At 73.6% G+C, this 115,343-nt stretch carries 90 protein-coding genes and 2 pseudogenes (2 of these 92 running past the window's edge); 45 read left to right on the top strand and 47 right to left on the bottom strand.

The features are described from left to right. From IE180_RS20515 to IE180_RS20535, 5 genes are all read left to right on the top strand, one after another. Window positions 1-3,240, top strand: partial view of a type I polyketide synthase gene (locus IE180_RS20515; protein ID WP_190158370.1) — the 3' portion only. The gene continues 2,541 nt to the left of window position 1, outside the view; only the last 3,240 of its 5,781 coding nucleotides appear in the window; its start codon lies beyond the left edge, outside the window; its stop codon occupies window positions 3,238-3,240. Further along, window positions 3,237-6,389, top strand: a complete 3,153-nt coding sequence (locus tag IE180_RS20520; protein WP_190158371.1) for a non-ribosomal peptide synthetase — start codon at window positions 3,237-3,239, stop codon at window positions 6,387-6,389. The genes IE180_RS20515 and IE180_RS20520 overlap by 4 nt, the downstream gene beginning before the upstream one ends. A gap of 19 nt (window positions 6,390-6,408) precedes the next feature. Continuing rightward, window positions 6,409-8,286 (top strand): non-ribosomal peptide synthetase, encoded by a 1,878-nt coding sequence (locus tag IE180_RS20525; protein ID WP_190158372.1) that lies wholly within the window; start codon window positions 6,409-6,411, stop codon window positions 8,284-8,286. 53 nt (window positions 8,287-8,339) lie between these two features. Next, the gene (locus IE180_RS20530) at window positions 8,340-9,599 is read left to right on the top strand and encodes a valine--pyruvate transaminase (protein ID WP_190158373.1); all 1,260 of its coding nucleotides are present in this window, start codon (window positions 8,340-8,342) and stop codon (window positions 9,597-9,599) included. Window positions 9,600-9,910: 311 nt separating this feature from the next. Beyond that, window positions 9,911-10,633 (top strand): 4'-phosphopantetheinyl transferase family protein, encoded by a 723-nt coding sequence (locus tag IE180_RS20535; RefSeq protein ID WP_190158374.1) that lies wholly within the window; start codon window positions 9,911-9,913, stop codon window positions 10,631-10,633. A 240-nt stretch (window positions 10,634-10,873) separates the two neighbouring features. Here IE180_RS20535 and IE180_RS20540 read toward each other — a convergent pair whose 3' ends face one another. From IE180_RS20540 to IE180_RS20550, 3 genes are all read right to left on the bottom strand, one after another. Continuing rightward, the gene (locus IE180_RS20540; RefSeq protein WP_229860673.1) at window positions 10,874-11,395 is read right to left on the bottom strand and encodes an SMI1/KNR4 family protein; all 522 of its coding nucleotides are present in this window, start codon (window positions 11,393-11,395) and stop codon (window positions 10,874-10,876) included. 13 nt (window positions 11,396-11,408) lie between these two features. Beyond that, window positions 11,409-11,621 carry a hypothetical protein gene (locus tag IE180_RS20545; RefSeq protein WP_190158375.1) on the bottom strand — a complete coding sequence of 71 codons (213 nt, stop codon included), beginning with the start codon at window positions 11,619-11,621 and terminating at the stop codon, window positions 11,409-11,411. 234 nt (window positions 11,622-11,855) lie between these two features. Next, complete coding sequence (locus IE180_RS20550) at window positions 11,856-12,074, bottom strand: hypothetical protein (protein ID WP_190158376.1); 219 nt, start codon at window positions 12,072-12,074, stop codon at window positions 11,856-11,858. Between the two features lie 250 nt (window positions 12,075-12,324). Here IE180_RS20550 and IE180_RS20555 point away from each other — a divergent pair, with 250 nt between their 5' ends. The 4 genes from IE180_RS20555 (at window position 12,325) to IE180_RS20570 (ending at window position 16,884) form a co-directional block, all read left to right on the top strand. Beyond that, window positions 12,325-12,669, top strand: coding sequence for a GNAT family N-acetyltransferase (locus IE180_RS20555; RefSeq protein ID WP_190158377.1), 345 nt, complete (start codon window positions 12,325-12,327; stop codon window positions 12,667-12,669). A 407-nt stretch (window positions 12,670-13,076) separates the two neighbouring features. Continuing rightward, entirely contained in the window at window positions 13,077-14,489 is a 1,413-nt protein-coding gene (locus IE180_RS20560; protein WP_190158378.1) for a family 2B encapsulin nanocompartment shell protein, read from the top strand. Between the two features lie 92 nt (window positions 14,490-14,581). Further along, window positions 14,582-15,985, top strand: coding sequence for a family 2 encapsulin nanocompartment cargo protein terpene cyclase (locus IE180_RS20565; protein ID WP_229860674.1), 1,404 nt, complete (start codon window positions 14,582-14,584; stop codon window positions 15,983-15,985). Window positions 15,986-15,999: 14 nt separating this feature from the next. Continuing rightward, window positions 16,000-16,884: a geranyl diphosphate 2-C-methyltransferase gene (locus IE180_RS20570; protein WP_190158379.1), complete on the top strand. Its 885-nt coding sequence runs from the start codon at window positions 16,000-16,002 to the stop codon at window positions 16,882-16,884. A gap of 66 nt (window positions 16,885-16,950) precedes the next feature. On the opposite strand, the gene IE180_RS20575 is transcribed toward IE180_RS20570, so the two are convergent. Continuing rightward, a complete protein-coding gene (locus tag IE180_RS20575; protein WP_190158380.1) occupies window positions 16,951-18,438 on the bottom strand; it encodes an MFS transporter in 1,488 nt (495 codons plus the stop codon). Window positions 18,439-18,594: 156 nt separating this feature from the next. Here IE180_RS20575 and IE180_RS20580 point away from each other — a divergent pair, with 156 nt between their 5' ends. Continuing rightward, the gene (locus IE180_RS20580) at window positions 18,595-19,035 is read left to right on the top strand and encodes a MarR family winged helix-turn-helix transcriptional regulator (RefSeq protein WP_123456459.1); all 441 of its coding nucleotides are present in this window, start codon (window positions 18,595-18,597) and stop codon (window positions 19,033-19,035) included. Window positions 19,036-19,087: 52 nt separating this feature from the next. On the opposite strand, the gene meaB is transcribed toward IE180_RS20580, so the two are convergent. The 4 genes from meaB to IE180_RS20600 form a co-directional block, all read right to left on the bottom strand. After that, window positions 19,088-20,071 carry a methylmalonyl Co-A mutase-associated GTPase MeaB gene (gene meaB, locus IE180_RS20585; protein WP_190158381.1) on the bottom strand — a complete coding sequence of 328 codons (984 nt, stop codon included), beginning with the start codon at window positions 20,069-20,071 and terminating at the stop codon, window positions 19,088-19,090. Next, window positions 20,068-22,242 carry a methylmalonyl-CoA mutase gene (gene scpA / locus IE180_RS20590; RefSeq protein WP_190158382.1) on the bottom strand — a complete coding sequence of 725 codons (2,175 nt, stop codon included), beginning with the start codon at window positions 22,240-22,242 and terminating at the stop codon, window positions 20,068-20,070. The genes meaB and scpA overlap by 4 nt, the downstream gene beginning before the upstream one ends. Continuing rightward, window positions 22,242-24,053, bottom strand: a complete 1,812-nt coding sequence (locus IE180_RS20595) for a methylmalonyl-CoA mutase family protein (protein ID WP_190158383.1) — start codon at window positions 24,051-24,053, stop codon at window positions 22,242-22,244. The genes scpA and IE180_RS20595 overlap by 1 nt, the downstream gene beginning before the upstream one ends. A gap of 114 nt (window positions 24,054-24,167) precedes the next feature. Further along, window positions 24,168-24,839, bottom strand: a complete 672-nt coding sequence (locus IE180_RS20600; protein WP_190158384.1) for a class I SAM-dependent methyltransferase — start codon at window positions 24,837-24,839, stop codon at window positions 24,168-24,170. A gap of 299 nt (window positions 24,840-25,138) precedes the next feature. Here IE180_RS20600 and IE180_RS20605 point away from each other — a divergent pair, with 299 nt between their 5' ends. Then, window positions 25,139-27,421 carry an MMPL family transporter gene (locus IE180_RS20605; protein ID WP_190158385.1) on the top strand — a complete coding sequence of 761 codons (2,283 nt, stop codon included), beginning with the start codon at window positions 25,139-25,141 and terminating at the stop codon, window positions 27,419-27,421. 43 nt (window positions 27,422-27,464) lie between these two features. On the opposite strand, the gene IE180_RS20610 is transcribed toward IE180_RS20605, so the two are convergent. Continuing rightward, window positions 27,465-28,394, bottom strand: a complete 930-nt coding sequence (locus tag IE180_RS20610) for an LLM class F420-dependent oxidoreductase (protein WP_190158386.1) — start codon at window positions 28,392-28,394, stop codon at window positions 27,465-27,467. 99 nt (window positions 28,395-28,493) lie between these two features. Here IE180_RS20610 and IE180_RS20615 point away from each other — a divergent pair, with 99 nt between their 5' ends. After that, a complete protein-coding gene (locus tag IE180_RS20615) occupies window positions 28,494-28,997 on the top strand; it encodes an HD domain-containing protein (RefSeq protein ID WP_190158387.1) in 504 nt (167 codons plus the stop codon). A gap of 19 nt (window positions 28,998-29,016) precedes the next feature. Here IE180_RS20615 and IE180_RS20620 read toward each other — a convergent pair whose 3' ends face one another. Next, the gene (locus tag IE180_RS20620; RefSeq protein WP_190158388.1) at window positions 29,017-29,937 is read right to left on the bottom strand and encodes a glycerophosphodiester phosphodiesterase; all 921 of its coding nucleotides are present in this window, start codon (window positions 29,935-29,937) and stop codon (window positions 29,017-29,019) included. A gap of 165 nt (window positions 29,938-30,102) precedes the next feature. Here IE180_RS20620 and IE180_RS20625 point away from each other — a divergent pair, with 165 nt between their 5' ends. Together IE180_RS20625 and IE180_RS20630 are read left to right on the top strand one after the other, a co-directional pair. Next, window positions 30,103-30,831 (top strand): IclR family transcriptional regulator, encoded by a 729-nt coding sequence (locus IE180_RS20625; RefSeq protein ID WP_229860675.1) that lies wholly within the window; start codon window positions 30,103-30,105, stop codon window positions 30,829-30,831. 157 nt (window positions 30,832-30,988) lie between these two features. Then, complete coding sequence (locus IE180_RS20630; protein WP_229860676.1) at window positions 30,989-31,459, top strand: hypothetical protein; 471 nt, start codon at window positions 30,989-30,991, stop codon at window positions 31,457-31,459. A 79-nt stretch (window positions 31,460-31,538) separates the two neighbouring features. Here IE180_RS20630 and IE180_RS20635 read toward each other — a convergent pair whose 3' ends face one another. The 4 genes from IE180_RS20635 to IE180_RS20650 form a co-directional block, all read right to left on the bottom strand. After that, window positions 31,539-32,981 carry a GH1 family beta-glucosidase gene (locus IE180_RS20635; RefSeq protein WP_190158390.1) on the bottom strand — a complete coding sequence of 481 codons (1,443 nt, stop codon included), beginning with the start codon at window positions 32,979-32,981 and terminating at the stop codon, window positions 31,539-31,541. Window positions 32,982-33,036: 55 nt separating this feature from the next. Then, window positions 33,037-33,918, bottom strand: a complete 882-nt coding sequence (locus IE180_RS20640) for a carbohydrate ABC transporter permease (protein ID WP_190158391.1) — start codon at window positions 33,916-33,918, stop codon at window positions 33,037-33,039. A gap of 4 nt (window positions 33,919-33,922) precedes the next feature. Next, complete coding sequence (locus tag IE180_RS20645) at window positions 33,923-34,930, bottom strand: carbohydrate ABC transporter permease (protein ID WP_190158392.1); 1,008 nt, start codon at window positions 34,928-34,930, stop codon at window positions 33,923-33,925. Between the two features lie 125 nt (window positions 34,931-35,055). Beyond that, window positions 35,056-36,402 carry an ABC transporter substrate-binding protein gene (locus IE180_RS20650; protein ID WP_190158393.1) on the bottom strand — a complete coding sequence of 449 codons (1,347 nt, stop codon included), beginning with the start codon at window positions 36,400-36,402 and terminating at the stop codon, window positions 35,056-35,058. 363 nt (window positions 36,403-36,765) lie between these two features. Between IE180_RS20650 and IE180_RS20655 the strand changes: the two genes are divergently transcribed. Continuing rightward, window positions 36,766-37,800, top strand: coding sequence for a LacI family DNA-binding transcriptional regulator (locus IE180_RS20655; protein WP_190158394.1), 1,035 nt, complete (start codon window positions 36,766-36,768; stop codon window positions 37,798-37,800). Window positions 37,801-38,167: 367 nt separating this feature from the next. Here the strand turns inward: IE180_RS20655 and IE180_RS20660 are convergent, their stop codons facing one another. Both IE180_RS20660 and IE180_RS20665 read right to left on the bottom strand, forming a co-directional pair. Continuing rightward, on the bottom strand, window positions 38,168-39,910 hold the full coding sequence (locus tag IE180_RS20660) for a glycoside hydrolase family 6 protein (RefSeq protein ID WP_190158395.1): 1,743 nt from the start codon (window positions 39,908-39,910) through the stop codon (window positions 38,168-38,170). A gap of 29 nt (window positions 39,911-39,939) precedes the next feature. Further along, a complete protein-coding gene (locus IE180_RS20665) occupies window positions 39,940-41,526 on the bottom strand; it encodes a cellulase family glycosylhydrolase (RefSeq protein ID WP_190158396.1) in 1,587 nt (528 codons plus the stop codon). 274 nt (window positions 41,527-41,800) lie between these two features. On the opposite strand from IE180_RS20665, the gene IE180_RS20670 reads away from it, so the two are divergent. From IE180_RS20670 to IE180_RS20685, 4 genes are all read left to right on the top strand, one after another. Then, window positions 41,801-44,713 carry a glycoside hydrolase family 48 protein gene (locus IE180_RS20670; protein ID WP_190158397.1) on the top strand — a complete coding sequence of 971 codons (2,913 nt, stop codon included), beginning with the start codon at window positions 41,801-41,803 and terminating at the stop codon, window positions 44,711-44,713. Between the two features lie 340 nt (window positions 44,714-45,053). Then, window positions 45,054-46,376 carry an ammonium transporter gene (locus IE180_RS20675; RefSeq protein ID WP_190158398.1) on the top strand — a complete coding sequence of 441 codons (1,323 nt, stop codon included), beginning with the start codon at window positions 45,054-45,056 and terminating at the stop codon, window positions 46,374-46,376. Beyond that, window positions 46,373-46,711: a P-II family nitrogen regulator gene (locus IE180_RS20680; RefSeq protein WP_190158399.1), complete on the top strand. Its 339-nt coding sequence runs from the start codon at window positions 46,373-46,375 to the stop codon at window positions 46,709-46,711. Before IE180_RS20675 ends, IE180_RS20680 begins: the two co-directional genes overlap by 4 nt. Window positions 46,712-46,978: 267 nt before the next feature. Beyond that, window positions 46,979-48,286: a chloride channel protein gene (locus tag IE180_RS20685; RefSeq protein WP_190158400.1), complete on the top strand. Its 1,308-nt coding sequence runs from the start codon at window positions 46,979-46,981 to the stop codon at window positions 48,284-48,286. Between the two features lie 35 nt (window positions 48,287-48,321). On the opposite strand, the gene IE180_RS20690 is transcribed toward IE180_RS20685, so the two are convergent. Beyond that, window positions 48,322-48,609, bottom strand: coding sequence for an SHOCT domain-containing protein (locus IE180_RS20690; RefSeq protein ID WP_190158401.1), 288 nt, complete (start codon window positions 48,607-48,609; stop codon window positions 48,322-48,324). Window positions 48,610-48,756: 147 nt separating this feature from the next. Then, a complete protein-coding gene (locus IE180_RS20695) occupies window positions 48,757-49,215 on the bottom strand; it encodes a DUF6325 family protein (RefSeq protein ID WP_190158402.1) in 459 nt (152 codons plus the stop codon). A gap of 406 nt (window positions 49,216-49,621) precedes the next feature. On the opposite strand from IE180_RS20695, the gene IE180_RS20700 reads away from it, so the two are divergent. From IE180_RS20700 to IE180_RS20735, 8 genes and pseudogenes are all read left to right on the top strand, one after another. Continuing rightward, complete coding sequence (locus IE180_RS20700; RefSeq protein ID WP_229860678.1) at window positions 49,622-49,831, top strand: hypothetical protein; 210 nt, start codon at window positions 49,622-49,624, stop codon at window positions 49,829-49,831. A gap of 86 nt (window positions 49,832-49,917) precedes the next feature. Further along, window positions 49,918-50,679, top strand: a complete 762-nt coding sequence (locus tag IE180_RS20705; protein ID WP_190158403.1) for a MerR family transcriptional regulator — start codon at window positions 49,918-49,920, stop codon at window positions 50,677-50,679. Between the two features lie 296 nt (window positions 50,680-50,975). After that, window positions 50,976-51,662 (top strand): hypothetical protein, encoded by a 687-nt coding sequence (locus IE180_RS20710; protein WP_229860680.1) that lies wholly within the window; start codon window positions 50,976-50,978, stop codon window positions 51,660-51,662. Window positions 51,663-51,689: 27 nt separating this feature from the next. Next, a pseudogene (locus IE180_RS37390) lies at window positions 51,690-52,824 on the top strand (IS630 family transposase). Between the two features lie 88 nt (window positions 52,825-52,912). Then, on the top strand, window positions 52,913-53,053 hold the full coding sequence (locus tag IE180_RS20720; RefSeq protein ID WP_190158405.1) for a hypothetical protein: 141 nt from the start codon (window positions 52,913-52,915) through the stop codon (window positions 53,051-53,053). 107 nt (window positions 53,054-53,160) lie between these two features. Next, window positions 53,161-54,663 carry a carboxylesterase/lipase family protein gene (locus IE180_RS20725; protein WP_190158406.1) on the top strand — a complete coding sequence of 501 codons (1,503 nt, stop codon included), beginning with the start codon at window positions 53,161-53,163 and terminating at the stop codon, window positions 54,661-54,663. A 251-nt stretch (window positions 54,664-54,914) separates the two neighbouring features. After that, window positions 54,915-55,382 carry a pyridoxamine 5'-phosphate oxidase family protein gene (locus IE180_RS20730; RefSeq protein WP_190158407.1) on the top strand — a complete coding sequence of 156 codons (468 nt, stop codon included), beginning with the start codon at window positions 54,915-54,917 and terminating at the stop codon, window positions 55,380-55,382. A 283-nt stretch (window positions 55,383-55,665) separates the two neighbouring features. Next, window positions 55,666-56,397: a maleylpyruvate isomerase family mycothiol-dependent enzyme gene (locus IE180_RS20735; RefSeq protein ID WP_190158408.1), complete on the top strand. Its 732-nt coding sequence runs from the start codon at window positions 55,666-55,668 to the stop codon at window positions 56,395-56,397. Window positions 56,398-56,528: 131 nt separating this feature from the next. Here the strand turns inward: IE180_RS20735 and IE180_RS20740 are convergent, their stop codons facing one another. From IE180_RS20740 to IE180_RS20750, 3 genes are read right to left on the bottom strand one after another with little or no spacing between them, the layout of a single operon-like run. Then, window positions 56,529-57,488 carry an ABC transporter ATP-binding protein gene (locus IE180_RS20740; RefSeq protein WP_229860685.1) on the bottom strand — a complete coding sequence of 320 codons (960 nt, stop codon included), beginning with the start codon at window positions 57,486-57,488 and terminating at the stop codon, window positions 56,529-56,531. Beyond that, a complete protein-coding gene (locus IE180_RS20745; protein ID WP_190158409.1) occupies window positions 57,485-60,355 on the bottom strand; it encodes a hypothetical protein in 2,871 nt (956 codons plus the stop codon). Before IE180_RS20745 ends, IE180_RS20740 begins: the two co-directional genes overlap by 4 nt. Then, window positions 60,352-63,639, bottom strand: a complete 3,288-nt coding sequence (locus IE180_RS20750) for an FtsX-like permease family protein (RefSeq protein WP_190158410.1) — start codon at window positions 63,637-63,639, stop codon at window positions 60,352-60,354. The genes IE180_RS20745 and IE180_RS20750 overlap by 4 nt, the downstream gene beginning before the upstream one ends. A 357-nt stretch (window positions 63,640-63,996) precedes the next feature. Between IE180_RS20750 and IE180_RS20755 the strand changes: the two genes are divergently transcribed. After that, window positions 63,997-64,803 carry an ABC transporter ATP-binding protein gene (locus IE180_RS20755; protein WP_190158411.1) on the top strand — a complete coding sequence of 269 codons (807 nt, stop codon included), beginning with the start codon at window positions 63,997-63,999 and terminating at the stop codon, window positions 64,801-64,803. Between the two features lie 117 nt (window positions 64,804-64,920). Here the strand turns inward: IE180_RS20755 and IE180_RS20760 are convergent, their stop codons facing one another. From IE180_RS20760 to xylA, 4 genes are all read right to left on the bottom strand, one after another. Beyond that, window positions 64,921-65,556 carry a LutC/YkgG family protein gene (locus IE180_RS20760; RefSeq protein ID WP_190158412.1) on the bottom strand — a complete coding sequence of 212 codons (636 nt, stop codon included), beginning with the start codon at window positions 65,554-65,556 and terminating at the stop codon, window positions 64,921-64,923. An 84-nt stretch (window positions 65,557-65,640) separates the two neighbouring features. After that, window positions 65,641-67,065, bottom strand: coding sequence for a LutB/LldF family L-lactate oxidation iron-sulfur protein (locus IE180_RS20765; protein ID WP_190158413.1), 1,425 nt, complete (start codon window positions 67,063-67,065; stop codon window positions 65,641-65,643). Continuing rightward, window positions 67,062-67,778 (bottom strand): (Fe-S)-binding protein, encoded by a 717-nt coding sequence (locus tag IE180_RS20770; RefSeq protein WP_190158414.1) that lies wholly within the window; start codon window positions 67,776-67,778, stop codon window positions 67,062-67,064. Before IE180_RS20770 ends, IE180_RS20765 begins: the two co-directional genes overlap by 4 nt. 101 nt (window positions 67,779-67,879) lie before the next feature. Then, the gene (xylA, locus tag IE180_RS20775) at window positions 67,880-69,046 is read right to left on the bottom strand and encodes a xylose isomerase (RefSeq protein WP_190158415.1); all 1,167 of its coding nucleotides are present in this window, start codon (window positions 69,044-69,046) and stop codon (window positions 67,880-67,882) included. 104 nt (window positions 69,047-69,150) lie between these two features. On the opposite strand from xylA, the gene xylB reads away from it, so the two are divergent. After that, window positions 69,151-70,629 carry a xylulokinase gene (gene xylB / locus IE180_RS20780; protein ID WP_190158416.1) on the top strand — a complete coding sequence of 493 codons (1,479 nt, stop codon included), beginning with the start codon at window positions 69,151-69,153 and terminating at the stop codon, window positions 70,627-70,629. A gap of 314 nt (window positions 70,630-70,943) precedes the next feature. Here xylB and IE180_RS37550 read toward each other — a convergent pair whose 3' ends face one another. From IE180_RS37550 to IE180_RS20805, 5 genes are all read right to left on the bottom strand, one after another. Next, window positions 70,944-71,309 carry a hypothetical protein gene (locus IE180_RS37550; RefSeq protein ID WP_190158417.1) on the bottom strand — a complete coding sequence of 122 codons (366 nt, stop codon included), beginning with the start codon at window positions 71,307-71,309 and terminating at the stop codon, window positions 70,944-70,946. Then, the gene (locus IE180_RS20790) at window positions 71,306-71,830 is read right to left on the bottom strand and encodes a P-loop nucleotide/nucleoside kinase family protein (RefSeq protein WP_190158418.1); all 525 of its coding nucleotides are present in this window, start codon (window positions 71,828-71,830) and stop codon (window positions 71,306-71,308) included. Before IE180_RS20790 ends, IE180_RS37550 begins: the two co-directional genes overlap by 4 nt. A gap of 103 nt (window positions 71,831-71,933) precedes the next feature. Then, window positions 71,934-72,557: a histidine phosphatase family protein gene (locus tag IE180_RS20795; RefSeq protein ID WP_190158419.1), complete on the bottom strand. Its 624-nt coding sequence runs from the start codon at window positions 72,555-72,557 to the stop codon at window positions 71,934-71,936. Window positions 72,558-72,937: 380 nt separating this feature from the next. Continuing rightward, the gene (locus IE180_RS20800; protein ID WP_190158420.1) at window positions 72,938-73,459 is read right to left on the bottom strand and encodes a hypothetical protein; all 522 of its coding nucleotides are present in this window, start codon (window positions 73,457-73,459) and stop codon (window positions 72,938-72,940) included. A gap of 88 nt (window positions 73,460-73,547) precedes the next feature. Continuing rightward, the gene (locus IE180_RS20805) at window positions 73,548-73,910 is read right to left on the bottom strand and encodes a ketopantoate reductase C-terminal domain-containing protein (RefSeq protein ID WP_229860688.1); all 363 of its coding nucleotides are present in this window, start codon (window positions 73,908-73,910) and stop codon (window positions 73,548-73,550) included. Between the two features lie 409 nt (window positions 73,911-74,319). On the opposite strand from IE180_RS20805, the gene IE180_RS20810 reads away from it, so the two are divergent. The 3 genes from IE180_RS20810 to IE180_RS20820 all read left to right on the top strand — a co-directional run bounded on the left by IE180_RS20810 (window position 74,320) and on the right by IE180_RS20820 (window position 77,950). Then, window positions 74,320-75,531, top strand: a complete 1,212-nt coding sequence (locus tag IE180_RS20810; RefSeq protein WP_190158421.1) for an ROK family transcriptional regulator — start codon at window positions 74,320-74,322, stop codon at window positions 75,529-75,531. Window positions 75,532-76,037: 506 nt separating this feature from the next. Continuing rightward, on the top strand, window positions 76,038-77,471 hold the full coding sequence (locus tag IE180_RS20815) for a WGR domain-containing protein (protein ID WP_190158422.1): 1,434 nt from the start codon (window positions 76,038-76,040) through the stop codon (window positions 77,469-77,471). A 26-nt stretch (window positions 77,472-77,497) separates the two neighbouring features. After that, complete coding sequence (locus IE180_RS20820; RefSeq protein ID WP_308434428.1) at window positions 77,498-77,950, top strand: hypothetical protein; 453 nt, start codon at window positions 77,498-77,500, stop codon at window positions 77,948-77,950. Between the two features lie 10 nt (window positions 77,951-77,960). Here the strand turns inward: IE180_RS20820 and IE180_RS20825 are convergent, their stop codons facing one another. Next, complete coding sequence (locus IE180_RS20825) at window positions 77,961-78,383, bottom strand: DUF350 domain-containing protein (protein WP_190158424.1); 423 nt, start codon at window positions 78,381-78,383, stop codon at window positions 77,961-77,963. Window positions 78,384-78,597: 214 nt separating this feature from the next. Here IE180_RS20825 and IE180_RS20830 point away from each other — a divergent pair, with 214 nt between their 5' ends. Beyond that, on the top strand, window positions 78,598-79,002 hold the full coding sequence (locus IE180_RS20830; protein WP_229860713.1) for a cytochrome P450: 405 nt from the start codon (window positions 78,598-78,600) through the stop codon (window positions 79,000-79,002). Window positions 79,003-79,024: 22 nt separating this feature from the next. Here IE180_RS20830 and IE180_RS20835 read toward each other — a convergent pair whose 3' ends face one another. Beyond that, on the bottom strand, window positions 79,025-79,645 hold the full coding sequence (locus IE180_RS20835; protein ID WP_190158425.1) for an HdeD family acid-resistance protein: 621 nt from the start codon (window positions 79,643-79,645) through the stop codon (window positions 79,025-79,027). Between the two features lie 37 nt (window positions 79,646-79,682). Next, window positions 79,683-81,058, bottom strand: a pseudogene (locus IE180_RS20840) (dipeptidase). A gap of 170 nt (window positions 81,059-81,228) precedes the next feature. Here IE180_RS20840 and IE180_RS20845 point away from each other — a divergent pair. Both IE180_RS20845 and opcA read left to right on the top strand, forming a co-directional pair. Beyond that, window positions 81,229-81,828 carry a DoxX family membrane protein gene (locus IE180_RS20845; protein ID WP_229860715.1) on the top strand — a complete coding sequence of 200 codons (600 nt, stop codon included), beginning with the start codon at window positions 81,229-81,231 and terminating at the stop codon, window positions 81,826-81,828. An 81-nt stretch (window positions 81,829-81,909) separates the two neighbouring features. After that, window positions 81,910-82,821: a glucose-6-phosphate dehydrogenase assembly protein OpcA gene (gene opcA, locus IE180_RS20850; protein WP_190158426.1), complete on the top strand. Its 912-nt coding sequence runs from the start codon at window positions 81,910-81,912 to the stop codon at window positions 82,819-82,821. A 587-nt stretch (window positions 82,822-83,408) separates the two neighbouring features. On the opposite strand, the gene IE180_RS20855 is transcribed toward opcA, so the two are convergent. Next, window positions 83,409-84,179, bottom strand: a complete 771-nt coding sequence (locus IE180_RS20855) for a class I SAM-dependent methyltransferase (RefSeq protein ID WP_190158427.1) — start codon at window positions 84,177-84,179, stop codon at window positions 83,409-83,411. Beyond that, on the bottom strand, window positions 84,176-85,261 hold the full coding sequence (locus IE180_RS20860) for a cytochrome P450 family protein (protein WP_229860690.1): 1,086 nt from the start codon (window positions 85,259-85,261) through the stop codon (window positions 84,176-84,178). Before IE180_RS20860 ends, IE180_RS20855 begins: the two co-directional genes overlap by 4 nt. 377 nt (window positions 85,262-85,638) lie before the next feature. Between IE180_RS20860 and IE180_RS20865 the strand changes: the two genes are divergently transcribed. Continuing rightward, window positions 85,639-86,829: a cytochrome P450 gene (locus tag IE180_RS20865; RefSeq protein WP_190158429.1), complete on the top strand. Its 1,191-nt coding sequence runs from the start codon at window positions 85,639-85,641 to the stop codon at window positions 86,827-86,829. A gap of 124 nt (window positions 86,830-86,953) precedes the next feature. Here the strand turns inward: IE180_RS20865 and IE180_RS20870 are convergent, their stop codons facing one another. After that, complete coding sequence (locus IE180_RS20870) at window positions 86,954-87,931, bottom strand: acetylxylan esterase (protein WP_190158430.1); 978 nt, start codon at window positions 87,929-87,931, stop codon at window positions 86,954-86,956. A 236-nt stretch (window positions 87,932-88,167) separates the two neighbouring features. Between IE180_RS20870 and IE180_RS20875 the strand changes: the two genes are divergently transcribed. Continuing rightward, on the top strand, window positions 88,168-88,449 hold the full coding sequence (locus IE180_RS20875; RefSeq protein WP_190158431.1) for a hypothetical protein: 282 nt from the start codon (window positions 88,168-88,170) through the stop codon (window positions 88,447-88,449). Between the two features lie 64 nt (window positions 88,450-88,513). On the opposite strand, the gene IE180_RS20880 is transcribed toward IE180_RS20875, so the two are convergent. Further along, on the bottom strand, window positions 88,514-90,787 hold the full coding sequence (locus IE180_RS20880) for a catalase (protein ID WP_190158432.1): 2,274 nt from the start codon (window positions 90,785-90,787) through the stop codon (window positions 88,514-88,516). 187 nt (window positions 90,788-90,974) lie between these two features. Here IE180_RS20880 and IE180_RS20885 point away from each other — a divergent pair, with 187 nt between their 5' ends. Further along, a complete protein-coding gene (locus IE180_RS20885) occupies window positions 90,975-91,427 on the top strand; it encodes a DUF6098 family protein (protein ID WP_190158433.1) in 453 nt (150 codons plus the stop codon). A 623-nt stretch (window positions 91,428-92,050) separates the two neighbouring features. On the opposite strand, the gene IE180_RS20890 is transcribed toward IE180_RS20885, so the two are convergent. Next, complete coding sequence (locus IE180_RS20890) at window positions 92,051-93,874, bottom strand: thiamine pyrophosphate-requiring protein (RefSeq protein ID WP_190158434.1); 1,824 nt, start codon at window positions 93,872-93,874, stop codon at window positions 92,051-92,053. A gap of 82 nt (window positions 93,875-93,956) precedes the next feature. After that, a complete protein-coding gene (locus IE180_RS20895) occupies window positions 93,957-97,013 on the bottom strand; it encodes an FAD-binding and (Fe-S)-binding domain-containing protein (protein ID WP_190158435.1) in 3,057 nt (1,018 codons plus the stop codon). Between the two features lie 320 nt (window positions 97,014-97,333). On the opposite strand from IE180_RS20895, the gene IE180_RS37555 reads away from it, so the two are divergent. The 3 genes from IE180_RS37555 (at window position 97,334) to IE180_RS20905 (ending at window position 100,156) form a co-directional block, all read left to right on the top strand. After that, on the top strand, window positions 97,334-97,537 hold the full coding sequence (locus IE180_RS37555) for a hypothetical protein (RefSeq protein ID WP_373302800.1): 204 nt from the start codon (window positions 97,334-97,336) through the stop codon (window positions 97,535-97,537). Beyond that, window positions 97,537-98,046 (top strand): cbb3-type cytochrome c oxidase subunit I, encoded by a 510-nt coding sequence (locus IE180_RS37560; protein WP_373302801.1) that lies wholly within the window; start codon window positions 97,537-97,539, stop codon window positions 98,044-98,046. The genes IE180_RS37555 and IE180_RS37560 overlap by 1 nt, the downstream gene beginning before the upstream one ends. A gap of 139 nt (window positions 98,047-98,185) precedes the next feature. Continuing rightward, entirely contained in the window at window positions 98,186-100,156 is a 1,971-nt protein-coding gene (locus tag IE180_RS20905) for an APC family permease (protein ID WP_190158513.1), read from the top strand. 417 nt (window positions 100,157-100,573) lie between these two features. On the opposite strand, the gene IE180_RS20910 is transcribed toward IE180_RS20905, so the two are convergent. Both IE180_RS20910 and IE180_RS20915 read right to left on the bottom strand, forming a co-directional pair. Then, the gene (locus IE180_RS20910) at window positions 100,574-102,142 is read right to left on the bottom strand and encodes a glycerol-3-phosphate dehydrogenase/oxidase (RefSeq protein ID WP_190158436.1); all 1,569 of its coding nucleotides are present in this window, start codon (window positions 102,140-102,142) and stop codon (window positions 100,574-100,576) included. Further along, window positions 102,139-102,738 carry a TetR/AcrR family transcriptional regulator gene (locus tag IE180_RS20915; RefSeq protein WP_190158437.1) on the bottom strand — a complete coding sequence of 200 codons (600 nt, stop codon included), beginning with the start codon at window positions 102,736-102,738 and terminating at the stop codon, window positions 102,139-102,141. Before IE180_RS20915 ends, IE180_RS20910 begins: the two co-directional genes overlap by 4 nt. 74 nt (window positions 102,739-102,812) lie before the next feature. Here IE180_RS20915 and IE180_RS20920 point away from each other — a divergent pair, with 74 nt between their 5' ends. Continuing rightward, window positions 102,813-104,408, top strand: coding sequence for an FAD-binding oxidoreductase (locus IE180_RS20920; protein ID WP_190158438.1), 1,596 nt, complete (start codon window positions 102,813-102,815; stop codon window positions 104,406-104,408). Between the two features lie 47 nt (window positions 104,409-104,455). After that, window positions 104,456-105,337, top strand: coding sequence for a diacylglycerol/lipid kinase family protein (locus IE180_RS20925; RefSeq protein ID WP_190158439.1), 882 nt, complete (start codon window positions 104,456-104,458; stop codon window positions 105,335-105,337). 154 nt (window positions 105,338-105,491) lie between these two features. Here IE180_RS20925 and IE180_RS20930 read toward each other — a convergent pair whose 3' ends face one another. Genes IE180_RS20930 through IE180_RS20950 form a run of 5 tightly spaced genes read right to left on the bottom strand, consistent with a single transcriptional unit; the run spans window position 105,492 to window position 111,141 of the window. Continuing rightward, window positions 105,492-106,472, bottom strand: coding sequence for an ABC transporter ATP-binding protein (locus tag IE180_RS20930; protein WP_190158440.1), 981 nt, complete (start codon window positions 106,470-106,472; stop codon window positions 105,492-105,494). Continuing rightward, a complete protein-coding gene (locus IE180_RS20935) occupies window positions 106,469-107,473 on the bottom strand; it encodes an ABC transporter ATP-binding protein (RefSeq protein WP_190158441.1) in 1,005 nt (334 codons plus the stop codon). Before IE180_RS20935 ends, IE180_RS20930 begins: the two co-directional genes overlap by 4 nt. After that, window positions 107,473-108,459 (bottom strand): ABC transporter permease, encoded by a 987-nt coding sequence (locus IE180_RS20940; protein WP_190158442.1) that lies wholly within the window; start codon window positions 108,457-108,459, stop codon window positions 107,473-107,475. The genes IE180_RS20935 and IE180_RS20940 overlap by 1 nt, the downstream gene beginning before the upstream one ends. Further along, entirely contained in the window at window positions 108,456-109,382 is a 927-nt protein-coding gene (locus tag IE180_RS20945) for an ABC transporter permease (protein ID WP_190158443.1), read from the bottom strand. Before IE180_RS20945 ends, IE180_RS20940 begins: the two co-directional genes overlap by 4 nt. Window positions 109,383-109,395: 13 nt before the next feature. After that, window positions 109,396-111,141: an ABC transporter substrate-binding protein gene (locus IE180_RS20950; RefSeq protein ID WP_190158444.1), complete on the bottom strand. Its 1,746-nt coding sequence runs from the start codon at window positions 111,139-111,141 to the stop codon at window positions 109,396-109,398. A 311-nt stretch (window positions 111,142-111,452) separates the two neighbouring features. Here IE180_RS20950 and IE180_RS20955 point away from each other — a divergent pair, with 311 nt between their 5' ends. Beyond that, window positions 111,453-112,769: a hypothetical protein gene (locus tag IE180_RS20955; RefSeq protein WP_190158445.1), complete on the top strand. Its 1,317-nt coding sequence runs from the start codon at window positions 111,453-111,455 to the stop codon at window positions 112,767-112,769. Window positions 112,770-113,022: 253 nt separating this feature from the next. Here the strand turns inward: IE180_RS20955 and IE180_RS20960 are convergent, their stop codons facing one another. Beyond that, a complete protein-coding gene (locus IE180_RS20960) occupies window positions 113,023-113,412 on the bottom strand; it encodes an ArsR/SmtB family transcription factor (protein WP_190158446.1) in 390 nt (129 codons plus the stop codon). A 93-nt stretch (window positions 113,413-113,505) separates the two neighbouring features. Here IE180_RS20960 and IE180_RS20965 point away from each other — a divergent pair, with 93 nt between their 5' ends. Then, on the top strand, window positions 113,506-115,343 hold the 5' portion of the coding sequence (locus IE180_RS20965; protein WP_190158447.1) for a heavy metal translocating P-type ATPase. The gene runs 133 nt beyond the window's last position; 1,838 of the gene's 1,971 nt are visible here — the first part of the coding sequence; its start codon is at window positions 113,506-113,508; its stop codon lies off the right edge, out of view.

Raw genomic sequence — 115,343 nt, forward strand, 5'->3', positions numbered from 1 at the left:
GACGAGCCTCCGGCGCGGCTCACCGCGGTGGCCCGGCTGTGGGAGCGCGGCGCCGACATCGACTGGACGGCGCTGGGGGAGCGGGCCGGGCGGCGCAAGGTCGCGCTGCCGACGTACCCGTTCGCCCGGACCAGCCACTGGTTCCGGCCCGCCGCGACGGCCGCCCGGACGGCTGCCGCCGCTCCCGCCGGGGCCCTCGACGGCTCCGCGCCCCCGGCCGGTCCCTCCGGCCGCGCGGCCACGGCGGGCGGTGGCGCCGCGTCCGGGGACGGCACCCCGCTCGACGGGTGGCTGCGCGTCCTCGACTGGGCGCCCTCCCTGCTCCCCGCGACGGCTGCCGCCGCACCGGGCAGCGTCCTGCTCCTGGCCGACGAGGGCGGTCTCTCCGACGCGGTCGCGGACCGTCTGGCCGGGCAGGGCGCGCGCGTCCACCGGGTGCGCGTCGGCGGCCCCGGCCTGCCGGACGGCCTCGCGGCCGACGGCGGCGGGGAGGGCCACCTGCTGGACCCCGACCACCCCGGCGCGTTCGCCGCGCTCGCCGCCGAGCTGGCCGCCCGCGGCGAGGCTCCGGACGCCGTCGTGTCCTGCTGGGCCGCCGACGACCCCGCCCTGGACGACGCGTCCGCCGACACCGTCGCCCGGTGCGCGCTGCGCGCCGTCACCGTCCCGGCCGCGCTCTGCCGGGCCCTCGGCGACCGCTTCCCCGACCGGCCGCTGCGCCTGCTGCTGGTCACCGTGGACGCCCTCGCCGTGGCCGGGCGGCGCCCCGCCGCCCCGCACGCCGCCGCCGCCACCGGCCCGGCCCGCGTGCTGCCCCACGAGCTGCCGGACTGCGCGGTGCGCGTCCTCGACCTGGAGCGCTTCTCCCGTACGGGCTCCGACACCGCCCGCGCCGCCCGCGCGGTCGTCACCGAACTCGCCGCGCTCGCGGCCCCGTACGCGACCACCGGCACGCCCCCCGGCGCGGGCGCCGCGGAGCCGGTCGTCGCCGTCCGGGGCCGCTCCCGGCTCGTCCCGGTCCCGGTGCCGCCCGCACTGACCCCGCCCGGCGGGGACCCGGACCCGCTGCCCGACGGGACCTGGCTGGTCACCGGCGGCCTCGGCGGCATCGGCGGCGCCGTCGCGGAGCAGCTCGCCGCACCCGGCCGCACCCTGGTCCTGATCACCCGCCGCCCCGTGGCGGACGTCCCGGCCGGGCACGTCATCCGGCCCGAGGGCGCCGAACCGGCCCCGCAGTGCCCGCCCGCCCTGGCGGACGCCCTGGCCCGGCTCGCCGGGAAGGGCGCCGAGGTGTGCGTCGTCCAGTGCGACGTGTCCGACGAGCGGGCGCTGACGGCCGCGCTGGACGAGGTCCGCGAGCGGTACGGCCGGATCGCCGGCGTCGTCCACGCGGCCGGGTTGCCCGGCGGTGGCGTGCTGGCGCTGCGCGCGCCCGACGACATCGCCCGCGTCCTGGAGCCGAAGGTCCGCGGCACCGTGCTCCTGCACCGGCTCACCGAGGCGGACCGGCCCCTCGTGGTGCTGTGCTCCTCGGTCCTCGCCGTGGCCGGTGCGGCCGGGCAGGCCGACTACGCGGCGGCCAACGCCTTCCTCGACAGCTTCGCCCACACGACGGACACGGCCGTGTCCGTCGGCTGGGACCGCTGGTCGGAGACCGGCATGGCGGTGGCCGCCACCGCCCCGGCCCGCGCGACGGACGCCGACGAGCCGCTGGACCACCCGCTGTTCGCGGCCCGCCGCGCGGCGCCCGGCGGCTGGAGCGAACTCGTCCTCCGCGACGGCCCGCACACGTCGTGGCTGTCCCGCGAGCACCGCATGGCCGGCGAGCCGGTGCTGCCCGGCACCGCCCTGCTCGACCTCGCCGTGGCCGCCCACCGCGCGCTCGCGCACCCGGACGGCGACGGCGACGCCCGCCGGGAGGCCGGGGGCGCCGTCGAGCTGGACGCCGTCTTCACCGCGCCCGTCCGGATGCCGGAGGGGGACGCCCCCGTCGTCACCGTACGGCTGCGGCCCCATGCGGACGGCGGCCACGACTGGGAGGTGCGTTCGACCGCCCTCGCCCGGCCCCACGCCCAGGGCCGTCTCCGGCCCCACGGCGGGCCCCGCCCCGCCCGCGTCCCCCTCGCGTCCGCCGCCGCGTCCGACGCCGCCGCGTCCGACGGGCCCGGGGGAACGGGCGCCGAACCGCCGAAGGCCGCGCGGCGCGGACTGCTCGAGACAGGGCCCCGCTGGGCCTGCGTCACCCGCACCGACCGGCCCGCGCGGCCCGGCCGGGACGGCGAGCGGCACCTGCTGCTGACGCTGCGCCTCCCGGAGGAGCACCGCGCCGACACCGCTGCGCACCCGCTGCACCCGGCGCTGCTCGACGCGGCCACGGGCGCCGTCGCCCAGGCCACCGGACACCACCTCCCCGTCGCCTACGGAAAGCTGACGGCGTACCGGGACCTGCCCGCCGAGGGGCGCGCCCTGGTGACGCTGCGTTCCGGCGACCCGGCCGCCGAGGACGACACCCTCGTCGCCGACGTCACCCTGACCGACCGCGAGGGCGACCCCGTGGTCACCGTGGAGGGCTTCGTGCTGCGCCCGGTGCCCGCAGGAACGGCCGTACGGAACGACCCCGCCCCGCGGGACGCCTCCGCCGCGCACACCGACGGCATCCCCACGGCGGAGGGACTGCGCGCCCTCGCACGCGTCCTCGCCAACCCGCACCTCGCCCACGTCCTGGTCACCCCCCGCGCCGGGGCGGAGCCACGCCCCGAGCGGACGCCCTCGGCGGCAGACGCCGGGACCGGGGCGAGGCAGGACGACGAGGCGCCGGAGGACGTCCCGTCCCGCATCGCCCGCATCTGGGCCGACATGCTCGGGCTGCCCGCCGTGGCAAGCGACGACAGCCTGTTCGAACTGGGCGCCGACTCGCTGGTCATCGTGCAGATCGCCGCGCAGATGCGCGGCGCCGGACTGCCCGTGTCACCCGGCGACATCTTCGCCCACCCCACCCCCGGCGCCCTCGCCCTCAGGATCGCCGAGGCGCGGGCGGAGACCGCGGTCGGCCCCGCCCCCGGGGCGGACGCCGCCACCCCACCCGCCACACCAGACGCATCCGCCGCACCCGACCCGAGTCACGCCCCCGGCGCCACTCCGTCCGCCGACGCACCGGGGCACTTCCCCGACGCGGACCTCAGCACCGAGGACCTGGCCCAGGTCATGCACCTGTTCCGGTCCGGAGAGGACACCCAGTGAACGACATCGAGGACATCTACCCGCTTTCCCCCGCCCAGGAAGGGATGCTGTACCACGCCACCACCTCTCCGGAGCAGGGCCTCTACGTCGAGACCACGACGTTCCGCCTCACCGGCCCGCTCGACGTGGACGCCCTGACGGCCGCCTGGCAGGCCGTCGTCGCCCGCCACCCCGTGCTGCGCACCGCCTTCGTCCACGAACGCATCAGCGCTCCTCACCAGGTGGTCCTCCCGGCCGCCGAGGTCCGCGTCGACGTGCGGGACCTCACCGGTCTGGACGCCGCCGCCCGCGACGAGGAGGTGGCGGCGGAGACCGCCCGCCGCCGCGCCGAGCCGTTCGACCTCACCCGGCCCCCGCTGATGCGGCTGCTCGCCCTGCGGCTGAGCACCGACGAGCACCTGATGGTGTGGACGTACCACCACATGATCCTGGACGGCTGGTCGGCCGCCCTGCTCATGGCGGACGTCACGGCCGAACTGGCCCGCCCCGGCGGCGCCGGCACCGCCCCGCCGCCCCCGTTCCGCGACCACATCGCCTGGCTGCGCCGCCAGGACCCGCAGCGCGACCGCGCGTTCTGGACCGCGTACCTCGACGGCTACGACGAACCGGCCGTGTTCACCCTGCCCGGCGTCCGCCCCGGGACCAAGCCGTCGGGCCGGTTCCGCACCGTACGGGACACGCTGCCCGCCGACGCCACCGCCCGGCTGCGCGCCCTCGCGGCGGCCCGCTCCACCACCCTCGGCAGCCTGGTCGAGGCCGCCTGGGCGGGCACCGTCGCCCGCTACTCGGGCCGCGACGACGTCGTCTTCGGCGTCACCGTCTCCGGCCGCCCGCCGCTGCCCCGCGCCGAGGCGATGATCGGCATGTTCATCAACACCGTCCCCGTGCGGGCCCGTGTCGACCACGACCTGCCCGCCGAGGAGTGGATCGCCGGGTACGCGGCCTCCCGCCACCCCGTCCTGGAGCACCAGCACACCCCGCTGACCGACGTGCAGCGGTGGGCGGGCGTCGAGCGGGGCGCGCAGCTCTTCGACACCGTCGTGGTGTTCGAGAACTACCCGGACGCCTCCGAGGCCGTCCTCGCGGGCGGCGCCCTGCGCACCACGGACGTCCGCTACGAGACCCGCACCAACTACCGCGCCACGCTCGTCGTCCGGGCCGCGGGCGAGCTGCGCGTCCAGCTGATCGTGGACGCCGACGCGTTCGACGCGGCCGAGGCGGACGCGCTGGTCCGGCACGTCACCACCGTCCTGGCCCGCCTCGCCGACCACCCCGGCGCGCCCCTGCGGAACGTCCTCGCCGTGCCCGACGACACCCGCGCCCTGCTGCTGGACCGGTGGAACGGCACGGACGTCGACCGGACACCGCCGCGCGCCCTCCTCCCCGACCTGATCGCCGAGGCGGTCCGCACCCGCCCCGGCCACCCGGCGGTCGTCGCGGACGGCACGACGTACACCTACCGGGAACTGGACGACCGGGCCACCGCCCTGGCACACCGGCTGGCCGCGCACGGCGTCGGCACCGGCGACCGGGTCGGCGTCTGCCTGGGCCGCGGCGCCGACCTGGTCACCGCCCTCCTCGCCACGGCCCGCGCGGGCGCGGCGTTCGTACCGCTGGACCCGGCTCACCCCGCCGACCGCACGGCGTACGTCCTGCGGGACGCCGCCCCGGCGCTGCTCCTCACCGACGCCCCGGCTGCCCTCCCCGCGGACGGCTGGGACGGCCCCGTCCTCGACCTCACCCGCGAGCCGCTCCCGCCCACCGTCCCGGACCGCCCCGGGGACGCCGCCGCCCCGGCCGGGCCGCTCCCCGGCGCGACCCCGGACGACCTCGCCTACGTCATCTACACGTCCGGCTCCACCGGCCGCCCCAAGGGCGTCGCCATCGGCCACCGCGCGCTCGCCAACCTGGTCGACAGCCTCGCCCTGCGCCACCCCGGCCTGGACGCCGAAGACCGGTTCCTCGCCCTGACCACCCTCACGTTCGACACGTCCCTCGCCGAACTGCTCGTGCCGCTCGCCGCCGGCGCCACCGTCCACGTGGGCGGCGGCACGCTCGGTCTGAGCGGCCGCGAAGTCGACGCGTACACCGCCCGGCACGGCATCACCGCCCTCCAGGCCACCCCGTCCCGGTACCGGGCCCTCCTCGACTCCGGCTGGCAGGGCGGCGACGGACTGCGCCTGTACAGCTGCGGCGAGGCGTTCCCGCCGGACCTCGCCGAGCCGCTGGCCAAGCGCGGCCGGTCGGTGTGGAACATGTACGGCCCGACCGAGACGACCGTGTACTCCAGCGTCGAGGAGATCCACGCCGACACCACCCGCGTCACCGTGGGCCGCCCGATCTCCCACACGGCCCTGCGCGTCCTCGACCCGCACGGCGCGCTGGTGCCGCTCGGCTGCGTGGGCGAGCTGTGCATCGGCGGCCACGGCGTCGCCGAGGGCTACTGGAACCTGCCGGAGCTCAGCGCCGAGCGGTTCGTGCCTGACCCGTACGACGGGGGCCGCACCCGCATGTTCCGCACCGGCGACCACGCGCGCGTCCTCCCCGACGGCCGGGTGGAAGTGCTCGGCCGGATGGACCGCCAGCTGAAGCTGCGCGGCTACCGCATCGAACCCGGCGAGATCGAGCAAGTCCTCCTGGAGGCACCCGAGGTGGCCGCCGCCGCTGTGGCCGTACGCGACGACCGGCTCGTGGCGTGGACCGTGCCGGCCGACCGGACCGCCCCGGCCGCCCCCGACCGGCTCCGCGAACGGCTCCGCCACCGCCTCCCCTCGTACATGATCCCCGAGGTCCTCGTCACGCTGGACGACCTGCCGCTGACCCCGGCCGGCAAGACGGACCTCCTCGCGCTCGCCGTCCCCGACGAGCGGCCCGCCGGTGCCGAAGGGGCCGAAGGGGCCCGAGGGGCCGCCGCGGACGGCTTGGAGGAGACCGTCGCCCGCCTGTTCCGGGAGGTCCTCGCCCTCCCCGAGGTCGGGCCCGACGACGACTTCTTCGACCTGGGCGGCGACTCGCTGCGCGCCATGCGCCTGGCAGGCCGCCTCCAGACCGAGCTGGGCTCCGACTTCGACGTCGAGCTGCTCTTCGACTACTCGACGGTGCGCGAACTGGCGGCCGGCATCGCCCGCATCACGGCCGACGAGAACTGACGCAGAAAGGCCCCCCGCCATGGAAACGCCCGCTGACGCCGCCCACCGCCTCGACACCGCCCTGCTCGCCCGCTGGGACGCCCACCCCGGCCTCCCCGCGATCGTCGACGGCGACGACGTCGTCCTCGCCGGGGAGGTCAGGGACCGTGCCGTGCGCACCGCCGCGCTCCTGCGGGAGCGCGGCGTCCGCCCCGGCGACCGGGTCGCGGTCCTCCTGGAGCGCTCCGCCGACTTCGTGGTCGCGGTGGCGGCCGTCGTCCTCGCCGGCGGCGCCCACGTGGCCATCGACACGGCCAACCCCCGCGACCGCGTGCGCTTCCTGCTGGAGGACAGCGCGCCCCGCCTCGTCCTCACGTCCGAGGCGCTGCGCCCCGCGCTGCCCGACGGGCTCGGCACCCGCGCCCTGACCGTCGAGGAGTGCGCCGGAGCCCCCGACCCGGACGGGTTCGCCCCCGCGGAAGCCCTCGCCGACCACCCCGCCGTGGTCATCTACACCTCCGGGTCGACGGGCCGCCCCAAGGGCTCCCTGCTCAGCCACCGCGGGGTGACCGCCCGCCTGCGGTCCCTCCAGGGCAGCCACCCCATCGACGCCGACGACCGGGTGCTGCACCACACGGCCTGCACCTTCGACATGTTCCTGGTGGAGGTGTACTGGCCGCTGCTGCACGGCGCGGCCATCGTGATCGCCGCCCCGGGCCGCCACCGCGACCCGGAGCACCTGGCGCGGCTCATCCGTGACCGGCGCGTCACGACGGTGTGGTGGGTCGTGTCGCTGCTGGAGCTGTTCCTGCTGGCGCTGGGGCCGGGCGAGCGCGTCGACGGGCTGAGGCAGGTCCTCACCGGCGGCGAGGCGCTGAGCCCGGAGCTCGTGCGCCGGTTCCACGGCCGCTCCCGCGCCACCCTCAGCAACCTGTACGGGCCGAGCGAGTGCACCATGTACTGCACCGCCTGGGTGTGCCCGCGCGACCCGGATCCGGAGACCGTCCTCATCGGTTCGGCCATCGAGGACACGACGCTGCGGATCCTCGACGAGCGGGGCCGACCCGTGCCGCAGGGCGAGCCGGGCGAGCTGTACATCGGCGGTGTCGGCGTGTCCCTCGGCTACCACGACCGTCCCGAGCTCACCGCCGAACGCTTCGTCCCCGACCCGGTCGACCCGTCCGCAGGCACCCTGTACCGCTCCGGGGACCTGGTGCGGGAGGTCGCGCCGGGGCGGCTGGAGTACCTGGGCCGGGTCGACCGGCAGGTCAAGATCCGCGGCTTCCGCATCGAGCCGGGCGAGATCGAGGGCGCCGCGCTGGGCGTGCCCGGGGTGCGCCAGGCGGCCGTGGTCGCCGACGGCACGGGCCACGGGACGCGCCTGGTCTGCTTCCTGGTCCTGGACGGCGCCCCGGACGGCCCGGCGCCGGACGGTGACGCGCGGCGCGGGGCGGAGCGCGTACGGACCGCCCTCGCCGACCGGCTCCCCGCGCACATGGTGCCGGCCGCCGTGGTCCCGCTGGAGCGGTTCCCGCTGACCCCGAACGGCAAGCTCGACCACGGCGAACTGACCGCCCGCGCCGCCGGGGCCCTGCCCGCCGCGGCCGGGCCCGGCCCGGTGCCGGCCGCCCCCGGAGCCGCCGGCCCCGCCCCGGCGCCCGTCGCCCCCGGCACGGGCACCCCGGCCGGGGAGGCGGACCTGGCGGCCGTCGTCGCGGAGGTCTGGGCGGCCGTCCTCGGCGTCCCGGCGGTCGGTCCGGACGACGACTTCTTCGCCCTCGGCGGCGACTCGTTCCGAGCCGTCCGAGCCGTCCGGGAACTGGAGGAGCGCACCGGCCTCCAGGTGCCGATGCACCTGGTGTTCGAGGCGTCGGAGGTCGCCGAGTACGCCGACGCGGTGGCGGCCCTCACCCGCTGACGTCCGCCCCGACCGAACCCACGACCCGCCCCCTCCCCCCACGAGGAGACACCATGCAGTTGTCCACCATCGGCACGAAGATGGCCGGACTGTCCGGTCTGCGCAGCATCATGGAGGACGTCGCCGCGTGCACCGCCGGGGAGTCGGCGGGGGAGTGGCTCAATCTGAGCGTCGGCAACCCCGCCCTCGTCCCCGAGGCGCGGGACATGTGGCGGACCGCCCTCGCGGAGGTCCTGGAGGAGGACTTCGGCGGGACGAGCGGCAGCTACGGCCCCAGCCGGGGCAGCCGCGTACTGGTCGAGGCCATCGCGTCGTACTTCCACCGGACGTACGGCTGGCGGATCGGCCCGGAGAACATCGCGGTCGGCCCGGGCAGCCAGATGGTCTGCTTCGCCGCCGCCGCGCTGTTCGCCGGGCCCTCCGCCGGGGGCACCCGCCGGGTCGTGCTGCCCATGGTCCCCGACTACACCGGCTACCAGGGGCTGTGCCTCCACGAGGGCGGCATCGCCGGCGTGCCGCCCCGCGTGGAGCGGGAGGGCGACCACCGCTTCCGGTACGCCCTCGACACGGAGGCGCTGAGCCGCCGGACGGACATCGGCATGATGCTCGTCTCCAGCCCGGGCAACCCCACCGGCCGCGCGCTGGACCCGGCGGAGCTGCGCGCCCTCACCGACCTGGCCGCCGAACGCGACGTGCCGCTCTTCCTCGACCAGGCGTACGGCGCCCCGTTCCCCCGCATCGGCGAGATCCACGGAGAGCCGGTGCCCGATGACAACGTGGTGCACTGCTTCTCCGCGTCCAAGGCCGGACTGCCCGGCGAGCGGATCGGCTTCGCCGTCGGGGCGCCCCGCCACATCGCCCCGCTCGCCTCGTTCATGTCCAACTCGGTCCTGCACGCCCCGAAGCTCGCCCAGGCGGCCCTCGCCCGCGTCCTCGCCGACGGCCGCCTCGACGGCGTGGTCCGCGACGCGATCACCCCGCACTACCAGGAGAAGCGGCGGTTCGCCGAGAAGCTCCTCGCGGAGCGGATGCCGGCGGACGTGGACTGGCGGCTCCACTCCGGTGAGGGCGGCATGTTCTGCTGGCTGTGGGTGGACCACGACTGGTTCGACGACGTCGCCCTCTACACGAGGCTGAAGGAGCACCGCGTCTTCGTCGTGCCGGGCCGCCATTTCTTCGTGGACCCGCTGGGGACCCCCGGTCTCGCCTCCCACGCGACGCGCTGCTTCCGCCTCAGCCTGAGCGCCGACGAGGCCACCCTCACCGAGGGCATAGCGCGCCTGGCCCACGCCCTCGTCACCCTCCGTCCCTGACCCCGTCCCCGTCCCCGCCCGGGCGCGGCGGCGTCGTGGCGTCGGCGCGTGGAATCCGCCGCCCTCGCCCACGCCTTCCGGCCCGCCCGCCCCGAGGACGACGACGCCGGGTCGGTGGACGGGGCCTTCACCACCGGGACGGTGTCCGAGGTCGCCGTGGGGGAGAACGGGTCCGCTTCGCGGGGATCCGCGATGACGGCGACGAGACCGCAGGAGGTTCCGAACCCCCACCACGGCGAAGGCGCTTACGGATCTTCGTGGCCCCGCTCACGGGATGGTCCTTGCCGCCCCTTCGCCGTTACCGTGGATCCATGATCGTCGCGCCGTCTCCGAGCGTCCCCCTCGCACTCGACCCCGACCGGTTGTCGCCGCTCGCCCGTCCCGGAGTGTCGAACGCCCCCGTCGTGTGGTCGGTCGGCGTCACCGGCCGCACCGCCCGGGCGGCACGGCTGGCCGCGGGCACGCTCGACGACGAGGAGCGCGAGCGGGCGGCGGCGTTTCGCCACCAGGCCGACCGGGACGCCTACGTGGTCGCGCACGTCGGTCTGCGCATGCTCCTCGGCCCGTACCTGGACATCCCCCCGGACCGCGTCCGGATGACCCGCCGGCCCTGCCCCACCCCGAACTGCGGGAAACCCCACGGTCGGCCGGCCGTACGGGGGGACGAGATCCACTTCTCCCTCTCCCACACCCGTGGTCTGGTGTTCCTCGCCCTCGCCGACAGTCCGGTCGGCGTGGACGTCGAGAAGGTTCCCGACGCGGAGGTCACGGCCAAGCTGGGCCCTCTGCTGCACCCCCGCGAGACCGCGGAGCTCGACGCCCTCCGGCCGGCCGAACGCCCCCTCGCGTTCGGCCGCGCCTGGGTCCGCAAGGAGGCCTATTTCAAGGCCCTCGGCACCGGCCTGTCCCGCGGCACGGCCACGGACTACCTGGGCACCGCCCCCACCCCGCCCCCGCCCCCGCCCGGCTGGTCCCTCACCGACGTCGTCGCTCCGGACGGCTACGCCGCGGCGGTCGTCCACCAGCGGACCTGACAGGCCGCGGTCGTGACGGGCCGCGGTCGTGACACCCGGTCGGCGCGTGCGCGGTGACGGCTCGGGTCCGCAGGGCCGGCAGGCGACGGCCGACCAGTGGGCCGCGCCGCCCTTCGGCCTCCCGCGCTCCCCGGCCCCACACGATCACGGAACGGACGCCCGGCCCCCGATCGCGCGCAGCACCCCGTGAACGACAGGAGCCCCGCCAGGACGGCGGGGCTCCGTCGATCTCACCGGAACCTAGGGAAGGAACTCGTAGGACGGTCCGTCAGGCGCGCGGTCGCGAGCGCACAACGTCACGTCGCTCCCCTTGAGATAAGCCAGCAGCCACGCGCCGAACGTCATCTCGTAGAGGGTCCACGACGGACTGTCCATCTCCTGGACCAGGACGCGCCAGGGCGACGAGGGCGCGTCGGGAACGCGGAGGAAAACCATCTCTCCCGTCGTGGCCGTCGCCACCGGCAGCAGTTCACCGGGGTTCGTCCCTGCCGGATCCGGCAGGAACTCGGCCATGTCCTCCTCGCGCCAGAACTCGAGGTCCTGCCTGATCATCGTTCCCAGATCGTGCAGAAGATGACCGGCGGGGTGCTTCAGGTACAACTGCCCGTTGATCGCGATCGAACCGTAGGCATCGACGATCTCGCGGAAGTCCGCGGGGAACTCGACGCCGAGTTCCCGCTCCAGTTCGCCCCACGGTGCCGGATCCGACCAGTTGAACCGGGGATCGCCCAACAGGACCCGTATCTCCGAAAGCGTTGCCACCCCTGAACCCCTTCTAGCACTTCGAGCCGATGCCGGTACGGGAGTTGACCGCGGTGCACGAGTGCCGCTCCACGATGTCCCCCTGGGGCCCGCACGCGGTCACCCCCACCTGGACGAGCGTGGGAACGGTCGAACGCGGATCCCCGTAGATGGGCACGACCGACATGAACGGCTCGTTGTCACCGGTCAAGTACTTCCAGCCGAAGGATCCGACCTCGCCGGCCATCCTCGTGTTCGCCCTGCCGTGCAGGGCGACGAGGTTCCGGACGTCCTGGCCGGTGCCCTTGCCCCGGCAACGTATCAGGTGGCCGGCCTGCGGATTCCCGCCACCCGCCGCGATCCCGCCCGCTCCGTCCGGCTGGACGGAGGGCCCGCGTTCGGGGGCCCGGCGACGGCTGCGGGGCGGGACCCGGTTCGTCGCTGCACGGATCGTCGGAGCCGGTGTCGTCCGCGGACGACATCAGCCTGCTGCCCAGGGCCGTCCCCGCGTCCGCCAGGTTCTGCCGAGGTTGCCGACCTCGTCGTAGGCGTACGTCGTCCTCCGCTCGTCCGGCGTCGGCGTGTACTTCGGCTCGGCCGCCGAGACGATCTGGTCGGCCGCGTCGTACACCGCGGTGGACACCGCGCCGTCGGACGCCGTCGACGTGGTGACGTCGTCGTTGCCCCCTGCCTGGCGCAAGGGTCGCTGACCTGGGATGATGTGGTGTCCATGCGGGTGGTGACGGAACTTCACCGGCCGCGGCCACGAGGACGCCGTCGAGGCCCGCGAGGAGCGGGGGAAGGCCTCCGGCCGCTTCGGCGAGGTCGACGGCCACCCCGGCGACCGCCTCCCCGTCCCCGCCCCCGACGCCCGGATCGCCCCGTGCGCGAACCCCGCGCACGGCCGACCTCCCGGCTCCCCCGTCAGTCCACCCTTGAAAGGCACTCCCATGACCGAGCAGCAGGCCGCCACCCCCGTCGTCCGGCGCGTGGACCCCCGGCACCGGTACGAGATCCTCGTCGACGGCGAGCGCGCGGGCCTGACGGCCTACCGCGACCGCGACGACCGGCGGGTCTTCTTCCACACCGAGGTCGACGAGGCCTACGCGGGCCGGGGCCTGGCCTCGATCCTCGTCGAGCAGGCCCTCGCCGACGTCCGCGCCTCCGGGATGCGCATCGTCCCCGTCTGCCCCTACGTGGCGAAGTTCCTGAAGAAGCACGAGGAGTTCGCGGACATCACCGATCCGGTGACGCCCGAGGTCCTCCAGTGGCTGGACGGACAGCTCAAGCGCTGACCCCCCGGTCAAACGGACAGCTCAAGCGCTGCCCCCCCCCGGTCAACACGACGCACGCGAAGGCGAGGACTTCCCCCGTACGGCCCAGCCGCGCGCGCCCGGATCCGTCGGCCCCCCGCCCCGGGGGCCGGACGGGTGGCCGGACCGGCGGCCCCGCCGCGCGTTGCCGGCCGACTCTCCGTCGATTGGCCGGAATCCGGCTGATCGACGGGATAAACATCGTTTCTAGCAAGATCACCACAAGGAGGTAATGCCCTCGGACTCCCTGAGCGAGGCGGGCTCGGCGGCCGTTACTGTTCCCCGGGATCTGGACGGATTCCCGGATCTTCGCCCCCCTTTATCTTCTTTCACCGGTTCCCGGCGCATTCGCGTGCCGGGAACCGCCCTCGCGAAGGAGAGCTCGCCCGATGACCGTTGACGACCGCCCGGACGCACGGACGGAGCCGCCCCGGCAGTCCAGTCTGAGCACCGCGGCCGCCCGCAACCTCGCCACCACCACCAAGTCCGCCCCGCAGATGCAGGAGATCAGCTCCCGCTGGCTGCTGCGGATGCTCCCCTGGGTGGAGACCAAGGGCGGCGCCTACCGGGTGAACCGCCGGCTGAGCTACACCGTCGGCGACGGACGCGTCGAATTCGTCCAGGACGGCTCCCGCGTCCGCGTCATCCCCCGCGAACTCGGCGAACTCGCCCTGCTGCGCGGCTTCGAGGACGTCGACGTGCTCAACGCGCTCGCCGACCGGTGCGTCCAGCGCGACTTCAACGCCGGTGAGGTGCTCGTCCAGCGCGGGACCCCCGCCGAGCAGATCCACCTGATCGCCCACGGCCGCATCAACCAGACCTCCGTCGGCAAGTACGGGGACGAGGTCGCCGTCGCCACCCTCGCCGACGGTGACCGGTTCGGTGAGAACGCCCTGCTGGACGCCGACGCCGGCTGGGACTACACCGCGACCGCCGAGACCTCCGGCACCCTGCTCACCCTCTCCCGCGCGGACTTCGCGCGCATCATGGCCTCGGCGCCGAGCCTCCAGGCCCACATCGAGGAGTTCAGCTCGCTGCCCGAGCAGCGGCAGAACAAGTACGGCGAGGCCGAGATCGCGATGTCGGCCGGCCACAAGGGCGAGGCCGAGATCCCCGGTGCCTTCGTCGACTACGAACTCAAGCCGCGCGAGTACGAACTCTCCGTCGCCCAGACCGTCCTCAAGATCCACACCCGGGTCGCCGACCTCTACAACGGCCCGATGAACCAGACGGAGGAGCAGCTCAGGCTCACCATCGAGGCGCTCCGCGAGCGCCAGGAGCACGAGCTCATCAACAACCCGGAGTTCGGCCTGCTCCCCAACGCCGACTTCAAGCAGCGGATCCAGCCGCACTCCGGCCCGCCGACCCCGGACGACCTCGACGAGCTGCTCTGCCGCCGCCGCAGCACCAAGCTCTTCCTCGCCCACCCGCGGACGATCGCGGCGATCGGACGCGAGTGGAACCGTGCCGGGCTCCACCCGGACACCGTCGAGCTCCAGGGGCACCGGGTCCCGGCCTGGCGCGGGGTGCCGATCCTGCCCTGCAACAAGATCCCCATCAGCAAGGAGAACACCAGCTCGATCCTCGCCATGCGCCTCGGCGAGGACAACCAGGGCGTCATCGGCCTGCGCCAGACCGGGCTGCCCGAGGAGTACGAGCCGGGCCTGTCGGTGCGGTTCATGGGCATCAACGAGCAGGCGATCATGTCGTACCTCGTCACCACGTACTACTCCGCCGCCGTCCTCGTCCCGAACGCGCTCGGCGTCCTGGAGAACGTGCAGATCGCGCGCCGGCGCGACTAGCCCCTCGCAGGCCACCACCGCCCGGGCCGCCCGGGCCGGGCCGGCGTGCCCGGAATCCGGGACGGCCCACCCCTCTTCCCAAGGAGTCACGGATGCCCGATCCCGGGCCCTCCCCTCTGCAGTCCAGCCTGCCCGGCGCCGCGGCCCACTTCGGGACCCACGTCCTCGCCGCCGCCGCGGCCCGCGCCGAGGCCCTCGCCCTCGGGCACCCGCGGGCGGTCTCCGCCGACGTCCCGACCGGGGGGACGTCCGCCGGAACCGGCGCGGAAGCCCCCGTGGCCGAGCCCGGCGCCGTCCGCCGGGCCCCGTCCTCCCCGCCTCCCCTGTCGTTCGGCACCCCGCCGGTCACGGCGGCCGCACCCGTGGACGCGCAGCCGCGCGTCCGGGGCGTCGCGGAGCCGGGCCCGGCGTGGGTCCTGCGCGGCCCCACCGGGCTCGGCACGGCCGGCCTCTCCCTGGCCCCGCGCGACGAACTCCCGGCGCCGCGGCCGGCGCCCCCGGCCGCGGCGCCGGCGGACGCCCTGATCATCCCGGGCCTCTACTGGCACCCGATCCCGGAGCCGGACCCGGTGCGGGTGCAAGAGGTCAGCCTCCGCATCAAGTCCTGGGCGCTCGACGAGATCCAGCTCTACCCCGAGGACTGGGAGGGCGACTTCGACGGGTTCCACGTGGGGCGCTACATGGTGGCCTGCCATCCGGACGCCCCGACGATCGAGCACCTCATGGTCGCCGCACGGCTGATGGTCGCCGAGAACGCCGTCGACGACTGCTACTGCGAGGACCTCGGCGGTTCGCCCATCGGTCTGGGCGGACGGCTCCTCCTCGCGCACACCGCCCTGGACCCGCTGCACTCGACGGCGGAGTACCAGCCGGCGTGGGCGGAGTCGCTCCACGCGGACGCGCCCCGGCGCTCGTACCGCTCCGCCATGGAGTACTTCACCCGGCTGGCGACCCCCTCCCAGGCCGACCGGTTCCGGCACGACATGGCCAGGCTGCACATGGGCTACCTCGCCGAGGCCGCGTGGGACGAGACGAACCACGTGCCGGAGGTGTGGGAGTACCTGGTGATGCGGCAGTTCAACAACTTCCGTCCCTGCCCCACCATCACCGACACCGTCGGCGGCTACGAACTCCCCGCCGACCTGCACGCCCAGCCGGCCATGCAGCGGGTCCTGGCCCTCGCCGGCAACGCCAGCACCATCGTCAACGACCTGTACTCGTACACCAAGGAACTCGCCAGTCCCGGCCGGCACATGAACCTGCCCGTGGTGCTCGCCGAGAAGGAGTCCCTCTCGGAGAAGGACGCCTACCTGAAGGCCGTCGAGGTCCACAACGACCTCATGCGCGGCTTCGAGGCCGCGTCCGCCGAACTGGCCGCCGCCTGCCCCGTCCCCAGTGTCCTCCGCTTCCTGCGCGGAGTGGCCGTGTGGGTGGACGGCAACCACTACTGGCACCAGACCAACACGTACCGCTACAGCCTGCCCGATTTCTGGTAAGAACGGATTCATCTGTGACCAACACCGAGCTCCCCACCGTCAACGGCACCTCCGCGTTCGTTCCCGGCCCGGCGACGCCGTACCAGGGAGACATCGCCCGCTACTGGAACGCCGAGGCCAGGCCCGTGAACCTGCGCCTCGGTGACGTCGACGGGCTGTACCACCACCACTACGGCATCGGGGCCGTCGACCACGCCGCCCTCGGGGACGTCGAGGACAGCGAGTACGAGAAGAAGCTGATCGCCGAGCTGCACCGCCTGGAGTCGGCGCAGGCCGAGCTCCTCCTGGACCACCTGGGTCCGATCGGCCGCGAAGACACCCTCGTCGACGCCGGCTGCGGCCGCGGCGGTTCGAGCGTCATGGCCCACCAGCGCTTCGGCTGCAAGGTCGAGGGCGTCACCCTCTCCTCCACGCAGGCCGAGTTCGGCAACCGGCGCGCCAAGGAGCTGGGCATCGAGGACCGGGTCCACGCCCAGGTCTGCAACATGCTCGACACCCCCTTCGAGAAGGGCAGCATCGCCGCCTCGTGGAACAACGAGTCGAGCATGTACGTCGACCTGGACGACCTGTTCGCCGAGCACTCCCGGTTCCTCAAGGTCGGCGGCCGCTACGTGACCATCACCGGCTGCTGGAACCCGAAGTACGGACAGCCCTCGAAGTGGGTCTCCCAGATCAACGCGCACTTCGAGTGCAACATCCACTCCCGCCGTGAGTACCTGCGCGCGATGGCCGACAACCGGCTCGTGCCGCAGGCCGTCATCGACCTGACGCCGGACACCCTGCCCTACTGGGAGCTGCGGGCCACGTCCTCGCTGGTCACCGGCATCGAGGAGGCGTTCATCGAGTCGTACAGGGACGGCTCCTTCCAGTACGTCCTGATCGCCGCCGACCGCGTCTGACCCGACGGCGGCACGCGCGCGAGGAGGGCCGGACCCGTCGTCCGACGGGTCCGGCCCTCCTCCTCGTCATGCCGCGGCGACCTTCTCCTTCTCGGCGGCCGGTGCGCCCACCCGCTCGGTGCGGGGCGCCTGGCCGGCCCGCAGGCCGAGGCGGGCGATGACGGCGACGAGCGCGAAGGCGGCGGCGCCGATCCCGAAGGTGAGGGTGAAGCCGGACTCGGCGGGCAGCGCCGGGACGCCGGCGGGCAGGTGCTCGATCGTCTTCGAGGCCAGGATCGTGGTGACCACGGCGCTGCCGATCGCGCTGCCGGTGGAGCGGGAGATGGAGTTGATGCCGTTGGCGATGCCGCTCTGGTGGTGCGGGACGCTCGCCATGATGACGGCGGGCATGGCCGCGTAGCCGAAGCTGACGGCCGCGCCGACGATCACGCCGGCGCCGATCACCGAGGCGGTGTGGCCGTGGTCGAGGCCGAGCCAGCCGAAGCCCACGGCGCCCAGGACGGCGGCCAGGGTCAGTGCGGTGCGCGGACCGCGGTGGCGGACGAGCCGGCCGCCGATCGGCGAGGCGAGCAGGGAGACGATCGCGCCGGGCAGCAGGAACTCGACGGAGGCCCGCAGGATGGACGCGCCGAAGCCGTAGCCGGTGAGGGCCTCGGGCATCTGGACGAGGTACGAGACGCCCAGGAAGTTCGCGAACATGCCGAAGCCGACGAGGACGCCGGCCAGGTTGGCCATGAGCACCGGCCGGTGCACGAACATCCGCATGTCGACGAGGGGCTCGCGGACCTTGAGTTCGGTGAGGACCCAGACGACGGTCATGACGGCCGCGCCGGCGAAGCTGCCGAGGGTGCGGCCGGAGGTCCAGCCCCACTCGTGGCCCTGCGAGATCGGCAGCAGGAGCAGCAGCAGGGTGGCGCCGAGGGTGAGCGCGCCGAGGAAGTCGGTGCGTCCGCCGGTCTTGTGGCGGGTCGCGGGGACCAGGAACACGACCGCGAGCAGGGCGATGGCGGCGAAGCCCGTGGCCATCCAGAAGGCGCTGCGGTAGTCGGCGTCGGAGCCGGAGGTGAGCAGGCCGGTGGCGACGAGCGCAAGGCCGCTGCCGAAGGCCAGGGTGCCGCTGACGAGGGACATCGCGCCGGGCAGCTTCTGCGGGCGGACCTCCTCGCGCAGCACGGACAGGGCCAGCGGGAAGATCGCGGTGGCGGCGCCCTGGAGGACGCGGCCGAGGACCAGCAGGGGGAGCGAGGTCGCCAGGGCCGCGACGACGGAGCCGGCCACCATGACGCCGAGGACGGCGACCAGGGTGGGCTTCTTGCCGTGCTGGTCGCCGAAGCGGCCCAGCAGCGGGGTGAAGACGGCGGCGGAGAGCAGCGTGGCGGTGGTCACCCAGCTCACGTTCGCGGCCGAGGTGCCGAGGTCGGCGCGGATGAGGCCGAGGATCGGGACCGGCAGGGTCTGCATCATCGACACGACCATGGCGGCGAGGCTCAGTGCGAAGACGACGAGCGTCTCGCGCCGGGGGTCGGCGGCGGGCGGGGTGGTCTCGTGACTCATGTGTGGGTGGCCTTCTCGGTGCTTCACGTCGTCGATCTTTGATGTCATCAAGTAATACGACGAAGGTAGGTCCCGATGCTTGAGGAGGTCAAGTAAATGCTTGAGGTTCTTAAGTAAACAATTGATAATGTCAAGGATCTTGAGTACGCTCGAAGCATGAGCGCGACGACCCCCGAGACGCCCACCAAGCTCCAGCTGCTTGAGCTCCTCGCCGCCATCGGCACGGCCCAGTGGCGCGACTTCGCCGCGGCCGCCGCCCACCACGGACTGACCTCCACCCAGGCCAAGGTGCTCGCCCAGCTGAACGGCCCGCTGCCGATGCGCGCCCTCGCCACGCTCCTCGTCTGCGACGCCTCGAACGTCACCGGGATCGTGGACCGCCTGGAGGGACGCGGTCTCGTGCGCCGCGAGGCCGACGCCTCCGACCGGCGCGTCAAGAACGTCGTGGCGACCGACGAGGGCCGGGACGTCATCCGGCGGGTCCGCGAGGAGATGCAGGCGACCCACGGAGCCCTCGACACGCTCGGCGCGGAGGACAGCGCGACCCTGTACGCCCTGCTCGCGCGGCTGCGTCCGGGCATGGAGAAGGACGCCTGACGGGAAGTCCCGTACAGGCGTCCGTGACGGAGCCCCGGAAAGGGGCGGCGCCTCAGTCCCGGCGCTCCCCGAAGGCCCTCAGGATCTCCTCCGCGGCCAGGGTCGCCGTCAGCTCGCCGTCCCTGACCCGCCGCTCCAGCGCGGGCGCGGCCTCCCGGACCGCCGGGTCGGTGCGCAGCCGCCGCAGCAGCTCGTCGCGGACCATCGACCAGGCCCAGTCGACCTGCTGGTCCTGGCGCTTGGCCGTGAGGCGGCCCGTCGAGTCGAGGAGCAGACGGTGCTGCCGCAGCCGCTCCCAGACCTCGTCGAGGCCCGCCGACTCCCGCGCGCTGCAGCTGAGGACCGGCGGCGTCCAGACGGCGTCGGCGCCGTGCATCAGCCGCAGCGCGCCCGCCAGCTCACGCGCGGCGGCGCGGGCGTCGCGCTCGTGCGGGCCGTCCGCCTTGTTGACGGCGACCACGTCGGCCAGCTCCAGGACGCCCTTCTTGATGCCCTGGAGCTGATCGCCCGTACGGGCCAGGGTGAGCAGCAGGAACGAGTCGACCATGTTCGCCACGGCGGTCTCGGACTGGCCGACGCCCACCGTCTCCACGAGCACCACGTCGTACCCCGCGGCCTCCATCACGACCATCGACTCCCGGGTCGCCTTCGCGACGCCGCCGAGCGTGCCGGCGCTGGGGGAGGGGCGGACGAAGGCCGCCGGGTCGACGGCGAGCCGCTCCATCCGCGTCTTGTCGCCGAGGATGGAGCCGCCCGTACGGGTCGACGACGGGTCGACGGCCAGCACCGCCACCCGGTGACCGAGCCCGGTCAGCATCGTCCCGAACGCGTCGATGAAGGTCGACTTCCCGACCCCCGGCACCCCGCTGATCCCGATCCGCACGGCCTTGCCGCTGTGCGGCAGGAGCTCCGTGAGGAGCTCCTGCGCCAGCGCGCGGTGCTGGGGGCGGGTCGACTCGACGAGGGTGATCGCACGGGCGATCACCGCCCGCTTCCCGTCGAGCACGCCCTTCACGTACGTGTCGAGACCGATCACAGGTCGTGCCCGAGGTCGGCCGCCAGCCGGGTCACCAGGTCGTGGGCCGCGTCGGGGATCACCGTCCCCGGCGGGAACACGGCCGCCGCGCCCATCTCCAGGAGCGTCGCCACGTCCTGCGGGGGGATGACGCCGCCGACCACGATCATGATGTCCTCGCGTCCCTCCGCCGCCAGCTCCTCCCGCAGCGCCGGCACGAGGGTCAGGTGCCCCGCGGCCAGCGACGAGACCCCGACGATGTGCACGTCCGCCTCCACGGCCTGACGGGCCACCTCGGCCGGGGTCTGGAACAGCGGGCCGACGTCCACGTCGAAGCCCAGGTCGGCGAAGGCGGTGGAGATCACCTTCTGGCCGCGGTCGTGCCCGTCCTGGCCCATCTTGGCGACCAGGATGCGCGGCCGGCGCCCCTCGGCCTCGCCGAAGGCGTCGACCAGGGTCCGGGTGCGCTCCACGGAGGGGGACTCGCCTGTCTCGTTGCGGTACACACCGGAGATCGTACGGATCTGCGCCGCGTGCCGGCCGTACACCTTCTCCAGGGCCTCCGAGATCTCGCCGACGGTGGCCTTCGCGCGGGCCGCGCGCACCGCGAGCTCCAGGAGGTTGCCGTCGCCGCCCGCGGCCCGGGTGAGCGCGTCGAGCGCGTCCCGGCAGGCGGTCTCGTCGCGCTCCTCGCGCAGCCGCCGCAGCTTGGCGATCTGCTGGGCGCGGACGGAGGAGTTGTCGACCTTGAGGACGTCGATCTGCTCGTCGGACGCGACCCGGTACTTGTTGACGCCGATCACCGGCTGCCGACCGGAGTCGATGCGGGCCTGGGTGCGGGCCGCGGCCTCCTCCACGCGCAGCTTCGGGATGCCCGCGTCGATGGCCTTCGCCATGCCGCCGGCCTGCTCGACCTCCTGGATGTGCTGCCAGGCGCGGCGGGCCAGGTCGTACGTCAGCTTCTCGACGTACGCGCTGCCGCCCCACGGGTCGATCGTCCGGCAGGTGCCCGACTCCTGCTGGAGGAGCAGCTGAGTGTTCCGCGCGATGCGCGCCGAGAAGTCGGTGGGCAGCGCGAGCGCCTCGTCGAGGGCGTTGGTGTGCAGCGACTGGGTGTGGCCCTGGGTGGCCGCCATCGCCTCCACGCACGTCCGCGTGACGTTGTTGAACACGTCCTGCGCGGTCAGCGACCAGCCCGAGGTCTGCGAATGCGTCCGCAGCGACAGGGACTTGGCGTTCTGCGGGTCGAACTGCCTCACCAGCTTCGCCCAGAGCAGCCGCGCGGCGCGCAGCTTGGCGATCTCCATGAAGAAGTTCATGCCGATCGCCCAGAAGAACGACAGGCGCGGCGCGAACGCGTCCACGTCGAGCCCGGCCTCGCGCCCCGCCCGGATGTACTCCACGCCGTCCGCCAGCGTGTACGCCAGCTCCAGGTCGGCCGTCGCGCCCGCCTCCTGGATGTGGTACCCGGAGATGGAGATGGAGTTGTAGCGGGGCATCCGCTGCGAGGTGTACGCGAAGATGTCGGAGATGATCCGCATCGACGGCCCGGGCGGGTAGATGTACGTGTTGCGGACCATGAACTCCTTGAGGATGTCGTTCTGGATGGTCCCGGCCAGCTTCTCGGGCGGTACGCCCTGCTCCTCGGCGGCCACGATGTACAGCGCGAGGACCGGCAGCACCGCGCCGTTCATCGTCATCGACACGGACATCCTGTCCAGCGGGATGCCGTCGAACAGCTGTCGCATGTCGTAGATCGAGTCGATGGCCACGCCGGCCATGCCGACGTCACCGGTGACGCGCGGGTGGTCGCTGTCGTAACCGCGGTGGGTCGGCAGGTCGAAGGCGACCGACAGGCCCTTCTGCCCGGCCGCGAGGTTGCGCCGGTAGAAGGCGTTCGACTCCTCGGCCGTGGAGAAACCCGCGTACTGACGGATCGTCCAGGGCTGGTTGACGTACATCGTCGGGTACGGGCCGCGCAGGTACGGGGCCACGCCCGGGAGGGTGTCCAGGAAGTCGAGGCCCTCCAGGTCCTGCCCGGTGTAGAGCGGCTTGACGGCGATGCCCTCCGGGGTCTCCCACAGCAGGTCGTCACCGCCCGCCGCCTTCTTCACGGCCGAGCGCCACTCGTCGGGGCCACCGGCGGCGGCCTGTGCCCCGAGCTCGATCCCGGAGAAATCGGGGATGGACATCAGGACACTCCCATGCGGTCGAGGGCGGTGGAGAGCAGGGCGACGGCGTCACAGCCGGCGAAGACGTACGTGTCGACACCGGCGTACGACCCGGGGCGCCCCGCGAGGAGGACGTGCTCGGCCCCGGCGGCGCGCAGCTCCCCGGCGGCGGTCTCCGCCCGCTCCTCGTACAGCGCGTCGCTGGAGCACAGGCAGGCCTCGCGGGCGCCGCTCTCCTCGAACGTGCCCCCGGTGACGGCCTCGATGCCGCCCGCCTGGAAGAGGTTCGCGGCGAAGGCGAGCCGGGCCGAGTGCGCGGCCGCCGGGCCGAGCGCCGCCAGGTAGACGCGGGGCCGGGCACCGGTCGCCGCGAGGTGCGCGTCGGAACGGGCGCGCAGCGCCTCGTACGCCTCGTCGCGCCGCACGCGCGGGAGGCCGCCGGACGGCGGCTCGGGCGCGGGCGCGCGGTCCACGGGCTTCTCCGCGAGGTGCGGGAACTCGCTGACGCCGGTGATCGGTTCGCGGCGGGTGGCGAGCTTCCTGCTGCGCGCGGCCCAGGTCTCGGCGAGCCGCTCGCCGACCGTGCCGGAGCGCAGCGCGGCGGCCTGGCCGCCCTCCCGCTCGATGTCCTGGAAGAACTCCCAGGCGGCGTGCGCGAGTTCGTCGGTGAGCCGCTCCACGTACCAGGAACCGCCCGCCGGGTCGATCACCCGGGACAGGTGGGACTCCTCGATGAGGACGCTGGAGGTGTTGCGGGCGATCCGGCGGGAGAACGCGTCCGGCAGGCCCAGCGCGTCGTCGAAGGGGAGCACGGTGACGCTGTCGGCACCGCCCACGCCCGCCGCGAGCGTCGCGATGGTCGTGCGCAGCATGTTCACCCACGGGTCGCGGCGCGTCATCATCACCGGCGAGGTCACCGCGTGCTGGCGCTGCGCGCCCGCCTCCGGGGCGCCGCAGGCCTCGGCCACCCGGGCCCACAGGCGGCGCGCGGCCCGCAGCTTCGCGATCGTCAGGAACTGGTCGGCGGTGGCCGCGTAGCGGAACTCCAGCTGACCGCACGCCTCCGTGACGCTCAGCCCCGCCCCGGTCAGCCCGCGCAGGTACGCGACGCCGGTCGCGAGCGAGCAGCCCAGCTCCTGCGCGGCCGAACCGCCGGCCTCGTGGTACGGCAGGGCGTCCACGGTCAGGGCCCGCAGCCCCGGGTACCGGTCGGCGCAGCGGCGCGCGAGACCGGCCACGGACACGAGGTCGTACGCCGCGCGGCCGGTGCGGGCCTCGTGGCCCAGCGGGTCGGCGCCCAGGTTGCCCCGGGCCGCCTCCGGGGCGACGCCCCGCTCCTCGTACAGCCGCAGCAGCCGCTCGGCGGCCGTCTCCGTCTCGTCGCCCGCGTCGAGGACGACGGGCGCGAGGTCGAGGTAGACGCCCTCCAGGACGCCGTCGAGCGAGGAGACCGGGATGCCGGCGCCGCCGACACGGAGCCAGAGGGAGGTGACGCCGTTCTCCAGGTCGGCGAGAACGGCCTCGCCGTCGGCCGTCGCGTGGAGCTGGCGCACGTCCCAGCCGTCGGCCGTGTTGCCCTCGGCGCGCCCACCGCGCACGAAGGGCGCGAAGCCGGGCAGGCCGGGGTCGGGCGCGGAGTCGCGCGCGGTGTACAGCGGGCGGGTGCGGAGGCCGTCCTCCAGCAGAGTGGACAGGGCGTCCTCGGCGGTGTCGCCGGAGACCTCCTTGCCCGACTTGCGCAGGACGCCCGCCACGAGGTTTTGCCACTGCTCGTGTGGCGCGTCTGGGAATTCGGACGCCAGGGAGAGCCCGTCGTCAGGCAGGACCGTCATGGCTCGGATGCTAGGGGAGATCCACAAAGGAGCAGGAGGGCGTACGACTGTGACCTTCTTCTCTTCCGTGTCCCGAGACGGCCGTCCGAATGGCGGACGCCCTCGGCGACGGGCTCAGGAGCCCCCGCCGCCGACCCGGTCGGGGCGCCGCGCGAAGCAGAACAGGTGCTCCTCCGGGACCGCGCGCTCGTCGTCCGGCCGGAAGACCGACACCTCGTGCCGCAGGACGTCGAGACCGCAGTCCTCCCGCAGCGTCCGCACGTACTCCTCCACCGAGAAGCTGGAGACCCTGACCGGCCGGCCCATGAACTCGATCTCCACCCCGTCCACGTCCGCCGGCACCGTGGCGGTCACCAGATAGCCGCCGGGCGCCACCCAGCCCGCCATCCGCTCCAGGGCGGCGGACGCCTCCGCCCGGCTCATCATCAGCAGCGGGAAGAAGGCGCACACGGCGTCGAAACCCCCCGGCGGGGCGTCGTAGTCCCGCACGTCCACCTGCTCGAACGCGGCCCCCGGCACCTGCGCGCGGGCCAGCCCGACCATCTCCCCGGACACGTCGATGCCCGTCACCGCGCACCCGGCCCGCACCAGACGGTCGGCGACCGGCCGCCCCGTACCGCTGCCGACGTCGAGGACCCGGGCCCCCGCGCCCAGGCGCTCCGTGAGCCAGTCCACCGCCGCCGACTGCTCCGGCAGGTGCCCGAAGGCCCGCTCGTACGCGATGCCCAGATCGTCGAACAGCTCCGCCGCCGACAGCGGCTTCCGCCCGGTGCCCTCGTCCCGCATGCTGCTCCCCTTCCCCGCCGTCACGGGTCTCCCCGCCGTCACGGGCAGACCGCCCGTCCCGGGCGGCTTCCTACCCGCCCGCCACCCGCTTCCCACCTCCACCGGCCCGCCACCCGCTTCCCACCGGCCTGTCTCCGATTTCCCACCGGCCTCCCACCGGCCTCCCACCGGCCTCCCACCGGCCTCCCACCGGCCGAGATGCCGGAGCGCGGAGCCGGGCGAACAATGGACGGGGTAGGCCCGCACGACGCGGGTGCCGGAACCGCTCGGGGACTTCCCTATCCGGACACGGCCACGCCATGAACGCAGGAAGCCCGGCCCAGGGCCGGCCCGCATCCCCCGGAGGCGCTCTCTACCGACTCGGTCACTGGTGCGCCCGCCACTTCCTCGTCGTCATCGCCCTCTGGCTGGCGGCCGTCGCGGGGCTCCAGATCACCGACCGGGCCGTCGGAGGAATGTTCTCCGACGACTTCGCGCTCCCCGGAGTGCAGTCGGCCGAGGGCCTCGACGTCCTCAAGGCGCACGATCCCGCCGCCGGCGGATACAGCGCCCAGGTCGTCCTGAACGACCCCTCCAAGCCCCTCACGCAGGAGTCGTCCGCGGTCAACTCCGCCGTCGCCGCCCTGGAGAAGCTCCCCGACGTCATCGGCGCCCAGAACCCGCTGCCGCCGCCCGGGACCACCCCGCCCGCGCTCCCGGCCGGGACGCCCAACACCGGCCCGCTCTCCACGGACGGCAAGACCGCCTACATCACCGTCCGCTTCAGCGTGGCGCCCTCCACCCTCGGCACCGGCTACCTGGACGGCGTCGACGCCGCCGTCCAGCCCCTCCGGGACGCCGGCGTCACCGTCGAGTACGGCGGTTCGCTCGGCGAACTCGCCCGGCCGACGGCCGACGACCGCAGCAGCGAGGCCATCGGCTTCGCCGTCGCCGTCGTCGTCCTCCTCATCGGCTTCGGCAGCGTCATCGGCGCCGTCATGCCGCTGGTCACCGCACTCCTCGGAGCGGTCTGCGGACTCGCCCTGCTGGGCCTGATGGCGGCCGCCTTCACCTTCGGCACCGTCTCGCCCACCCTGGCCACCATGATCGGGCTCGGCGTCGGCATCGACTACGCGCTGTTCCTCATCACCCGCCACCGCCAGAACCTCATGAACGGCCACGATCCCGCCGACGCGGCCGCCCGCGCGACCACCACCAGCGGCCGCGCGGTGCTCGTCTCCGGCTGCACCGTCATCATCGCCCTCTCCGGACTGTGGGTTTCCGGCGTCACCTTCATCGGCAAACTCGGCCTGGCGGCCGCCTTCACGGTCGTCACCGCCGTCGTCGCCGCGCTCACCCTCGTCCCGGCCATGCTCGGACTCGTCGGCCACCGGATCGACCGCTACCACGTCCGCAAGCCCGTGGCGGAGACCGACGCCGAGCCCGGCGCACCCGCGCACGGCACCTGGCACCGGTACGCGCAACGCGTCGAGAAGCGCCCCTGGTGGTTCCTGACCGGCGGCGTCCTGGCCCTGCTCGTCCTGGCCTTCCCCCTGCTCTTCATCCAGCTCGGCCACATCGGCGACGGGGCCGACCCCGAGTCGTTCACCGACCGGCGGGCCTACGACCTGATCTCCACGGCCTTCGGCCCCGGCGCGAACGGGCCGCTCACCGTCGTCGTCGACCAGTCGGCCGTGCCCGCCGCCGACCGGGCCGCCCTCGGCACCAAACTCCAGCAGTCGCTGACGGGCGTCCCCGACGCCGCCTTCATCACCCCGCTGCAGACCACCTCCGACGGGGACGTCCTCGTCGGCACCGCCTACTCCACGGCCTCCCCGCAGGACGAGAAGACGACCCGACTGACCAACCACCTCGTCGACGACGTCCTCCCGCAGGCGGTGGCCGGCACCGACGCGCAGACCTACGTCACCGGGAACACGGCCGCCCAGGTCGACTTCCTCGACATCGTCTCCAGCCGCCTGCCGCTGATCATCGCCGTCGTGGTCGGGCTCGCCTTCCTCGTCATCCTCATCGTCTTCCGCGGACTCCTGGTCGCGGTCAAGGCGGCCGTGCTCAACGTGCTCTCCATCGCCGCCTCGTACGGCGTCGTCGTGGCCGTCTTCCAGTGGGGCTGGGGCGGCCCCGCGCTCGGCGTCAACGGCAAGGTGCCCATCGAGAGCTACGTGCCGATGATGATGTTCGCCATCGTCTTCGGACTCAGCATGGACTACGAGATCTTCCTGCTGTCCCGCGTCCGCGAGGCCTGGCTGCGCACCGGGGACTCGAAGGCCAGCGTGGCCCACGCCCTGGAGATCACCGCCCGGGTCATCACCTGCGCCGCGCTGATCATGGTCAGCGTCTTCGCCGCCTTCATCGTCTCGGACAACATCGTCGTCAAGATGCTCGGCCTCGGCCTCGCCGCCAGCGTCCTCATCGACGCCACCGTGGTGCGCCTGCTGCTCGTGCCCGCCGTGATGACCCTGCTCGGCCGCCACGCCTGGTGGACCCCCGCCTGGCTGGACCGGATCCTGCCCCACCTGGACACCGAGGGCGAGGAACCGGCCGGGGCCGAGACGGTGGTCCAGGGCGCGGGGAGGAGCTGAGCGGCCGGGCCGGGGCCGCCCCCCCGGGCCGGCCGGACACCCGCTAGCCGCGCGACAGCTCGCCGAGGAGCTTCCAGGTGCGGCGGCGGTCGTCCTCGCCGCCCAGGTCCGTGGCGGTGAAGACCACCTCCGTCGCCCCCGCCTCGCGGTAGCGCCGCACCTCGGCGGCGACCGTCTCCTCGTCCCCGACCACGGCCAGTCCGGCCGCCCCGTCGGCTCCGGAGAGCTCGATCGCGCGCCGGTAGGAGGGGATCCGCTCGTAGAGCGCGAGCGCCTCCGCCGCCTTCTTCCGCACGCCCTCGGCGTCCGCCGTCACCACCCCCGGCACGAGGGCCACGATCCGGGGCGCCGGCCGGCCCGCCGCCTCGGCGGCGGCGGTCACGGCCGGGACGATGTGCTCGGCCAGCGCGCGCGGACCCGCGAGGAACGGCAGGACGCCGTCGGCGAGTTCACCGCTGACCCGCAGGGCCTGCGGGCCCATCGCGGCGACGAGCACCGGCACCGGCGGCCGGTCCGCCCCCGGCACCGCCGCCGAGTACGGCGTCGTCGCGGTCAGCAGCTCCCCGTGGAAATCGGCCTCGCCCGTCTCCAGGAGCGGCCGCAGGGCGGTGAGGAACTCCCTGAGCAGGCCGATCGGCCGCTGGTACGGGAGGCCGAACGCCGTCTCGGTCAGGTGCCGGGTGCCGAGGGCGAGCCCGAGGTGGTAGCGGCCGCCGGTGGCGGCCTGCGCGGTCTGCGCCTGGCTGGAGACGAGCAGCGGATGGCGGCCGAAGACCGGGATCGCGGACGTCCCCACGTGCAGCCCGGGCACCTCGCGCCCGACGATCGCGGCGAGCGAGGGGGAGTCGTACGCGAAGGACTGGCCGAACCACGCCGAGTGCAGGCCGGCGGCGTACGCCTCCCGCGCGAGCCGCACCGTGTCGTCGATCGGAAGCTGTTGGGAGGTCGAACCGAGCGTCACTCCAAGAGTCATGCATCCGGCAACCGGGCGATGCGGGGCGGGCATTCCCGGTTCCGTGTGAACAGCGCGTGACGGCCGCGCCCACCGCACGGCCCGGCGATGATGGGGGACATGAAGACCCTCGCCGAAGTGGACGAACTGGCCGACCGGGCGCACGCCGGGCAGGTCGACAAGGCGGGCGTGCCCTACGTGGCCCACGTCCGGGCCGTCGCCGCGGGCCTGGAGCCGCTCGGCCCGGACCTGGCCATGGCCGGGCTGCTGCACGACGTCATCGAGGACACCGGGTGGACGGCGGAGCGGCTGCGCGCCGCCGGGATCCCCGCCCGGGTCGTCGCCCTCGTCGAAGCCGTCACCAACGACCCGGACACGGCCTACGAGGAGAAGCTCCGCCGGATCGCGGAGGACCCCGACGCCACCCTCGTGAAGATCGCCGACAACGCGCACAACAGCCGCGCGGACCGGGCCGCCGCCCTGCCGCCCGCCCAGCGGGAACGGCTGGCCGCCAAGTACCGCGCGGCCCGGGCCGTCCTGTGGCCGGCGGCCGATCCCGGCGACATCGCGACGATCCTCCGGGTGGTCAACCCCGGCCTCCTGCCGGAACTGACCCCCCGTTGACGGACCGTCCGGGCACCGCTCAGCTCGTCCGGCCGGACGACCATCCGCCCAGCTCGGTGGGGCGGTTCGTGATGACGCCGTCCACGCCGAGCGCGTCCAGGGCCTTCCAGCGCGCCGGGGTGTCGACCGTCCACACGTTCACGGCCACGCCGGCCGCGTGCAGGTCGCCGACCAGCTGCGGACGGGTGGCGAGCGCGGCGTACGAGACGTTGTACGCGGAGAGGTCCAGCTCCCGGGCGAGCGCGACGGGGTCGGCGTCCAGGGTGTCGCGCAGCAGACCGAGCGGCAGTTCGGGCGCCAGCTCGTGGGCGTACCGCAGGGACGGGACGTCGAAGCTCTGCACGAAGACCCGGTCCGTCATGTCCTGCTCCCGGACCTCCCGGACGATCCGGTCCACCTCGGCGCGACTGTGCCGGCCCTTGATCTCCAGGAGCAGCTTCCCGCCGCGTTCCCTGAGGTCCGTGAGCTGGGCGGCCAGGGTCGGGACCCGGGTGCCGGCGTAGGCGGGCGCGAACCAGGAGCCGGCGTCCAGGGCGTCGAGCTGTCCGGAGGTCAGCGAACGGATCGGTCCCGTGCCGTCCGTGGTCCGGTCGACGGTGGCGTCGTGCAGGACGTACGGCACGCCGTCCTTGCTGGGCTGGACGTCGTTCTCGATCCAGACGGCCCCGCCCCGCCGGGCCACCTCGTCGGAGACCAGGGTGTTCTCGGGCGCCGCGGACGGGGCGCCCCGGTGGGCGATCACCGTCAGCGGCGCCCCGGCCGCGCGCATCCAGGGGCTCGCCGCCACCGTGGCCCTCGCCACCGGGCGGGGCGCGGACTCCGAGGGCGGTGCGGCGACGACGAACGCGGTCGCGAGCCCCGCGACCGCGGCGGTCCCGGCGGCCAGTCCGACGGTCCTGCGACGACGGGACCGGGCGGCGGGCGGTTGGGCTTCTCTCATGGCCGACCACCCTAAGGGGTTCCCGGCCGGGAGGGCCGGGCACGAGGCGACACGACCGGACGGGCAAGCCCTTCGTCGTAATGGTCCGGTCTGCGGCATCGTGTACCCGTGCCCGCAGCCGTGCCATCGGGGGACACGGCCGGGCGTAGCGAGTCAGGGGGACTCATGGACACCGGAACGGCACGGAGAACGGCCGGCCTCGCGAAGACGGCCGCGCCGGGACGCCAGGAGCGCGGCCGGGGAGTGCTGGAAGGGGCGTTCGCGCTGCTCGACGCCCTGCGCCGGAACGGCGACGAGGCGGGCGTGACCGAACTCGCGCTCGCCTGCGGGGTGCCCAAGGGCAGCGTCCACCGGCTGCTCGACCAGCTGGTCGGAGTCGGCGCCGTCGAGCGGAGGGGCAACCGCTACCGGGTCGGCCCGCAGCTCTACCGCCTCGGCCAGGCCTGGGAACCACACCCCGGTCTGCGTCCGGCCGCCCGCCTGCCGCTCCAGCGCCTCCGGGCCGCCACCGGCGCCAGCGTCGTCCTCGCCGTGCTGCGCGAGGACATGGCGATCACCGTGAGCTCGGTCCCCGGTGACCTGGAGCCGCTCCTCGCCGTACGCGACGGCATCGCGTTCCGCCTCGACACCGCCGCGGGGAAGGCACTGCGCGGACCCCTCCGCGGCGGAGCGGTCCTCGACCGGGAGGACGTGATGGAGGGGGTGTGCTGCGCCGCGCTGCCCGTCCGCGCCCCGGACGGCCGCACGGTCGCGGCGCTCGCCGGCATGGTCCCCGCGGGCCGCGGACTCGACGCGCTGGCCCGGGCCGTCGCCGAGGCGGGAGCCGCGGTCACCCGCGCGCTCGCCCGGGGAAGCCGGCGGACACCGGTCCCGACGGCCGCCCTCGTCCCGTAGTCTCCCGCGCGTTCCACCCAGCGGAACGCGCGTAGAGGCGGGGCGGGGCCGCCGGGCACAGTGAGTGTCGTGCCGAGGGGAAACGGCACACCGGGCCGCCGGGGAAGGCGGCCCGGGCACCACGTCACACGAGTGACCCGATGTGTGGGGGGACCACATGCGCAAGAACCGAGTCGTCCGAGCCGCCGCCACCGCCCTGCTCGGACTCGGCAGCCTGGGAGCCTTCGCCGGCACCGCGCACGCCGAGCCGATCGACTACGTGAAGATCGAGCTGTTCGAGCTGCACTGCCAGCAGAACAGCGAGGGCGACCACGACGAGGCCTACCTCAAGATCACCGACGCCAACGGCAACGCCGTCAAGGTCTGGCCCGGCAACGGCATCAAGTACCAGACCATGGGCACCGGTTACGTCCGCTCCATGGAGGACGGCAACGGCAACGCCGCGCTCATCCTCGGCAAGGAGCAGGCCCGCACCCTGACCCTGTGGGACTACGACTCCACCAGCAGCGACGACAAGCTCGGCGCCACGCTCGTCACCGGCAGCGAGGTCGGCGCCGAGACCCAGTGGCGCACCGTCGAGGGCTCCGGCGGCGTCTACGTCATCGGCTACCGCGTCGTCGACATCTGAGCCGACGCCGACGACGGGGGACCGACCTCGTGGGGGAGGGTCGTGCCGGGCGCCCGGCACGACCCTCCCCCGTCCCGCGTCAGTGCCCGTCGGGCGCGTGCAGCTCACCCGAGCGCGCCACCCGCGCGTACCAGCGGGCGCTGGACTTCGGGGTGCGCTCCAGGGTGTCGTAGTCCACCCGGACCGCGCCGAACCGCTTCGCGTAGCCGTACGCCCACTCGAAGTTGTCCAGCAGCGACCAGAGGAAGTAGCCGCGCACGTCCACCCCGTCCGCCATCGCCCGGTGCACCGCCTCCAGGTGCGCGTGCACATAGGCGGCGCGCTCCGGATCGTGCACCGAACCGTCCGGACCGACCACGTCCTCGTACGCCGCCCCGTTCTCGCTGATCACCAGCGGAAGATCGGGGTACGCGGCGGAGACCCGGGTCAGCAGGTCGTACAGCGCGCTCGGGTCGACCGCCCAGCCCATCGCCGTCGGCTCGCCCGGCGCCCGGTGGAAGGCGACCGAGTCCGCGCCCGGCCACGGCGAGTGCTCGCTGTTGCCGTGACCGTCGTCCTGCGGCTTCTCCCCGCCCTCCGGCACCGTCGAGACCACCGTCGGCGTGTAGTAGTTGATGGCGAGCAGGTCCAGCGGCTGGTGCGCCACCGCGGTGTCGCCGTCCCGGACGAAGGACCAGTCGGTGAGGTGCGCCGTGTCGGCGAACAGGTCCTCCGGGTAGGCGCCCTCCAGCATCGGACCCAGCCAGATCCGGTTGCCGACGGCGTCGATGCGGCGGGCCGCGTCCAGGTCCTCCGCCGAACCGGTCAGTGGACGGACCTCGTGCAGGTTGAGCGAGACCGCGATCTGCCGGTCCGCCGGCAGCGCGGCACGCAGCGCCTGGACCGCGAGGCCGTGCCCGAGGTTGAGGTGGTGGGCGGCGCGCAGCGCGGCCACCGGATCGGTCCGGCCCGGCGCGTGCACCCCGGAGCCGTACCCCAGGAAGGCGCTGCACCAGGGCTCGTTGAGCGTGGTCCACCGCTTCACCCGGTCGCCGACGGCCGCGGCGACGATCCCCGCGTACTCGGCGAACCGCTCGGCGGTCGCCCGCTCCGGCCAGCCGCCCGCGTCCTCCAGCTCCTGGGGCAGGTCCCAGTGGTAGAGCGTCAGCGCCGGCTCGATCCCGGCCGCGAGCAGCTCGTCGACGAGCGCCCGGTAGAAGTCCAGGCCCTTCTGGATCGCCGGGCCCCGGCCGGTGGGCTGGACGCGGGACCAGGAGACGGAGAACCGGTAGGCGTTCAGGCCGAGTTCGGACATGATCCCGACGTCCTCGCGGAACCGGTGGTAGTGGTCGACGGCCACGTCACCGGTGTGGCCCTCGAAGACCTTGCCGGGGGTGTGCGAGTAGGTGTCCCAGATGGAGGGGGTACGGCCGTCCTCCGCCGCGGCTCCCTCGATCTGGTACGCGGCGGTGGCCGCGCCCCACAGGAAGTCGGCGGGGAACGAGCGGACGGCGGTGAGCGGCCGGGTTTCGGGCGCGGTCATAGGAGAGGTCTCCCAACACGGTGACGGATACGTGAGGTTCGAACGGGGCGGCCGGTCAGCTCTTGACGGCGCCGGCCGTGATGCCGCCGACGATGTGCTTGCCGAGGAAGGCGAAGACCAGCAGCAGCGGTATGGTGGAGATCAGGGCACCGGTCAGCACCACGGCGTGGTCGACCGTGTGGTTGCCCGCGCCGAGGCCGGCGAGCGCCACCTGGAGCGTGGGGCTGCCGTCCGGGGTGAGCGCGATGAACGGCCAGAAGAAGTCGTTCCACGCCTGGACGAAGACCAGCATGCCGAGCACGGCCATGGCGGGCCTGGCCACGGGGAAGACCACGTGCCAGATGATCCGGAGGCTGTGCGCCCCGTCCATCCGGGCCGCCTCCACCAGCTCCGTCGGCAGCGCCTCCAGCAGGAACTGGCGCATGAAGAACACGCCGAAGGCAGCGACCAGCGAGGGCAGGACGACCGACTGGAGCTGGTCGAACCAGCCGAGGTCCGTGATGATCTGGTACAGCGGGATGACGCTGAGCTGCGGCGGGATCGTCATCGTGGCGACCACGAGCGAGAGCAGCAACCCCCTGCCCCGGAAGGGGAGTTTGGCGAAGGCGAAGCCGGCGAGCGTGGAGAACAGCACGGTGGACAGCGCCACCAGGCTCGCCACGATCGTGGTGTTGACCAGGGCCTCGCCCATGTCGACCTGGTTCCAGGCGAAGCTCAGGTTGTCCAGGAGCCGCTTGCCGGGCAGCAGCGGCGCCGGGGCGGCCACGACCCGCTCGCCGGTGTGGGAGGCGGCGACCACGTTCCAGTACAGCGGGAAGAGCGAGACGAACGCGGCGACGACGAGCAGGACGTACGTCACCGGTCCCGCGTGGTGCTGACGGCCGGCCGACTGGCGGAAGCGGCGTGCGGGAGCGGGCGTTTCGAGTGTGCGTGCCATGAGGTCATCTCCCCGGCTTCGTGCGGTCGCGGCGGGAGACCAGCGCCTGGACGCCGCCGATCAGGAGGAGGAGCAGGAGCATGACCCAGGCGATCGCGGAGGCCTGCCCGAGGGCGCCGGTCACCCAGCCCTTCTCGTACATCAGCAGGCTGAGCGTCTGGAACTGGTTGCCGCTGCCGCCGCTGATGCCGACGCTGCCGCCGAAGAGCATCGGCTCGCCGAACAGCTGGGTCGCGCCGATGGTGGAGACGATGATCGTGAACAGGATCGTCGGCCGGATCGACGGGATGGTGACGCTGAGGAACTGCCGCCAGCGCGAGGCCCCGTCGAGCGAGGCCGCCTCGTAGAGGTCCTGCGGCACGGCCTGCATCGCGGCCAGGTAGATCAGCGCGTTGTAGCCGGTCCAGCGCCAGGTGACGATCGCCGAGATCGCGATCTGCGCCGGCCACTTGGACGACTCCCAGTCCACCGGGCCGACGCCGATCCAGCCGAGGAGGCCGTTGATCATGCCGTAGTCGGTGTTGAACAGCTGGGCGAAGACCAGGGTCGCCGCCGCGATCGAAGTGGCGTACGGGGCGAGGATCGCGACCCGGAAGAAGCCGCGGCCGCGCAGCCTGTAGTTGAGCAGGTGCGCCAGACCGAGGGCCATGAGCAGCTGGGGAACGGTCGAGATGACCCCGATGGTGAAGGTGTTGAGGAGCGCGTTCCAGAAGAACTCGCTGGTCGCGAGGTCGGTGTAGTTCTCCAGGCCCTTCCACGTCGGGTCGCCGCCGAGCTCGACCCGGTTCAGCGAGAGCCAGCCGGTGTAGAGCAGCGGGAAGAGCCCGAAGGCCGCGAAGGTGAGGAAGAAGGGGGCGATGAAGACGTACGGGATCGCCTTGATGTCCCAGCGGTAGAGCCTGCCGCGCAGGCCGGCCGGGACCGCGCGGCGGCCGCGGGGCCGGCCGGGGGAGGAGGGCGGTGCGGCGGGCGGCGGGGAGCCGGCCCGCTTCGCCCGAACGGAGGTGGCCACGGGGGCGTCCTTCCAGGTCGATGCGTGCGGTGGTGCGGACGGTGCCGGTCCGCCGCCCGCGGGCGGCGGACCGGCAGGCGCCCCCGTTAGGCGTCGCGGCCCAGGCGGGACCTTCCGGACACGGCCTAGTGGTCGATCTTGTCGTCGACCAGCTTCTTGACGTTCTCCCAGGCCTTGGCCGGGTCGGTGCCGCGCTGCTCGATGTCGAGGATGCCGTTGTCGGTGAGGAAGGTCTTCACCTGGCCGTCGTAACGGCTGATGGTGGCGGGCGTGATGCCGTTCGCGGCGCCGGCGAAGATCTTGCCGACCGGTGTGTCGCCGAAGTACGGCAGCTTCGCCTCCTGGACCGCCGAGGAGAGGAGCGTGTCCTTGGACGAGGGGATGTTGCCGTTGACCGCGAACACCTTGGCGTGCTGCTCCGGGGCGGTCAGCCAGGCGGCCAGTTCGGCGGCCTCCTTGGTGTGCTTGCCGGCCTTGGGCACGGCGAGGAAGGAGCCGCCCCAGTTGCCGGCGACCGGCGGCGCGGCGATGTCCCACTTGCCCTGGTTGGCGGGGCCGGCCTGGTCCTTGATGATGCCGGTCATCCAGCTCGGGCAGGCGACCGTGGCGAACTTCGAGTTCTTGAAGGCCGCGTTCCACGTGCCCTTCTCGTCGAACTGGCGCAGCTTGGCGGTGAGTCCGCCCTGGGCCGCCTTCACGGCGGTCTCCCAGGCCTTCTTCACGCCGGGGCTGTTCTCCCAGTCGAGCTCGCCGCTCGCGTTGGCGTACTGCACCGGGTCGCTGGAGACGACGGCGTTGAACAGTCCGCTCGCGGAGTCGTGGAAGGCGGTGCCGGCGGGCGCGGCCGCCTTGTACTTCTCACCGGTCGCGATGAACTTGGACCAGTCGCCGGCCCACAGCTTGCCGACCTCCTCGCGGGCGGTGGGCAGCTTGGCCTTGGCGAAGAGGTCCTTGTTGTAGCAGATGGCCATGGGGCCGATGTCGGTGCCGAGGCCGATGACCTTGCCGTCGGCCGTCGTCGCCTGCTTGACCTTCCAGTCGAGGAAGGCGCCGAGGTCCGCGCCGCCCTCCTTGCCCAGGTCGACCCACTTGTTCGCCATGGCGGGGCCGGTCGCCTCGGCGATGTAGCCCACCTCGACGGCCTGGATGTCGGCGACGCCGCTGTTCTGGCCGAGGCGCAGCTTCAGCGTGTCCCAGTACTTCTGGCCGTCGGAGACGTTCGACTCCTCGATCCTGATGTTCGGGTGGAGCCGCTCGTACTCGGCGTAGAGCTTGGCGCCGGTCTTGTTGTCGTAGCCGAAGGAACCGAAGGTCCCGATCCGCAGCGTGATCTTCCCGGCGCCCTGGCCGTCCTTGCCGGCGCCGTCGTCCTCGTCGCCGCCGCAACCGGTGAGCAGGGTCGTGCCGGTCACGACGACGGCGACCGCCGCGATCGCCGCACGGCGTCCGCGTCTGCTGCTGGAAGTGCGCATTCCACTCTCCTCGTCCAAGGTGGTGCTCTTCGTGCGCCCAGAGGCCCGGCCGGCTGATCGCGGCTCGGCGGCGCCCGCCAGGACCTGATGCAAGGTGGTGTCGCTTCCTGATGGGAGCGCTCCCACGTCGTTGCCGGAAGGTTGCTGCCTGGCGGGTGCGAGTGTCAAGACATGAACGCGGATTCGTTACCGGAAGGTTTTCCGGGGGTTTCGCGGCCCCCTGCGAGGCGGGGAGCCGTCATCTCCTGAACGCGGGCGCGTGACGCGACGGGTGGTGGTGGACTACTGTGGGAGCGCTCCCATACCTGGGCGTCATCCGGGCGGGTGAGCGGCGCGTTGTCCTACGAGGGGAGTTCGGGAGTCGTGAACGGACGGCAGAGCGGCAGACCCACCCTGGAGCAGGTCGCGGCCAGGGCCGGGGTCGGCCGGGGCACGGTCTCCCGGGTCATCAACGGCTCCCCCCGGGTGAGCGAGCAGACCAGGACGGCCGTCGCCCGGGCCGTCGCCGAACTCGGCTACGTCCCCAACCAGGCGGCCCGCGCCCTGGCGGGCAGTCGCACCGACGCCGTCGCCCTGGTGATCCCCGAGACCGAGGCGCGGCTCTTCGCCGAGCCGTACTTCCTCGACATCATCCGCGGGGTCAGTGCCGAACTCGCCGCCGCGGACAAGCAGTTGCTGCTGACCCTCATCCGCAGCGAGCAGGAGCGGCAGCGCTTCGAGCAGTACCTCGCCGCCCAGCGCGTCGACGGGGTGCTGCTCGCCTCGGTCCACGGCGACGACCCGCTGCCCGACCGCGTCAGGGAACTGGGCCTCCCGGTCGTGCTGAACGGCCGCCGGGTGGAGGCCGAGCGCGTGCCGTACGTCGACTCCGACAACATCGGCGCCGGACGGGCGGCCGTCGCCCACCTGGTGGGGCGCGGCCGGAGCCGCATCGCGACCGTCACCGGCCCCCTCGACATGTACGTGGCGCGGGCCCGGCTCGGCGGCTACCGGGCGGGGCTCACGGAGGCCGGACTCCCGCCCGACGAGGGCCTCGTCTCGGCCGGTGACTTCACCGAGGAGGGCGGCCGGCGGGCCATGCGGCGGCTCCTGGACCGCCGGCCCGACCTGGACGCCGTCTTCGCCGCCTCCGACGTGATGGCGGCCGGCGCGCGGAGCGTCCTGCGCGAGGCGGGCCGCCGGGTCCCGGAGGACGTGGCCCTCGTCGGGGTCGACGACTCGACGGTCGCCCGGCTCATGGACCCGCCGTTGACGAGCGTGCGCCAGCCCATCGAGGAGATGGGCCGCACCATGGCGCGGATGCTGATCCAGGAGATCCACGAGAGCACGGAGACCGCGCCGGAGGAGCCGCGCCGGCACGTTCTGCCCACGGAGCTGGTGGTGCGCGACTCCTCTTGAGGCGGCCGCTCCCGACACCGTCGTCCCGAGGTGACTCCTTCCGGTTCCGGCACGGCCCTTTCCGACGCGGCCGTCCCGACGCGGCTCCCCCGGGAACGGGCGGACGGACGCGGCCCCCGGTCCGGGACGCCCGTCGGGCGCCGCGGGACGGGGGTCGCGCCCGGCCCCGGTCAGAAGCGGAACCGCGCCTTGACCGGACAGTGGTCCGACCCGCCCGCGTCGGCCGTCACGTCGCACGGGACGACGGTCCCGGCGGACGGAGGCCGCGGGCGAGGACTGCGAGCGGTGTTCGTCAGGTCCCCGCGTGTCGCCGTGCGAACGGCCCCGGGGGAGGTGGATCCCTCGGGGCCGAACGGTTCGCGGGGGGTTACAGCGCCGGGTGGGCGTTCTTCAGGAGCTCCTGGAACTGGGCCGAGAACCACTGGCCCGAGAGCGGGGCGTCCGGCAGCGCGCCCGACATGCTGTTCCCGTTGCGGGCGTTGCCCGTGTACGTGGGGTCGCACATGCGGTCGAAGCCCTTGCCCTCGTTGTTCGGGATCTCCTTGGAGGCGCCGTCGGACTCGCCCGGCGGCTTCATCCAGACGTACGCGTCGATGCCCGCGGCCGGGGCCGCCTGGGGCCGCTCGCCGAGACCCGCACCGGACTGGTTGCACCAGTTGCCGAGGTGGATGCGCCGGTCGTAGCGTCCGCCGTCGACGTACGTGTCGACGCTGGTCGTGGCGCCCGGGCCGGTGGGCCGGGCGGTGCCGCCCCAGCCGTTGCGGGAGGTGTCGATCAGCATGCCGAGGTGGCTGTCGAAGCCGATCGAGACCAGCTTGTCGCGCATCGCCTGGGCGTACGACAGCTCGTCGGTGTACCGGTTCCAGTCCACCCACTTGGACTGGCGCACGGAGACGCCGTTCACGCTGTCGCCGATCGCGAAGTGGTCCTCCTTCAGGGCGCTGTAGTTGGCGGTGTTGACGATGAAGCCGTGCACGTTGGCGAGGGTCGAGCCCTCCGCCGTGGCGGCCTGCTTGAACAGCTCGGCGGACGGGCCGAAGTTGTCGTCCCAGCCCAGCCAGCCGTGGTGGCCGGCGTCGACGTAGTTGTAGACGTTGGGGATCGCGCCGAACTTCTTGAGCGCGTAGCCGACGCCGGTGATGTAGTTGCCGTTCGCCTTCATGACGTCACAGTTGGCGGTGGCCGTGGGACGCCCGGAGACGTTGGTGACCAGGTTGGGCAGCGAATCGATCTCGACGGTGGTGACGATCCGCAGGCCCGCGTACTTGGAGTCGGCGAGGATCGCGGCGATCGGGTCGATGTACTCGGTCTTGTAGCGGCCGATCTCCGTCGGGCCGAGCTCGCCGTTGGAGGCGAGCGCGGAGCAGTCGCGGCCGGGCAGATCGTAGATGACCAGCTGGACGACGAGCTCGCCGGAGCCCTTCTGCTTCAGGGCCTCGTCGAGGTGGGCGCGCAGGCCCATGGAGGTGCTCGACCCGTTGATGGCGGCGATCCGGTCCAGCCAGACGCCGGTGGGCTGGTTGGAGACCTTGGTGCCGCCGGGCTCGGCCGCCGCCTTCGCGGACCACTCGGGGTTCACGTACACCTTGGCGCCGGCGTACGGGTTGTCGGCCTTGGTGCCGGCAGGCGGTGTGGTGGGAGGGGTGGTCGGGGGAGTGGTGGGCGGGGTCGTGGGAGGCGTGGCGGTGTTGCAGGTGACGCCGTTCAGCTTGAAGGTCGCCGGCACGGCGTTGGTGCCGCTGTACGAGCCGTTGAAGCCGAAGGAGGTGGAGCCGCCCGTCGCCAGGGTCCCGTTGTAGGAGACGTTCTTGGCGGTGACGGCCGTGCCGGACTGGGTGAGGGTGGCGTTCCAGCCCTGGGTGACCTGCTGGTTGCCGGCGTAGGTCCACTCCAGGGTCCAGGCGGCCACCGGGTCACCGGTGTTGGTGACGGTCACGTTGGCGCCGAAGCCGGTGTTCCACTGGCTGGTGATCTGGTAGTCGACCTTGCAGCCGGGGGTGGCGGCGCCCGCGGTGGCGGTGCCGAGGACGGTGGCGGTGGCGCCGGTGGCGGTGACCAGGCCGAGGGCCGCCAGGAGGGCGGTCCGGCCGGTGCTTCTGGTGCGGCTCATGGGGGTGGGGTTCCTTTCGGATGACGGGTTCAGGGAGTGAGGGCGCGCAGGTGGTCGCGCAGCCCGATGCCGAACGCGGTGGGGGTGCCGTCGTACGAAGTGATCAGCGCGGGACCGGAACCGCAGTTCCAGGTGTTCCAGGTCCAGCCCAGGTACGAGAGGCCGCGGTCGTCGAACCACTTCATGACGCGGTCGATGAACGCGTGTCCGCAGGTGTTCTCGCCGATCTCGCCCGCGAGGAGGGGCACCCGGGCGGCCACCGGGGCGAGGGTGTTGCTCCAGCACGTCTCGTCGGCGCAGGTGTTGAAGTTGTAGACGTGCCAGGCGGCGGCCAGATTGCCCGCCGGGTCCGTGGGGCGGTACGCGAGCCACTGGCTCAGGTCGTTGGAGTACGCGAGGCCCGGGACGAGGACGAGGTTCTTCGCCCCCGTGGCGCGGACGGCGTCCACCAGGTCCTGCATGCCGGCGACCTCGTAGCCGATGCCGGGGCAGGTGCCCCCGTCGCGCCAGCAGGACCAGGCCTGTGCCGCGGTGGAGGTCGCCCGGTCCGGATAGGGCTCGTTGAAGAGGTCGAATACGACCCGCCTGTCGTCCTTGAAGGCGTTCGCGACCGAGGTCCAGAACGCCGGGGTGTACCGGGCGTCCGGCATCGGCTTCTGACAGGTGGCGTGCACGTCCGGGCAGCCGGCCGAGTTCCCGGTGTACTGGCCGTGCGTCCAGTGGAGTTCGACCACGGGGGTCATGCCGTGGGCGAGCACCTTGGCCACCAGGTCCTTGACGGCGGCGACGTAGTTCGCGCCCCGGTACTCGGCCTTGACGTTGTCGAGGCCGAGCCAGCACTCCTCGTTGAGGGGGATGCGGACCGTGTTGGCCTTCCAGTCGGCGATCGCCTTGACGGAGGCGTCGTCGACGGGACCGTCGAAGAAGCCGTAGCCCTGGACGCACATGAACTCGCCGCCGGAGCGGTTGACGCCGAGGAGGCGGCGGGTGGCGCCGTTCTGGTCGGTGAACCTGTTTCCGGAGACGCCGAGTTCGGGTGCTCCGGTGACCGGGGCCGGGGTGGTCGGGGGAGTGGTGGGCGGAGTGGTCGGGGTGGGAGTCGGTGTCGTGGGAGTGGGAGTGGGAGTCGGTGTCGTGGGAGTGGGAGTGGGAGTGGGAGTGGGAGTGGGAGTAGGAGTGGGAGTGGGGGCGGGGGCGCCCGTGTCGCACGGGGTGCCGTTGAGCGTGAACGAGCCGGGCGCCGTGTTGGCGCCCGTCCAGGAGGCGATGAAGCCGGCCGAGACCTTCGCGCCCGTGCCGAGCGCGCCGTTCCAGCTCTCGTTGGCCACGGTGACGGACGTCCCGGACTGGGACCACTTGCCGCCCCAGCCCTGGCCGACGACCTGACCGGCCGGGAAGTCGAAGCCGAGGCTCCAACCGCTCAGCGCGGCACCGTCGTTGGTGACGGTCAGGGCGCCCTGGTAGCCGCCGGCCCACTGGCCGACGACCGAGTACTCCACCGTGCAGGCGGGTGCGGCCGCGGCTCCTGAGGCCGCACCCATGACGGCGAGAGCGGTGCTCGCCATCGTGAGCGCCGCTCCTGCGAGCAGCGCGGACAGACGTGGGGGATGTCGCATGAGCGAGTCCTCGCAGCGAGGGCACACCCCTGACGGTGTGCCGACTGGATGGAATCGCTCCCACTGGGTCGGGGCAGACCGTAGCGCCAACAGACGCCAAGCAAAAGAGGAGTTGGGTAAATTCCCCGGCTTTTGGCTTCGACTTCCTCACACACCTTGACGGCGATGGGCCCCAACTGCACAGTGGGAGCGCTCCCACTGGTTCAGAGCTTGACCGTCGCACCTCCCGCTCTTCGCATCCCCGACCCCCCGAGCCGCGAGGAGAACCATCCCGATGGCACGACTCCGCCCGAGAACGCGACCCCGCCGGCGGCTGACCGCGCTGGCCGCGTCGCTCTCCCTCCCCCTCGGCCTCACGGCCGTCGGCGTCACGACGGCCCAGGCCGCCGCCGTCCAGTGCAGCGTCGACTACAAGACCAACGACTGGGGTTCGGGCTTCACCGCCGAACTCACCCTCACCAACCGGGCCGCCGAACCCCTCGACGGCTGGACGCTGACGTACTCCTACGCCGGCGACCAGAAGCTCACCAACGGCTGGAGCGGCGCCTGGTCGCAGTCCGGCAGGAACGTCTCGGTGACCAACGCCTCCTGGAACGGCACCCTCGCCCCGGGCGCCGCCACCACCACCGGCGCCCAGTTCACCTACAGCGGGGCCAACGCCGCCCCGACCGGCTTCGCCGTCAACGGCACCCCGTGCGCCGGCGCCCACAAGGCCCCGGTCGCGGTCCTGACCAGCCCCGCGCCGGGAGCCGTCTACACCGAGGGCGACGCGGTGCCGCTCGCCGCCACCGCCGCCGCGGCCGACGGCGCCACCGTGAACAAGGTGGAGTTCTACAGCGACACCACCCTTCTGGGCACCGACACCACCGCGCCCTTCACCCACAGCGCCACCGGCCTCACCACCGGCGCCCACTCCCTCTACGCCAAGGCCTACGACAGCCTCGGCGCCTCCGCCGAGTCGGCGCCCGTCGGCATCACCGTCGCGGCCGGACCCGCGCTCGTCGCCTCACCGACCCAGCTCGGCGTGCGCCAGGGCTCCACGGGCACCTTCGACCTGAAGCTCTCCACCGCCCCGACCTCCGACGTCACCGTGAGCGTCGCCCGTACCTCGGGCAACACCAACCTCACCGCGACCCCGGCCGCCCTCACCTTCACCCCGGCGAACTGGAACACCGCCCAGAAGGTGACCGTCGCCGCCGCGGCCACCGGCACCGGCTCCGCCGTCTTCACCGCGACCGCCCCCGGCCACGCCAAGGCCGAGGTCACCGTCGCCCAGCTGGCCGCGAACTCCACGTACGACGCCCGCTTCCTCGACCTCCACGGGAAGATCACGAACCCGGCCAACGGCTACTTCTCGCCCGAGGGCATCCCGTACCACTCCGTGGAGACCCTGATCGTCGAGGCCCCCGACCACGGGCACGAGACGACCTCGGAGGCGTACAGCTACCTCATCTGGCTCCAGGCCATGTACGGCAAGATCACCGGCGACTGGACCAAGTTCAACGGCGCCTGGGAGACCATGGAGAAATTCATGATCCCCACCCACGCCGACCAGCCCACCACCGGCTCCTACAACGCCTCCAAGCCGGCGACGTACGCCCCCGAGTGGGACCTCCCCTCCCAGTACCCGGCGAAGCTCGACTCCGGCGTGGCCTCCGGCTCCGACCCGATCGCCGCCGAGCTCAAGAGCGCCTACGGCACCGACGACATCTACGGCATGCACTGGATCCAGGACGTCGACAACGTCTACGGCTACGGCAACGAACCCGGGAAGTGCTCCGCCGGACCGACGGCGACCGGCCCCTCGTACATCAACACCTTCCAGCGCGGCCCCCAGGAGTCCGTCTGGGAGACCGTCACCCACCCCACCTGCGACAACTTCTCCTTCGGCGGGAAGAACGGCTACCTGGACCTCTTCACCGGAGACTCCTCCTACGCCAAGCAGTGGAAGTTCACCGACGCCCCCGACGCCGACGCCCGCGCCGTCCAGGCCGCCTACTGGGCCGACCTCTGGGCCAAGCAGCAGGGCAAGGGGTCCCAGGTCGCCACGACCGTCGGCAAGGCCGCCAAGATGGGCGACTACCTGCGGTACGCCATGTTCGACAAGTACTTCAAGAAGGTCGGGAACTGCGTCGGACCGACCGCCTGCCCGGCCGGCACCGGCAAGGACAGCGCCCACTACCTGCTGTCCTGGTACTACGCCTGGGGAGGTGCCACCGACACCTCGGCCGGCTGGTCCTGGCGCATCGGCTCCAGCCACAACCACAGCGGCTACCAGAACCCCCTCGCCGCCTACGCCCTCAGCTCCTACGCCCCGCTCAAGCCCAAGTCGGCGACGGGCGCGGCCGACTGGGCCACCAGCCTCGGCCGGCAGCTGGAGTTCTACCGCTGGCTCCAGTCGGACGAGGGCGCCATCGCGGGCGGCGCCACCAACAGCTGGCAGGGCCGCTACGCCACCCCGCCGGCCGGCACCCCCACCTTCCACGGCATGTACTACGACGAGAAGCCCGTCTACCACGACCCCGCGTCCAACCAGTGGTTCGGCTTCCAGGCCTGGTCCATGGAACGGGTCGCCGAGTACTACCAGCAGACGGGCGACGCCAAGGCGAAGACCGTCCTCGACAAGTGGGTCTCCTGGGCGCTGTCCAAGACCACGATCAACCCGGACGGCACCTACCGCGTCCCCTCCACCCTCCAGTGGTCCGGCGCGCCCGACACCTGGAACGCGACGAACCCCGGAGCCAACGCCGGACTGCACGTCACCGTCGCCGACTACACCGACGACGTCGGCGTCGCCGCCGCCTACGCCAAGACGCTCACCTACTACGCCGCCAGGTCCGGCCACGCCGAGGCCAAGCGCGTCGCCAAGGCCCTCCTCGACGGCATGTGGAACCACCACCAGGACGCCCTGGGCATCGCCGTCCCGGAGACCCGCGCCGACTACAACCGCTTCGACGACCCCGTGTACGTGCCGAGCGGCTGGACCGGCACCATGCCGAACGGCGACGCGGTGAACTCCTCCTCCACCTTCGCCTCGATCCGCTCCTTCTACAAGGACGACCCGGCCTGGCCGAAGGTCGAGGCCTACCTGGCGGGCGGCGCCGCCCCCGTCTTCACCTACCACCGGTTCTGGGCCCAGGCGGACATCGCCCTGGCCATGGGCTCGTACGCGGAGCTGCTCGAATAACAGCCCGCCCCGCGAGAGCGGGCTCCGCGTACGACGAGGCCGGGCGGTCCCCGAGAAGGGCCCGCCCGGCCTCCGGACGTCCGCGACCGGCCGGGCGATCCGTGCACCGGCCGGAGCCGGATGCCGCCGGCCCCCGCACGCCGGCCCCGCGCGCCGGCCCCGCACGCCCGGCCCCCGCACGCCGAGGCGACGGTCCCGCGCGGGGCGGGGGCGGGACGGGACGGGACGTGAGGGTTCTGCAATACCCGCGCCACACGAAACACGGCGGAAACTTCCGCGTACGCATCGCGAAATGCGCCGCCACGAGGCTCTCCCCCGAACCCGTAGGAGGAGACCCTCGATGCCCCTCGCCGCCGCACCCCGGCTCGACACCGGCGACACCGCCTGGCTGCTCGTCGCCACCGCGCTCGTTCTGCTGATGACCCCCGGCCTGGCCCTGTTCTACGGGGGCATGGTCCGTACGAAGAGCGTCCTCAACATGTTGATGATGAGCTTCGTGTCGATCGCCCTCGTCACGGTGGTCTGGCTGGTCGCGGGCTACTCGCTCGCGTTCGACGACGACGCCTTCGCCGGTCTGGTCGGAGGCCTGGGCCACCTCGGTCTGGCGGGCATCGGTCCGGACACCCTCACCGGCACGGTGCCCACGTTCCTCTTCAGCACCTTCCAGCTGACGTTCGCGATCATCACAGCGGCGCTGATCAGCGGCGCGGTCGCGGACCGCACCAGGTTCGCGGGCTGGCTCGTCCTCGTGCCGGTGTGGACGCTCCTCGTATACGTTCCCGTGGCGCACTGGGTGTGGGGCCCCGGCGGCTGGATCGCGCACTCGCTGGGCGCCCTCGACTTCGCGGGCGGACTCGTCGTCGAAATCGCGTCGGGCGCGTCCGGCCTCGCCCTGTGCCTGGTGATCGGCCCGCGCATCGGCTTCAAGAAGGAGGCGATGCGGCCGCACAACCTGCCGATGGTGCTGCTCGGCGCGGGGCTCCTCTGGTTCGGCTGGCTCGGCTTCAACGGCGGTTCGGCGCTCGGCGCGAACGGCCTGGCCGCCGCGTCCCTCCTCAACACCCTCGTCGCCGGGTGCACCGGCCTGCTCGGCTGGCTCTTCGTCGAGCAGCGGCGCGACGGCCATCCGACCACGTTCGGCGCGGCGTCCGGCGCGGTCGCGGGGCTCGTGGCGATCACTCCGGCATGCGGGGTCGTCGGGATGCCCGGGGCGGCCGCGGTCGGCCTCGCCGCGGGCGTCGTCTGTTCGTACGCGGTCGCCTGGAAGTTCCGCTTCGGGTACGACGACTCGCTCGACGTCGTGGGCGTGCACTTCGCCGGTGGTGTCGTCGGCACGCTGCTGATCGGCCTGTTCGCGACCTCGGAGATGACCGGCGGCGAGGAGGGGCTGTTCTACGGCGGCGGGGCCGCCCAGCTCGGTCGGCAGGCCCTCGCGGTGGCGGCCGTGGCGGCGTACGCCTTCCTCGGCACCTACGGGATCGGCAAGGTCCTCGACCGGGTGATGGGACTCCGGGCATCCGCCGAGGAGGAGATGACGGGACTCGACCAAACGGTGCACGCGGAGACCGCCTACGATCACGGCGTGCTCGGCCACGGCGGCTCGCCGCTGCACGCCGCGTCCCCCGTCACCTCGCCCGTCAAGGACAGGAAGCCCTCCGCATGAAGCTGATCACCGCGATCGTCAAGCCCTTCCGCCTCGACGAGGTGAAGAACGCGCTCCAGGAACTCGGCGTCAACGGGCTCACGGTCACCGAGGCCAGCGGCTACGGGCGCCAGCGCGGGCACACCGAGGTGTACCGGGGCGCCGAGTACCGGGTGGACCTGGTCCCCAAGGTCCGCATCGAGGTCGTCGTCGAGGACGCCGACGCGGACCCGGTCATCGACGCCCTCGTCCGCGCCGCCCACACGGGCAAGATCGGCGACGGCAAGGTGTGGGCCGTGCCGGTGGAAACGGTGGTGCGCGTGCGCACGGGGCAGCGTGGCCCGGACGCGCTCTGACGCGCGGGGGACGCGGGGGAACCGTTCCCGACCGGGGAGACCTCTTCCGGGCTGTCGCGACGCCGGATCGACGCGCACAGGCATAACCGTGCCGCCCACACGGTATGTACGCCCGCATATGCGTCGCCCTCACCACCCGTGCCCCACCGGCCTGGCCTCCTGGGGTGGTGCCGAGCCGAGGAGGACCCCATCGCCGGAACCCCACCGCAGCCCCGCTCGACGGACGCTCCGGGAAGCCAGCCTCAGGAAGCCGACCTGCTGCGGACCATGCTGCGGCGACCCGAGTACCGCAAGGGACTGGTGTTCTCCGGGCTGATCGGCGTTCCGGTGGCGCTCCTCGCCTTCTGGTTCCTCGCGGCGCTGCACCAGCTCGAACAGCTCATCTGGACGGACTGGCCCAGGGACCTGGGCTGGAAGCAGGCTCCTTGGTGGTGGGGGCTCGCACTGCTGCCGGTCGCCGGCCTCGTCGTCGGTCTGGTGGTCGCACGCCTTCCCGGCCGGGGCGGGCACGTTCCGGCCGGCGGGCTGCATTCGGGCGATGCCTCGAAGGGGGCCCTGCCCGGTGTCGTCCTCGCCGCGATGGTCGGTCTTCCGCTGGGCGCCGTACTGGGCCCCGAGGCGCCGCTGATCGCCCTCGGAGGAGGGCTGGCGCTGTTCTTCGCAGGCCTGGCCCGGGCACCGCAGACGCAAGCGAGCACGGCGCTGCTCGGCGCCGCCGGAGCGGCGGCAGCCGTTTCCGCGCTCTTCGGGAACCCGGTGGTCGGCGCCGTGCTGCTCATGGAGGTGGCCGGGGTCGGCGGACCACAGCTGTTCGCGGTGATGCTGCCGGCCCTGCTGTCCAGCGGCGTGGGAGCGTTGGTCTTCACCGGGTTCGTCCACTGGACGGGACTGGAGACGGGGAGCCTGGACATCGGCCTGCCCGAGCCGCCCCCGCTCGACGTGGCGGACGTGCTGTGGGTGCTCGTGGTGGCGCCCGCCGTCGCGTTCGCCGTCCACTGGACGCTCGTGGGCGGCCGGTTCGCGGCACGCTTCGTGGCGAGCCGGATCGTACGGAACACCGTTCTCTGCGCGACGGGCGCGGCGGTCTGCGTCACGCTCTACGCCGTCACCACCGGTCGCTCGCCGGCGGAGGCGGCCCTGTCCGGCGAGGCCACGCTGTCCGACCTGGCACAGGATCCCCACGCGTGGTCGGTGGGCGCCCTCGTCGCGGTGCTGGCCTTCAAGGGACTGGCGTACGTGCTGTGTCTGGGCAGCCTCCGCGGCGGCCCCGTCTTCCCCGCCCTGTGCCTGGGCGGGGCGACCGGAGTCCTGCTGGCCCCGCTGCCGGGCCTGGGGCTGGTGCCGGCGATGGCGGTCGGCATGGCGGCCTCGGTGGCCGCGGCCCTGCGGCTGCCCGTGACCAGTGTGATCCTGGTCGTCCTCCTGCTGGGCAACGTCGAGACGGTGGCCCTGGTGGTGCTGGCCGCCGTCCTGTCCTTCGTCGTCACCGAGCTCCTGCCGCAGGGCCCCCGCATCCCCGCCTTCGGCGAGCGGCCGGCCGCGCGGGAGAACCGGCCCTCGTCCCGGCGGGCATGAGCCGCCGGGACGAGGGCCGGACCCGGCGTCGGCGGTCAGGAGGCGAGGAGCCTGCTCTTCTGAGCCGCGAACTCCTCCTCGGTCAGGATGCCCTGTTCCTTCAGCTGCCCGAGTTCCTTGAGCTGAGCGATCTTGCCGCTCATGTCGTCGCCCTGCACGGGAGGCGCGGGCGCGGCGGCCGGTGGCGGTGCGTACTGTTCGGTCGCCGCCACGTCCTGCTGGGCCCATCGGCCCGCCTGGCGCCGCGAGACCCGGTTGGAGACGGCGGTCGCCGTCCCGGCCACCACCGCGGTGCGCGCCACACCTCGAAGAAGTCCTGGCATGTCGGTCCTCCTTGGCCGCGTTCGAATGGATCGGCTCTCTCGGCCGTCCGGGGACGGCCGTCCGGCTGCGGGGTGGCCGTCCGGGGGCCTTCGCGCCCCGAGGCTCCCTCCCCGGTCCGGTCGCCCGGTGACGACCGTCCGCCGGTGTCAGGCGGCGGCGGTGTCGCCCGCCGACTCCCCGGCCTCCAGCGAGGCCAGCAGGGCCTGCACGGGGATGCGCCCGCCGGCCACGAGCTGCGCGCCGCCGCGGCGCAGTTCCCGCGCGAGGGGGGCGGCCCAGAGGTTCTCGTAGACGAGGATGCCGGCGGAATTGCCCGGCTCGAGGGCCGCCCCCGCCTCGTCGAGGTCGTCCTGTCCGAGGAGCCCGGATGAGGAACCCTCGAACACGGACAGGTCCAACTCGCCGTCGGCGTCGAGATCCCGGAGTTCCATGCCGACGACACTGCCGTCGGCGTCCTTCCGGACGAACACGAGGTCGAGAATGCGGACGATGCCCCTGTCGACCAGATCGAGGAGCATAGGCAGCCCCTTGCCCGTCATGCGATTGCCGGGAAACTCGATGACCAGGAAGTCCACCGGCCCCATGTCCTCGAATTCGTCGCTCATGACCACTCCAGACGCGGTTGGTGAGGGCCTGACCGAACCCACCCCCGTGCGTGCCGCATTTCGGCGAACGCGACCGGAGGCAGTCCTGATCCCATTCGAGCATCCGCCGGACCTCTCCGCACGTTCACGGGAGGAGATCCGGGCGTCGGCACCGGACGGGTGGGCAACGGGCCGCGGGGGAGTGCCCCTGGGCCGCCCCCGGTCGTGTCCCGCGAGGGGGACGCCCGCCGCCCCCGCGGGACGGTGCCCGCACGGGGCACGGGCGAGCGCGCCCCGCCCCGGGCACCGGCGTCCTCACGACCCGCCCGGACGGCCCGTCGAGCCGCCGCCGAGGGCCGCCCGCACCCCCGGCGTCGCGAGCACCGGCCACTGGCGCACCCGGCCCGCCGAGGACTTCACCGTCACGGTGACCGAGGAGTCCCGCGCCCCGGTCCACCGGTGGACCCTCGGACGGGGGCGTACGGTGCCGCCCGGCCCCCACGCCTTCGCCGCCCCGTACGACCACGCCGAGGGCGTACGGGACGCCTCGGCCGACACGTACACCGTCCTCCTCACCGGTTCCGACGGCGGCCGCACCACCCTCCGGGGCGGCTTCGGTCCCCGGGGCGGGTCCTGAGCGACTTGCGGTTGACGCAGCGGCAACTCCTACGGTCTTCGTACGGGGCCGGAGACACCGGCCCCCGGCGAGGAAAGGACACCGTCATGGCCTGGTCGATCGCTGATGTGGCCCGGATGTCCGGGGTGACCTCCCGGACGCTGCGGCACTACGACGAGATCGGCCTGCTGGCGCCCGCGTGGACCGCGAGCGACGGGCACCGGCACTACGAGGAGCCCCAGCTGCTGCGCCTCCAGCAGATCCTGCTCATGCGGGAGCTGGACCTCGGCCTGCGCGAGATCCGGGACGTCCTGGACAGCGGGGCCGACCGCGTGACCGTCCTGCGCGAGCACCACGCCCGGCTGCTCGCGGAGCAGGACCGGCTCGGCACCCTGGCCCGTACGGTCGCCCGCACCATCGCCGAACTCGAGGAAAGCGAGGACCAGGACATGGTGAGCGTCAACCGCCCCGAGAACCTCTTCGAGGGCTTCCAGCCCGACCCCGGCATCGAGGCCGAGGCGCGGGAGCGGTGGCCGGAGGCGTACGAGCGGACCCGGCAGGTCGTCGAGGGGATGACCCCCGAGACCACCGAGCAGTGGCAGCGCGAGGCCACCGCCCAGATGATCCGCTTCGCCGAGCACATGGCCGCCGGCACGCCGGTCGACGACCCGGCGGTCCAGGCCGAGGTGGAGGCCCACCACGCGGGCGTCAGCCGCTTCTGGACCCCGAACGCCGAGGCGTACCGGGGGCTGGCCCGGACCTACGCCGAGGACCCGCGCTTCCGCGAGAACTTCGACAGGATCGCGGTCGGTCTCGCGGAGTACCAGCAGCAGGCGATGAACGTCTACGCGGACACCCGGCTGAGCTGAGGGCGGTGCGCCCGCGCCCCGCGGACCGACCCCCTCCCGCCCGTGCGGCGGAGGGGGTCCGGTCCGCGGGGCGGTCCCGTCGGCGGTCGGCCGGCGGGACCGCCGTCGGTGACGGGCCGACCGCCGGCCCGCCGGCACCGAGTGCCGCATCAGGCAACGTTCGCCCTCACCAGGGAGAGCCGGCCTGCCCCACTCGTTGCAGGGAGTGTCAGTAGGCAGTGCGATGCTGGCGCCAACAACTCCGCTCACGGTGATCAATAGGGGGGCCGATGCCTGGTGAACGATCAGGGTCTGACTTGTCCTCGGTCGGCTTCGACGCCGCTCGGTGTGCCACCGACCTGGGTGAATACCGACCCTGCCGCTACACCTATGAGCGCTACCCCTACGAGAGCCTGCCACCTCTCGACTCCACCGAGTTCACGGGCGCCTTTCAATGGCTCGGTGGTGCCGGCGAACCTGTTCCCGAACAGGTCACGGCGCTCGATCGCTTGGCAGAGAACGCTGCGGCCAAGGGCTTGACGCTGCCTCGGGACTTCGTCACCTTCCAGGCGGACTCGAAGCTGCACTACTCGCTGGACGAGGTCTCGATGACCGGCTGCTGGACCAATATCTCAGAGCCCCTGCCCAGTCCGGTCGAGCCTGGCGCTTTCCTCGTGCGATTCCTGCGCGATCAACAGGACTGCGTCATCTGGTACCTCTACCTCCGTCCTTCGGGTGAGGCGTTCGTGGTGCACTCCTATCTCGACTACGAATACGAGTACGAGGCACGGCTCGATGGGGAAGAGACGGAGACCGATCTCGACGATCCGGAGGAGCAAAGGGCCGCGATCCTCTGGTGTGCACCTTCGTTCGAGGAGTTCGCCCATCGGTTCTGGATCGAGAACCGTCTCTGGCATGCCCTGAACGGCAATGACCTGTCCGGACTCGAGCCTCAGGTGCGTGACTACTTGCGCCACTACGCACCGCCTGGGACGCCCGCATGATCGTGCATTGAACGAGATCATGTGCGGATGGCGGAGCGGGTACGCGTCCGCGAGATCGATGGCGACGAGGGGCAGCGCCTGCTGCGGATCATCCGTAGAGGCACCGGTTCGGTGATGACCTGGCGGCGGGCAGAGATCGTGCTGTTGTCAGCGCAGGACATGCCCGTGGCAAAGATCGCCGAGGTGACGTTCACCGGCCCGGACCGGGTCCGGGACGTGATCCACACCTTCAACGCCGACGGCTTCGACTCGCTCTACCCGAAGTACAAGGGCGGTCGACCGAGGACCTTCAGCATTCCGGAGCGCCGGGAGATCAAGAAGATCGTCAAGTCCAGGCCGACCGAGCATGGTCTGCCGTTTTCGACCTGGAGCCTGGCCGAGCCGGCCGACTTCCTGGTCGCCGAGGGGGTGGTCGACGACATCAGCCACGGGGGCCTTCGGGTCCTGCTCCGCGAGGAGGGCGTCTCGTTTCCATGCATAAAGACCTGGAAGACCTCCCGTGATCCCGACTACGAAGCCAAGAAGGCCCGCGTCGAGCACCTCTACGCGATTGCCGACGGCGAGGTCATACCCGAGGACGGCGAACCTGAAGTCGTCTTATGCCTGGACGAGTTCGGACCGCTGAACCTCCAGCCCCACCCCGGGCGGCAATGGGCCGAGCGCGGCGGGAAGCGCAAGGACTCCGAGCGTGAACCCCGCCCCCGCAGGCGTGCGAACCTGCACCCGCCCGCACGGGGTCAGGCGCCTGTTCGCCGCCTACGACCTGGGCAAGGACAAGCTCTACGGTCACATCAAGCCGAAGAAGAACCGGACGCGGTTCCTGGAGTTCTGCCGCTATCTGCGCAGTCTCCACCCGCCGAAGATCCGCATCGCGATCGTGCTCGACAACTTCTCGCCGCACCTGACCACGAAGAAGGACAGCCGGGGCGGCGATCGGGCCGCAGCCAACAACGTCGAGCTTGCCTACACGCCGACCAACAGCTCCTGGCTGAACCGCATCGAGGCCCAGTTCACCGCCCTACGCTACTTCGCCTTGGACGGCACCGACCACGCCAGCCACAAAGAGCAGGGCGGCATGATCCGCCGCTACATCATCGGGCGGAACAAGCACGCCGCCGACGAACGGCTACGCGAGGTCGTCAACAGGGCGAACGTTGCCTGACGCGGCACGAGGCCCGCGCCATGAAGACGCCCTGCCACGGCGGAGACCGGGCACCGGCGAGTTCACCCTGCCCGGGGCAGGACCGTCCTTGTCGTCGCCGGCCCCTTCACCTCCGAGGGCGGCCGGCCCCGCCCTCCCCTCGTGCGACCACGACGTCGTCCGCGTCGACAGCGAGTTCGCCGACCAGGCCGGCGGCCACGCCCCCCAGGCCGTCCGCCCCGTCCCCTGACGACGGTCCGAACACCGCGCCCTGGTCCCGGCATTGACACCGACGGCGGGTGAATCGCGATGATCTCGGTGTTGGTGCCGTCAGGGACGCGAGGGCAAGCTGGGCCCATGGACATCTTCAGGACCACCAGCGGTGCGGTACGGGGTTTCCGGGCGTCCGACGACATCGTCGCCGTACTCGGAATCCCCTACGCCGCACCGCCGTTCGGGAGCCGCCGGTTCCGGGAGCCCGCCCCGGCCGAGGCGTGGACCGGAGTGCGGGACTGCACGGCCTTCGGCCCCGTCGCCCCGCAGTCGGCGGAGCTGCCGGGATCTCCCGTGTGGTCGCCCGGCGACGAGGACGTCCTCACCGTCAACGTCTGGACCCCGTCCCCGGGCGGCGGCTCCCTGCCCGTCCTCGTCTGGATCCACGGCGGCGCCTACGCCTTCGGCTCCTCGGCGCAGCCCGACCTCGACGGCGAGACCCTGGCCCGTGCGGGCCTGGTCGTGGTCACCCTCAACTACCGGGTCGGCTTCGAGGGGTTCGGACACGTACCGCCCGCGGGCGGGGTCGTCCTCCCCGACAACCGGGGGCTGCTCGACCAGGTCGCCGCCCTGTGCTGGGTGCGGGAGAACATCGCCGCGTTCGGCGGTGACCCCGGCAACGTCACGGTCGCCGGCCACTCCGCGGGGGCCGCGTCGATCGCCTGCCTCATGGTGATGGACCGGGCCCGCGGCCTGTTCCACCGCGCCGTCGCCCACAGCCCCGCCGCCCTCCACCACCCCCTGGACGTCGCCGCCGCGACCACGCGCGAGGTGGCCGCCGCAGCCGGCTGCCCGGCCACCCCCGAAGGCCTGGCCTCCGTTGCTCCGGAGGCGCTGCTCGCCGCCTCCGACCGGATCGTCGAGGAGTACCGGCGCGACCCGGCCTCCGGATCCCGCCACTACGACCCCTCCCTCTACGCCCCCGTCCTCGACGGGGACGTCCTGCCCGTCGACCCCCTCACGGGCCTGGCCGCCGGTGCGGGCCGGGACGTGGACCTCCTGGTCTGCCACACCACGGAGGAGTACCGGCTTCTGGACGCCGTCGGCAGCAGCGCCAAGGTCACCACAGAGGAGCGGCTCGCCCGGTTCGTCGAGGACTTCGGGCTCCCCGACGGACTGCTGGAGGGCTATCGCACCGCGCTGCCCGACGCCCCCGTGCTCGACGTCTACCTGGCCGTCTTCGGCGACCTCCTCTTCGGGGAGTACGCCCACCGCCTCGTCGAACAGCACGCCCGGGGCGGCGGCCGGGTGTTCCGGTCCCTCTTCGACCGGCGGCGCACCGGCCCGCACGGGGTCGTACGGGCCTGGCACTGCGCGGACGTCCCCTTCGCCTTCGGCAACGTCGACAAGGAGTGCGTGACCTTCCTCATCGGCGGCGCCCCCACCGCCGCCGACCACGACCTGGCCCGCCGGATGGTGGCCGCCTGGGCCGGCTTCGCCGCCGACGGGGACCCGGGGTGGCCGCCGTACGACGCCGTCCGGGGGCAGTCGAAGGTGTGGCGGACGGACGAGTGCGACGCGCACGACGTGCCCACCGCACCCCGGGAGCTCTGGGCCCGGGCCGAGTTCCCCCTCCTCCGCCCGTGAGGACCGGGGCGCCGGAGGCCACGGCACGACGGACGGCCACCGGCCTGTCACCGCCCCGCGCCGGACCCATGGGCGAGAACGCCACCACCGCCCGAGCCGTCCCTGAGGGCCGTGCCGCCGTCACGCCCCGGATCGTCGGGGCACCGCCCCCTCGTCGGGGACCCGCACTTCTTCTGCGAGGCCCTTCGGCGCCCCACTGGACGCCCTGACGGGCGTTCGGACCTGCCCACCGGCCGAGTAGGGTCGCCCCCATGACCGAGAACGAGGGGACGCCGCGCGACACCGCGCGGCGGAAGAGGGACGTGCTGGCGCGCCTGGAGAAGGAGATGGACGTCTGGGTGGCCTCGGCCGACGGAGACGGGCGGCCCCACCTCGTGCCGCTGACCTTCCTCTGGGACGGCGAGCACGTCTGGCTGTGCACCCGGCGGACCAACCCCACCGGGCGGAACCTCGCCGCCGGAGGCCGTACCCGGCTCGCGCTCGGAGACACCCGGGACGTGGTCCTCGTGGACGGCGGGGTCACGACCCACCCGAGCGACGACGTACCGGTGGCGGTGATCGAGGCCTTCGCCGCGAAGTCGGGATGGGACCCGAGGAAGTCCGGCCCCGCCTACGTCTGGTTCCGGGTCAGGCCGGTCGCCGTGGAGGCCTGGATCGAGGAGCCCGAGATCGTGGGGCGGCGCATCATGCGGGACGGCGTCTGGGCGGACGGGACCTGAGCCCGGGAGTGCCGGAGCGGGCCGGGCCGCCCCGGGAGGTGAAGGGGCCCCGGGGCGGGCGGGGGCCCGGCGACGGTCGTCCTGCCGACGGAACTCGTCCGCCGCGAGTCGACCCGACGCCGCCCCGCCCCGAAGCAACCGGACGCCCCCGGGCGTCTCTTCCGGATCACGCCCGGACGGCGTCGCCGTCCGCCCGCACCCCGCTGCGCGTCGTTCGGCGGGGTGCGGGCTCGTTTCCGGGGAACGGGTTCAGAGACGCGCGGACACCGGACGGAGACATGCCTTGACGTACGACGGAAGTGCGGCGCCCGCCGCCCTGCTGCCCTTGCTGCGCACGTCCGCGGAACGGTTGCACGCCTCGGCGGCGGCCCTGTCGGACGACGAGGTGCGGGCCCCCTCGCTGCTGCCCGGCTGGAGCCGCGCGCACGTGCTCACCCACGTCGCCCGCAGCGCCGACTCGCGCACCCGGCTGCTGACCGCCGCCCGCACGGGCGCGGACCTCGCGCAGTACGACGACGAGGCGCACCGGGAGCGGGAGATCGAAGAGGGCGCCGGACGGTCGGCCGCCGAGCTGGCAGCGGACCTGCGCGGTGCGCTGGGCGGGTTCCTGACGGCCGCCGCCGGGCACCCGGAGGCGGCGTGGGAGGTGCCGGTGCGCTGGCTGGGCGGGGGGATGCGCCCCGTGCGGGGCGCCGTCGGCAGCCTGCTGCGTGAGGTGGAGGTGCACCACACCGACCTGGGACGCGGGCACCGGCCCGTGGACTGGCCCCCGTTCTTCGTCGCCCGCGAACTCGCGACCACGACGGCCGGGCTGCGGGAACGTGACGACGTGCCCGGCATGGTGCTGATCGCGGACGAGGACCGGGTGCTGCGTCCGGTCGGCGACGGGCGCGGGCCCCGGGTGACGGGGCCGGCGGCGGCTCTCCTGGGCTGGCTGACCGGCCGCGCGGACGGACACGGCCTCACCCCCGACCCGCCCGGCCCGCTGCCGGACGTGCCCGCCTGGCGGAGCTGACCGGGCGCCGGCCGTCGAGCGGCGACGGACCCGGCGTCCGGGCCTGCGGCCGGGCCCGCGTCCGGGCCCGCGGCCGGGCCGGGGGCGCGGTGGCGGCCCCGGCGGTGGGCGGCACGTCCGGAAGACACCCCCTAGCTCCGGTCCGGCCTCAGCTCGATGTGGTCCGGGGCCAGGTCGACCGCCACGCGGTGCTCCATGCCCAGGGCCGCCAAGAACTTCGGGGGGAGCTGGACGCGCCCGGAACGGTCCAGGACGACGTATTCGCGTTCGCTGACCGATTCCTCGCCGTGTTCGTCGGTGACCACGCGGCGCAGGACCTCGCTGCTGGTCCGGCCGTCGCGGATCGCCACTGTGCGGCGGACCTCGCCCGCCACCATGGGGTCGTGCGTCACGATGACCACCGTCACGCCGAGTTCCTTGTTCACCGTGCGGAAGGTCTCGAAGACCGACGCGGCCGTCTCCGAGTCCAGTTCGCCCGTCGGTTCGTCGGCCAGCAGCACTTCGGGCCGGTTCGCCATCGCCACGGCGATCGCGACGCGCTGCTGCTGGCCGCCGGACAGTTCCGCCGGGCGCCGGTGGGCCAGATCGCCGATGCCCAGGGCCTCCAGGGTCTCCGCGACCCGGGCGGAGCGCCGTGCGGCCGCGCCGCGCCGGAAGCCACCGCCTCCCCGCAACTGCATGGGCAGGGCGACGTTCTGGGCGGCCGTGAGGAACGGCAGCAGGTTGCGGGCCGTCTGCTGGAAGACGAACCCGACCGCTTCGCGCCGGTAGCGCAGCCGGTCCCGCGCCGACAGTTCCAGCAGGTCGTGGCCGGCGACCGTCGCGCTGCCCGCCGTCGGGACGTCCAGGCCCGCCAGGATGTTCATGAGGGTGGACTTGCCGCTGCCCGAGGCGCCCACGAGGGCCACCAGGTCGCCCTGGTCGACCGTCAGCTCCAGCCCCTGGAGCGCCTGCACCTCGATGCCGTCCGCGTTGAAGATCCGGACCAGGCGATCGCAGGCGATCGCGGCGTCCGTCGCCCGGACGCGGGGCTCCGCGGCGGCCATCGCCCGGCGGCGCAGCTCCTCGTACGTCGGCTGGTCGGTGGTCAACTCTGGTCTCCCGCTCTCAACTCGGTGGTGATCTGCCGTCGCCCGGATGTCGCCGCCTCGACGAGCACGGCCGCGGCCACCAGGGCGGCCAGGCCCAGGGCCTGGGTCAGTACGGGCCCCGCCGTGAGCCGTATGCCGGTCGGCACCTTCGCGCCGACCAGCGTGGACAGGTCCATCGCCGGTCCCAGCAACGCCACCGCGGCCGTCGCCGCCAGGGCTCCGCCCAGCGCCGCGGCCAGGGTCTGCGGCAGGGACTCGGAGAGGATCAGTGCCACGCCCTGTCGGCGGCGCAGCCCCATGGTGCGCAGCCGTGCCAGCAGCGCCGTGCGTTCGGGGACGGCCCGCATCAGCGTCAGCAGGACGGCCAGCAGCGCGAAGCCGGCTGCTGCGGCCACGGAGGCCCAGAAGAGGCGCTGTGCCGACCGCTGGAGCGGATCGGCGCCCAGCTCGGCGACCGTCTCGGCAGCGGTGCGCACGAGGTACAGGCCGTCAGCCGGGTCGCTCGGGGCGGCCGGGTCCTGACCCGCGGCGGGCGCCGGGGCCGGGGAGGCCGACGCGGCCGGGCGCGCGGCCCGGACCAGCGCGCGCAGCCGGTCGCCGTCGGCGGAACCGAGGCCGTACCACCGGTTCGGCCGGTCGGCGCCGTCGATGAGGGTCGTCGCGGGGTCCGCCGGCAGGACGACGGTCGCGGCGCCGGGAGTCGGCAGGACCGGGGTGCAATCGGTCACGCCGGCGACCCGGACCCGCAGCTCTTCGCCGTTGCCGGTCCGCAGCGCGTACGTGTCTGGGCCGGCCTGTCGCGCCAGGCCGGCGCTGAACAGCGCGGGCACCGGGGCGCCGGGGGGCCGCGCGCCGCCTCCGGCCAGCACGGCGGGGTCGAAGGAGCCGCAGCCCAGGGCACGGGACAGCCGCGCGTACGCGGCCGGTTCGGCGATGACCACGGTGATCTGGGCGGAGTCACGGGAGGTGCCCAGGACGGAGGAGTCGTCGATCCACAGCGGCACGGACGTCCGCGTGCCCGGAAGTTCGCCCGCGGCCTTCGCGAGCCCGTCCGGGAGCGGCATGTCCCCGTATGCCGTGATCGCGGCGTCGCCGCCCACCGCCAGCCGTGCGACGCCGAGCCGGGTCGAGTCCACCGAGTCCAGGACGGCCGCCCCGAATCCGCCGGTGGTGACGGCGAGGAGGAGCGCGACCATCGGCAGGACGGAGGGACCCGTCCGGCCGTCGGCGTGCGGCCCGGCGTCCCGGGCCCCGGAGCCGCGTGCGGCCCGTGCCAGCCCCAGGAAGCCGACCAGCCCGGAGCGGCGGGCGGCCGCCGCCGCGAGCCACCCGGTCACCACCGGCTGGAGCCGGGCCAGCAGCAGCCCCGCGCACAGCGCGAGCAGCAGCGGGGCCGCGACCAGCAGCGGGTCCAGGTCGCTTCCGGCCGGGGCGATCCCGCGGCGGCGGACCTCCAGCACCGCGGCGGCCGTGGTGACGAGGACGAGCAGCTCGGCCACGGGCCTGCGCCACCGTCCGGCCGGGCGCCGCGGGGACAGCAGCACGGCCGCTCGTACCGGGAAGGCCAGCAGCGCGAGCAGTGCGACGGCCGCGGCCGAGATCAGCGCGGGCGCGAGCCGGGGCGTGGGGAACAGCAGTACGCCGAGCGCGGTGGCGGCAGCGGCTGCCGGGAGCACCGTGACGGCGCTTTCCCCGAGGAGCCGGCCGACGATCGCGGTGCGCGAGCCGCCACGCGCCAGCAGGAGCCGCAGTTCGGCCTTCCGGCGGTCCGTGGCGAGCGCGCCGGCGAGGCACAGGACGACGAAGGCGACGGCACCGACCCCGGCGGGTCCGATCGCGGTGAGCGGTGCGGCGGCCTGCCGGCGGACGTGGGCCTCCTTGAAGAGCTCGGGGAGCCAGGAGGCGATGTGCAGCCACTCGCGGCCGGTTTCCTGGACGAGCGCGGCGGCGGTGGGGCCGTCGACGTACGAGGCGACGGCCTCGGCCGTGGCGTCGAGCCGGTCGGCCCGCAGGCGATCGACGTCCACCGGGAGCCGCCAGAAGTCCTCGGTGCTGTGGCCCCAGGTGTCCAGCCGCTCCAGGTCCCCGGCGCCGACGAAGGCGTCGACGTCCCAGGAGAGGTTCTCGCCGTTGTAGTGCGCGCAGGCGTGGGCGAGGCATTCCAGGTCCACCCAGAAGTCGTCGGTCTCGTCGGGGACGGCGAAGAGGCCGACGACCTCCACGGACGGCGTGTCGTCGGAGATGGGCCTGCTCCGGAGGACGGATCCCAGGCGGGCGCCGAGGGTCCGGGCCGCGCGCTGGGAGAGGGCGACCTGCAGCGGCGGCGTCCCGGCGGCGCCCCGGGAGGCTCTCGCGGGCGCGCCGGCGGCGGCGGGCGTGGCGCTCGGCCAACGCCCCTCCACCAGTTTCACGTGCGCCTCTGCCTGCCGGACGTACAGCAGGGACATCCTGGGCGGGAAGCCGGACGGACGGGAGAGTTCCGGATTCGTCAGCGACTGCCGATCGGTGGTCCGCGTGCCGTGGACCACCGTGGCCGGGTCGACGTGGAAGGCGGCTCCCGTACGGGCGAGCATGCTGTTCAGCGTCGCGTCGAGAACCAGGGGGTCCTGGCCGGACTCGGGGGCCGGCGCGGTGGCCAGCAGGCTCGTGTTCCTCGGCCCGCTGCCGTGCAGGAAGGACCGCAGGGCCTGATCGGCGCTCCGGTCCTGGACCCGCGGCAGCGCGGCGGCCAGCAGGACGGCGAGGAACGCCAGCGCGGCGCCCAGCACCGTTGCCAGGGGTGCCGCCCGCAGCCGGGTCCTGACCCACGGCGCGGGCCGCGGGGCGGGGCGGGGCGGCGGGGCGGCGGACGGCGGCCGGGTGGTCACATCTCCTCCACGGTGCGCAGCCGGGCGGCGACATCGCGGCCTCGGGGGCCGCTGGACACGGCCGTCAGCAGGGGAACGACGGCGACGGCCGTCAGCAGGGGAACGGCGGCGACGGCGGCGGCCGTCAGCAGGGTCTGCCCGAACGGCATGTCCACCCGCACGGGCGGGAACGGCCGTCCGGCGGCGGGGGTCAGCACGACCAGGGGCGCCATCAGGTGGACGAGGGCGACACCGAGCCCGGTCCCGACCGCGGTCCCGATGGCGATCAGCACCCCGCCCTCGGCGGCGGAAGCCCGGGCCAGCGACCGGCGCGATGCGCCGAGCGCCACCAGGATCGAGGATTCCCGTCCGCGCACGCGCCGTTCGGCGGCGACGGAGGTCGCGAAGCCGATGGCCGCCAGGACCGCGCACGCGGCGGCGAGGGCGACCAGCACGCTCTGGGGGCCGGCGCTCAGTGGGTCGTCCAGCAGGCGCGCGGTGGTCTCCTCACGCAGTTGGACGCGTTCGGTCCCGCTCCCTTCGCGCAGCTCGGCCGCGGCGCGGGCCGGGACCGGGTCCGCGGCCGAGGCGGCGGGCAGCCACCACTCGGTGGGCGGATCCGGCTGCTGGCCGGAGGACTCGACCAGGAACCGGCCGACCGTGCGCAGGTCGACGGCGAGCGCCGTCCGTCCGGCCACGGGGAGGGCGTCCACGGCGGCGGTGATCCGCACCGGGACGTTCGCACCGCCCAGCGCGACGCGGACCGTCTCGCCCACCGAAGCACCGATCGACCGCAGGTAGCCGGTGGTGGCGACCGCCGGAACCGCGGCGGGCAGTGGCGTGGCGGGCGCCGGGAACAGCATGGCGCCGGCACCCCTTTCGGTGCCGGGCCCGCCCCAGTAGCGCAGCCGCAGTACGTCGGTGGAACCGGCCGGGACCGGGGACAGCGCGGGGGCCTGGAGGGAGGGCCGCCCTTGTGGGGGAGCCGACCGCCAGCCGCCCGTGCCGGGCGCGGTGACGGGCACGGCGCCGCCGTCCGCGGCGTCGGAGACGGTGATCCGGCGCACGGTCAGTTCGGCGCCGTCCCCCGCGGGTCCGCCGTTCCCGGCGTACGAGAGGCGGATGCCCGCCAGCGTCAGCGGGACGGCCGCCGACCCGATCGGGGCACCGGTCAGGGTGTCCAGAGCGAACGGAAGCGTGGCGTCGCCGTGGCCGGGCAGGGTGACCGACGGCGTTTCGTGGGTCGCCCCGAACCGGTCGCGCAGCAGCAGGCTCACGGCCGCCCGGTCCGTACCGGTGGACCGTACCGTCACGTCGAGGTCGATCCGGCGGGGGGATCCGGGCAGGGCGAGACCGGAGGCCCGGGCGGGGGACGCTCCCGCTGGGCCGGTGGTGCCGGTCGCCGCCGGGGAGGCCGGGCCACCCGCGGCGAGCGGGGCGAACAGCTCCCGCATCCTGCGGCCGCCGCGCAGGTCCGCGCGCAGCGGCACCCGTTCGTCGACCTTGGCGGCGTCCAGCGCGAGGAGGTCGACGGCGGTTCCGTCCGGCAGCCTCTGCTCCCGGCGGACCACCGGGTTCAGGCGGTCCCCGCCCGGCAGCGCCCCGTAGCGTCCGCCCTGCCCCATCGGGGACATGCTGCTCCCGGAGATCCGGAGGCCGCCCGCGGTCGCGAAGTCGGCCTGGTCGCGCTGGGAGGCGGACCAGGCGGTGTGCTGGCCGAGAGCCAGGACCCCGCTCGAGACGGCGAGGACGAGCAGCAGCACGGGCCCGGTGGCCCGGCCGGGCCTTCGGGCGAGCTGCCAGCCGAACAGGGCCGGGGCCAGGCCCCGGCCGCGCGCCGCCAGCCGTCCCGCGGCCCGTGCGGCGAACGGAAGCAGCCGCAGGACCAGCAGCGTGCCCCCGCACAGGGCCAGCGGCGGGGCGAGCACCAGGACCGGGTCCACGCCGAGTCCGCCGTCGGTCGACGCGCCGGGCGCGGGGAAGTCCGCACCCGAGTGCTGCGACAGTTGCTGGTAGCCGAGCACGGCGAGGAGCAGCACGGCCAGGTCCACGCCGGAGCGGGCAGCACCCGTCACCAGGTCCTGTCTGCTGCCCGCGCGGCGCAGCACGGCGGCCGAGGCGCCGCGCAGGAGGGAGGGCAGGGCCGTCAGCAGGACGCACGCCAGCGCGCAGCCGGCCGCGACCGGCCAGACCAGCCAGGTGTCCGGTACCTCCAGGCGGACCCGGCCGAGCGGTCCGAACCGGCCGAACAGGTGGAGCAGGGGCGGTGCGAGCAGCGGTGCCAGGACGGCCGCGGGCAGGGCGAGCAGCAGGGACTCGGCCGCGGTGAGCGCGCCGAGCCGGCGGCGGGAGGCGCCGCGCGCGGTGAGCAGGACACGCTCCGGCTCCTGGCGTGCCGTCAGGATGTGGGAGACGAGGAACAGCGCCGCGGCCGACAGGACGGCGAGCTGGAGCGCGCCCGTCACCAGGGTGGACCGGGCGACGACCAGGCCCGAGTCCAGCTCGGACAGGAACTGCGGCAGCCCGGTGGCGGCGCGCAGCGAGGCGGTGCGTTCGAGGGAGGCCGCCGCGGGGCCCGTCGCGGTCCGCAGGGACCCGGCTTCGGACGTGCGGATCGTGCGCAGGTCCGGGGTCAGCAGCGTGAGGCGGTATTCCTGCAGCAGGCCGCCCCCGGTGAAGGCGCTGTCGTCCACCAGCAGCGGGCCGTAGACGGCGAAGGTGTCGGACTGGATCTCCCGGCCGCCGAGCGGGTCGAGCTGCCAGTACCCGGCGTCTGGATCAGCGGCCCGGTACACGCCGGTGATCAGCACGGTCAGGGGAGGACCGCCGAAGCGGTCGTCGAGGCGGACCGGTGCGGGCAGCGCGGTTTCCGCCAGGCCGAGCCGGGTGAGCGCCGCGCGCGGTACGGCCACCTGCACCGGCGCCGTCGGGGTGCCGGCCCCGGCGGGGACCGGCCCGGGCCACGTACCGGCGAGCAGTTCCACGTGCTCCCGCGCGAGTGCGGCGAGTAGGGTCAAGTCGGCGTCGCGGCCCGGAGCGGCGGCGCCGGGCAGTCCGTACGACCGGCTGCGGGCCACGCTCTGGAAGGTCACCGGAAGCCGCCCGAACACCTCGTCGGCGAAGGCCCGGACGGACTCGTCGTCCTCGGCGCGCAAGGAGGCGGGACGGCCGCTGGTGATCACGACGGTGGTCCGGGTCCGTTCCGGTCCGGTCAGGGCCCGACGGAGCCCTTCCTCCCCCACACCACGGGTGAATGCCGCCAGCGCGGTCAGCGAGGTCGCGGTGATCAGTACGGTGAGCAGCACGGAGAGAGCGAGGGGCCATCGCCCGCGCAGTCGGCGAACGACGAAGCCGAGCACGTGTTTCAGTTCCTTCCCTGGAGCGTCCGCCGACAGGTCGTGCGCATGACTCGCGAGTGTCGCCCCCCGGGGGCCCACGACCTGCGGCCACTGACTGCTCCGGCGCGCACATTCCCGCACGACGTGGTCTGTTGGCGGACACCCTTACCGGATACCGGACGATGCTGTCAGCTTCGAGCCGCAGAGGAAAGAGGCTTGAGTGCCTGATGTTGAAGATGAGTAAATCTGACACGAGGCTGCGGCGGCAGCGTGCGGGACGCCGGCCGGACCGGCCCACGCGGGCGCCACGACAAGGGAGTTGCGATGAGGGGCCAGCAGGAACCAGCGGCGGTACCGCGGGCGCGGGAGGGCGGCGACGCCCCGATCGTGGTGGTCGACGACGTGCACCACAGCTTCGGCAGCGGACCGCGGGCCGTCCACGCCCTGCGCGGCGTGTCCTTCGAGGTCCGCCGCGGCTCGCTCACCGCCCTCAGGGGCCGCTCGGGCTCGGGCAAGACCACCCTGCTGAACCTCGTCGGCGGTCTCGACACCCCCGCCGGCGGCCGGATCACCCTCGGCGGCACCGACCTGGCGGCCCTCGACGAGCCGGGCCTGCTCGCCCTGCGCCGCGACCGCATCGGCTTCGTCTTCCAGTCCTTCGGCCTCATCCCCGTCCTCACCGCCGCCGAGAACGTGGGCGTACCGATGCGACTGCGCCGCGTGCCGGCCAAGGAGCGCGAGGAACGCGCCCGGACCCTGCTCGCCCTGGTCGGCCTCGCGGACCACGCCGACCAGCGCCCCGGCGAACTCTCCGGCGGCCAGCAACAGCGCGTGGCGGTGGCCCGCGCCCTGGCCAACGACCCCGACCTGATCATCGCGGACGAACCCACGGGCCAGCTCGACTCGGAAACCGGCCGATTGATCATGGAACTGTTGCGCGCGGTGGTACGCAGCCAGTCGGTCACCATCCTCGTCGCCACCCATGACCCCAACCTGATCGAACTCGCCGACCGGGTCGTGGAACTGCGCGACGGACGCATCGCGGGGTCCGGCGCGGCGGACGACACGAGTCCGACGGCGGACGCGACCCCGCGGGGCGCGGAGGGGACGGCGGGCCCGCAGGGGCACTGACGGGCGGTGCAGGGACGGCCGCCGGCGGCGGTCAGGTCGAGCACACGCACGCGCGGGACGTGCGGGCGCCGCTGACACGGCATCAGCGGGTGCGGCCGCGGAGGACGCTTCCGGGTGTCAGCCGCTCGTCACCAGGAGGACCTCCAGGGTGCGCGGCCCGTGCACGCCCTCCACCCGGTCCAGTTCGATGTCGCTCGTCGCGGACGGCCCGGAGATCCAGGTCAGCGGACGCCCCGGATCGAGCCGGGGGAGCGCGAGCGGCACCGAGGCCACCACCTGCTCCGGGGCCCGCACGACGCAGAGGTGCAGATCGGGGACGAGCGTCAGCGCCCGGCGACCCTGGCCCGCACCGCCGTCCAGGACGATCGTGCCGGTCTCGGCGATCGCCACCGCGCACCCCGTCACCACGGCGTCCGCGCCGTCCAGTTCGTACGGGGTCAGCCGCGGCTCGTCGGACCGCCGCACGGCCTCGGCGGTGGCGAGCCACTCCTCGGGCAGCCCGGGCGGCACGACGACGCTGCGCGCCCCGCGCTCCGCGAGGAGCCGCGCGACGAGCCCGGCGACGCCGTCGGGCGTCGTGCGGTGGACGTGGGCCCGGTAGTCGGCGAGGTTCTCGTGGAGCAGGTCGAGGAGCCGGGCCGGGTCGTCCGGTGCGTGGGCGGTCCGGTAGTCGCGGGCGACGGGCACGGCTCCGGGGGCGTCCGCGACGGCGGTGCGGATGCGGGCGAGGACGCGCGCGCGGGAGTCGGTCACGTGCGGTTCTCCCTCGCGTGCTTCCGTACGGGCAGGTCGGTCATGTGCGGTTCTCCCCCGGGGGGTTCCGTACGGGCGGCTCGGTCACGTGCGGTTCTTCCTCCACCAGTCGCGGAACGGTTCGGCGGGCAGTCCGGGCAGGTCGCGGCTCTCCGACCACGGGCCGACGCCCGGGCCGGGCAGCCTCTTCGGGTGCAGTTTGCGGGTGGCGGACGCGAGGCGCTCCCCGGCGCCGAGCGCGCCGGGGTGGTCCAGGACCCACGTGGAGGCCTTGATCGCGGCCTTCTCCAGGCGGTGGCCCTTCCCGCCCTGGTCGGCCACCTTCTCCCGCAGGTGCACGAGCACCTCGGGGATGTCGATGGCGACCGGGCACACCTCGTAGCAGGCGCCGCACAGCGAGGAGGCGTACGGCAGCGAGGCGTCGACCTCGCTCGCGGTGCCCCGCAGCTGCGGGGTGAGGATCGCGCCGATCGGGCCGGGGTAGACCGAGCCGTACGCGTGACCGCCGGCCCGCTCGTACACCGGGCAGACGTTGAGACAGGCCGAGCAGCGGATGCAGCGCAGTGCCTGCCGCCCCACCTCGTCGGCGAGGGCGTCGGTGCGGCCGTTGTCGAGGAGGACCAGGTGGAAGGCGCTCGGCCCGTCGCCGTCGGTGGTGCCGGTCCACATGCTCGTGTACGGGTTCATCCGTTCGGCCGTCGAGGAGCGGGGGAGCGTCTGGAGGAAGACCTCCAGGTCCCGCCAGGTCGGCACCACCTTCTCGATGCCCACGACCGAGACGAGGGTCTCGGGCAGGGTCAGGCACATGCGGCCGTTGCCCTCGGACTCGACGACGACGAGGGTGCCGGTCTCGGCGACCATGAAGTTCGCCCCGGAGATCCCGACCTTGGCCCGCAGGAACTTCTCCCGCAGGTGCAGCCGGGCCGCCTCCGCCAGTTCGGCCGGGGTGTCGCTCAGCCCCTCCGGCGCCGGGCGGCCCCAGCTTCCCATCTTCTCGCGGAAGACGTCGCGGATCTCGCCGCGGTTGCGGTGGATCGCCGGGACCAGGATGTGTGAGGGGCGGTCCTCGCCGAGCTGGACGATCAGTTCGGCGAGATCGGTCTCGTAGGCCCGGATCCCCTCGGCCTCCAGGTGCTCGTTGAGCCCGATCTCCTGGGTGGCCATGGACTTGACCTTGACCACCTCCGTCTCGCCGGTGGCCTTCACCAGGTCCGTGACGATCCGGTTGGCCTCGGCCGCGTCCGCCGCCCAGTGCACCGTGCCGCCCGCCGCCGTCACCGACTCCTCCAGCCGGAGGAGGTGCGCGTCGAGGTGCCGGAGCGTCTCGTCCTTGATCCGCTTGCCGGCCTCGCGGAGCGCGGCCCAGTCGTCCAATTCGGCCACCGCCCGCGCCCGCTTGTCCCGGATGGTGCGGGTCGCGTGCCGCAGGTTGGCGCGCAGGGTCGTGTCGCCCACGGCCTCCCGTGCCGCTTCCGGGAAAGCGGGCATGCCGACGAAGGTTCCACTCACCGCCAGGGCTCCTCTTCCGTGCTCGCCAGGATCTCCGCCAGGTGCAGCGCCCGCAGCGGCGCCTCCCGGCGCCTCAGCATGCCGCCCACGTGCAGCAGACAGGAGTTGTCCGCGCCGCACAGGACCTCCGCGCCCGTGGACAGGGCGTTCGTGATCTTGTCGGCCCCCATCGCCGCCGAGACGTCCGGGTTCTTCACCGCGAACGTGCCGCCGAAGCCGCAGCACTCCTCCGCGCCCGGCAGCTCCACGAGCTCCAGGCCCTTCACCGCCTCCAGGAGCCGTCGCGGCCGCTCCCCGAGCCCGAGGAGCCGCAGGCCGTGACAGGACGGGTGGTACGTCACCCGGTGCGGGAAGTACGCGCCCACGTCCGTCACGCCGAGCACGTCCACCAGGAACTCCGTCAGCTCGTACACGCGCGGCGCCAGGTCCGCCGCCTCCGCTCCGAACTTCCCGTAGTGGCGCCGTACCATCGCCGCGCACGAACCCGACGGGGTCACCACGTGGTCGTGGCCCGCGAAGGCCCGCACCGTGCGCCGTACGAGCGGTGCGGCCTCCGTGCGGTAGCCCGTGTTGAACTGCGGCTGCCCGCAGCAGGACTGGGCCGCCGGGAAGTCGACCGCCACGCCGAGCCGTTCGAGGAGCCGGACGGTGGCCACGCCCGTCGACGGGAAGAGGGCGTCGTTGACGCAGGTGACGAAGAGGGCGACACGCATCACTGGTTCCTCGGGGACGGTCGGGACCGGGTGGCGGCCCTGTCCCGAACGGCGCCGTCGCCCTGCGGTACGTAGTGTCGCAGGGCCGCCCGGCGGACGGCTCAGCGCACGCCGAGCAGGTGCTCCAGGGCCAGCTGGTCCAGGTGCTCGAAGGCCATCGAGCGCTCCGCGGCCGCGTCCGGGTCGAACGTCTCGTACGCCGTGGGGTCGGCCAGCAGCGCGGCGAGGCCGTCGGCGGCCGTGGGGACGGCGAGCTCGGGCAGCCGGGAGGCGGCGAGCGCCGCCACGACGTCCGGGTCGGCGCGGAAGGCCGCCGCGCGGTCCTTGAGGACCAGGTAGTTCCGCATGCAGTTCTTCGCGGACTCCCACACCCCGTCGAAGCCGTCGGTGCGGACCGGCTTGAAGTCGAAGTGGCGCGGGCCCGTGTAACCGGCCGTCTCCAGCAGGTCCACCAGCCAGAACGCCTGCCGCAGATCCCCCGCCCCGAAGCGGAAGTCCTGGTCGTACTTGATGCCCGACTGGCCGTTCAGATCGATGTGGAACAGCTTGCCCGCCCACAGCGCCTGCGCGATGCCGTGCGGGAAGTTGAGTCCGGCCATCTGCTCGTGGCCGGTCTCCGGGTTCACGCCGACGAGCTCGGGGCGCTCCAGGCGCTCGATGAAGGCGAGGGCGTGTCCGATCGTGGGCAGCAGGATGTCTCCGCGCGGCTCGTTCGGCTTGGGCTCGATCGCGAAGCGCAGGTCGTAGCCCTGCTCGGTGACGTACTGGCCGAGCAGGTCGAAGGCCTCCTTCATGCGGTCGAGCGCGACCCGGACGTCCTTCGCGGCTCCGGACTCGGCACCCTCCCGGCCGCCCCAGGCGACGTAGGTGGTGGCGCCGAGCTCGACGGCCAGGTCGATGTTGCGGAGGGTCTTGCGCAGCGCGAACCGGCGTACGTCCCGGTCGTTGGCGGTGAAGGCGCCGTCCTTGAAGACGGGGTGGGCGAAGAGGTTCGTGGTCGCCATGGGCACCGCGAGCCCGGTGCGGTCCAGGGCGCCCCGGAAGCGCTTGACGATCGCGTCGCGCTCGGTGTCCGGCGTCCCGAAGGGGATCAGGTCGTCGTCGTGGAAGGTGACGCCGTACGCGCCGAGGGCGGCGAGCCGCTCGACGGCCTCCACGGGGTCGAGGGCGGGGCGGGTCGCCTCGCCGAAGGGGTCGCGGCCCTGCCAGCCGACGGTCCACAGGCCGAAGGTGAAACGGTCCTCGGGGGTGGGCGAGAAGTTGGTCATGGCGTCTCCCTGCTACTGGCGACCGGATTTGTTTTCTGAGATAACTAATACGGGACGGAGCCGTCCGGCGCCAGCCCCGACGAGCAGAGAGACGAGGTACGGACATGCCCGCGAGCCGCTCCGTCGTGATCGGCGTGGACAGCTCCACGCAGTCCGCCAAGGCCGCCGCCGTCGACGCCGACACCGGCGAGCTCCTCGCCCTCGGCCGCGCCCCGCACGCCGTCACCGGCTCCGCCGGGGCGCGCGAGAGCGACCCCGAGGAGTGGTGGACCGCCCTCGCGGCGGCCGTCCGCGCGGCGGTGCGGGAGGCGGGCGTCCCGGCGGCCTCCGTCACCGGCATCGCCGTCGCCGGGCAACAGCACGGCCTCGTCGCCCTCGGCCCCGACGGCCGCCCCCTCCGCCCCGCGCTGCTCTGGAACGACACCCGCTCCGCGCCCCAGGCGGCCGCCCTCGCCACCCGCCTCGGCGGCCCCGCCTCCTGGCAGGACCGGACCGGATCGGTCCCCGTCGCCTCCGTGACGGCCGCCAAATGGCAGTGGCTGCGCGAGCACGAGCCGCACCACGCCGAGGCGACGGCCGGCATCCGCCTCCCGCACGACCACCTCACCGAGCGCCTCTCCGGAACCGCCGTCACCGACCCCGGGGACGCCTCCGGCACCTGCTGGTACGGCACCGCCACCGGCGCCTACGACCCCGACGTCCTCGACCTCATCGGCCTGGACCCGGCCCTGCTGCCGGCCGTCGCCCCCTCCGGCGCCACCCGAGTCGGCACCCTCACCCCGGCCGCCGCCGAGGCGCTCGGCCTGCCCCGCACGGTCGCCGTCGCCGCCGGAACCGGCGACAACATGGCCGCCGCCGTCGGACTCGGGCTCGGCGGCGCGGGCCTGCTCGACCACCCCGTCGTCAGCCTCGGCACCTCCGGCACCGTCTTCGCCGCGACCCGCGCCCGCCCCGCCGCCCCCGGCCTCGCCGGCTTCGCCGCCACCGACGGCACGTACCTCCCGCTCGGCTGCACCCTCAACTGCACGCTCGCCGTGGACCGGTTCGCCACCCTCCTCGGCCTCGACCGCGAGGACGCCGCGCCCGGCGGCGCCGTCGTCGTCCTCCCGTACCTCGACGGCGAACGCACCCCCGACCTCCCGCACGCGGCCGGTCTCGTCACCGGCCTCCGGCACGGCACCGACCCCCGGGCCGTCCTCGCCGCCGCCTACGAGGGCGCGGCCTTCACCGTGCTGCGCGCCCTCGACGAACTCCTCGCCGCCTGCGGCCTCGACCCGGCCGCCCCCGGCGTCCGGGACCGCCCGCTGCGCCTCATCGGCGGCGGCGCGCGCGGCCGGGCCTGGACGGAAACCGTCCGGCGACTCTCCGGGCGCCCCCTGCTCGTCCCCGCCGCCGACGAACTCGTCGCCCTCGGCGCCGCGGCCCTCGCCGCGAGCGCCGTCACCGGCTCCGACCCCGTCGCCCTGGCCACGGCATGGGGCACGGGGGCGGGCGCGCTCCTGCCCCCGGTCCCGCGCGACGAGGAGACCTGGAACCGGATCGCGACCGTCCTCGCCGCGGCGACACCGACGCTGCTGAGCTGACGCGCGAAGCCCCGTCCCGCCCGCGGCCTCCGTGTCACCCTGCGGAGAACGACGGGGGAGACCGGCCCCATGCCGACCCCCCTGCGCCCGCGTACACGCCTGCGTGTGTGCGTATGGCTGTGCCCGCGTACACGCCTGCGTGTGTGCGTACGGCTGCGCCCGCGTACACACCTGTGCCTGTGCGTACGGCTGCGCCCGCGTACACGACGGAGCGGAACGGTGCCTTGACGGTGTCGCGTTGCCCGTGTGCCTCGCGGTCGAAGGCTGGTGGTCTGCTGCCCCGGCCTCTGCGCCGCAGTCGGCGGCCGTGCCGCTCAGCCGGAACGGGGATGACCGCCCGGATCCCGCGCCTGCGCGAGTGCGCGCGGATCGCGCGGGAGGAGCACGCCTCGTCGGTCGGCCCCACGTCCGGTCCGGTGCGGGGCCGTCCTCGGCGCCTGGCGAACGCGAAGGCGGGCCACGACGTGGGCGAAGGCGGGTGCGTCACCGGCCTGTCCGGCGCTGAGCACGAAGGTCGGCGGCCGGGAGTGGGCGGCGGCCTCGTCGGGGATCTCGTCGGCGCTCTTCGCCCGGACGAAGGGCCCGGGTGCTTGTTCCGGGCGGCAGTGGAGGGAGCCGATGACCTCGCCGGTGGCGGGCATGCCGGGTACGGCTGAGTCGTCGTGGTCCGCAGCGGTCACGCGAACGACGGCCACCGGTCGGCGGCCCACTCCCGCCAGTCGACCCGGCCGGGCGGCGGGCCGGCATCCCCGCGGCCCTCCAGCTCCGCCGCGTCGGGCTCCTCGAAATGCGCGCGCCCGTGCAGGATGTCGGCCTCGGACATCGGCAACGTCTCCTCGGGAGTGGTCGCCCAGCGACGGGCGATACGGGCGCGTTGGGTCTCCTCGTCCACCGGCAGGTAGACCATGCGGAAGCACGCCCCCTCGGCCTCCACCAGCCAGCGGATCGCGGACCGTTCGTCCCGCGACCAGCAGCCGTAGTCCACGACGACGTCGGTGCCCAGCCTGACCGCCTCCAGGGCGAGCCAGAGCATGCGCCCCTCCAGCACGTCGCGCTTCCCGTCCGCCTCCGCCTCGCCGAACAGGGGAATCATCCAGTCGTCGGGCGTCAGGCGCAGCGCGCCGTGCTCCGCGGCGAGCTGCCGGGCCCGCGTGGTCTTTCCGGCCCCGGGCAGGCCGACCATCAGGAACAATGTGGTCACACCCGGATCGTGGCAGGGAAGCCGGTCGGACGACCACCGCTTTACACGACCTCCGGCGCCCTGGCTCGGTGCGATGAGCGACGGGGTGGCCTGACGGTCGCCTTCAGACGTGCAGCCCGGGCGGAAAGCCCGTCCACCGCAGCTCGGGCGGCAGATGCCGCATGTCGTGGGAGACGAGGACGGAGGCGGGGCGGCCGGGCGCGTAGCGGATGACGGTGAGGGCCGCGTTGCAGTGGTCGAGGCCGAGCCAACGCCACTTCGGTGCGTGCATGGCGTCCCGGACGATCCAGGCGACCAGGAAGTTGTGGGTGACGACAAGTTCATGCCGGTCCTCTTCGCCGTCCACCGCTCCGGTGAACAGGTCCAGCGCCTGGCGGGCCCGCGCAGGTCCGCGCTCGCGCTCCTCGTCGGTGGCACCAGCGAGGAAGCCGAGGAAGAAGTCTGCTGATCCGGCCGGCAGTTCGTCCTGTTCCGGTATGTGGGGCACGTAGTCGCCGGCGGCTTCCGAGACGCGCAGGGGAACGCTTCCCAGTTGGTCGCCGATCAGGTGCGCGGTCTGCTCCGCTCGCGGCAGGGGGCCGTGGTGAACAGCTGCGAAGGGGACGTTCAGGAGGCGTCGGCCGAGCAGTGTGGCTTGCTGCCGACCGGCCTCCGTCAGCCCGCTCCCGTCCTCTGACGCCTCCCCGTGCCGGACCAGATAGAGGTGGCGGGTGGCTGTGCCGGTCATCTCGAGCTCCTCTGCGCTCACTGGCGATCTCGCGCATTGACGGACGCTGCCCCCTGAAGCGCCGGTTCCCCCACCCACCGAAGAGACGGGACCCCGACGGCCTTCATGCCCATGTGGGGCGCCGCGCTCCTCGGACCGCCCGTCGTCCGTGCCGTCGGCTGCGTTCGCTCCGTTCGGTCCGGATCCTCATGGACCCGCCCGACGCGTCCCGGGCGGCGGACTTCCTCGCGGCCGTCTCCTCCGGCGAACGGTGGAACACCGTCGGCGCCGGGCTCGGGGGCGGCGGCCCGGACGAGGCGCTCTTCCGGCAGGAGCGCCTCGAACACCACGAGTCGCTCCGGGGTTCTACGCGCGGGCCGCTTCGTCGGGCCACGCCGTGGTCAAGGTCGTGTGGGCGTGGAACGGCGACGCCGGTGGTACGCGATCGCCACCGCCGTGAGCAGCGGGGCCCAGGCCAGGAGCGGGAGGTAACAGGCCCGGAGCACGGTCTGCTGCAACGGGCTCACCACGAGGTTGTCGGGGGAGGCCGGGCCGATGCCCGCGTGCACCACGTACACGAACCAGCAGGAGAGGGCGGCGAGCCCGAAGGCCCCGGCCAGCGCGGCGAAGGTCGCGCCCCGGGCACCGACGGGACGTCCGCCGAGGAACGGCAGCCGACGGGGGAACACCTCTCCCCACTCGCGGACCAGACCCAGCGTCAGGAGGGCGAGCAGCTCGGCGAGGACGGTGAGCCCGAGCTGGTAGGCGGCCAGGCCGAGAGTCGGGTCGTCGACCCGGGCCACCGGTGCGCCGAACGTCAGGGCGACGCGCCAGAGGCCGGACGGCAGGACGACCAGCGGCACGGCATGGGCGGCGATGGCGGCCCAACGGGGGACGCCCGGAAGGGCCTTGAGCTTCGTCATGCCGTCCACACTGCCGCCGGGCCGGGGGCCCCGGCGTCGTTCCGGCGACCACGTCGCCTCCCCCGCGCGGGGGAGGCGACGTCCTCCGTCAGGCCTCCGCGACAGCCGCGACCCGGCGCTGGTGGACGCGCGGGTGCAGGGTCGCCAGGTCGAGCAGCGGGGTCGCCACGCCGAGGGCGCGGGCCCGGGCGGCCAGGTCGCCGAAGAGGCGCTCGACCTCGCTCGGGCGGCCCGCCGCCGGACCGCGGTAGAGCGACGGCACCATCGGCGAACCCGACGCGGACACCACGGCGAGCGTCGCCGCCCGCTCCTCCTCCGGTACGGGGTGCCCGGCCGCGGCGGCCCCGTCGGGCGGCGCCGGGCCGAGGGCGGGGCCGCCCGGCACGTCGCACACGTCGCCGACCGTGCCGCGCATCAGGCTCGTCACCGCGCCGAACGTGGTGATGAACACCCACTTGTGCTACACCGCCGTGAGGATGTCGCCCGGCACCGGCGCGACGGTCCCCGCACCCTCCAGGACCTTCCGGATCCGCTCCACGCGCGCGGAGACGCCGGTGCAGCGCCCGTCCGGGGCGAGCGGCGCCTCGTCCCGCGCGTGCAGGAAGGCGCGGCGCGGCCCGCCCTCCGCCGCGCGGAACTCCTCGTCCCGGACGGTGAGCGCCCGGACGGCCGGAGCGCGACGCCCTTGGGCGTGAGCCCGCAGACCTCCCGGCGGCCCGTGCCCGCCCCGGGGCGGCGCGCCAGGACGCCCGCCTCGGTGAGGGCGGCGAGCCGGTCGGTGAGCACGGCCCGGGGAACGTCCAGATGCGCGACGAACCGTTTTCACGCGCGCGAAAGGGACGACTAGGCTCTCGCTCACGATGAACCAGCCCACGGAACCCAAGGCCGACAAGGCGGGAGTGCGCCGGCACAACCTGAGCCTCGTCCTGCGGACCGTCCACGAGGCCGGCGAGACGACCCGCGCGGCCGTCGCCGCCCGCGTCGGGCTCACCCGGCCCGCCGTCTCCTCCCTCGTCGAGCAGCTCCTCGACCTCGGCCTCCTCGTCGAGTCGGGCAAGACCTTCAGCGGGCAGGCGGGACGACCGGGCACCGTGCTCAAACCGGCCGACACCGGGCCCGCCGGCCTCGGCGTCGAGATCAACGTCGACTACGTCACGGTCTGCGTCGTCGACCTGACCGGCACCGACCGCGTCCGCCGCACCGAGCACCTCGACAACCGGGACGCCGAAGCCGCCGAGGTCCTCGCCCGCGCCGCCCGCGTCGCGGCGGACGCCCTGGACGCCGCGGCCGAACGGCGCCTCGCCCCGGCCGGCGCCGGACTCGCCCTCCCCGGCCTCGTCTCCGGCGGGACCGTCCGGCAGGCCCCCAACCTCGGCTGGAACGCGGTCCCCGCCGAGGCCCTCTTCGGCGAGGCGCTCGCCGCCCTGCGCCCCGACACCGCAGGCCTCCCCGTGGCCTCCGACAACGAGGCCAACATGGCGGCCCTCGCCGAGCTGTGGTTCGGCGCGCTCGGAGACCTCCGCACCTTCCTGCACCTGACGGGGGAGATCGGCGTCGGCGGCGCGATCGTCGTCCACGGCGAACTCCTGCGCGGCGCGCACGGCTTCGCCGGCGAGATCGGGCACCTCGTCGTCGACGCCGAGGGCCCGCGCTGCCGCTGCGGCTCACGCGGCTGCCTGGAGCAGTACGCGGGACAGACCGCCCTCCTCGCCGCTGCGGACGCCACCGACGTCCCGGACCTCGCCCGCCGCGCCGGGGCCGGGGAACCGCGCCCCCTCGCCGCCCTCGCCGACGCCGGCCGGATGCTCGGCCGCGCCGTGTCGGGGGCCGTCAACCTCCTCGACCCCGAGGCCGTCGTCCTGGGCGGCATCTACCCGCAGCTGATGCCCTGGCTGGCCCCCGCCGTCGCCGAGGAGCTCGCCACCCGGGTCGTCTCCGGCCTCTGGGACCCGGACGCGAACCGCCTCCGCCCGGCGTCCGCCACCACCGACGCGTCGCGCGGGGCGGCGGGCCTCGTCCTCCACGACGTCCTGTCCGACCCGCTGGCGTACGGGAGGGTCCCGGGCGCCTGACCGCTGCGAGGAGCACGGGCCGACCTTCGTCATCGCCACCCGCGACAGCGCCACCGCCCCGCACGGGCACCCCGTGCCGCGCAGACGGGCCGGCGGACCGACGTGCGGGCCGAAGGGAGGGGACCGGCGCCGCCCGGCCCCGGGAGGAACCGGCGGGCGCCGCGGGGCGGGCGGGTGCCGGGGGGCGTGCGGGGCCGCGGGTCCGCTGCTCGTACTCCCGGGCGCGGCCGGTCCGGTTCTGCGGCTCGGTCACGAGGTCCTCCCCGCCGTCGCCGGTTCTGCGGCTCGGTCACGAGGCCCTTCCCGCCGTCGCCGAGGTGACGGGCCGTCGGATGGTCTTCACGTGCCATGGTCACGGCGGTGATGGTCACGGCGGTGAAGGTCCGGAACGCCGCGCCGGACGTCCGGAACGGCCGGGCCGGACGTCCGGAACGGCCGGGCCTTCGGCCCCTGGGCCGCGGCTCCGCGACGGCCCGTTGTCAGTGGTGGCCCCTACCGTTCTCACCATGACGACGACCTATCTGGAGCTGTCGCAGGACGGCGGCGGTGCCCACAAGTTCTACGAAGTGACCGTCGAGGACCTCGCGGTGTCGGTCCGCTACGGCAGGATCGGCTCGGACGGGCAGACCCAGCGCTCCACGTTCCCGACGGCTGCGAAGGCGCAGGCCGCGGCGGCGAAGAAGATCGGCGAGAAGGTCCGCAAGGGCTACGCCCCGGCCGTCCGGGGACAGCGCGCCGCGCGCCCCGTGACGCGCCGCGAGGTCACCTCCGCGCCCTCCACCGCGCGGGCCGTCGCCCCCGTCCTCTGGCGCTTCCGCACCGGATCGGCCGCCTTCGGCATCCACGTCGACGAGGAGCGCTGCTGGGTGGGCAACCAGGCGGGCGACGTCTTCACGCTCGACCGCGGCGGCGAGGTGCAGGCCCGTTTCAGCCTGCCGGACGGCGTCAAGTGCCTGGTCGCCGACGACTTCTGGATCTACGCGGGCTGCGACGACGGCAAGGTGTACGACCTCTCGTCCAAGCTGCCCTTCGCCGCCTACGACATCGCCACCGACGTCGACATCTTCTGGCTCGACATCCACGAGGGCGTCCTGCACGTCGCCGACCGCTCCGGACGGCTCACCGTCATCGACCACGAGGACGAGCACCAGTGGGCGCGCGGCGGCCAGGGCGAGCACGCCTGGATGGTCCGCGCCGACGGCGACGCCGTCTACTACGGGGACACGCGGGGCGTCGCGGCCCATGCGCCGGACGGCGGCGGCGAGTTGTGGCACACGGCCACCGACGGCGCGGTCCTCTTCGGCTGGCAGGAGGACACCGCGGTCTACGCGGGCACGGGCCGCAAGAAGGTGCAGCGGCTCGCGAAGAAGGACGGGCGCGTGGAGGCGGTATACTCCTGCGACAGCCCCGTCTACTCCTGCGCCACCTCGCCCGGCGGCCGGTTCGTCTTCGCGGCCGACTCGGCCTCCTCCGTCTACTGCTTCGCGGAGGACGGCACCCGGCTGTGGAAGCTGGGCACGGGCGGCGGTTCGGCGCTCTCCATGCAGTACCGGGACGAGCGGCTCTACCTGGTGACGACGGACGGTTCGCTGGTCTGCGTGGACGCGAGCGAGGCCGCGATCGAGGCCGCGCAGCGGGGCACGGTCCCGGTCGCGCGGGACATCAAGCTCGCCGCCGCGCTGCCGGTGTACGAGCCGGCCACGACCGTGACCGCCGTGACCGCCGTCAGCGACGCGCCGGCGGGCTCGGTGGTCGTGGAGTGCGTGAGCGAGGGGGGCAGGACCAGGGTGCGGGTCGTCTCGCAGGGGTACGAATCCGAGTGGAACGTGCAGTTCCCGCGGGCGATCCGCGAGCCCGGCGCGCGGTACGTGGTGGATGCCCTGCACCCGGCCGCGGGCGGTTTCTACCGTGTGCGCGGCGACATCCGGCGGCTCCTGTGACCACCGGCGGAGGGGGCGGCTCGGGCGTGTTCGAGGCGGCCACGGGCGACGGGCCGCCGCTTCCCCCGACCGGGGCCGAGCAGCGCTCCCGGGAGATCCGCGCGGCCGTCGACGGACTGCTCCAGATCAGACGGCTGACCCTGCGCCAGGGCGGCGACCCCACCACCGTGCCCGCGGACTGGGAGCGCCGGCGGCCGGTCCGCGCGGTGGCCCTCGCCCTGGAGTCCGGCGGGATCACGCCCTCGGCCGTGGACGCCACCGGGGCCCGCCTCTCCACCGGATACCGCGTCAGGGCGGGGGAGCGGCCCGGCACGGCGGTGGTGGAGTGGCTGGGTCCGCCGGGGGCGGGCGCCGCCCGGGAGGAGGCGGAGGCCCTGGGCGGTTGCGTGCCGGTCCTGGCGCGGCTCGGCTGGGAGGCGCTCCTCTACAAGGGGCCGCGCGGCCGGCGCTTCCTGGAGGTGGAGCCCGTGGCCCGGTGAGCCCCGGCCGTCAGGCGATCGAGGCGGAGACGATCGCCGAGACCGCGATGTTGCAGGAGGCCGTCACCCAGACCGCCGGGTGCGGCTCGGGGTCGACGAGCGTGGCGCCGAGCTTCCCCGGGGTGACCAGGTCGACGACGAGGAAGGCGACCGCCATCATCACCAGGCCGAGGAGGCCGAACGCGGCGGTGGAGACGAGCCCCTTGCCGAAGTGGTCGTACGTCGTCCAGATCGAGGTGAAGACGATGCCGCCGATCCCGAGGAGCGCCGAGCTCAACAGGACCGCGGCGTTGCGGTTGCGGTCCTCCCAGATCTGACGCCCGAGCTTTCCGGGGGTCAGCAGGTCCACGAGCACGATGCCGAGGATCAGCAGGACCACGCCGAGGGCGCCGTAGGCGCCGGCCCGGCCGAGACCGTTGACGATGTCGCTCATGAAGTGCCGGCTCCGAAGGTCGCGATCGCGGGGGATCGGTGGTCAAGGACCGGCAAAATGTAGCGCACGGGTCGAGCGGGGCCTGTCGTGGGTGTCGGCGGCGGAGAAGGCCGAGGAGGGGGGGGCCGTTCACGTCCGAAGGACGGGTCGGTCTCCGCCGTGACGCCGCGTCCGCCGCACCGGGCACCTCGACGCCCTGCGCGCCCACCCGGAACTGCTCCCCGAAGCCGTCGAGGAACTCCTCCGCCACACCACCCCCCACCACACCGCCATCCGGCGCTTCCCGACCAGGGACGTCGAGATCGGAGGCACCGTGGTGCCGGCCGGGGACACCGTGCTGCTGTGTCCGGCATCCGCCCACCGCGACCCCTCGCGCCATCCCGACCCCGACCGGTTCGACATCGGGCGACGGGACAAGGCGCACCTCGCGCTCGGTCACGGACTGCACCACTGCCTCGGCGCCCCCCTGGCCCGCCTGCAGATCCGCGTCGCACTGGACGTGATCATCCGTACCTTCCCGACGCTCGCCCTCTCCCTGCCCGCGGAGAAGCTCCCCTGGAGACGGACCTTCCGGTCACACGCGCTCAAGCGGCTCTCCGTCACCCTGGGAACCCGTTGAGGCGGGAACCCGCCTGGCCGGGTCAGGGCCTGTCCGGCAGGAGGTGTCTCGCGCGGGAGCGCACCTGGAAGGCCGTGACGACCTCGACCGTGCCGACGGCGATGAGCCAGATGCCGCCGAGGAGCGTGAGCACCGCCGCCGACTCCAGCGGGGACACGATCAGCACGATCCCGGCGAGCGCGCTGACGATGCCGAGGAAGACCTGCCAGCCGCGCGCCGGGATCGCGGGGTCGGAGGCCGCCGCCACGCTCTGGGTGATGCCGCGGAACAGCCAGCCGATCCCGATCCAGAGCGCGAGCAGCAGGATCGACTGCAGCGCGTCCCGGAAGCAGAACAGGCCGAGCAGGATCGGCAGCGCGCCGCTGATGAAGGCCATGACCCGAAGCGCCGTGGTGGTGTGCGTGCCGAAGGCGGCCACCAGCTGCATCACCCCGCTGAACAGCAGGTACAGGCCGAAGAGCACCCCCGCCGCCACGAGGGAGGCGCCTGGCCGGACGAGCACCAGGACGCCGCCGAGGACCACCGCGACGAGCCCGGCGGCGAGCAGCGCCTGCCAGGCGGCGCCCGCCAGCATTCCCAGCGGCCCCGGCGGGACCTCGTGCCGCGACGAAGGGTCGTGGGGGCGGTCGTGAGTCTGTGTCATGGGACTCAACCTGTCCTTTCGTTGTGGGCGGGGACGGTCAGAGCGGAGTGGCGTAGGAGCTCAGGAACAGGGCCTCGGCCAGCGCCATGTCCTCGATCTCGGAAGGGTCCACGCTCTCGTTCGGGGCGTGGATGAGGCAGCCCGGCTCCTCGACGCCGACGAGGACGATCTCCGCCGCCGGGAACTGCGCGGCGAGCACGTTGCACAGCGGGATCGAGCCGCCCTGCCCCGACTGGACCATGTCCTTCCCGTACGCCTCGCGGAGCGCCGCCCCAGGGTCCGGTAGGCGGGGCCGTCGGTGCGCGCCCGGAAGGGCTGTCCCGCGCTCTCCGCCTCCACCTCCACCCGGGCGCCCCACGGGGCGGCCGGGGCCAGATGGTCCGTCAGGGCGCGCAGGGCGTCCTCCGCGTCGATCCCCGGCGGCACCCGCAGGCTGACCCTGGCCCGCGCCTTCGCCTGGATCGCGGCCGATGAGCCCACCACCGGCGGGCAGTCGATGCCGAGGACGGTGACGGCGGGCCGGGCCCACAGTCCGTCGGCGACCGAGCCCGTGCCCACGAGGGACACCCCCGTCCCGTACGCCCGCATCGGTACGGAACTGCTCGGCCGGGTAGTCCACCCCGTCCCGGACGCCCTCGCCGGGCAGCCCCTTGACCGTCGTGTTGCCGTGCTCGTCGCGGAGGCTGTCGAGGATCCGCACGAGCGCGGCGAGGGCGTCGGGTGCCGGGCCGCCGAACATGCCGGAGTGCATCTCGCCCCTGAGGGTGGAGACGGTCACGACGACGTTGGCGAGGCCGCGCAGCGAGGTGGTGGCGGTGGGCAGGCCGAGCGCGAAGTTTCCGGTGTCGCAGACCAACAGGGCGTCGGCGGCGAACAGTTCGGGCCGCAGCGGCACGAGCTGTTCCAGACCGCCCGTCCCCTGCTCCTCCGAACCCTCCGCCACGAACTTGACGTTCACCGGGAAGCCCCGGCCCTCGGGCCCGCCGAGGGCGCGCAGTGCCGTCAGGTGCATCACGATGTTGCCCTTGCAGTCGGCGGCGTCGCGCCCGTACCAGCGTCCGTCGCGCTCCGTGAGCTCGAACGGCGGGGTCCGCCACGCGGCGTCGTCGAGGGGCGGCTGCACGTCGTAGTGGCAGGAGAGCAGCACCGTCGGCGCCCCCTCGGGGCCGGCGCGTGCCCCACCACCGCGTCCGTGCCGTCCGGGGTCGTCACCCGGCGCATGTCCCGGAGCCCGGCCTCCGCGAAGGCCCGCACGAGGAAGTCGGCGGTCTTCGCGCACTCCTCGGGCGGAAACCGGCGCGGATCGGCGACGGAACGCATCGCCACCAGCGCGGTCAGGTCCTCCTTCGCCCGGGGCATCAACGCCCGTACCTTCTCCCGCAGGGCTGAGGCCTCGGTGGACTCGGCGGACATGCGTACCACTTCCCCTGGGGACGAAAGCCCACTCAGTCAAGCAACAGCGGTGAAGAGCCGCAAAACGTGACTCAAGTGGACCATTCCGAGGGGGCCCCGGAGGGCGGGGGAGGGGGATCGGGACGAGAGTGGAGGGCGTACGCGTCCGCCTCCCGCACCTGGAGAACCCCATGGGCCACCCCAATCGACGCGATCTCGGACTGCTCGTGCTGAGAGTCGGCACCGGTGCCGTGCTCGCCGCGCACGGCACGCAGAAACTCCTCGGCTGGTTCGGGGGCGGCGGCCTCGAAGGCACCACCAAGGCGATGGAGGCCATGGGCTTCAACCCGGGCCGCGAGAGCGCGATCGCCGCCGGTCTCGGCGAGGCGGGCGGCGGCGTCCTCCTCGCGCTCGGCCTCGCCACCCCGGCCGCCGGCGCCGCCGCGGCGGGTGCCATGGCCGGAGCCGTCGCCGTCCACGCCCCCGCCGGCTTCTTCGCCCAGGGCGGAGGCTACGAGTACCCGGCCTTCCTCGGCTTCACGGCCGCCGGGATCGGCATCGCCGGCGCCGGACGCTACTCCCTGGACCACGCCACCGGACACGTCCTCGACCGCCCCTGGGTGGTGGCCGCCGCCTTTCTCGGCACGGCGATCGCGGCCGCGGCCGTCGTCGGCCGCCGCGCGGTGGAACAGGCGTCCCCCGACACGGACCCAGGCGCGGATTCCGGCCCGGATTCAGGTCTGGACTCCGGCCCGGATTCGGGCCCGGAGCCGGGATCCGGGCAGGCGTAGGGGCGTCCTCGGGGAGACCCGCACGCGTCCGCCGCGCGGGAGGGTTAGGCTCGCCGCAGAAGGAAGGGACGGGCGCCGCACATGAAGATCGATCTGACGGACACCGACTCCAGCAAGATCAACAAAGCGATCCTGCAGGGCCGCAGGGCCGTCGGCACACCCGCCGTCGGCGCCGTGCTCACCCTCGTCGTCGTCACCGACGAGGAGAACGCGTACGACTCCGTCAAGGCGGCGAACGAGGCCTCGCGGGAACACCCCTCCCGCACCCTCGTCGTCATCAAGCGCCACGCCCGCACCCCCCGCGAGCGGTACGTGACGCGCCTCGACGCCGAGGTCAGGCTCGGCACCGACGCCGGTTCGGGCGAGACGGTCCTGCTCCGGCTGTACGGCGAGGTCGGCGCCCGCGCCGACTCCGTGGTCCTGCCGCTGCTCCTGCCGGACGCGCCCGTCGTCGTCTGGTGGCCCGTCGACGCCCCCGAAGTGCCCTCCCGGGACCCGCTGGGCTCGCTCGCGCAGCGCCGGATCACCGACATGTACGCGGTCGAGGACCCCCTCACCGCGCTGGAGAAGCGCGCCGCCTCGTACGCCCCCGGCGACACCGACCTCGCCTGGACCCGGCTCACCCCGTGGCGCTCGATGCTGGCCGCCGCCCTCGACCAGGCGCCGCTCCCCATCACCTCCGCCGCCGTCGAGAGCGAGGCGGAGAACCCCAGCGCCGAACTCCTGGCCCGCTGGTTCGAGGTCCGCCTCGGCGTCCCCGTCGACCGCGTCGTCACCGACGGGCCCGTCGTCACGGCCGTCCGCATGGGCACCCCCGACGGCGAGATCCGCATCGACCGGCCCGAGGGGCCGGTCGCGCGCCTCGCCATCCCCGGCCAGCCCGGCAGGGTCCTCGCCCTGAAGGTGCGGACCACCGCGGAGCTGATCGCCGAGGAGCTCCGGCGCCTCGATCCGGACGAGGCCTATGCGGCGGCACTGCGCGGCCGCGCCTGACGAGCCCGGCTGCCCGGCCCCGCCCGAGCGACCTCGCCACCCACCGGGCGCTGCCCCCGCCCGTGCGGGGCACACGTCCGTGGGGCGGCACCCCCGCCCGCGTGGGGCGGCACCCCCGCCCGCGTGGGGCGGCACCCCGGCCCACCTTCCGGTGCGGGCCCGCGCCCTGCGGGGCGGTGCCCCTGCCCGTGCGAGGCCGCGCCCTGCGGGGCGGTGCCCCCCTGCACCTCCGTGTGGGCAATCGTCCCGCTGGGCGGGACGGGTGGGCACACGGGACGGCGCGCCCAGCGGCGCCTCCGCGTTCCGGGCCTGGACCCGCACCACGCGCGGCGCACAACGGGGTGCGGGTCCAGGCGCGGGAGCCTCGGGCGCCGGCAAGGGCGCCGTTCCGTTGTGCCCACCCGTTCCGCCCCGGCGGAACGATTGCCCACAACGGGGAGGGGGCACCGCCCGGCGGATGCGGCCCACAACGGCGGGCGCAGCCCGCGACGGGGGCGCAGGGGTGCGCGCCGCCCCGGCGGAACGATTGCCCACAACGGGTGGGCGCCGTCCCGGCGGGGTGGCCGGTGGTGGTGGGGGCCGGTCCGTCAGGGCTCTCGGCTGAAGACCAGGACGACGTCCGCCGCCTCCCTGACCCGGGGGACGTCCGGGTCGGGCAGGGCCAGGAGGCGGGCCCTGGTCTCGTCGACCAGGCGGGAGGCGTCCCCGCCCACCGCCCAGGCCCCGGTGAACAGTCCGCGCGTCAGCGACTCGGCCATCCCCCGGGGCGACACCCGGAAGGACGTGGGGCGCTCCGACGCGGTCCCCTCGTGGACGAGGCCGTGCGCCGCGCCGATCGGGGCCAGCCACTCCGGGCCGTCGCGGCGGCGGCCCTCCGGATCGAGGCGGTCCTCCAGCTCGCCGACGAGGAGCCCGATGTCGTCCGTGGGGCGCGTCCCGCCCGCCGGGATCACGAGGTAGCGTCCGCCCGGCCGCAGCACCCGCGCGACCTCGGCCAGGACGGCCCGGTTGTCCGGGCCCGCGTGCAGCAGCCAGGTCGAGACCGCCTGGTCCACCGACCCGCTCCGCACGGGCAGTCGGCAGGCGTCGCCCACCGCCACCCGTGCGCCGAGCCGGGCCTTCGCCCGGGCGAGCATCCCGGGGGAGAGGTCGACGCCGTGCACGGTGTGGCCGCGCGCCGTCAGTTCGGCCGCCACGATGCCCGTTCCGACGCCGATGTCGAGCACCGGGCGCGCCGGGTCGAGCAGCGGTGCCAGCTGCTCCGCGAAACCGGCGGCACGCGCCGTACCGCCGCGCGACTCGTCGTACCCCGGGGCGATCTCGTCGAACTCCGCCGCCTTCACGGCCCCGTCCCTCACGCCTGCGGGGTGAAGGTCACGGGCAGCGTCGCCATGCCGCGCAGGATGCCCTCGCGCCGGCTCAGGTCCGCGTCCGGGTCGGCGAGCCGCAGGTCGGGGAAGCGCCGCAGCAGGGTGCCGATGGCGATCCTGGCCTCGGCGCGGGCCAGCGGGGCGCCCAGGCAGAAGTGCACACCATGGCCGAAAGCGAGCTGTTGCGGCACCTCGCGACGGGCCACGTCGAGGATGTCGGGACGGTCGTAGCGCGCGGGGTCGCGGTTGGCCGCGGCGAGACCGATGATGATCATCTCGCCGGGCGGGACGGTGACCCCGCCGATCTCGTACGCGTCGGCCGTGAAGCGCGCGACGCCCCGGCTCACCGGGCCCTCGTAGCGCAGGAGTTCCTCGATCGCCCCGGGCAGCAGCGAGGGGTCGTCGCGCAGCGCGGCGAACTGTTCCGGGTGGCGCAGGAGGGCGTGGACGCCGTTCGCGATGAGGCTCGCCGTGGTCTCGTGGCCGGCGAGCGTGAGCAGGATGGCCATGGCCGTGAGCTCGCGGTCGCTGATCTTCTCCTCGGCCTGCGCGGCGCAGAGCGCGCTCAGCAGGTCGTCCTTCGGGTCCGCCTTGCGTGCGGCGATCAACGGCTCGAAGAACTCGGTGAGTTCGGCGCGGGCCCGTGCTCCCTTGGCGAGTCGCTCGGGGGTGTTGGGGGGCATGATCAGGCCGACCGCGAGACGGGCGAAGTCCGGCTGTCCCTCGGCCGGGATGCCGATGAGCTCGCTGAGCACGGCCATCGGCAGCGGCAGCGCGAACTCCGAGACCAGGTCGGCGGATCCGCGCTGCGCGATCGCGTCGAGGAGGGCGTCGGTGTGCGCCTGGACGCGGGGCGCGAGTGCCTCCACGCGGCGGAAGGTGAAGGCCTTCGAGGCGAGGTTGCGCAGCCGCGTGTGGTTCTCGCCGTCGGCCACGAGCATGCTGGCCATCAGGACGTTGGTGCGCTCCTGGTGGGCCATTTCCTCCTCGAGGCCGACGACCCCGACGGGGCTGCTGCTGAGCCGGGGGTCGGTGAGGGCGGCCACGGCCTCGTCGTAGCCGGTGACCATCCAGACTTCAAGAGTGGGATTCAGCCGGACGCGCTGGACGACTCCGTGTTCACGAATGCGTTCGAAGAGCGGGTAGGGGTTGGGCTGTTGAGCAACGTTTACCGGGACATCGTGGACGATTGTCTGGTCTTGACCGGTCATCTTCCGTAACTCCCCGAAGCTTTGTGAAAGATCTGAGGCAGGTAGTCATACCAGCCACCCCAGTTGCGTGGTAGCGTCACCGGCGCTCGGCTCGGATGACGTTCAGGGAAGCACCGGCGAACCGCCGGTGAAGCATCGACGAGGCGTTCCACCCACCGGTGATCCGGCGTCTCGTAGCGCTCGACTCGCAGGCGGCCAAGGCCTCGACCAGGCCTGATGCACAGGGGAGACGTTTCGTGGAGCAAACGGCAACCGTGGACCCGATCCTGGATCTGGCCCGCCCGTCGAACCTGCGGAACCCCTACCCGGCCTATGCCCGCATGCGGGAGGCCACGCCGGTCCTCTGGCACGAACTGCTCGGCTCCTGGGTCCTGACCCGCCACGCCGACTGCCTCGCGGTGCTCACCGACAGCGACGGCTTCGCCTCCGACTGGCGGCGCGCGGGCGAGGACGTCCCCGCACCGCTGCTGAGCGTCCAGACCCTCGACCCGCCGGAGCACACCGCCATCCGGCACCTGCTGCTCGACGGCTTCCGCGCCCAGGACCGCCGGGCCCTGCACGACGGTCTGGAGCCGCAGATCGCGGACCTGCTCGCCGAGCTGGCCGGACGGCCCTCCTTCGACTTCGTCGGGGAGTTCGCCGAACCGGTCGCCCTCCGCTTCGTCACCGCCTTCCTCGGTGTTCCCGCGCCCGAACTCGACTGGTTCGTGCCCATGTCCCGTGCCGTCGTCGACGGCATGGACGCCGGGCTCTGGCCCGAGAAGCACGAGCCCGCCGTCGCGGCCCGGGCCCGGCTCGCGGAGTACGCCGGCGGATGGCTCGCGGACCCGCCCGAGGACGGGCTCATCGCGTACGTGGCGGAGCACGCGGCGGACGGCGGAGTGGAAGAAACGGTTCTTCGGAACAGTCTGCGGGCCGTCCTCCACGCGGGCTACGAATCCGCCTCGCGGCTCCTCGGCAACGCCGCGGCCGCCCTCCTCACCACCCCCGGCGCGCTCGACGCGTTCAGAGCGAACCCGGCCCCGGCCGTGGACGAACTCATCCGGTACGACGCACCGGTCCAGGCGGACGCCCGGGTCTGCGTCACCGACACCGAACTGGGTGGCGTCACCATCAAGGCGGGTGATCCGGTCACGCTCTTCCTGGGCGCGGCCAACCACGACCCGCTGCGGTTCGACCACCCCGCAGAGCTGCGACTCGACCGCGCCCCGAACCCGCACCTCGGGTTCGGACGCGGGGCCCATGCCTGTCTGGGCGCGTCCATGGCGATCCGGCTCGCCGGATCGGTCCTCGGGGCCCTGGCCAGGGACTACCCGGACGCACGGGCCGTCGCGGAACCGGATCACCGGCGCAATCTGACCCTCCGCGGTCTCGACCGCTTCGAGGTCACGCTGCGTCCACGAGCGGGGGAGGAGGTTCGACCATGAAGTACTGGCACTGAAACCCACGAGCGTGACGCCCGTCCGGGAGGCGGGCGGCACGCCGGTGCACGGCTCACGTGCACCCCGCCGGAGCCCCGGCCCGCTGCGCGGCCGGGGCTCCGGCCCTCCGTCAGACCCCCCGGCGCAGCTTCCCCGGCAGCCAGCCCAGCTGGGCCGCCTGCTGGAACGTGTCGCCGCCCTCGTGGTCGTTGAAGTCGTACACCTCGATCGCCTTCTCCTCCGCGGCGTACGCGTTGAAGGCCGCGAACACCGTCGACGGCGGGCAGGTCAGGTCCTCGAGCGCCGTCGAGAACAGGGCCGGAGCCGTGGCACGGGCCGCGAAGTGGACCCCGTCGAAGTAGGCCAGCGTCTCGCCGACCCGCTTGACCCGGCCGCGGTGCGTCTTGAGGTAGTCGCCTATCTCGCGGTACGGCATGCGGTCCGTGATCGTCGTCGCGCGCGGGAAGTCGCACAGGAACGGCACGTCCGGCGCCACCGCCACCAGGTCCCGCACCAGCCCCGCCACGGCCAGCGTGACGCCGCCGCCCTGGCTGATCCCCGTCACCGCCGTACGGCTCGCGTCCACCAGCGGATGCGAGCGGGCCGCCTCCACGGCGCGCACGGCGTCCGTGAAGAGCCGGCGGTAGTAGTAGGAGTACGGGTCCTCGACGCCCCGCGTCATGAAGCCCGGGAACGAGGGCGCGCTGCCCACCGGGTCCGGGGTGTCGCCGGTGGCCCAGCCGCTGCCCTGTCCGCGCGTGTCCATCACGAAGTGCGCGAAGCCGGCCGAGGCCCAGAGCAGATGGGTGTGCGGAAGGCCCCGCCCGCCGCCGTACCCGAGGAACTCCACCACGACGGGAAGCGGTTCGGTCGCTCCGGCCGGCAGGACGAACCATCCCCTCACCGGGTGTCCGCCGAACCCGGCGAAGGTCACGTCGGAGACCTCCACCGTGGCCAGCCCGGTCGCCACGGGCACGAAGCGCGCGTCCAGTTCGTGCGCGCGTGCCTCGTCGAGGGTCTTCGCCCAGAAGGCGTCGAAGTCCTCGGGCTCCACGGACGCGCTGCGGTACGCGCGGAGCCGGTCGAGGGGCAGGTCGAACTGGGCCATGAAAACCTCCTGGTGGGTGAGGGTCTCGTACGCGGTCCCGACCGGTCGCCCCGGCCTTCCTCACCCTAGGGGACGCCCACGCCGACGCGTACACGTGAACTCTCGGACTCTCCCGGCGGACACTCCGCGCGGTGAACGCCAGGAGAGCACCGCGAGGCCGCCCGTCGTGACATCCTCGGACGAACCGCCCATGCCACGTCAGGTCCGTGGGCCCTCGTCCTGCGCGGAGGGACACCTTGCTCATCAGCCATGCCGTACGTCACGAGGCCCTGTACGTGACGCTCCACCGCGACCTGGACGTCACCCATCGCGCCGCGGCGGCCCTCCGGATCGAAGCCCTCGTCCAGGCGCACCGGCCCGCCCGGGTCGTCGTCGTGGTCCCGACCGCCGACCCCAGCCCCGCCACCCTCAGCGCCCTCGCCCGCGCCCACCGCATGTGCGCCGGTCTCGGCGTCCCCCTCACCCTCAGCGGCGCGAACGACCGCACCCGCCGCCTCCTGGAGCCCGACGGAGCCTGAGACGACGGCCGCGCGCCTGCCGCCGCTCCGCCCGGGCGGAGCGGCGGCAGGCGCGCGGTGACGCTCAGACGGTCGCGGGGAACCTGTCCCAGGCACGATGCCCGGCGAGGGCGCGCGTGAGCTGCTTCAGGGCCGCGGCGGAGGTGTCCGCGAAGGCGGTGCCCGGCCCCTCCTCCCGGAGGCCGGCCGCTCCGAGGATCCGGGAGGAGCCGTTCCAGCCGCCGATGGCCTTGCCGTGGCGGTACGCCTCCGTCAGCAGCAACAGGACCCGGGGGTCGGGGCCGTCGGGGTCGGGCGCACCGGCCTTCGCGTCGCGGGCGCCGTGGGCGTCGGCCGCCGCCCGGGGCACTCCGGCGAAGAGCAGGGCGTCGAACTCGACCGAGCGCGCGGTGGCGAAGGTGCGCTGCACGGTCACGGGGTTCCTCGTCCCCAGGACACCGCCCGTCGGGCCGATCACGAGCGGGACCATTCCCGCGTTGAGGATCGCCTTCTTGGCGGCCCGGACGCCCTTCAGGTCGGCGTCGCCGTCGGCCACGATGCCGATGACCCTCCCGTCCACCGGCCAGGTGCGGCCGATCTGGGACAGGGCGGGGCTCGGCTCGACGTCCGCGAGCGGTTCGGTGGCGGCCGGGGCGGGAAGCCCGAGGCCGGCGGCGACCCCCTCGCACAGCTGCGGGTCGATGTTGGCGAGGACCTTCAGCGTCCTCTCCTTCACCGCCTGTTCGTAGCACTTGTTCAGTTCGAAGGTGTAGGCGGCGATGATGTGCTCGCGCTCGGGCGGCGTCATGCTCAGCCAGAAGATCCGCGCCTGGGAGAAGTGGTCGGCGAACGAGGCGGAGACCTCCCGGACCTTCCGCGCGGCGGGGATCTCGACGGGGGCTTCGATGAAGGCCCCCTCGTCCGCCCCGGCCAGGAACGGACAGCCGCCGTCGAGGGAGTTGGGCCGGTAGGGCGCCACTCCGGCGTGCACCGCCGTCTGGTGCATCCCGTCGCGGAGCATGTCGTTGACCGGGGCGTGCGGACGGTTGATGGGCAGCTGCGCGAAGTTGGGGCCGCCGAGCCGGCTGATCTGGGTGTCCAGGTAGGAGAACAGGCGCGCGGCGAGCAGCGGGTCGTCGGTGATGTCGATGCCGGGCACGAGGTGTCCGGGGTGGAAGGCGACCTGCTCGGTCTCGGCGAAGAAGTTGGTCGGGTTGGCGTTGAGGGTCATCAGGCCGAGCGGCCGCACCGGCGCGAGCTCCTCGGGCACCATCTTGGTGGGGTCGAGCAGGTCGATCCCCTCGAAGGTCTGCTCCGGGGTGTCGGGGAAGACCTGCACGCCGAGTTCCCACTGGGGGAACGCGCCCGCCTCGATCGCGTCGGCCAGGTCGCGGCGGTGGAAGTCGGGGTCCATGCCGTTGGTGAGCTGCGCCTCCTCCCAGACCAGGGAGTGGACGCCGAGCTTCGGCTTCCAGTGGAACTTCACCAGGGAGGTCGAACCCTCGGCATTGGTCAGCCGGAAGGTGTGGACGCCGAAGCCCTCCATCATCCGGTAGGAGCGGGGGATGCCCCGGTCGGACATGTTCCACAGGGTGTGGTGGGTGGCCTCGGTGTGGAGGGACACGAAGTCCCAGAAGGTGTCGTGGGCACTCTGCGCCTGGGGGATCTCACGGTCCGGGTGCGGCTTCGCGGCGTGCACGATGTCGGGGAACTTGATGCCGTCCTGGATGAAGAAGACCGGGATGTTGTTGCCGACCAGGTCGAACGTGCCCTCTTCGGTGTAGAACTTCGTCGCGAAACCGCGTGTGTCACGGACGGTGTCCGCGGAACCCCGTGAGCCGAGGACCGTCGAGAAGCGCACGAAGACGGGCGTCTCGACGTCCTTCGCCAGGAACGCGGCCTTCGAGATCTTCGCGGCCGTGCCGTAGCCCCGGAAGACCCCGTGCGCGGCGGCCCCCCGGGCGTGGACCACCCGCTCGGGAATGCGCTCGTGGTCGAAATGGGTGATCTTCTCCCGCAGGTGGTGGTCCTGAAGCAGCACCGGGCCGCGCGCACCCGCCTTGAGCGAGTGGTCGCTGTCGGGGAGCCGGGTGCCCTGGGCGTTCGTCAGATGGGCGCCGCCCTGCGCCACCGTCGCCCGGGGCGCGCCCGTGGGCTGTCCCGTGGGGCTGAAGGTGTCGGGGCCGTCCTGGTCGGGAGCGGGCGGCAGGGGCTCCCGGGGCCGGGTCGGCTCGGCCACCTCCGGCGGCTCCGGCGTCGGCCTGCCGGGCGCGGGGCGCGACTCGTCCCGCTTCCGGCGCCCGCCCTCGGCCGCCGTGGCCTTCTGGGCCGCAGTCTTGCTCGCGTTCTTCCGGACCATGCCTGATCTCTCCTCCTGAGGGATTCCGCGGCCTGCGAGGTCCTCGCCGCCCACCGGACGACGTGCCCCGGGCCCGATGTCACCCTCTCGTCTCGAGTGCCATCCGGCATCCCGAGTACCCCCGCTCTGCCCAGAGACTCCCCCTGAACAGGCGTTCTCGGGAGATCGGGACGGGTAGGGGCGGGATGTGAACCAGTCGAACGCCTCCCGCCTCCCCCGCATCGACTCACTGGAGGAACTCGCCGACGTCCTCGCCCGCGAGCGCGGCCTGTACGTGCGGTGGTCGAGGGGCCCCGGCGTCGACCTGCCGGGCGTGAGCAGCCGCGACGATCTCACCGGAGTCCGGCTCCCGGGCCTGTCGGCGAGCTCGCTGGACGTGGAGCCCTGGTGGGGCGAGCGCCCCCTGCGCACCTGGGCCGCGCGCCGCCTCTACGACTACTCCCACCTCCCGCGGGTCAAGGACCCCGAGGTGCGGCCCTGGCTCCTGCGCGGACGCGAGGTCGGGCGCGGCCCCGACAACGAGCCCCTGGTCACGGAGGTGCGGCCCCTCGGCTGGATCGGCGAGCGCGTCATCGAGGAGGCCGCGTCCGAGGTCGAACGCCATGCGAACGGCTGGGGCCCCCTCGACCGCCACGCCTGACCGGTGCGGCGCGGGAGAGGCCACGGCGCCGTCCACGAGGGGCGGCGGCCCAGCGCCGTGGCCGTGCCGGGCCACCCGCCCTCCGGGATGGGGCCACCGCGCGGGAATGAAAGGCCGGCCCTCGGGCAACCGGAGGGGAAGACGACCCTGGGAGCTGGTGTGACCATGGAAAGCGACGCACGGACCGGACGTCCGGCGCGACCGATGCCGTCCTTCGACCCCGAGCCCGGCGCTCGGTCCTCAGGAGCGGCCATGGGCACGCCGCCCGACGACCCGGTCCCTCCGAGTCCGACACCGGTGCCGGGCCCCGGTCCCGGGCCTCAGCCCGGCCCCGTTCCCGGACCGGTGCCGGGACCCGGCGGCCCGGATCCGGTGCCGCCGACACCTCCCCGGCCCGAACCGGACCCCCAGCCCGGGGGTCCTCAGCCGGAGCCCGGGCCGCGCCCGGGACCTCTGCCCGGCCCCGTCCCCGCCCCGGAACCGGTCATCCGACCGGCCTGACCGGCCTGACCGGCCTGACCGGTCCGACCGGGCTGTTCGGGGCCGCCCTGACCGGCCCGGTCAGGGCGCCGGGGCGACTGTCCGCGTGGCACCGGTGAGGACCGCCCCGACGGACGACGCGCTCACGCGTCGTCCCCGGCGCCGCGCCGGTCCGACCGCTTGTGGCCGCCGGGCAGGAACTCCTGCACCTTGGCCTTGAAGCCCTGGCGGACCATCGCGGTCCGGTCGCTGTCCCCCTTGAGGACCGAGGCGGCGGCCGCCTCGATCTGGTCGAGGGAGGCGTGCGGCGGGATCGGCGGCACGGCCGGGTCCGTGACGAAGTCGAGGACGCAGGGCCTGTCGGCGGCCAGCGCCGTCTCCCAGGCGCCCCGGACCTCCTCGGGCTTCTCCACCCTGATGCCGTGCAGGCCCATGAGGCGGGCGTGGTCGGCGTAGGCGACGTCGGGGATCGACTGCGAGGGCAGGAACTGCGGGGCGCCCGACATGGCGCGCATCTCCCAGGTGACCTGGTTGAGGTCCCGGTTGTTCAGGACGGCCACGATCAGGCGCGGATCCTCCCATTCCTGCCAGTACTTGGCGATGGTGATCAGCTCGGCCAGCCCGTTCATCTGCATCGCCCCGTCGCCGACCAGCGCGATCGCCGGGCGGTCACCGTGCGCGAACTTGGCGCCGATCACGTACGGCACGCCCGGCCCCATGGTGGCGAGCGTGCCGGAGAGCGATCCGCGCATGGCCCCGCGCAGCCTCAGGTGGCGGGCGTACCAGTTGGCGGCGGAGCCGGAGTCGGCGGCCAGGACGACGTTCTCGGGCAGCAGGTCGTCGAGTGCGTGGGCGACGTACTCGGGGTTGATCGGGTCGGCCTCGACCGCGGCCCGCCGCCCCATGACCTCCCACCAGCGGGCGGTGTCCTTCTCGATCTTCTTCCGCCAGCCCTTGTCCTTGCGCCCCTTCAGCAGCGGCAGCAGCCGGGTCAGCGTCTCGCGGGCGTCGCCGACCAGATTCACCTCGAACGGGTAGCGCAGGCCGACCATGTGCGGGTCGATGTCGATCTGCACGGCCCGCGCCTGCCCGAACTCCGGCAGGAACTGCGTGTACGGGAAGGAGGAGCCGATCACGAGCAGCGTGTCGCAGCCCATCATCATGTCGTACGACGGCCTGGTCCCGAGCAGGCCGATCGAACCGGTCACGTACGGCAGGTCGTCGTCCAGGGCGTCCTTGCCGAGGAGCGCCTTCGCCACGCCGGCGCCGAGGCGCTCGGCGAGGGCCATGACCTCCTGACGGGCGCCCCGGGCGCCCTGGCCGATCAAGATCGCCACCTTCTCGCCCGCGTTGAGCACCTCGGCGGCGCGGGCCAGGTCGTCGTCGGCGGGCACGGGGGCGTACCGGGGCATGCCGAGGCTGGAGGGCACCATCTTGAAGGCGTGCCCGGGCGGCGAGTAGTCCAGTTCCTGGACGTCGGCGGGGATGATGACGGCGGTCACCGACCGCCGGGCCATCGCGGTGCGCATCGCGCGGTCGATCACGTTGGGGAGCTGCTCGGGGACGGTGACCGTCTCGCAGAAGTCGGAGGCGACGTCCTTGTAGAGGGCCATCAGGTCGACCTCCTGCTGGTAGGAGCCGCCCATGGCGCTGCGGTTGGTCTGCCCGACGAGGGCGACGACCGGGACGTGGTCGAGCTTCGCGTCGTACAGGCCGTTGAGCAGGTGGATCGCGCCGGGCCCGGACGTGGCGGCGCACACCCCGACCTTCCCGGAGAACTTGGCGTAGCCCACAGCTTCGAACGCGGCCATCTCCTCGTGCCGGGCCTGGATGAACCGGGGCTCGTCCTCGGCCCTGCCCCAGGCGGCCAGCAGCCCGTTGATCCCGTCGCCGGGATAGGCGAAGACGTACTCCACCTCCCAGTCGCGCAGCCGCTGGAGTACGTGGTCGGAGACCTTCGTCGACATGGTGGGGCCTTTCAACGGTTGTTCTCGTGCGTGGACTGTGGTGTCGTGCGGGGGAGCCGGCCCGGGCGGGCCCCGGCCCCCGTCACGGAGCGCGCCGGAGCCTGAGGACACCCCGGCCGGCCGCGGTGACGGCAGCGGCGGTGAGCGCCGCGGCGCCCGCGGTGGCGGCCCAGCGGGCGGTCCGCGGGGGCGGCTCCGGACGCCGGGCGAGGCGTTCGGGCCGTCTGTCGGGCAGGTTCCCGTCGAGGCCGAGGGCCAGCACCTCGGCCAGGTGCAGGGCCCGGCGGCCGGTGCCGCCCTGTTCGATCTGGGTGCGGCAGCTGAAGCCGTCGGCGAGCACGAGGCCGTCGGGAGCCGCGGCGCGGACGGCGGGCAGGACGCCCAGTTCCCCGACCGCCATCGAGACGTCGTAGTGGCCGCGCTCGAAGCCGAAGTCGCCCGCCAGGCCGCAGCAGCCCTCGTCGAGGACGTCGGCGTCGAGGCCGGCCCGGCGCATCAATTCCCGGTCGGCGTCGAACTTCATGACCGCGTGCTGGTGGCAGTGGGTCTGCACGAGCGCCGTCCGGGCCACGTGCGGCGGACGCCAGTCCTCGGGGGCGTGGTGGACGAGCTGTTCGGCGAAGGTGCGGACCTGCCCCGCGAGCCGTTCGACGTCCTGATCGGCCGGCATCAGCTCGACCGCGTCGGCCCGGAACACGGCGGTGCAGGAGGGCTCCAGACCGATGATCGGAGTGCCGGCCTCCAGATAGGGCCGCAGCACCCGCACGGTGCGGCGCAGCGCCTTCTTCGCGATGCCCAGCTGACCGGTGGAGATCCAGGTCAGGCCGCAGCACACCGGTTCGGTGGGCACGGCGACCCGGAAGCCGGCGTCCTCCAGGACCCGTACGGCCGACATCGCGATGGACGGGTGGAAGGAGGTGGTGAAGGTGTCCGGCCACAGGACCACCGTCCGTGGGTCGGCCGGGTCGGGGTTCCCGGCCCCTTCCCGCGCCCGCCACCACTGCGGGAAGGACCGGCGCGCGAACACCGGTGTCTCCCGTCGCGGGTCCACCCCGGCGAGCCGCTTGCCCGCCGCGGCGAGCCCCGGCGCCTGGAGCACGGTGTTGACGAGGGCGGGGGAGAGACGGGCGAGCCGGGCCCACAGCGGCAGCCAGCCCATCGCGTAGTGGGCGGCGGGACGCAACCGGCCCGCGTAGTGGTGGGAGAGGAACTCGGCCTTGTAGGTGGCCATGTCGACGTTCACCGGGCAGTCGGACTTGCAGCCCTTGCACGCCAGGCACAGGTCGAGGGCGTCCTTCACCTCCGTCGACCGCCACCCCTCCGTGATCACCGAGTCCTCGTGGCCCGCGAGCATCTCGAACAGGAGCCGGGCCCGGCCCCGGGTGGAGTGCTCCTCCTCCCGCGTGGCCCGGTAGGAGGGGCACATGACGCCCCCGGAGTGGCCGCGGCAGTTGCCGACGCCCACGCACCGCATCACGGCGCGGGTGAAGGAGTGGTCGTCCTCCGGATAGGCGAAGTGCGTCGCGGGCGTCGCGGGGCGCCAGTCAGGGCCCAGGCGCAGGTGCCCGTCCACCGGGTGGGGGTCGACGACCTTGCCGGGGTTCATGCGGTTGCCGGGGTCGAACAGGGTCTTCATCTCGCCGAAGGCGGCCACCAGCCGTGGGCCGAACATCCGGGTCAGGAGCTCCCCGCGGGCCTGGCCGTCGCCGTGCTCGCCGGACAGGGAACCGCCGTACGAGGCCACCAGGTCGGCGGCGCGCTCCACGAAGCGGCGGAACTCGGCGACTCCGGCGGCGGTCTTGAGCGCGAAGGGGATCCGGGTGTGGACGCAGCCCTGTCCGAAGTGCCCGTACAACGACGGGTGGTCGTAGTCGAACTCCTCGAAGAGTGCCCTCAGGTCCCGCAGGTAGTCGCCCAGACGTTCGGGCGGGACGGCGGAGTCCTCCCATCCCTCCCACGTCTCCCGGCCGTCCGGAGGGCGCGCGGTGACACCGAGGCCGGCCTCGCGGGCCCTCAGCATCTTCTGCTCCCGCTCGGGGTCGTCGGAGAAGGCCACGTCGGCGTCCTCCTCGTGACGGCCGACGGCGGCGAGCAGGGCGTGGGCCCGCGCGTCCACGTCCTGCCGGCTGTCGCCGCTGAACTGCACCATCAGCCAGCTGTCGCCGGCGGGCAGGACGCGGAGGGAGTCGAGGTACGCGCCCTCCTCGCGCATCAGCTGGGCCATCCTGCCGTCCAGCGCCTCCAGCTGACTGGGCGAACAGTGCTCCAGCAGCCGGGGGACGTCGTCGGCGGCCGCGCAGATGTCGTCGTACCCGAGGACCAGCAGCGATTGGCACGGCGGTACGGGCACGAGTTCCAGTTCCGCCCGCAGGACCGTGACCAGGGTGCCCTCGCTGCCGACCAGCGCCTTGGCGACGTCGAAGCCGTTCTCGGGCAGCAGCGAGTCGAGGTTGTAGCCGGAGACCCGGCGGGGGACCTCGGGGAAGCCGCGCCGGATGTCACCGAGGTACTCGGCGACGATGCGGTCCAGACCGGCGTACAGCTCGGCCTTCCGCCCGCCCCCGGCGGCGATGCGGGCACGCTCCGCCTCACCGGTGGGCCCCACCCAGGTGCGCAGCCCGTCGTAGGTCAGGATCTCCAGCCGGCGGACGTTGTCGACCGTCTTGCCGTACGCCTGGGCCGACGCGCCGCAGGAATTGTTGCCGATCATGCCGCCCAGGGCGCAGTGGCTGTGCGTGGACGGCTTCGGACCGAACTGCAGCCGGTGGTCCGAGAGCCGCCGGTTGAGTTCGTCGAGGACGATGCCGGGCTCCACCACGCAGGTCCGGGCGTCGGGGTCGACCGAGACCAGGGCGTGGCAGTACTTCGTCCAGTCGATCACCACGGCGGCGTTCGTGGTCTGCCCGGCCAGGCTGGTGCCGCCCCCGCGGGACAGCACGGGCGCGCCGAAACGCGCACAGACCTCCACCGCTCGCGCTCCGGCCTCCACCGACCGTGGGACGACCACGCCGATCGGCACCTGGCGGTAGTTCGATCCGTCCGTGACGTACGCGCCCCGGCTCCCCGTGTCGAACCGGACCTCACCGTCCACCGCCGCTCGCAGCGCCACCTCGAGCGCCGCCACGTCAACCGAAGACATCAGAGGGCCCGCCTCCACCTGCGGATCATGAGGTCCAGTGGGCCGCTGCTCGCGTCCCCTTCTTCGTACTCGCGTACCCCCGCCCGCGGCCCGCAAAGACACTTTCCTGGCTTTTCATCTGAAATCAGCACGTCTCGGCCGGGGTGCGGGCCGGCCGTCATCCGGGCCGCGGTGGCAGCCGCCCGGCGGCGCCCGTGCCATGCCGGTGGACTTCCCTGCGCGTCGCCGCTCGCCGCCGAACAGGTGGCCGTCCCGGGCGGGCGGTCGCGGAACCGGGCGGGCGAACGGCCGGGGCGGGTCTCCCGGGAGTGGAGCGGCGGGTGCGGACGGGCGCCCGTCTCGCGGGGGTGCTCACCACCACCGCCCCCAAGGCGGCCGGCCACCTCTCCATGGCCACCGCGTTCGGGTTCCTCCTGTTCGCCGGCTTCGCCGACGCCGTCATGCCCCTGCGGACCGGCGCACCCGACGTGGCCTTCCCCGCCTCGACGCCCTCACCCACGGGCTCTTCCTCCTCGGCGGAGTGATGGCCGTCTCCGGCCTCGTCGTTCCGGGCCGAGCCGCCTCCTTCGGCTGGTTCGCCCACGCGCCCCTGAACGGCCCGGTCTTCCCGCCCGGAGCGGGCGGCGACCTGTGGACCATGGGGCTCGTCCTCTCCGGAGTGGGCACGACCCTCACGTCGGTCGACTTGGGCACCGCCATCGTGAGCCTGCGGGCCCCGGGGATGACGATGTTCCGGATGCCGGTCTTCACCTGGAACGTGCTCCTCACCTCCGTGCTCGCCGTCCGCCGGGCCGGCCGGGCGACGACTCCGGCGGTGGGGCGGCAGGCGGTGAACCCGATCGGCCCCCGGCCGCGGGGCGCGGGCGGAGCCGCCCCGTGGCCCGCCGACCGCCTTGAGACGCGGGAGCAGGGACCGCTCACCGGGCGCCTCTCACCCGCAGGGCCGTGCGCGGTCCCCCCGGGCGGATCCTCGCCGGGCTTCGCGTCGACCCAGCCCGCGCCACCCGGCTCCTGCGCGCCCCGCTCGTGCTGACGAACCTCGAAGTCGACCGCTGACGGGAAGACCGCACACGAAGCGCCGACGTACGTCGGGGTGACGGTCCCTCCGATCAGCGGGCCGCCGTTCTACCTTCGTCACTGTGATCAGGATCCCCGAGGTGGCGAAGCGGCTCATGATCGGCCGTGCCCTGCGCAGCAGCGAGTTGGGGCAGACGCTGCTTCCCAAGCGTGTGGCCCTGCCGATCTTCGCCTCGGACCCCTTGTCGTCGGTCGCCTACGCGACGCAGGAGATCCTGTTGGTGCTCACGCTGGGCGGACTGGCGTACGTGCACTTCACGCCGTGGATCGCGGCGGCGGTCGTCGCGCTGATGACGGTGGTGGTGCTGTCGTACCAGCAGGTCGTGCGCGCCTACCCGAGCGGTGGGGGCTCGTACGAGGTCGTGTCCGCGAACCTGGGCGAGGGGGCCGGTCTGGTGGTGGGGGCTGCCCTGCTGGTCGACTACGTGATGACGGTGGCGGTGTCGGTGGCTTCCGGCGTGGACAACATCATCTCCGCCGTCCCCCAGCTGCACGCCCAGCGGGTGCCGATGGCACTGGGCTTCGTGGCGCTGCTCGCGGTGGTGAACCTGCGGGGGGTGCGCGAGTCCGGGCGGGCCTTCGCCGCGCCGACGTACCTGTTCGTCAGCGGCGTCCTCGTCATGATCGCCACCGGGCTCTTCCGGTACCTGGCCGGGGACGCGCCGGTCGCCGAGAGCGCGTCGTACGGCATCCGGCCGCAAGAGGGCGACGCACAGCTGGCCGGCGCGGCGCTGGTGCTGCTGGTGTTGCGTGCGTTTTCCAACGGCTGCACCGCGTTGACCGGCGTGGAGGCGATCTCCAACGGGGTTCCCGCCTTCCGGAGGCCGAAGTCGCGCAACGCGGCGATCACCCTGGCCGTGATGGGCCTCATCGCCCTCACCATGTTCGTCGGTGTCACCACCCTCGCGATCGTCTCCAAGGTCCACATCGCCGATGACGCCTGCCGGCTCACCGGACTGGGCGGGGACTGTTCCGCCCACCAGCAGCGCACCGTCATCGCCCAGATCGCGGCCGCGGTCTTCGGCGGGGAGAGCAGTTTCGGCTTCTACTACGTCCAGGCGGCCACCGCGCTCGTCCTGATCCTCGCCGCGAACACCGCGTTCAACGGTTTCCCGCTGCTCTCGTCGGTCCTCGCGCAGCGCCGCTACCTGCCCCGGCAGCTGCACAGCCGGGGAGACAGGCTCGCCTTCTCCAACGGCATCGTGGCACTGGCCGTCACCGCCGGTCTGCTGCTGTGGGGGTTCGAAGCCAGCGTCACGGCCCTGATCCACCTGTACATCCTGGGCGTCTTCACCTCCTTCACGTTCTCGCAGACCGGCATGGTCCGGCACTGGAACCAGGTCCTGGCCGCAGGGAGCGACCCCGCGCTGCGCCGCCGCCACAGCGTCGCGCGGATCATCAACGCGGTCGGCGCGGTCTTCACCGGCCTGGTCCTGGTGGTGGTCCTGTTCACGAAGTTCCTCGACGGCGCCTGGCTGGCCGTGCTGGCCGCCGGGGTGCTGTGGCTGCTGATGCGCGCCATCCGCGGGCACTACGACCGCACCACCGCCGAGCTGACGAGCACCGACCCGCACGCCGACCTCACCTCCCCCTCCCGTGTCCTGGCGATCGTGCTGGTCTCCAACGTCCACAAACCGACGCTCCGGGCCCTGGCCTATGCGCGCGCTTCGAAGCCGGCCCGGCTGGAGGCGCTGACCGTCGCCGTCGACCGCGACGAGACGCGCGCACTGGAAGACCAGTGGGAGCGGCTCGGCATCGACGTCCCCCTCAAGGTCCTGGACTCCCCCTACCGCGAGGTCACCCGGCCCGTCGTCGACCACGTGCGCTCCCTCCGCCGCGAGAGCCCCCGCGACATGGTCGCGGTCTACATCCCCGAGTACGTCGTCGGCCGCTGGTGGGAGAACCTGCTGCACAACCAGTCCGCACTCCGGATCAAGGCACGCCTGCGCTTCACTCCGGGCGTCATGGTGATCAGCGTGCCCTGGCAGCTCATCTCCTCCGCGCGGGCCGACCACCACGGTGCACGTGCTCCGGGCTCCGTCCGCCGAGGCGAACCGCCGCACTGACCGGGAGCCGTCCGGAGGCCCGGAGGCCCCGTACGGCTTGCGGACCCCGCAGACCGTCGTCTCACCGGTGACGAAAGGGAGCGTGAGCGGTGGACGGACCGGTGACGGTGGGCGTGGACGGTTCCCCCTCGAACACGAGAGCGCTCGACCGGGCCGCGTACAACGCCGGTCTCCTCGTCCTCGGAGTCCACCACCGGCACGGCATGGTCCACCGCGAACTCGGACCCGCCCACCACGCCGCACCGCGCCACTCGCCCTGCCCCGTCGCCCTCGTAGGTACCCCCTGGGCCCCACGAGGACCAGGACTGTCGACGCCGGGTGAAACCAGGGCGCGTCAGGGCGTCTCCGGGAGGGGCCCACCCGCCGGAAGGACGACGGTGCCCCCGCCCGGACGCCGGGCGGGGGCACCGCGTTCCCTCACCGTGCCCGGGCCGTACGGGCGAGGGCGTCCCGGGCCGCTTCCTCGGCGACGGCGCGGTCCTCCGGGACCACGCCGATGCGGGTGCGGCGGTCGAGGAGGTCGGAGACGTCGAGGGCGCCTTCGTGGCGGACCGCCCACACCAGTTCGGCGCCCGTGACGGGATGGCCGGGTACGACGGGTTCGGCCAGGGCGGGGTCTTCGAGGCCGAGGGCGTGGACGGCCGGGGCTTCGGAGCCGTAGCGCTGGACGAGGCGGGGCGGGACGTCCAGACCGGCGAGGGTCCCCGGGCGGGCGGCGCCGACGAGGGGGACGGACGCCGTGCGGCAGGCGCCGGCGGTCAGGCCGCGGGCGGTGACGGCCGCGTCGACGGCGTCCTGGGCCATGCGGCGGTAGGTGGTCAGCTTGCCGCCGACGACGGTGACGATGCCGTCGGGCGACGTGAGCACGGCGTGCTTGCGCGAGATGTCGGCGGTGCGGCCCTCCGAGTCCCGGGTGTCGAGCAGGGGCCGCAGCCCGGCGAAGGCCCCGACCACGTCGGAGCGCCCGACGGTGACGTCGAGGGCGGAGCCGAGGACGTCGAGGAGGAAGCCGATGTCGGTCTCGGGGACCTCCGGCACGTCGGGGACGGCGCCGTCGACGGGCTCGTCGGTGAGGCCGACGTACACGCGCCCGTCGCCCTGGGGCAGGACCAGGACGAAACGGTTCGTCTCGCCGGGGATCGGGATGTGGAGTCCGGCGGAGAGCCGGCCGAGGGTTTCCGAGCGCAGGACGAGATGGGTGCCGCGCGAGGGGCGGAGCCGTACGTCGTCGATGAGGCCGCCCGCCCAGACCCCGGCCGCGTTGACGACGGCGCGGGCGTGGACGCGCAGTTCCTGGCCGGTGGTCTCGTCGCGCACCAGCGCGCCGTCCCCGTGGAGTTCCAGGGCCCTGGCCCGGGTGAGGATCCGGGCGCCGTGGGCGGCCGCGGTGCGGGCGATCGCGGTCACCAGGCGCGCGTCGTCGGAGAGCCGCCCGTCCCAGGAGAGCAGTCCGCCGCGCAGGCCGACGGGGCGCAGGGCCGGGGCGAGGTGGCGGGTCTCGACGGCGGACAGCGCGCGCGGCTGCGGCAGCGTGCGGCGCGAGGTGCGGGCGCCGACGCGCAGCAGGTCGCCCGCGACGAATCCGGCGCGGGCGAGGGCGGCCTGGCCGCGGCTGACGAGCGGGGTGAGGGGGAGCACGAAGGGCTGGGCGCGGACGAGGTGGGGGGCGGTGCGTTCCATGAGGATGCCGCGCTCGACGGCGCTCTCGTGGGCGACGTCGAGCTGTCCGGACGCGAGGTAGCGCAGTCCGCCGTGGATCAGCTTGGAGCTCCAGCGGGAGGTGCCGAACGCGAGGTCGTGGGCGTCGATCGCGGCGACGCGGAGGCCGCGGGTGGCGGCGTCGAGCGCGGCTCCGGCTCCGGTGGCGCCGAGCCCGACGACGAGCACGTCGACGACGTCGCCGTCGGCGAGCCGGTCCAGTTCGCGTCGGCGCCGCTCGGCGTCGAGCGAGGAGCCGGGCAGGGCGGTGCTGCACGTGGGGTTCATGGGGCGAGGGTCCTCTCCAGCAGGGTGCGCAGCTCTTCGAGGAAGGCGGCTTCGCTCAGTTCGGGATCGTCCTCGTCGGCCATGGTGCGCAGCGAGAGCGTGAAGGACTGGACGACGAGCAGCAGGGACCGGGCCTGCACGTCGGGGTGGGCGCGGCGTACGGAACCGTCCTCGTGCCCTTCCTCCAGCGCGGTGACGAGGAGCCCGAGCAGGGCGTCCTGGCTGGCGCCCCGCCGGTCGAGGACGTACGGCAGCAGCAGTTCGGGGTCGACGTCGAGGATCTTCCGGAACAGCGGATGGGACCGGAACGCGGCGACTCCCGCCACCAGCCCCTCGACGATCCGGGCCCGTTCGGGCCCCTCGTCGTCGGCGGGCGGCATGGCGCAGGCGGCCACGGCGATCCATTCACGGGTCATCAGGTCGCCGACGAGGGTCCGCACGTCGGGCCAGCGCCGGTACAGCGTCATCCGGGACACGCCGGCCCGCCGGGCGACGTCGGTGAGGGTGGTCCGCCGTACGCCGACGGCGAGCACGCAGTCGCGTGCTGCGTCGAGTACGGGATCCGCGTCCGCATGCTTGTGACGAATGGGCGTCATCTGTCACAGTGTAATGCAGGTACGGGCCGAGCGGCAGTGCCGTCCGTCAAACAGACCGTGAGGAACCTCTCGAAGTGGACATGTTGTGGAGCGGCTGGGGCGACCCGGCCAAGGCGGCGCCCCTGCCCGAATCGGTGACCGGCCTGCTGCGGGACCTGCTCGGCGTCACGCCGCGCGAGAGCGGCCCGTCCGCCCTCGCCGACATCGACGTGCCCGCCCCGGCACTGACCGGCGAGGCGAGCAGCGCGCTGCGCGCCGCCGTCGCCGCACCCGACGGCCTGCGGGACGACGCCGAGAGCCGCATCCGGCACACCCGGGGCAAGTCGACCCCCGACCTCCTGCGCATCCGCGCCGGCGAGGTCGACGACATCCCCGCCGCCGTCGTCCTTCCCGGCAGCCACGACGAGGTCCTCGCCGTCCTGCGGGCCTGCGCGGACCACGGCCTGTCCGCCGTCCCGTTCGGCGGCGGCACCTCCGTCGTCGGCGGCCTCGCACCCACCACGAAGCGGCCCTTCGTCGCCCTCGACCTGCGGCGCCTCGACCAGCTGCTCGCCCTCGACGAGGTGTCGCGCACCGCCACCCTGCACCCCGGCCTGCGCGGCCCGCAGTGCGAGGCGCTGCTCAACGAGCGGGGCTGGACGCTCGGCCACTTCCCGCAGTCCTTCGAATGGGCGTCCATCGGCGGATTCGCCGCGGCCCGCTCCAGCGGCCAGGCCTCGGCCGGCTACGGCCGCTTCGACGAGATGGTCCTCGGCCTGAAGGTCGCCACCCCCGAGGGCACCCTGTGGAGCGGCCGCGCCCCGCGCTCCGCCGCCGGACCCGACCTGCGCCAGCTGATCCTCGGCTCCGAAGGCGTCCTCGGCGTGATCACGTCGGTGACCGTGCGCATCCGCCCTCTGCCGCAGAAGCGGATCTACGAGGGCTGGCGCTTCGCCTCCTTCGAGGCCGGCACGACCGCACTGCGCCGGCTCGCCCAGGACGGCCCGCGGCCCACGGTGCTGCGGCTGTCGGACGAGTCCGAGACGTTCGTCGGGCTGGCGCAGCCGGACGCCATCGGCACCGCCGAACTCCCGCAGAACCCCGGCTGCGTGGCCATCGTCGGCTTCGAGGGCACCGAGGCCGACACGGCCGCCCGCCGTGCCGCCGCGCACGAGGTCCTCCTCGCCTGCGACGGCGAGTTCATCGGCGAGGAGGCCGGCGACAAGTGGGAGCACGGCCGCTACGACGCGCCCTACCTGCGTGACGCGCTGCTCGACGCCGGCGCGTTCGTCGAGACGCTGGAGACGGCCGCGTTCTGGTCCGCCGTCCCCGGTCTGTACGCGGCGGTACGCTCCGCGCTGACCAGCACCCTCACCGAGTCCGGGACCCCGCCGCTCGTCATGTGCCACATCTCGCACACCTACGAGAACGGCGCCTCGCTGTACTTCACCGTCGTCTCCGCGCAGGGCGAGGACGCCGTCGCGCACTGGGCACCGGCGAAGCGGGCGGCGAACGACGCGATCCTGGCGGCGGGCGGCACCATCAGCCACCACCACGGCGTCGGCACCGACCACCGCGACTGGTACGCCCACGAGGTCGGCCCCCTCGGCATCCGCGTGCTCCAGGCGGTCAAGGCCGAGCTCGACCCGTCCGGCGTGCTGAACCCCGGCGTCCTGATCCCCACCCGCTGAACCCCTCCCTCCTGAACCCCTTCTTCTGCCGCCCGGAGGCCAGAGCCATGCGACAGTTCACCGCCGTCGTCAACCCCACCGCAGGGGGATCCAGCGGCACGGCGAGCTTGCTCCCGCTGGCCCGGCTGCTGCGGGAGGCGGGCGCGCGGCTCGACACCGTCTACAGCCGCAGCCTGGAACACGCCCGGGAAATCGCCCGGGACGCCGGAGCGAAGGGGCACGTCGTGCTGGCCGTCGGCGGTGACGGCATGGCCGGCACGGTCGGCGGGGCGCTCAGCGGCACGGACACGGTCTTCGGTCTGGTCCCCGCGGGCCGCGGCAACGACTTCGCGCGCGCCCTGGGACTTCCCACCGATGCCCGGGGTCTCGCCGAGGTGCTGCTCGACGGCGAGCCGCGGGCCGTCGACACCATCGGGGTGGAGTCCGCCGGGCACACCGGGGTCTGCGTCCTCGGCAGCGTGTACGCGGGCGTCGACGCGGTGGCCAACCGCCACGCCAACGCCGCCCGTCTGCTGCGCGGCGCGGCCTCCTACTACGTCGGCGGCCTCCGGGCGGTCCTCGCCTGGAAGCCCGCCGCGTACCGGATCACGATCGACGGAACCGGACACGAGCGCACCGGCTACACCGTGGTCGCGGCCAACTCCGGGTTCTACGGCTTCGGGAGGAACATCGCACCGGACGCGCGGGTCGACGACGGCCTCCTCGACGTCGTGGTGATCAAGGACGCGCCCAAGCGGCTCTTCTTCGCCATGATGAACGAACTGAAGACGGGCGCGCACGTGCACCGGCCTCAGATCGAGATCCTGCGCGGCAAGGAGGTCCGCATCGAGGCCGACCGGCCCCTCCCGTACGGCGCGGACGGCGAGGTGGACGCGACCCTGCCGGTGACCCTCAGGGTGAGACCCGCGTCCCTCCGCGTACTGGCCTGACCACGGCTCGGGGCCTCCCGCTCCGCGTCCGCGCCGAGGCGCTCGGCGCCGGCGGCCACGGGGAGACCGTCCGCGCCACCACGGGGTGGCCCGTCGCTGACGGATGTGCCCCGGGACCGACCGGCCCCGGGGCACACCGCGTGCAGGCCGGGCGTCAGGCGCTCTCGGGGAAGTGGCAGGCCACCTGACGGGCCTCGCCCCGTGCGGTGGTCCGCAGGACCGGCGCCTCGGTGCGGCAGACCGCCCGCGCCTTGGGACAGCGGGGGTGGAAGGTGCAGCCGGGCGGGGGAGCGGCCGGGCTCGGCGGGTCGCCGAGCAGCGTGATCCGTTCCCTGGCCCGCTCGGCGGCCGGGTCCGGCAGCGGCACCGCCGAGAGCAGCGCCCGGGTGTACGGATGCTCCGGCGCCCCGTACACCCGCTCCTTGTCCCCGATCTCCACGATCCGGCCGAGGTACATCACCGCGACCCGGTCGCAGACGCGCTTCACCACGGACAGGTCGTGGGCGATGAAGAGATAGGCGAGGCCCAGCTCCCGCTGGAGCCGCTCCATCAGATTGACGATCTGCGCCTGCACGGACACGTCGAGGGCGGAGACCGGTTCGTCCGCGACGACCAGCCGGGGGCTCGTCGCGAGCGCGCGGGCGATGCCGATGCGCTGCGCCTGGCCGCCGGAGAACTCGTGCGGATAGCGGTCGATGTGCTCCGGGATGAGCCCGACGAGCTCCATCAGCCCGACGGCCCGCTCGCGCGCCTCCGCCGCCGAACTCCCCTGGACCAGCAGGGGGTCGGAGATGATCCGGGCCACCGTCTGCCGTGGGTTGAGGGAGGAGTGCGGGTCCTGGAAGACCATCTGGATGTCGCGGCGCAGCGGCTTCAGCTGCCGCTGGGACAGGTGGCTGATGTCGCGCCCGTCGTACGAGACGGAGCCGGCGGTCGGTTCCAGGAGGCGGACGATCGTGCGGCCCGTGGTCGACTTGCCGCAGCCGGACTCGCCGACGAGGCCGAGGGTCTCGCCCGCCGCGAGGTCGAAGCCGACGCCGTCGACGGCCCGGATCGGCGCCGAGCGGCCCCGGCGCCCCGGGAAGGTCGTCCTGAGGTCCCGTACGCGGAGCAGGGGCGGGGGTGTGGTGGTCATGGGGCGACGCCTTCGTGTGCGGGGAAGTGGCAGGCGGCCGGGTGTCCCTCCGGGCCGCCGAGCACCGGGCGCTCGGCCGCGCACCGCGCCCGCTCCTCCTCGGAGCCGCGGGCGGCGCGGGCACAGCGGGGCGCGAACGCGCAGCCCGGTGCCGGGTCGAGCAGGGACGGCGGGCTGCCGGGGATCGCCCGCAGCGGCGCGTCGTCCGGGTCGTCGAGCCGGGGCAGCGAGTCGAGCAGACCCCGGGTGTACGGATGTGCGGGGGACGTGAACAGGGCGTCCACCGCGGCCTGTTCGGCCGCCCGGCCGCCGTACATCACCAGGACGTCGTGGGCCACCCGGGCGACCACGCCCAGATCATGGGTGATCATGACGACGGCCAGCCCCCGTTCCTCCTGGAGGCGGGCGATCAGTTCCAGGATCTGGGCCTGGACGGTCACGTCGAGCGCGGTCGTCGGCTCGTCCGCGATGAGCAGGTCCGGTTCGCAGGCCAGCGCCATGGCGATCATCACGCGCTGGCGCATCCCGCCGGAGAACTGGTGCGGGTACTCGCCGGCCCGGCGTCGCGGCTCGGGGATGCCGACCTCGGCGAGGGCTTCGACGGCCCGCGCGCGGGCGGCCCTGCGGCCGGAGCCGAAGTGGACCCGGTGGTGCTCGGCGACCTGCTCTCCGACGGTGTGGTACGGGTGCAGACTGGACAGCGGGTCCTGGAAGATCATCGCCATCTTCCGGCCGCGCAGTCCGTTGAGCGCGCGGTCGGAGAGGCCGATCAGCTCCTGCCCGTCCAGGACGACGGAACCGGTGACGTCCGCGCCGGTGTGCAGGCCCATGACGGCGAGCGAGGTGACGGACTTGCCGGATCCCGACTCGCCGACGATGCCGAGGGTCCGGCCGCGCGGCACCTCGAAGGCGAGGGAGTCGACCGCCCGGACGGGGCCGTGCTGCGTCGGGAAGGTGACCGTGAGGTCCCGTACCGACAACAGGGGAGTGGAGTCGGCCATCAGTACCTCACTCGCGGGTCGACGACGGCGTACAGCAGGTCGACGGCCAGGTTGGCGACGACGATGAAGGTGGCGGCGAGCAGCGTGACGCCGAGGATGACGGGCTGGTCGCCGGTGGAGAGGGCGCCGTAGAACAACCGGCCGACGCCCGGGAGTCCGAAGATGGACTCGGTGATGACGGCGCCGGCGAGGAGACCGCCGAGGTCCATGCCGAAGAGGGTGAGGACGGGGGTCATGCCGGCGCGGAGCCCGTGTTTGACGACGACCGTGCGGCGGGGGAGTCCCTTGGCGCGGGCGGTGCGGATGTACGGCTCCGCCATGGTCTCGATCATCGAACTGCGGCTCTGACGGGCGTACATGGCGGCGTACAGGATCGCGAGCGCCAGCCAGGGCAGCAGCAGGTTGGCGGCCCAGCCGAGCGGGTCGGCGCCGAACGGCGTGTACTGCGGATAGGGCAGCAGTCCGGCCACCCGGATCAACCCGTAGATCAGCATGACCGAGGTGAAGTAGACGGGCAGGGAGGCGGCGGCGACCGCGCCGACCATGAGGACGCGGTCGGTGAGGCTGTCCTTGCGCAGGGCCGCCGCGACGCCCGCGGAGAGTCCGAGGAGCAGCCAGAGCGCGGCGGCGCCGAGGGCGAGGGAGGCGGAGACGGGGAGCCGGTCGACGAGCAGGTCCCAGACGGGCTGGCTGTTCTCGTACGAGTAGCCCAGGCAGGGGAAGTCGCAGTTCAGCGCGTACGGGCCGGAGCCGATCGTGCGACCGGTGAGGATCCCGGTGGTGAAGTCGGCGAACTGCCGCCACAGCGGCTGGTCCAGTCCCATGTGGGCGCGGATGGCCTCCAGGCGCTCGGCGCTGCACGATTTGCCGCAGGCCGCGGCGGCGGGGTCGGAGGGCAGGACGTAGAAGATGGTGAAGGTGACGGCGGCGATGGCGACGAGGACGGCGACGACGCCGAGCAGCCGGCGGGCCAGGTAGAGGATCACGCGCGGCTTCCCCTCGGGTCGAGGATGTCGCGCAGCGCGTCGCCGAGCAGCGTGAACGCGAGCACCGTGAGGAAGAGGCAGAGGCTCGGGACGACGAAGTACGTGGGATCGGTGTCGTGGAAGGCGACGCTCTCGGCGATCATCTGTCCCCAGGAGGGCGTGGGCGGCCGGACGCCGACGCCCAGGTAGCTGAGGGCCGCCTCGGTGGCGATCATGCCGGGGACGATCAGGGTCGTGTAGGCGATGACCGGCCCGGCGACGCCGGGGAGGATCTCGCGGGTCAGGATCCGCCAGGGGCCGGAGCCGCCGACGCGGGCGGCGTCGACGTACTCGCGGTGCTTGAGCGAGAGGGTCTGGCCGCGGACGACGCGGGCGATGCCGGGCCAGCCGAACAGGCCGATGACCAGGGTCATCAGGACGATCCGGTTGACGTCACGCGCCACCGACATCGTCGCGATCATGAAGATGAGGGAGGGGAAGGACATCGTCAGGTCCATCAGACGCGAGAGGGCGCTGTCGGTGCGGCCGCCGAAGTAGCCGGCCGCGATCCCGGCCGCGGTCCCGGCGACGACGACGATGGCCGTCGCGGCGAAGGCGATGAGCAGGGAGACCTGGGCGCCGTGCACGACCCGGGCGAACAGGTCGCGGCCGGTGACGGGTTCGACGCCGAGCCAGTGCTCGGCCGAGACGCCGCCGAGCGGGCCGACGGGCAGGCCTCCCAGGTACGGATCGACGGCGCTCTTGTCGAACTCCTCGGGCCCCCAGCCGCCCAGCGCGCTGAGCAGCGGGGCGGCCACGGCCATGACCGCGAAGAGCGTGACGACGACGAGGGACACCTTCACCGAGGGGCGACGGCGCAGTTCCGCGCGGGCGAGTCGCCAGGGACCGCTGCCCGCGCGCGAGGGCGGAGAAATGGTCGACATGACTGGTGTTCCCTCAGTTCCCGCTCGTCGTCGGGTCCTTGAGGCCGACCGTCGCGTAGTCGATCTGGCCGCCGAAGGAGGTGTGCCCGAAGGCGCCGGCGACGTTGGTGCCGAGCAGCAGCGGCCTGCGCTCGATGACGGCGGGCGCCGTCGGGGCCTCGGCGAGGATCTCCCCGTCCAGCGCCTGCCAGGCCTTGTTCGCCCGGGCCGCGTCGGTCATGGCGGCGATCTCGTCCATCCGCTTCATCGTGGCCCGGTCGCGGAAGAGGGAGTGGTTGCCCGAGTTGCCCTTCTCCTTGATGTAGCGGCCGTCGAAGACGAAGGGCAGGAAGGTCGACCCGGAGGGATAGTCCGGGCACCATCCGGTGTAGACGAGGTCGGTGCGGTTCTCGGTGTCCCCGATGGTGTCGTAGAACGCGGACGGGTCGACGGTCTCGATGGTGACCTTGATGCCGGCCCGGCCGAGGGACTGCTGGATCGCCTCGCCGACGGCCTTGTCGCCGTTGGAGACGGTGACGCTGGTGGAGAGGCCGTCCGGCTTGCCGGCCTCCTTCAGGAGCTGCTTGGCCTTGGCGACGTCACCCGTCAGCGGTATTCCCAGGGTGTCGGGCTGCTTGCCGTCCTCGAAGAGGGAGCCGGGCATGAGGGCGGTGGCCGCGTCGTTCAGCGCGGGTCCGCCGGAGGCGGTGACGAGGGCCTCGCGGTCCAGCGCGTACTGCACGGCCCGACGGACCTTCACGTCGTCGAAGGGGGCGCGGCCGGTGTGCATCTGCACCATCTCGGTGCAGTTGGTCGACTCGGCGAGCAGCCGCGCCTTGACGTCGGCCCTGGTGAGCACCTTCGGGGTGGACTCGGGGCGCAGCTTGCTCCAGGACACCGCCGACGCGTCCGCGCCGGCGCTCGCGATCAGCCGGTCGTCGATCTGGTTGGCCTTCAGACCCATCGTCACGACGATCCGGTCCGGGTACGCCTTGCGCACGGTGTCGGTCCCGGCGTCCCAGTGCGTGTTGCGCACCAGGACGAGCTGCTTGTCGCGTGCGTAGGACTCGATCTTGTACGGGCCTGAGGAGAAGGGCCGGTTGTCGTACCGGGGGCCCTCGTCCTTCGCCCGGGGCACCGGGGCGAAGGTGGGCAGCACCGTGGCGTAGGGGAACTCGGCGAAGGGCTTGCGCAGTTCGAAGACGATCGTGCGGTCGTCCGGCGTCTTGACGGAGTCGAGGTGCTTGCCCCCTGCCGGGCCCTGGTAGCCCTCGGCGCCGGCGAGGTAACGGGCCGCGTAGTCGGGGCCGCCGGGGAGGTCGGGGGAGAAGGACCGCTCGACGTTGTACTTGACGTCCCGGGCGGTGACGGGGGTGCCGTCCTCGTACTTCAGGCCCTGCTTCAGCCGGAAGGTCCAGGTCTTCGCCCCGTGGGACGGAGTGCCGAGGTCCTCGGCCAGGTCGGGGACGAGGTCGCCTCCCCCGGCCCCCGGTTCGGCCTTGTAGGTGACGAGGGTGCGGTAGAGGAGGCGCGTGCCGAAGTCCATGTCTCCCATCACCCAGTTGCGGGCGGGGTCGAGGTGGGTGAAGTCCTGGTCGGACAGGACGGTCAGGGTGCCCCCCTTCCGCGGGGTCCCGCCGACCGTCGCGCCGTTGTTGGCCGTGACGGGGTTCTTCCGGCCCCGGTCGCCGGCTTCCTTCCCGCCGGAACATGCCGCGGCGCCGAGGGTGAGCGTCGCCACGAGGGCGGTGGCCAGGGTGGTGCGCGTGCGCTTGTTCATGAGGGGTCACTCCGGGTGTGAAGCGGACAGTCGGAGAGCTGACTGGAATGTGACCCGTAACATAGTAATGTGAAATTGTACTGACAACCCGTCGGAAGTTCTGTTACGCATCCGTGTTCATCCGGCCGGAGAGGAGCGGGCGGACGGCCCCCGACCCCGCACCCCGACGATCGGACCGCGTCGCCCGTCGCGGCGGACCGGGACGCACCGGCCGACGGACCGCTCCTGCCCGCGCCGGTCGACGACCCCACCGCCGCCCCGTTCCCGTCGGACGCCGGCCGTAGGCTGGTGCGGGAAGACTGGGGGAGACGATGATCGACTACCGCAAGAAGACGGCCGTTCCGGTGTGGACGCTGGCAACCGGTGACGTCCGGGTGCCCGCGGTGACCGGAGACGGCCCGATGACGGCTGAGCGCCTGGCCGAACTGCGCAGCGTGCTGGCCGCCCTCGCCGACGAGCCGATCGCCACGCTCGAGGCGCATCCGCTGCCCGACCGGCTCGACCGCGGCCGAGGCATCTCGCTCGATGCCCTGAGTCCCCTGGCACAGCACCTGTCACAGCTCGTCACGCGGTCGGCGCGGAGTTCCTCCGCGGCGGCCACGGCGACCGCCGCCGGCGAGGGTCTCTACCGCATGGTGGTCCCGGCGAAGGTCGCCGCGCAGTTCGGCCGGGGCATCGTTCGCCCGATGGCGTCGAAGGAGGTGGCCGGTGGCGTCCGCGGCGCACTCGTGAACTCGACCGGCATCGCCGCCCACGCGACGTTCGTGCCCGTCGGCAAGGCGGCCGCGGCGGGCGCGGCCGGTGGAGCCGGTGCGGCAGCCGGTGTCGCGGTCGGCGGCAGCGCGGCGCTCACCGTGGCCGCACCGCTCGTGCTCATGGCCGTGGCGGTGGGGGTGAGCGCGCATGCCGACGCCGAGCGCCAGAGGGCCGTCGAGCACATCACGGAACTGCTGGAGCAGCTGCACGAGCAGAAGCTCGAAGACGAGCGCAGCGAACTCGACGGCTGCCGGGACGCCATCGACAAGGCCACCGCCATCCTGCTCGACCAAGGCAGGCTCGGTGTCTCGCTGGGCCTGGACTCGGCCGTGCACGCCATCAACACGGCACTGGGCCACGCCGACCACCGCCTTGCCCGCTGGCGCAACGCGCTCGACAAGCTGCCTGACGGCGAGCCCGTCGAGATCGGCACGCTGACCGAGTCGTTCCCGGGCGTGGGCGACCACGGCGGCGTGTTCCGTGCCCATCTCGAACTCGCCGCCCTGGCCATCGCGCTGAAGCGGCGGGTCAACGTCCTCCAGGCCGTCGAGCACGCGCAGGGCGACCCCGGCAACTCGTTCGGGAGCTTCGTGCGCGTGCTCGGGCGCGACCAGCAGCGCCTCGACGAACTGGAGTCGGGCATCGCCGGCGTCCTGGTGCGTCTGTCGGCGTTGGAGCTGGCGCGCCCGAGCGGCTTGCGGCCCGTCTTCACGACCGGTGAAGTCGATCGCCTGATGCGTACGGCACACCGGATTCGCACGCTGGGCGACGGCGTCAGGGTCGACAGCCGTACGACAGACGTGTCGATCGAGATCGCCCGCGACAAGGACGGCTCGGTGGTCGTGTTCCCCGCGCTCCCCGTGGAGGCGTAGGCGCGAGCTCCGGCTCCCTTCGGCCGGCGCCGTCACGCCTCGACCGGTGACGTCCGCACCGCCCGGACGGTTCTGCCCCCGGGCGGGTGGGGAACGCGGCCCCGGGGGTGAGGACGGGCGACGAGGGCGCCCGGCGGGGACACGGACTCCCACACCGGTCTGCCCCATCCCGGCAGCGGCGGCCCCGGCAGCGGTGGCCCGGGCGGCGACGCCGGCCTGAGCGCCCCCCTGGACGGCCGCCTCGCCCCTTCGCTCAGCGCTGCTCGGCCGCGGCCGGGGCGGCGAACTCGACGGGGAGGTCGCGGACGCCCGTGCGCAGGTGTTCGACGTGGTGCAGCGCCTGGTCGAGCAGCTCGGCGACGTGGTTGTCGTGCAGCGCGTAGATGATCGAGCGGCCGTGGCGTTCGCCGGTCACCAGGCCGAGGTTGCGCAGCAGGCGGAGCTGGTGGGAGCAGGCCGAGGGCTCCATGTCGACGTCGGCGGCGAGGTCGCCGACCGACGAGGGCCCTTCGCGGAGGCGCGCCAGGATGTAGAGCCGCGAGGGCGTGGCGAGGGCCTGGAGGGTCGCGGCGACGTCGGTCGCGCCGACCGCGTCGAGGCGTTCGCGGGTGGTGGCGCTGTTGGCGTGCGTTCCGTGGCCCATGCGACCATGATACGAACGAGACATGAAGACCTGTTCAGATGTTCTTGTATGGTGAGGGAGTCGCCCCATCCGCCCGTGAAGGGTTGCTTTGTCATGTCTTCTGTCCTGGACCGGCCTTCGGCGGCCGCCGCCGGACCGCGCCCCGCCCCGCCGGGGCGGCGCACCCGGATCCTGGCGCTGCCCGAGGCCCGCTGGGCGCTCGCGTCCCTGGTGCTGTTCCTGGCCGCCCTCCCACTCCACCTGCTGGACGCGTCGGCGTGGCTGTGGGGCCCGTTGTTCGCGGCCGTGTACGTGACCGGAGGCTGGGAGCCGGGCTGGGAGGGGCTGAAGGCCCTCAAGGAAAAGACCCTGGACGTGGACCTGCTGATGGTGGTCGCGGCCCTGGGCGCCGCCGCGATCGGCCAGGTCCTGGACGGCGCGCTGCTGATCGTCATCTTCGCCACCTCCGGCGCCCTGGAGGCCGTCGCCACCGCCCGTACCGCCGACTCCGTGCGCGGTCTGCTCGACCTGGCTCCGGAGACGGCGACCCGGCTCGCGGACGACGGCACGGAGGAGACCGTCCCGGCCGGCTCCCTCGCCATGGGCGACGTCGTCCTCGTACGGCCCGGGGAGCGCATCGGCGCCGACGGCCGGGTGTTCGACGGGGCGAGCGAGGTCGACCAGGCCACCATCACCGGTGAGCCGCTGCCCGTGGCCAAGCGGCCCGGCGACGAGGTGTTCGCCGGAACCCTGAACGGCTCCGGTGCCCTGCGGGTGAAGGTCGAGCGCGACCCGTCGGAGTCGGTGATCGCCAGGATCGTGGCGATGGTCGAGGAAGCGGCGGAGACGAAGGCGCCGACCCAGCTGTTCATCGAGAAGGTCGAGCAGCGCTACAGCCTCGGCATGGTCGCCGCCACCCTGCTGATCTTCGTGATCCCGCTGCTCATGGGCTCGGACCTGCGGTCCACGCTGCTGCGCGCGATGACCTTCATGATCGTCGCCTCGCCGTGCGCCGTCGTCCTGGCCACGATGCCGCCGCTGCTGTCCGCGATGGCCAACGCCGGCCGCCACGGCGTGCTGGTGAAGTCCGCCGTCGTCATGGAACGCCTCGGCCAGATCGACGCCGTGGCGCTCGACAAGACCGGCACCCTCACCGAGGGCACCCCGCGCCTGACCGACCTGCGTCCGCTCGACAACTCCGGCCTCGACGAGAGCGGGCTCCTGCGTCTCGCGGCCGGGGCCGAACACCCCAGCGAACACCCCCTGGCCCGCGCCGTCGTGGACGCCGCCCGCGCCCGCGCCCTGGACCTGCCCACGGTTTCGGACTTCTCCTCCGCTCCCGGCGCGGGGGTCACCGCGACGGTCGACGGCCGCACCGTCACGGTCGGCAGCCCCGCCCGCCTCCTCGACGACCCCGCCCACCCGGCCGCCGTCCTGGCCGCCGCACTGGAGGAGGAGGGCCGCACCGCCGTCGTGGTCACCCTCGACGGCCGCCCGGCCGGCGTCCTCGGGATCGCCGACCGGCTCCGCCCCGAGGCCGCAACGGCCACCCGGGCCCTGGCCGAACTGACCGGCCGCGCACCGGTCCTGGTGACCGGCGACAACCCGCGCGCCGCCGCCCGGCTCGCCGCCGAGGTCGGCATCACCGACGTACGGGCCGGCCTGCTGCCCCAGGACAAGGTCGCCGCCGTCCACGAACTCCAGAACGGCGGCGCCAAGGTCCTGGTCGTCGGCGACGGCGTCAACGACGCCCCCGCCCTCGCCGCCGCCCACACCGGCATCGCCATGGGCCGGGCCGGATCCGACCTCGCCCTGGAGACCGCCGACGCCGTCGTCGTCCGCGACGAACTCGCCACCCTCCCCACCGTGGTGAACCTCTCCCGCCGCGCCCGCTCGCTGGTGATCCAGAACCTCGTCGTCGCGGGCGCCTTCATCGCCGTCCTGGCCGTCTG

Source organism: Streptomyces litmocidini, from assembly GCF_014649755.1.
Classification (GTDB): Bacteria; Actinomycetota; Actinomycetes; order Streptomycetales; family Streptomycetaceae; genus Streptomyces; species Streptomyces litmocidini.

Bases quoted from the DNA above. Each gene is read 5' to 3' on its own strand.
- IE180_RS20525 (WP_190158372.1), top strand. From the start codon at position 6,409: ATGGAAACGCCCGCTGACGCCGCCCACCGCCTCGACACCGCCCTGCTC.
- IE180_RS20530 (WP_190158373.1), top strand. From the start codon at position 8,340: ATGCAGTTGTCCACCATCGGCACGAAGATGGCCGGACTGTCCGGTCTG.
- IE180_RS20535 (WP_190158374.1), top strand. From the start codon at position 9,911: ATGATCGTCGCGCCGTCTCCGAGCGTCCCCCTCGCACTCGACCCCGAC.
- IE180_RS20545 (WP_190158375.1), bottom strand. From the start codon at position 11,621: ATGGCCGGCGAGGTCGGATCCTTCGGCTGGAAGTACTTGACCGGTGAC.
- IE180_RS20555 (WP_190158377.1), top strand. From the start codon at position 12,325: ATGACCGAGCAGCAGGCCGCCACCCCCGTCGTCCGGCGCGTGGACCCC.
- IE180_RS20560 (WP_190158378.1), top strand. From the start codon at position 13,077: ATGACCGTTGACGACCGCCCGGACGCACGGACGGAGCCGCCCCGGCAG.
- IE180_RS20565 (WP_229860674.1), top strand. From the start codon at position 14,582: ATGCCCGATCCCGGGCCCTCCCCTCTGCAGTCCAGCCTGCCCGGCGCC.
- IE180_RS20575 (WP_190158380.1), bottom strand. From the start codon at position 18,438: ATGAGTCACGAGACCACCCCGCCCGCCGCCGACCCCCGGCGCGAGACG.
- IE180_RS20580 (WP_123456459.1), top strand. From the start codon at position 18,595: ATGAGCGCGACGACCCCCGAGACGCCCACCAAGCTCCAGCTGCTTGAG.
- scpA (WP_190158382.1), bottom strand. From the start codon at position 22,242: ATGTCCATCCCCGATTTCTCCGGGATCGAGCTCGGGGCACAGGCCGCC.
- IE180_RS20595 (WP_190158383.1), bottom strand. From the start codon at position 24,053: ATGACGGTCCTGCCTGACGACGGGCTCTCCCTGGCGTCCGAATTCCCA.
- IE180_RS20600 (WP_190158384.1), bottom strand. From the start codon at position 24,839: ATGCGGGACGAGGGCACCGGGCGGAAGCCGCTGTCGGCGGCGGAGCTG.
- IE180_RS20605 (WP_190158385.1), top strand. From the start codon at position 25,139: ATGAACGCAGGAAGCCCGGCCCAGGGCCGGCCCGCATCCCCCGGAGGC.
- IE180_RS20610 (WP_190158386.1), bottom strand. From the start codon at position 28,394: ATGACTCTTGGAGTGACGCTCGGTTCGACCTCCCAACAGCTTCCGATC.
- IE180_RS20615 (WP_190158387.1), top strand. From the start codon at position 28,494: ATGAAGACCCTCGCCGAAGTGGACGAACTGGCCGACCGGGCGCACGCC.
- IE180_RS20620 (WP_190158388.1), bottom strand. From the start codon at position 29,937: ATGAGAGAAGCCCAACCGCCCGCCGCCCGGTCCCGTCGTCGCAGGACC.
- IE180_RS20625 (WP_229860675.1), top strand. From the start codon at position 30,103: ATGGACACCGGAACGGCACGGAGAACGGCCGGCCTCGCGAAGACGGCC.
- IE180_RS20630 (WP_229860676.1), top strand. From the start codon at position 30,989: ATGCGCAAGAACCGAGTCGTCCGAGCCGCCGCCACCGCCCTGCTCGGA.
- IE180_RS20635 (WP_190158390.1), bottom strand. From the start codon at position 32,981: ATGACCGCGCCCGAAACCCGGCCGCTCACCGCCGTCCGCTCGTTCCCC.
- IE180_RS20640 (WP_190158391.1), bottom strand. From the start codon at position 33,918: ATGGCACGCACACTCGAAACGCCCGCTCCCGCACGCCGCTTCCGCCAG.
- IE180_RS20650 (WP_190158393.1), bottom strand. From the start codon at position 36,402: ATGCGCACTTCCAGCAGCAGACGCGGACGCCGTGCGGCGATCGCGGCG.
- IE180_RS20660 (WP_190158395.1), bottom strand. From the start codon at position 39,910: ATGAGCCGCACCAGAAGCACCGGCCGGACCGCCCTCCTGGCGGCCCTC.
- IE180_RS20665 (WP_190158396.1), bottom strand. From the start codon at position 41,526: ATGCGACATCCCCCACGTCTGTCCGCGCTGCTCGCAGGAGCGGCGCTC.
- IE180_RS20670 (WP_190158397.1), top strand. From the start codon at position 41,801: ATGGCACGACTCCGCCCGAGAACGCGACCCCGCCGGCGGCTGACCGCG.
- IE180_RS20675 (WP_190158398.1), top strand. From the start codon at position 45,054: ATGCCCCTCGCCGCCGCACCCCGGCTCGACACCGGCGACACCGCCTGG.
- IE180_RS20680 (WP_190158399.1), top strand. From the start codon at position 46,373: ATGAAGCTGATCACCGCGATCGTCAAGCCCTTCCGCCTCGACGAGGTG.
- IE180_RS20685 (WP_190158400.1), top strand. From the start codon at position 46,979: ATGCTGCGGCGACCCGAGTACCGCAAGGGACTGGTGTTCTCCGGGCTG.
- IE180_RS20690 (WP_190158401.1), bottom strand. From the start codon at position 48,609: ATGCCAGGACTTCTTCGAGGTGTGGCGCGCACCGCGGTGGTGGCCGGG.
- IE180_RS20695 (WP_190158402.1), bottom strand. From the start codon at position 49,215: ATGAGCGACGAATTCGAGGACATGGGGCCGGTGGACTTCCTGGTCATC.
- IE180_RS20705 (WP_190158403.1), top strand. From the start codon at position 49,918: ATGGCCTGGTCGATCGCTGATGTGGCCCGGATGTCCGGGGTGACCTCC.
- IE180_RS20725 (WP_190158406.1), top strand. From the start codon at position 53,161: ATGGACATCTTCAGGACCACCAGCGGTGCGGTACGGGGTTTCCGGGCG.
- IE180_RS20730 (WP_190158407.1), top strand. From the start codon at position 54,915: ATGACCGAGAACGAGGGGACGCCGCGCGACACCGCGCGGCGGAAGAGG.
- IE180_RS20755 (WP_190158411.1), top strand. From the start codon at position 63,997: ATGAGGGGCCAGCAGGAACCAGCGGCGGTACCGCGGGCGCGGGAGGGC.
- IE180_RS20770 (WP_190158414.1), bottom strand. From the start codon at position 67,778: ATGCGTGTCGCCCTCTTCGTCACCTGCGTCAACGACGCCCTCTTCCCG.
- xylA (WP_190158415.1), bottom strand. From the start codon at position 69,046: ATGACCAACTTCTCGCCCACCCCCGAGGACCGTTTCACCTTCGGCCTG.
- xylB (WP_190158416.1), top strand. From the start codon at position 69,151: ATGCCCGCGAGCCGCTCCGTCGTGATCGGCGTGGACAGCTCCACGCAG.
- IE180_RS20795 (WP_190158419.1), bottom strand. From the start codon at position 72,557: ATGACCGGCACAGCCACCCGCCACCTCTATCTGGTCCGGCACGGGGAG.
- IE180_RS20800 (WP_190158420.1), bottom strand. From the start codon at position 73,459: ATGACGAAGCTCAAGGCCCTTCCGGGCGTCCCCCGTTGGGCCGCCATC.
- IE180_RS20810 (WP_190158421.1), top strand. From the start codon at position 74,320: ATGAACCAGCCCACGGAACCCAAGGCCGACAAGGCGGGAGTGCGCCGG.
- IE180_RS20815 (WP_190158422.1), top strand. From the start codon at position 76,038: ATGACGACGACCTATCTGGAGCTGTCGCAGGACGGCGGCGGTGCCCAC.
- IE180_RS20825 (WP_190158424.1), bottom strand. From the start codon at position 78,383: ATGAGCGACATCGTCAACGGTCTCGGCCGGGCCGGCGCCTACGGCGCC.
- IE180_RS20835 (WP_190158425.1), bottom strand. From the start codon at position 79,645: ATGACACAGACTCACGACCGCCCCCACGACCCTTCGTCGCGGCACGAG.
- IE180_RS20845 (WP_229860715.1), top strand. From the start codon at position 81,229: ATGGGCCACCCCAATCGACGCGATCTCGGACTGCTCGTGCTGAGAGTC.
- opcA (WP_190158426.1), top strand. From the start codon at position 81,910: ATGAAGATCGATCTGACGGACACCGACTCCAGCAAGATCAACAAAGCG.
- IE180_RS20860 (WP_229860690.1), bottom strand. From the start codon at position 85,261: ATGGTCACCGGCTACGACGAGGCCGTGGCCGCCCTCACCGACCCCCGG.
- IE180_RS20870 (WP_190158430.1), bottom strand. From the start codon at position 87,931: ATGGCCCAGTTCGACCTGCCCCTCGACCGGCTCCGCGCGTACCGCAGC.
- IE180_RS20880 (WP_190158432.1), bottom strand. From the start codon at position 90,787: ATGGTCCGGAAGAACGCGAGCAAGACTGCGGCCCAGAAGGCCACGGCG.
- IE180_RS20890 (WP_190158434.1), bottom strand. From the start codon at position 93,874: ATGTCGACGAAGGTCTCCGACCACGTACTCCAGCGGCTGCGCGACTGG.
- IE180_RS20895 (WP_190158435.1), bottom strand. From the start codon at position 97,013: ATGTCTTCGGTTGACGTGGCGGCGCTCGAGGTGGCGCTGCGAGCGGCG.
- IE180_RS37560 (WP_373302801.1), top strand. From the start codon at position 97,537: ATGGCCGTCTCCGGCCTCGTCGTTCCGGGCCGAGCCGCCTCCTTCGGC.
- IE180_RS20905 (WP_190158513.1), top strand. From the start codon at position 98,186: ATGATCGGCCGTGCCCTGCGCAGCAGCGAGTTGGGGCAGACGCTGCTT.
- IE180_RS20910 (WP_190158436.1), bottom strand. From the start codon at position 102,142: ATGAACCCCACGTGCAGCACCGCCCTGCCCGGCTCCTCGCTCGACGCC.
- IE180_RS20915 (WP_190158437.1), bottom strand. From the start codon at position 102,738: ATGACGCCCATTCGTCACAAGCATGCGGACGCGGATCCCGTACTCGAC.
- IE180_RS20925 (WP_190158439.1), top strand. From the start codon at position 104,456: ATGCGACAGTTCACCGCCGTCGTCAACCCCACCGCAGGGGGATCCAGC.
- IE180_RS20930 (WP_190158440.1), bottom strand. From the start codon at position 106,472: ATGACCACCACACCCCCGCCCCTGCTCCGCGTACGGGACCTCAGGACG.
- IE180_RS20935 (WP_190158441.1), bottom strand. From the start codon at position 107,473: ATGGCCGACTCCACTCCCCTGTTGTCGGTACGGGACCTCACGGTCACC.
- IE180_RS20945 (WP_190158443.1), bottom strand. From the start codon at position 109,382: ATGTCGACCATTTCTCCGCCCTCGCGCGCGGGCAGCGGTCCCTGGCGA.
- IE180_RS20950 (WP_190158444.1), bottom strand. From the start codon at position 111,141: ATGAACAAGCGCACGCGCACCACCCTGGCCACCGCCCTCGTGGCGACG.
- IE180_RS20955 (WP_190158445.1), top strand. From the start codon at position 111,453: ATGATCGACTACCGCAAGAAGACGGCCGTTCCGGTGTGGACGCTGGCA.
- IE180_RS20960 (WP_190158446.1), bottom strand. From the start codon at position 113,412: ATGGGCCACGGAACGCACGCCAACAGCGCCACCACCCGCGAACGCCTC.